General features: G+C 69.1%; 97 protein-coding genes, 1 tRNA gene and 1 pseudogene (1 of these 99 cut by a window edge). 45 read left to right on the forward strand and 54 right to left on the reverse strand.

Annotated features, from left to right (window positions below; all coding sequences use genetic code 11):
• The 7 genes from QHF84_RS35630 to QHF84_RS35660 all read right to left on the reverse strand — a co-directional run.
• On the reverse strand, nt 1–295 hold a 295-nt coding region (locus QHF84_RS35630), incomplete at its 3' end, for a hypothetical protein (RefSeq protein WP_281317983.1).
• A 667-nt stretch (nt 296–962) separates the two neighbouring features.
• Nucleotides 963–2360 (reverse strand): DUF935 family protein, encoded by a 1398-nt coding sequence (locus QHF84_RS35635; protein WP_281317984.1) that lies wholly within the window; start codon nt 2358–2360, stop codon nt 963–965.
• Nucleotides 2357–3775 (reverse strand): terminase family protein, encoded by a 1419-nt coding sequence (locus QHF84_RS35640; RefSeq protein ID WP_281317985.1) that lies wholly within the window; start codon nt 3773–3775, stop codon nt 2357–2359. The genes QHF84_RS35635 and QHF84_RS35640 overlap by 4 nt, the downstream gene beginning before the upstream one ends.
• A complete protein-coding gene (locus QHF84_RS35645; RefSeq protein ID WP_281317986.1) occupies nt 3750–4292 on the reverse strand; it encodes a hypothetical protein in 543 nt (180 codons plus the stop codon). Before QHF84_RS35645 ends, QHF84_RS35640 begins: the two co-directional genes overlap by 26 nt.
• Before the next feature lie 2 nt (nt 4293–4294).
• On the reverse strand, nt 4295–4642 hold the full coding sequence (locus tag QHF84_RS35650; protein WP_281317987.1) for a hypothetical protein: 348 nt from the start codon (nt 4640–4642) through the stop codon (nt 4295–4297).
• Nucleotides 4639–4923, reverse strand: a complete 285-nt coding sequence (locus QHF84_RS35655; protein ID WP_281317988.1) for an HNH endonuclease signature motif containing protein — start codon at nt 4921–4923, stop codon at nt 4639–4641. The genes QHF84_RS35650 and QHF84_RS35655 overlap by 4 nt, the downstream gene beginning before the upstream one ends.
• 135 nt (nt 4924–5058) lie before the next feature.
• Entirely contained in the window at nt 5059–6327 is a 1269-nt protein-coding gene (locus QHF84_RS35660; RefSeq protein WP_281317989.1) for a hypothetical protein, read from the reverse strand.
• 1092 nt (nt 6328–7419) lie between these two features.
• Between QHF84_RS35660 and QHF84_RS35665 the strand changes: the two genes are divergently transcribed.
• The gene (locus QHF84_RS35665) at nt 7420–8487 is read left to right on the forward strand and encodes a hypothetical protein (RefSeq protein ID WP_281317990.1); all 1068 of its coding nucleotides are present in this window, start codon (nt 7420–7422) and stop codon (nt 8485–8487) included.
• Nucleotides 8488–8771: 284 nt separating this feature from the next.
• On the opposite strand, the gene QHF84_RS35670 is transcribed toward QHF84_RS35665, so the two are convergent.
• Genes QHF84_RS35670 through QHF84_RS35680 form a run of 3 tightly spaced genes read right to left on the reverse strand, consistent with a single transcriptional unit; the run spans nt 8772 to nt 11639 of the window.
• A complete protein-coding gene (locus QHF84_RS35670) occupies nt 8772–9587 on the reverse strand; it encodes a hypothetical protein (protein WP_281317991.1) in 816 nt (271 codons plus the stop codon).
• Nucleotides 9588–9637: 50 nt separating this feature from the next.
• Complete coding sequence (locus QHF84_RS35675) at nt 9638–10807, reverse strand: hypothetical protein (protein WP_281317992.1); 1170 nt, start codon at nt 10805–10807, stop codon at nt 9638–9640.
• A gap of 1 nt (nt 10808) precedes the next feature.
• On the reverse strand, nt 10809–11639 hold the full coding sequence (locus QHF84_RS35680) for a site-specific DNA-methyltransferase (RefSeq protein WP_281317993.1): 831 nt from the start codon (nt 11637–11639) through the stop codon (nt 10809–10811).
• 103 nt (nt 11640–11742) lie between these two features.
• On the opposite strand from QHF84_RS35680, the gene QHF84_RS35685 reads away from it, so the two are divergent.
• Nucleotides 11743–12201, forward strand: coding sequence for a helix-turn-helix domain-containing protein (locus QHF84_RS35685; protein ID WP_281317994.1), 459 nt, complete (start codon nt 11743–11745; stop codon nt 12199–12201).
• 288 nt (nt 12202–12489) lie between these two features.
• Here the strand turns inward: QHF84_RS35685 and QHF84_RS35690 are convergent, their stop codons facing one another.
• Together QHF84_RS35690 and QHF84_RS35695 are read right to left on the reverse strand one after the other, a co-directional pair.
• The gene (locus QHF84_RS35690; RefSeq protein WP_281317995.1) at nt 12490–13338 is read right to left on the reverse strand and encodes a hypothetical protein; all 849 of its coding nucleotides are present in this window, start codon (nt 13336–13338) and stop codon (nt 12490–12492) included.
• A 433-nt stretch (nt 13339–13771) separates the two neighbouring features.
• Nucleotides 13772–13844: transfer RNA gene (locus QHF84_RS35695), tRNA-Arg, on the reverse strand.
• A gap of 191 nt (nt 13845–14035) precedes the next feature.
• Between QHF84_RS35695 and QHF84_RS35700 the strand changes: the two genes are divergently transcribed.
• The 7 genes from QHF84_RS35700 to QHF84_RS35730 all read left to right on the forward strand — a co-directional run bounded on the left by QHF84_RS35700 (nt 14036) and on the right by QHF84_RS35730 (nt 27912).
• Nucleotides 14036–15757: an ATP-binding protein gene (locus tag QHF84_RS35700; RefSeq protein ID WP_281317996.1), complete on the forward strand. Its 1722-nt coding sequence runs from the start codon at nt 14036–14038 to the stop codon at nt 15755–15757.
• Nucleotides 15754–21486, forward strand: a complete 5733-nt coding sequence (locus QHF84_RS35705; RefSeq protein WP_281317997.1) for a hypothetical protein — start codon at nt 15754–15756, stop codon at nt 21484–21486. Before QHF84_RS35700 ends, QHF84_RS35705 begins: the two co-directional genes overlap by 4 nt.
• A gap of 42 nt (nt 21487–21528) precedes the next feature.
• On the forward strand, nt 21529–22320 hold the full coding sequence (locus QHF84_RS35710) for a thioesterase family protein (protein ID WP_281317998.1): 792 nt from the start codon (nt 21529–21531) through the stop codon (nt 22318–22320).
• Nucleotides 22321–22423: 103 nt separating this feature from the next.
• Nucleotides 22424–23815: a Stp1/IreP family PP2C-type Ser/Thr phosphatase gene (locus tag QHF84_RS35715; RefSeq protein WP_281317999.1), complete on the forward strand. Its 1392-nt coding sequence runs from the start codon at nt 22424–22426 to the stop codon at nt 23813–23815.
• A gap of 98 nt (nt 23816–23913) precedes the next feature.
• The gene (locus QHF84_RS35720; RefSeq protein WP_281318000.1) at nt 23914–25497 is read left to right on the forward strand and encodes a hypothetical protein; all 1584 of its coding nucleotides are present in this window, start codon (nt 23914–23916) and stop codon (nt 25495–25497) included.
• A 62-nt stretch (nt 25498–25559) separates the two neighbouring features.
• The gene (locus QHF84_RS35725) at nt 25560–26921 is read left to right on the forward strand and encodes a hypothetical protein (protein ID WP_281318001.1); all 1362 of its coding nucleotides are present in this window, start codon (nt 25560–25562) and stop codon (nt 26919–26921) included.
• 43 nt (nt 26922–26964) lie between these two features.
• The gene (locus QHF84_RS35730) at nt 26965–27912 is read left to right on the forward strand and encodes an RluA family pseudouridine synthase (RefSeq protein WP_281318002.1); all 948 of its coding nucleotides are present in this window, start codon (nt 26965–26967) and stop codon (nt 27910–27912) included.
• Between the two features lie 10 nt (nt 27913–27922).
• Here QHF84_RS35730 and QHF84_RS35735 read toward each other — a convergent pair whose 3' ends face one another.
• The 3 genes from QHF84_RS35735 to QHF84_RS35745 form a co-directional block, all read right to left on the reverse strand.
• A complete protein-coding gene (locus QHF84_RS35735; RefSeq protein WP_281318003.1) occupies nt 27923–28441 on the reverse strand; it encodes a hypothetical protein in 519 nt (172 codons plus the stop codon).
• A gap of 37 nt (nt 28442–28478) precedes the next feature.
• The gene (locus tag QHF84_RS35740) at nt 28479–30341 is read right to left on the reverse strand and encodes a hypothetical protein (protein WP_281318004.1); all 1863 of its coding nucleotides are present in this window, start codon (nt 30339–30341) and stop codon (nt 28479–28481) included.
• Between the two features lie 65 nt (nt 30342–30406).
• Entirely contained in the window at nt 30407–30754 is a 348-nt protein-coding gene (locus QHF84_RS35745; protein WP_281318005.1) for an SPW repeat protein, read from the reverse strand.
• Nucleotides 30755–30787: 33 nt separating this feature from the next.
• On the opposite strand from QHF84_RS35745, the gene QHF84_RS35750 reads away from it, so the two are divergent.
• Nucleotides 30788–31117, forward strand: a complete 330-nt coding sequence (locus QHF84_RS35750; protein ID WP_281318006.1) for a hypothetical protein — start codon at nt 30788–30790, stop codon at nt 31115–31117.
• Here the strand turns inward: QHF84_RS35750 and QHF84_RS35755 are convergent.
• Nucleotides 31101–31979, reverse strand: a complete 879-nt coding sequence (locus tag QHF84_RS35755) for a Rieske 2Fe-2S domain-containing protein (protein WP_281318007.1) — start codon at nt 31977–31979, stop codon at nt 31101–31103. The two genes, QHF84_RS35750 and QHF84_RS35755, sit on opposite strands and share 17 nt — an antisense overlap.
• 161 nt (nt 31980–32140) lie before the next feature.
• On the opposite strand from QHF84_RS35755, the gene QHF84_RS35760 reads away from it, so the two are divergent.
• The 3 genes from QHF84_RS35760 (at nt 32141) to QHF84_RS35770 (ending at nt 34235) form a co-directional block, all read left to right on the forward strand.
• On the forward strand, nt 32141–32803 hold the full coding sequence (locus tag QHF84_RS35760) for a hypothetical protein (protein ID WP_281318008.1): 663 nt from the start codon (nt 32141–32143) through the stop codon (nt 32801–32803).
• A complete protein-coding gene (locus tag QHF84_RS35765) occupies nt 32800–33207 on the forward strand; it encodes a hypothetical protein (protein ID WP_281318009.1) in 408 nt (135 codons plus the stop codon). Before QHF84_RS35760 ends, QHF84_RS35765 begins: the two co-directional genes overlap by 4 nt.
• Before the next feature lie 188 nt (nt 33208–33395).
• Nucleotides 33396–34235: an STAS domain-containing protein gene (locus tag QHF84_RS35770; RefSeq protein ID WP_281318010.1), complete on the forward strand. Its 840-nt coding sequence runs from the start codon at nt 33396–33398 to the stop codon at nt 34233–34235.
• Nucleotides 34236–34315: 80 nt separating this feature from the next.
• Here the strand turns inward: QHF84_RS35770 and QHF84_RS35775 are convergent, their stop codons facing one another.
• Nucleotides 34316–36922, reverse strand: a complete 2607-nt coding sequence (locus QHF84_RS35775; RefSeq protein ID WP_281318011.1) for an AAA family ATPase — start codon at nt 36920–36922, stop codon at nt 34316–34318.
• Nucleotides 36923–37023: 101 nt separating this feature from the next.
• On the opposite strand from QHF84_RS35775, the gene QHF84_RS35780 reads away from it, so the two are divergent.
• On the forward strand, nt 37024–37785 hold the full coding sequence (locus tag QHF84_RS35780; RefSeq protein ID WP_281318012.1) for a hypothetical protein: 762 nt from the start codon (nt 37024–37026) through the stop codon (nt 37783–37785).
• Here QHF84_RS35780 and QHF84_RS50300 read toward each other — a convergent pair.
• The 3 genes and pseudogenes from QHF84_RS50300 to QHF84_RS35790 all read right to left on the reverse strand — a co-directional run.
• Nucleotides 37771–38106 (reverse strand): annotated as a pseudogene (locus QHF84_RS50300) (redoxin domain-containing protein); the annotation flags it as partial. The gene QHF84_RS35780 and the pseudogene QHF84_RS50300 sit on opposite strands and share 15 nt — an antisense overlap.
• A gap of 12 nt (nt 38107–38118) precedes the next feature.
• A complete protein-coding gene (locus QHF84_RS50305; RefSeq protein ID WP_348652911.1) occupies nt 38119–38340 on the reverse strand; it encodes a hypothetical protein in 222 nt (73 codons plus the stop codon).
• A gap of 51 nt (nt 38341–38391) precedes the next feature.
• A complete protein-coding gene (locus tag QHF84_RS35790; protein WP_281318014.1) occupies nt 38392–39339 on the reverse strand; it encodes an AgmX/PglI C-terminal domain-containing protein in 948 nt (315 codons plus the stop codon).
• Nucleotides 39340–39745: 406 nt separating this feature from the next.
• Here QHF84_RS35790 and QHF84_RS35795 point away from each other — a divergent pair, with 406 nt between their 5' ends.
• The 3 genes from QHF84_RS35795 to QHF84_RS35805 all read left to right on the forward strand — a co-directional run bounded on the left by QHF84_RS35795 (nt 39746) and on the right by QHF84_RS35805 (nt 44886).
• The gene (locus QHF84_RS35795; protein ID WP_281318015.1) at nt 39746–41266 is read left to right on the forward strand and encodes a DUF1501 domain-containing protein; all 1521 of its coding nucleotides are present in this window, start codon (nt 39746–39748) and stop codon (nt 41264–41266) included.
• A complete protein-coding gene (locus QHF84_RS35800; RefSeq protein WP_281318016.1) occupies nt 41263–43491 on the forward strand; it encodes a hypothetical protein in 2229 nt (742 codons plus the stop codon). Before QHF84_RS35795 ends, QHF84_RS35800 begins: the two co-directional genes overlap by 4 nt.
• Nucleotides 43492–43557: 66 nt before the next feature.
• Complete coding sequence (locus QHF84_RS35805) at nt 43558–44886, forward strand: hypothetical protein (RefSeq protein ID WP_281318017.1); 1329 nt, start codon at nt 43558–43560, stop codon at nt 44884–44886.
• On the opposite strand, the gene QHF84_RS35810 is transcribed toward QHF84_RS35805, so the two are convergent.
• From QHF84_RS35810 to QHF84_RS35825, 4 genes are all read right to left on the reverse strand, one after another.
• Entirely contained in the window at nt 44840–45595 is a 756-nt protein-coding gene (locus tag QHF84_RS35810; protein WP_281318018.1) for an HAD family hydrolase, read from the reverse strand. The two genes, QHF84_RS35805 and QHF84_RS35810, sit on opposite strands and share 47 nt — an antisense overlap.
• A gap of 54 nt (nt 45596–45649) precedes the next feature.
• Nucleotides 45650–47446, reverse strand: a complete 1797-nt coding sequence (locus QHF84_RS35815; RefSeq protein ID WP_281318019.1) for a long-chain fatty acid--CoA ligase — start codon at nt 47444–47446, stop codon at nt 45650–45652.
• Nucleotides 47447–47513: 67 nt separating this feature from the next.
• Complete coding sequence (locus tag QHF84_RS35820; protein WP_281318020.1) at nt 47514–48617, reverse strand: hypothetical protein; 1104 nt, start codon at nt 48615–48617, stop codon at nt 47514–47516.
• A gap of 108 nt (nt 48618–48725) precedes the next feature.
• On the reverse strand, nt 48726–48881 hold the full coding sequence (locus QHF84_RS35825; protein ID WP_281318021.1) for a hypothetical protein: 156 nt from the start codon (nt 48879–48881) through the stop codon (nt 48726–48728).
• A 137-nt stretch (nt 48882–49018) separates the two neighbouring features.
• On the opposite strand from QHF84_RS35825, the gene QHF84_RS35830 reads away from it, so the two are divergent.
• Nucleotides 49019–51535: a hypothetical protein gene (locus QHF84_RS35830; RefSeq protein WP_281318022.1), complete on the forward strand. Its 2517-nt coding sequence runs from the start codon at nt 49019–49021 to the stop codon at nt 51533–51535.
• Between the two features lie 39 nt (nt 51536–51574).
• Here the strand turns inward: QHF84_RS35830 and QHF84_RS35835 are convergent, their stop codons facing one another.
• Complete coding sequence (locus tag QHF84_RS35835) at nt 51575–51889, reverse strand: hypothetical protein (RefSeq protein WP_281318023.1); 315 nt, start codon at nt 51887–51889, stop codon at nt 51575–51577.
• Nucleotides 51890–52193: 304 nt separating this feature from the next.
• Here QHF84_RS35835 and QHF84_RS35840 point away from each other — a divergent pair, with 304 nt between their 5' ends.
• Complete coding sequence (locus QHF84_RS35840; RefSeq protein WP_281318024.1) at nt 52194–52499, forward strand: hypothetical protein; 306 nt, start codon at nt 52194–52196, stop codon at nt 52497–52499.
• Here QHF84_RS35840 and QHF84_RS35845 read toward each other — a convergent pair.
• Both QHF84_RS35845 and QHF84_RS35850 read right to left on the reverse strand, forming a co-directional pair.
• Complete coding sequence (locus tag QHF84_RS35845; protein WP_281318025.1) at nt 52496–53107, reverse strand: class I SAM-dependent methyltransferase; 612 nt, start codon at nt 53105–53107, stop codon at nt 52496–52498. The two genes, QHF84_RS35840 and QHF84_RS35845, sit on opposite strands and share 4 nt — an antisense overlap.
• Complete coding sequence (locus QHF84_RS35850; RefSeq protein WP_281318026.1) at nt 53104–54126, reverse strand: glycosyltransferase family 2 protein; 1023 nt, start codon at nt 54124–54126, stop codon at nt 53104–53106. Before QHF84_RS35850 ends, QHF84_RS35845 begins: the two co-directional genes overlap by 4 nt.
• 87 nt (nt 54127–54213) lie before the next feature.
• Here QHF84_RS35850 and QHF84_RS35855 point away from each other — a divergent pair, with 87 nt between their 5' ends.
• Nucleotides 54214–55158 carry an NAD-dependent epimerase/dehydratase family protein gene (locus QHF84_RS35855; protein ID WP_281318027.1) on the forward strand — a complete coding sequence of 315 codons (945 nt, stop codon included), beginning with the start codon at nt 54214–54216 and terminating at the stop codon, nt 55156–55158.
• Here QHF84_RS35855 and QHF84_RS35860 read toward each other — a convergent pair whose 3' ends face one another.
• Complete coding sequence (locus QHF84_RS35860) at nt 55159–55560, reverse strand: helix-turn-helix transcriptional regulator (protein WP_281318028.1); 402 nt, start codon at nt 55558–55560, stop codon at nt 55159–55161.
• A gap of 80 nt (nt 55561–55640) precedes the next feature.
• Here QHF84_RS35860 and QHF84_RS35865 point away from each other — a divergent pair, with 80 nt between their 5' ends.
• Nucleotides 55641–56603: a GDP-L-fucose synthase gene (locus QHF84_RS35865; protein WP_281318029.1), complete on the forward strand. Its 963-nt coding sequence runs from the start codon at nt 55641–55643 to the stop codon at nt 56601–56603.
• 369 nt (nt 56604–56972) lie between these two features.
• Nucleotides 56973–59762, forward strand: a complete 2790-nt coding sequence (locus tag QHF84_RS35870; RefSeq protein ID WP_281318030.1) for a hypothetical protein — start codon at nt 56973–56975, stop codon at nt 59760–59762.
• A 69-nt stretch (nt 59763–59831) separates the two neighbouring features.
• On the opposite strand, the gene QHF84_RS35875 is transcribed toward QHF84_RS35870, so the two are convergent.
• The 7 genes from QHF84_RS35875 to QHF84_RS35905 form a co-directional block, all read right to left on the reverse strand.
• Nucleotides 59832–60926 carry a putative metal-binding motif-containing protein gene (locus QHF84_RS35875; protein ID WP_281318031.1) on the reverse strand — a complete coding sequence of 365 codons (1095 nt, stop codon included), beginning with the start codon at nt 60924–60926 and terminating at the stop codon, nt 59832–59834.
• A 169-nt stretch (nt 60927–61095) separates the two neighbouring features.
• Nucleotides 61096–63579: a hypothetical protein gene (locus QHF84_RS35880; RefSeq protein WP_281318032.1), complete on the reverse strand. Its 2484-nt coding sequence runs from the start codon at nt 63577–63579 to the stop codon at nt 61096–61098.
• Between the two features lie 104 nt (nt 63580–63683).
• Entirely contained in the window at nt 63684–66083 is a 2400-nt protein-coding gene (locus QHF84_RS35885; RefSeq protein ID WP_281318033.1) for a hypothetical protein, read from the reverse strand.
• Between the two features lie 46 nt (nt 66084–66129).
• Nucleotides 66130–68112 (reverse strand): sulfatase, encoded by a 1983-nt coding sequence (locus QHF84_RS35890; protein ID WP_281318034.1) that lies wholly within the window; start codon nt 68110–68112, stop codon nt 66130–66132.
• A 1-nt stretch (nt 68113) separates the two neighbouring features.
• Entirely contained in the window at nt 68114–68704 is a 591-nt protein-coding gene (locus QHF84_RS35895) for a Uma2 family endonuclease (RefSeq protein ID WP_281318035.1), read from the reverse strand.
• A gap of 31 nt (nt 68705–68735) precedes the next feature.
• Complete coding sequence (locus QHF84_RS35900; protein ID WP_281318036.1) at nt 68736–69806, reverse strand: lysylphosphatidylglycerol synthase transmembrane domain-containing protein; 1071 nt, start codon at nt 69804–69806, stop codon at nt 68736–68738.
• A gap of 40 nt (nt 69807–69846) precedes the next feature.
• Nucleotides 69847–70560: a hypothetical protein gene (locus QHF84_RS35905; protein WP_281318037.1), complete on the reverse strand. Its 714-nt coding sequence runs from the start codon at nt 70558–70560 to the stop codon at nt 69847–69849.
• Nucleotides 70561–70622: 62 nt separating this feature from the next.
• On the opposite strand from QHF84_RS35905, the gene QHF84_RS35910 reads away from it, so the two are divergent.
• On the forward strand, nt 70623–71315 hold the full coding sequence (locus tag QHF84_RS35910; RefSeq protein ID WP_281318038.1) for a 50S ribosomal protein L11 methyltransferase: 693 nt from the start codon (nt 70623–70625) through the stop codon (nt 71313–71315).
• 21 nt (nt 71316–71336) lie between these two features.
• On the forward strand, nt 71337–71822 hold the full coding sequence (locus QHF84_RS35915; protein ID WP_281318039.1) for a GreA/GreB family elongation factor: 486 nt from the start codon (nt 71337–71339) through the stop codon (nt 71820–71822).
• On the opposite strand, the gene QHF84_RS35920 is transcribed toward QHF84_RS35915, so the two are convergent.
• The 3 genes from QHF84_RS35920 to QHF84_RS35930 all read right to left on the reverse strand — a co-directional run bounded on the left by QHF84_RS35920 (nt 71819) and on the right by QHF84_RS35930 (nt 74560).
• Complete coding sequence (locus tag QHF84_RS35920; RefSeq protein WP_281318040.1) at nt 71819–72373, reverse strand: hypothetical protein; 555 nt, start codon at nt 72371–72373, stop codon at nt 71819–71821. The two genes, QHF84_RS35915 and QHF84_RS35920, sit on opposite strands and share 4 nt — an antisense overlap.
• 9 nt (nt 72374–72382) lie before the next feature.
• A complete protein-coding gene (locus QHF84_RS35925) occupies nt 72383–74026 on the reverse strand; it encodes a long-chain fatty acid--CoA ligase (RefSeq protein ID WP_281318041.1) in 1644 nt (547 codons plus the stop codon).
• A gap of 174 nt (nt 74027–74200) precedes the next feature.
• Nucleotides 74201–74560 carry a carboxypeptidase-like regulatory domain-containing protein gene (locus QHF84_RS35930; protein ID WP_281318042.1) on the reverse strand — a complete coding sequence of 120 codons (360 nt, stop codon included), beginning with the start codon at nt 74558–74560 and terminating at the stop codon, nt 74201–74203.
• Nucleotides 74561–74724: 164 nt separating this feature from the next.
• Between QHF84_RS35930 and QHF84_RS35935 the strand changes: the two genes are divergently transcribed.
• Entirely contained in the window at nt 74725–74916 is a 192-nt protein-coding gene (locus QHF84_RS35935; protein WP_281318043.1) for a rubredoxin, read from the forward strand.
• Between the two features lie 124 nt (nt 74917–75040).
• On the opposite strand, the gene QHF84_RS35940 is transcribed toward QHF84_RS35935, so the two are convergent.
• Together QHF84_RS35940 and cysS are read right to left on the reverse strand one after the other, a co-directional pair.
• Nucleotides 75041–76006, reverse strand: a complete 966-nt coding sequence (locus QHF84_RS35940) for a DnaJ C-terminal domain-containing protein (RefSeq protein ID WP_281318044.1) — start codon at nt 76004–76006, stop codon at nt 75041–75043.
• Nucleotides 76007–76127: 121 nt separating this feature from the next.
• Entirely contained in the window at nt 76128–77702 is a 1575-nt protein-coding gene (gene cysS / locus QHF84_RS35945; RefSeq protein WP_281318045.1) for a cysteine--tRNA ligase, read from the reverse strand.
• Between the two features lie 108 nt (nt 77703–77810).
• Here cysS and QHF84_RS35950 point away from each other — a divergent pair, with 108 nt between their 5' ends.
• From QHF84_RS35950 to QHF84_RS35970, 5 genes are all read left to right on the forward strand, one after another.
• Complete coding sequence (locus QHF84_RS35950; RefSeq protein ID WP_281318046.1) at nt 77811–78629, forward strand: rhomboid family intramembrane serine protease; 819 nt, start codon at nt 77811–77813, stop codon at nt 78627–78629.
• Between the two features lie 89 nt (nt 78630–78718).
• Nucleotides 78719–79249, forward strand: a complete 531-nt coding sequence (locus QHF84_RS35955) for a hypothetical protein (protein ID WP_281318047.1) — start codon at nt 78719–78721, stop codon at nt 79247–79249.
• Nucleotides 79242–80087 carry an ABC transporter permease gene (locus QHF84_RS35960; protein WP_281318048.1) on the forward strand — a complete coding sequence of 282 codons (846 nt, stop codon included), beginning with the start codon at nt 79242–79244 and terminating at the stop codon, nt 80085–80087. Before QHF84_RS35955 ends, QHF84_RS35960 begins: the two co-directional genes overlap by 8 nt.
• A gap of 43 nt (nt 80088–80130) precedes the next feature.
• Nucleotides 80131–82584 carry a hypothetical protein gene (locus QHF84_RS35965; protein ID WP_281318049.1) on the forward strand — a complete coding sequence of 818 codons (2454 nt, stop codon included), beginning with the start codon at nt 80131–80133 and terminating at the stop codon, nt 82582–82584.
• Between the two features lie 33 nt (nt 82585–82617).
• Entirely contained in the window at nt 82618–83307 is a 690-nt protein-coding gene (locus tag QHF84_RS35970; protein WP_281318050.1) for a hypothetical protein, read from the forward strand.
• Between the two features lie 9 nt (nt 83308–83316).
• Here the strand turns inward: QHF84_RS35970 and QHF84_RS35975 are convergent, their stop codons facing one another.
• The 5 genes from QHF84_RS35975 to QHF84_RS35995 form a co-directional block, all read right to left on the reverse strand.
• A complete protein-coding gene (locus tag QHF84_RS35975; protein ID WP_281318051.1) occupies nt 83317–85311 on the reverse strand; it encodes a cation:proton antiporter in 1995 nt (664 codons plus the stop codon).
• Nucleotides 85312–85368: 57 nt separating this feature from the next.
• Complete coding sequence (locus QHF84_RS35980; protein WP_281318052.1) at nt 85369–87351, reverse strand: protein kinase; 1983 nt, start codon at nt 87349–87351, stop codon at nt 85369–85371.
• 37 nt (nt 87352–87388) lie between these two features.
• Nucleotides 87389–88309, reverse strand: coding sequence for a hypothetical protein (locus QHF84_RS35985; protein WP_281318053.1), 921 nt, complete (start codon nt 88307–88309; stop codon nt 87389–87391).
• 96 nt (nt 88310–88405) lie between these two features.
• The gene (locus tag QHF84_RS35990; protein ID WP_281318054.1) at nt 88406–89149 is read right to left on the reverse strand and encodes a hypothetical protein; all 744 of its coding nucleotides are present in this window, start codon (nt 89147–89149) and stop codon (nt 88406–88408) included.
• Nucleotides 89150–89196: 47 nt separating this feature from the next.
• Nucleotides 89197–89502: a YfhL family 4Fe-4S dicluster ferredoxin gene (locus QHF84_RS35995; protein WP_281318055.1), complete on the reverse strand. Its 306-nt coding sequence runs from the start codon at nt 89500–89502 to the stop codon at nt 89197–89199.
• Nucleotides 89503–89817: 315 nt separating this feature from the next.
• Between QHF84_RS35995 and QHF84_RS36000 the strand changes: the two genes are divergently transcribed.
• The 9 genes from QHF84_RS36000 (at nt 89818) to QHF84_RS36040 (ending at nt 99130) form a co-directional block, all read left to right on the forward strand.
• Nucleotides 89818–90486 (forward strand): hypothetical protein, encoded by a 669-nt coding sequence (locus QHF84_RS36000; RefSeq protein ID WP_281318056.1) that lies wholly within the window; start codon nt 89818–89820, stop codon nt 90484–90486.
• Between the two features lie 60 nt (nt 90487–90546).
• Entirely contained in the window at nt 90547–91578 is a 1032-nt protein-coding gene (locus QHF84_RS36005) for a HEAT repeat domain-containing protein (RefSeq protein ID WP_281318057.1), read from the forward strand.
• A complete protein-coding gene (locus QHF84_RS36010) occupies nt 91575–92591 on the forward strand; it encodes a hypothetical protein (protein WP_281318058.1) in 1017 nt (338 codons plus the stop codon). Before QHF84_RS36005 ends, QHF84_RS36010 begins: the two co-directional genes overlap by 4 nt.
• Entirely contained in the window at nt 92588–93202 is a 615-nt protein-coding gene (locus tag QHF84_RS36015) for a DUF4149 domain-containing protein (RefSeq protein ID WP_281318059.1), read from the forward strand. The genes QHF84_RS36010 and QHF84_RS36015 overlap by 4 nt, the downstream gene beginning before the upstream one ends.
• Nucleotides 93203–93338: 136 nt before the next feature.
• Nucleotides 93339–94547 carry a hypothetical protein gene (locus tag QHF84_RS36020; protein WP_281318060.1) on the forward strand — a complete coding sequence of 403 codons (1209 nt, stop codon included), beginning with the start codon at nt 93339–93341 and terminating at the stop codon, nt 94545–94547.
• Between the two features lie 99 nt (nt 94548–94646).
• The gene (locus QHF84_RS36025; RefSeq protein WP_281318061.1) at nt 94647–95450 is read left to right on the forward strand and encodes a hypothetical protein; all 804 of its coding nucleotides are present in this window, start codon (nt 94647–94649) and stop codon (nt 95448–95450) included.
• Between the two features lie 50 nt (nt 95451–95500).
• The gene (locus QHF84_RS36030) at nt 95501–96682 is read left to right on the forward strand and encodes a thiamine pyrophosphate-dependent enzyme (RefSeq protein WP_281318062.1); all 1182 of its coding nucleotides are present in this window, start codon (nt 95501–95503) and stop codon (nt 96680–96682) included.
• 102 nt (nt 96683–96784) lie between these two features.
• Nucleotides 96785–98194, forward strand: coding sequence for a dihydrolipoyl dehydrogenase (gene lpdA, locus QHF84_RS36035; protein WP_281318063.1), 1410 nt, complete (start codon nt 96785–96787; stop codon nt 98192–98194).
• A gap of 105 nt (nt 98195–98299) precedes the next feature.
• The gene (locus QHF84_RS36040; protein WP_281318064.1) at nt 98300–99130 is read left to right on the forward strand and encodes a Uma2 family endonuclease; all 831 of its coding nucleotides are present in this window, start codon (nt 98300–98302) and stop codon (nt 99128–99130) included.
• 3 nt (nt 99131–99133) lie between these two features.
• Here QHF84_RS36040 and QHF84_RS36045 read toward each other — a convergent pair whose 3' ends face one another.
• Complete coding sequence (locus QHF84_RS36045; RefSeq protein WP_281318065.1) at nt 99134–100093, reverse strand: hypothetical protein; 960 nt, start codon at nt 100091–100093, stop codon at nt 99134–99136.
• Between the two features lie 143 nt (nt 100094–100236).
• On the opposite strand from QHF84_RS36045, the gene QHF84_RS36050 reads away from it, so the two are divergent.
• Nucleotides 100237–101682 carry a vWA domain-containing protein gene (locus tag QHF84_RS36050; protein WP_281318066.1) on the forward strand — a complete coding sequence of 482 codons (1446 nt, stop codon included), beginning with the start codon at nt 100237–100239 and terminating at the stop codon, nt 101680–101682.
• Nucleotides 101683–101832: 150 nt separating this feature from the next.
• Here QHF84_RS36050 and QHF84_RS36055 read toward each other — a convergent pair whose 3' ends face one another.
• Complete coding sequence (locus tag QHF84_RS36055; RefSeq protein ID WP_281318067.1) at nt 101833–102279, reverse strand: hypothetical protein; 447 nt, start codon at nt 102277–102279, stop codon at nt 101833–101835.
• A gap of 86 nt (nt 102280–102365) precedes the next feature.
• Between QHF84_RS36055 and QHF84_RS36060 the strand changes: the two genes are divergently transcribed.
• Complete coding sequence (locus QHF84_RS36060; RefSeq protein WP_281318068.1) at nt 102366–103823, forward strand: cellulase family glycosylhydrolase; 1458 nt, start codon at nt 102366–102368, stop codon at nt 103821–103823.
• Between the two features lie 86 nt (nt 103824–103909).
• On the opposite strand, the gene QHF84_RS36065 is transcribed toward QHF84_RS36060, so the two are convergent.
• The gene (locus QHF84_RS36065) at nt 103910–106057 is read right to left on the reverse strand and encodes a S9 family peptidase (RefSeq protein WP_281318069.1); all 2148 of its coding nucleotides are present in this window, start codon (nt 106055–106057) and stop codon (nt 103910–103912) included.
• A 235-nt stretch (nt 106058–106292) separates the two neighbouring features.
• Between QHF84_RS36065 and QHF84_RS36070 the strand changes: the two genes are divergently transcribed.
• Nucleotides 106293–107837, forward strand: coding sequence for a deoxyribodipyrimidine photolyase (locus QHF84_RS36070; protein ID WP_281318070.1), 1545 nt, complete (start codon nt 106293–106295; stop codon nt 107835–107837).
• Nucleotides 107838–107923: 86 nt separating this feature from the next.
• Here the strand turns inward: QHF84_RS36070 and QHF84_RS36075 are convergent, their stop codons facing one another.
• The gene (locus QHF84_RS36075; protein WP_211365420.1) at nt 107924–108253 is read right to left on the reverse strand and encodes a KGG domain-containing protein; all 330 of its coding nucleotides are present in this window, start codon (nt 108251–108253) and stop codon (nt 107924–107926) included.
• Between the two features lie 57 nt (nt 108254–108310).
• Nucleotides 108311–108529, reverse strand: coding sequence for a KGG domain-containing protein (locus QHF84_RS36080; RefSeq protein ID WP_281318071.1), 219 nt, complete (start codon nt 108527–108529; stop codon nt 108311–108313).
• 197 nt (nt 108530–108726) lie between these two features.
• Between QHF84_RS36080 and QHF84_RS36085 the strand changes: the two genes are divergently transcribed.
• Together QHF84_RS36085 and QHF84_RS36090 are read left to right on the forward strand one after the other, a co-directional pair.
• Complete coding sequence (locus QHF84_RS36085; protein ID WP_281318072.1) at nt 108727–109443, forward strand: molybdopterin-dependent oxidoreductase; 717 nt, start codon at nt 108727–108729, stop codon at nt 109441–109443.
• Nucleotides 109436–110023: a PepSY-associated TM helix domain-containing protein gene (locus QHF84_RS36090; protein ID WP_281318073.1), complete on the forward strand. Its 588-nt coding sequence runs from the start codon at nt 109436–109438 to the stop codon at nt 110021–110023. Before QHF84_RS36085 ends, QHF84_RS36090 begins: the two co-directional genes overlap by 8 nt.
• A 13-nt stretch (nt 110024–110036) precedes the next feature.
• Here QHF84_RS36090 and QHF84_RS36095 read toward each other — a convergent pair whose 3' ends face one another.
• The 3 genes from QHF84_RS36095 to QHF84_RS36105 all read right to left on the reverse strand — a co-directional run bounded on the left by QHF84_RS36095 (nt 110037) and on the right by QHF84_RS36105 (nt 112998).
• Complete coding sequence (locus tag QHF84_RS36095) at nt 110037–110531, reverse strand: cupin domain-containing protein (protein WP_281318074.1); 495 nt, start codon at nt 110529–110531, stop codon at nt 110037–110039.
• A complete protein-coding gene (locus QHF84_RS36100; RefSeq protein ID WP_281318075.1) occupies nt 110528–111250 on the reverse strand; it encodes a patatin-like phospholipase family protein in 723 nt (240 codons plus the stop codon). The genes QHF84_RS36095 and QHF84_RS36100 overlap by 4 nt, the downstream gene beginning before the upstream one ends.
• A 140-nt stretch (nt 111251–111390) precedes the next feature.
• The gene (locus QHF84_RS36105) at nt 111391–112998 is read right to left on the reverse strand and encodes a sigma 54-interacting transcriptional regulator (RefSeq protein ID WP_281318076.1); all 1608 of its coding nucleotides are present in this window, start codon (nt 112996–112998) and stop codon (nt 111391–111393) included.
• Nucleotides 112999–113234: 236 nt separating this feature from the next.
• Here QHF84_RS36105 and QHF84_RS36110 point away from each other — a divergent pair, with 236 nt between their 5' ends.
• Nucleotides 113235–114578: an alkaline phosphatase family protein gene (locus QHF84_RS36110; RefSeq protein ID WP_281318077.1), complete on the forward strand. Its 1344-nt coding sequence runs from the start codon at nt 113235–113237 to the stop codon at nt 114576–114578.
• A 12-nt stretch (nt 114579–114590) separates the two neighbouring features.
• Here the strand turns inward: QHF84_RS36110 and QHF84_RS36115 are convergent, their stop codons facing one another.
• Nucleotides 114591–114625 carry the end of a VWA domain-containing protein gene (locus QHF84_RS36115; RefSeq protein WP_281318078.1) on the reverse strand. The gene runs 1969 nt beyond the window's last position, so the window shows 35 of its 2004 coding nt (coding positions 1970–2004); its start codon lies off the right edge, out of view; it ends in the stop codon at nt 114591–114593.

Raw genomic sequence — 114625 nt, forward strand, 5'->3', positions numbered from 1 at the left:
CCTCGGTCCGGTTTTCGGGCGAAGGGGAAACCGATTCCCGGATGAGGGTCCCCAAAACCGCCTCGGTCCGGTTTTCGGGCGAAGGGGAAACCGATTCCCGGATGAGGGTCCCCAAAACCGCCTCGGTCCGGTTTTCGGGCGAAGGGGAAACCGATTCCCGGGTGAGGGTCCCCAAAACCGCCTCGGTCCGGTTTTCGGGCGAAGGGGAAACCGATTCCCGGATGAGGGTCCCCAAAACCGCCTCGGTCCGGTTTTCGGGCGAAGGGGAAACCGATTCCCGGATGAGGGTCCCCAAAACCGCCTCGGTTCGGTTTTCGGACGAGGGGATAGCCAATTCCCGGATGAGGATCCCCTAATCCGCACGGTCGGGTTTTGGGGCGAAGGGGAAACCGATTCCCGGATGAGGATCCCCAAAACCGCCTCGGTCCGGTTTTCGGACGAGGGGATAGCCAATTCCCGGATGAGAGATCCTGAATCTGCCTCGGTCCGGTTTTCGGGCGATCCAGCGCATGGCGCCATTAAACGATCGCATGCGACCGTGCAGATCCCCCTTGACGAGCGCGTCCTGCGCCGCCATTGTGGGCGCTGTCCCGACGAACCCCCAATGCGCCGCGCGGGCCAACCAGCGTGCCGCACAGGGTGCAGGGGCATGATCGCGCCGCGGCCGATGCCGCAGCGCCTTTGCCAATGAAAGAGAGAGCTGATGGACACGACATCCGAGCCGAAACAGCCCAACAAGGAGCCCGAGGAACAGAAGCCGAAGAGCACCGACTCAGCAGCGCGCCGCGCACGTCCGCGGCCCACTCCGCCAAAGAGGCGGAGGTGTCCGCCCCGCCAAAGTGAGAGGTCCGATGAGTCAAGTTGGTCGCGGCCTCCGAGGCAACCAATTCCCTCGCGTATTGGACCACCTCGCCGGGCGCTTGGCCACTTGAAGTTCTAAGCGCACCGCGACCCGCGCCGATTCACGAAGCCGGGGCCTTGACCGGCCCTGGCTCTTGCCCTTCCTCCTCCCGCACGAGCGGGACGCGGAAGTCTTTTGCGAGCGCGCCGAGGTCGACCCTCCCCGCCATCTTCCCTCCCTCGAGCACCGTCACCGCCTCCGCGAACCGCCCGAGCACCTCGGCCCGGAGCCTCGCCGCCTCCGCCTCCGCAGCCGCCTCCGCCTTCCTCGCCTCCGCGACCGCCCGCCGCGCCTCCGCCTCCGCCTTCGCCACGTCGGCCCGCCGCCGCGCCTCGAGCACCTCGGCCTCGGCTTGCGCCTCCCGCTCCTCGGGCGTCCTCGTGTCCCACTTCGGCCAGGGCGCGAGTCGCTCGTCCCCGAAGTTGAACAGCGCCCACGGCCGCAGCACCTCGAAGTGCCCCGTGGTCGCGAGCCCTTCGGTATCCGCCCGCTTCCCCTCGTGGCGGACCGCGTTGTGGACCTTCCCGAGCGCATGCGAGCCAATCGGCGCCGGCTCCATGGTGAGCGTCTGCCGGAGGATCGCCATCGCCGCCGCGCTGTCGCAGTACCGGATCCCCCGCTCGAAGACCTCGACCGCGCTCGCGCCGTCCGCCTGGACGAGCTCGTAACCCCAGCCCGCCGCCGCCTTGCCCTCGCTGTCGATGTCCACCGGGAGCATGATCACGGGCGACTTGCCTGCGTTGACGAGCGCGTCCTGGTACGCGTCCCGCTCCCGCGCCGTCTCGTCGCTCTCATCGAGGGCCGCGGGGTACTTCCCGACCCGCGTAGGATGGCCGTAGACCTCGGAGTAATGCGCCCAATCCGTGAACAGCTGTTGTTTCGCGAGGTAGTACATGGCGACCCGCCGAACGGCGCCGTTCATCCAGGGGGTTTGGCTCCCCGAGGCGAAAACCGCCCACTTGTACGGGTCCGCAGCGAGGCCGATCTGCGCCGTCGGAGTGCCGACCTTGTACGTGATTTCGTGCCCATCGAACCACAGATCGCGCGGATGCCAGACCTCGAGCAGCGGCAGCCATTGCCCCCGCTCCTCAGTCCAATTCAGTTGTACGACCGCGACGCCGAGCATGATCAGCCACTTCAGCACGTCCCGCAGAACGGGCTCCGGACAGAAGCGCCACCAGACTTCGGCCGCCTTCCGTTGCGCGAGCTCCGCCGCCGCCGCGTCGCCCGTCTCGGTGGAGACCTCGAAGGAGAGCGGCAGCGCCAGCAGCCCGTCGATCCGTTGCTGGAGAGCGCCATCGAGCCGCTCGTCGGTTAAGAGAGCTTCGGCGAGGTCCGCCGACTCGCGGAAATCCCCCGCTTCATGCCGTTCGAGCGCCTGCCGTACGCGATCGTTATCCCAGCCCATCAACGGCGCGAAAATATGCTGGGCGTACCGAACACGAGGGGCGCGGTTCATCGGGTATACCTCGTCAGCTTCACCGGCCGTTTGTTCGCCGCGGAGAACGAGCCCGCGATCCGCCCTGCGGGCGACGAAAGCAGATCATGCGCGGCCGCGCCAGCGTCAACTTGGTCGTCCTCATCGTCATCCTGCCCGGTGAACCGGAGATGCTCCGCCAGGAAGACGTTCACCCACGAATCCGGCCCCACGTTCTCGGGGAGGAGCACGCGCCCGTCGTTCCAGGATGCCGCGTACGGTTGCGCGCGCGTGAACTTGTCCGCCTTCACGCGGCGCGCCTCGACCGTGAAGCCCCGATCCGACATGAAGGGAACGATCATCTTTTCAAAGACCGTGACGTAGCCCATCGCCTTGCATCCCCCGTGCGCCCGTTGCAGCCGTGCACCCTCCGCCGCGAACTCGGGCGCGAGGACCTGCTTCCGCAGGCAATCGAGCACGTAGTACACGCGCCGCCCCCGTTCGGGTTCGTGCGAGCGCATGACCACCGCCGACGAGTAATCCGCATGCTTCCGCGCGGTATACGCGAAATCTACGCCGATCCCGTCGCGATACTCCCGCACCTCGCCGAGGGCCTCGGGGGTGTAGAGGGCCGGCTCTGCGTTGAACACGGCCCCACCTCGCGGCCTCGGGACGCCCTGATAAAGCGAGGCCCACGTGTATTCCCCGACCTCGCGCCGCCGTTGTTGCAGCTCCTCGGCGGGCCAGCGTTCGGGCCAGAGCGCGCGTCCGTCGTCGGAGAGCGCCGGGAGGCGGAGGTATTGCCAGCCCTGGGAAATCAGCCGCCCAGAGAGGTCCTCGGGATGCCATCGCGTGGCAAGGACGATCGCGCTCCCGCCCGGCTCGACGCGGTTGATCGTCGAACCCTGCCAGAGGTCCCAGATCCGCGCGCGGTACGTCGGGCTTTCAGCCTGGATCCGATTCTTGAAAGGGTCGTCCACGAAGAGCACGCGAAACCCCTTGCCCGTGAGCGACCCATTCAACGCAGTAAACACCGCTCGCCCACCCTCACGCGTGCGCCACTCGCCGACACCCTTCGCCCCGGCATCGAGCACGACGCCCGCCGCTCGGGCGATGCCTCGCGCGTCGCGGCTCTTGCTGTTGGCCAGCTCGATCCCGTACGTGGCGTACGCAATCGCGAGATCCGGATCCTTCCGCAGATACCACGCAATCGCATGGAGCACGGTGTCCGTCTTCCCGTGCCGCGGCGGAGCGTGGACCACCGCGCGGACAGGCTCGCGGCGCGCGCGTTCGAGCAGCTCGACCAGGGGGGCGAGGTGATCGGGCCGCGAATACCCCGGCGTTATCGCCGGTACGAACTCCGCCAGGCCATCGGAGGGCGACGCAGCGACCCGCGCCCGCTGCGCCATCATCCAGACGCCGGCCCGCGTATCAGGTAGCGCCCCCTTCGGGCCCATGGTCTTTGCCTCCCACCTCGGCCTCGAGCTCGCCGAGGAGCCGCCGCAGCGCCTCGATTTGCGCCGGCCGTTCCGTCTGCCCCGTCGCCCACCAGATTTCCAGCTCGCGGCACGCCGCGCGGTCCTTCCAATTGCTCTTCACCGCGGCATCCCACACGGGCCGCAGCGCGCGCGGAAGGCCGGGCGGACGCTCACCATCGAGCTTCACCTGCGCCTCGATCTGGGCGTGCTTTCGGCCCCAGCGCTCGGGATACCGCGCCCGGAGCAGATCGAGCGCGAGGCGAGGATCCTCCTCCGCGCCCTGCGTCGCGATGAGCGCGAGCCGCGCCTCCCCCTTCGCCTCCGCGGCCCGGAGCTTCGTGTCGAATTCGGGATCCTGATTCCGCCAGGCCCGAAGCGTACGAGGGGAGATGCCCACGAGCTTGCAGACGGTCGGGCGGTGCAGTTGACCGAGCCTGAGCGCGTCGAGGATCTGTTTCTCGACCTCCGGTGTACGCAGCGAGGGGCGACCGGACATGGCTACTCCAGGAGCGCGCGGAAATCGTCGAATTCGTCCCGAGGTCTCGCCCCGCCGCTCCCGCCGCCCTCGAAGCGCCCGGGTTCGGGTGCCGTGGCCGTGCGCGAGGAGAGGCGACCCTCACGAATGGCGATCGCATCGAGGAGCCGATGCACGTCGCGGAGGATCACGCTCGTTTCGGGGAAGACGATCCGCCGCTCCCGCTCGATGCGCACGGCCTCCTTGAGCCGGCGTTTCTCGACGCGGAGAAGCCAGCGGAGGGTCTTGACGTCGGCATCGAGCCGAGGCGGATCCGGGTTCGGGACCGGGCGTCCTTCGGCGGAGGCGCGCTCGGCCTCCTCGGGGGTCAACGGTTGAGCGCGATCCCGCGGCCTTTCGCGGCTTTCGTCCATGAGGGCCTCCGGATGAGCGGGTGCATGAGCATGTGGCAATCGTTGCAGATCACGATCAGGTTGGCCGGATCGAAGACCAGCTCGGAGGCGATGCCGGAGACGGAGCAGGGGATGATGTGATGAACGTGGCGGGCAGGAACGCCGCAGCACTCACAGAAGCGGCCGCGCGCGTCGAGGACTTCGCGAACGACGCGGTGGTAGCGGGCTTGGGGGGTCTCGGGGCGGGGGGTGGGGGGCATGCCTCTTCCCTCTTGGGAGGGAATGGGCTGGATGTGGATCGTTTAATGTCCCATTCGTTCCCGCACGTCACCGGTCCCGCTGCCCGATTTGAGTAACGACAAGCGCAGCATGTACTCGAGCCACATCACTCATCGCTACTTAGGACTCAGGTTATCCGAGAGTCGCACCAATAGCTCAGATGCATCTTGAGTTGCTGTACGCTGCGGATTCCATTTGGCACGTGCCAAATTCATCAAGAACGAAACAGCTCCACCGCCCAGAGTCGCGATGAAAGCTGCGTCAGGGCCCGCCGCAAGATAGCCGCCGCCACCACTAATGGTGGTCATGATTGCAGCGTCCTGCGCCGTCGATTTGACAGCTTTCCACAGAGAAGCGTCTTCCTTGAGTCTTGCCGCTGCCTCGTCCAGACGATTGCGCAACACCGGAATGCTCGTTTCGTCATCAATTGCTGAGGCATCACGAATAATCGCGCGTAGTTCCGCAAGAGCTACCGAGTTCTTGCGCAAGGCCACAATGTCAGGCCATAGCGCCTTTGAGAATGCAGGAATGGTGAGGTGTTCCGCGATCGGTTGCGTTGGCTGAGTTACGCGTCCACCTGATCGAGCGAAATCGTACACAGCGCGATCGCCTGGTCGATCCGGCAAGAAGCTTGCTGCGGTTGCCTTTGAGAACGCTGCGTTGAGCAACCCAAGATGGAGCATCGGGCGCTTTTCTTCCCACCATAGAGGTTCACCTGGCGCGGTGTTGCTGCCAGGGGGCGGGTCCTTCATTTCTATGCCGATGGCGCCGACGCGAACCCCGTAGTTGTATTCGATTTGGTTGTAACGTTGGGTCAGCTCCGTGGCGTACTGGCTGCGGGCGAGTTTTTGGGTTGCCTCATGCAATGCGTTTGCGTCCCGCAATAGGATTGGTTCCCACGGCACAAGCGCGATTGCTCCCACCTCGACCAAGGGCCGAAGCTCCTTAAGTTGTCGCAACATCTGGGGCAGCGTCTTATCTACGAGCGTCCGCCTGCCAGTCGTCGGCACCGTCCAGAAAGAAGATGGCGCAGTGTGTATAGAACGTTTGCCAATCAAGTGCACAGATCCGGATTCAGGTAGCAACTCCCACGCCTTAGCGGCTGTGCGAGAGAAAAACGAAAACACTGGATCTGGTAGACAGACGCGCTCGAACATCACCACGGGAGCGGCAATGTCTTGCGGGGGCTCATGCCCTTCTGCAACACGAGTGCCCTGAGAAAGTCCAAGGTGGACCGACGAGAGAACTTGCTCGATTGGACTCGTATAGGAGCGCTCGAGAGCTTCGGCCATGCGTTTCCAGTCCTTCATGGAGTACCGTCCGGGACGAAAATCGTCGGATAGTAATCCCCAGTGGTCCAGAATTTCCCAAATAGCATTGTTCATCGGTTGGCTTCCTCGCTGTCTGCACGGGCCCGTTCTTTTGCCGTGGTGCCTGCGCGTCCGTTTCGCAGTCGGTTACCTGGTTCCAAGGCCCTCTCCGCCAGAGCGATCCGTCGTTCCAGGCCGTCCACTCTCGCCCGTAAGTTCTCAATTTCGTCCAGCTTCATAAATGGTAGCGGATACGCACGCCGCAGGCCGTCAAGGGTTACCATGCTTCCGCCGCGTCCTTTCCGCGCCGCACAAAGCTTCACACCCGACTCCCGCTCGACTGCCCGCAACCGCCGTAACACGCGCCTCCGCCATCCGCTACCCTCTGGCCGGATCCCTAGCACAACCGCCTCCTCCGCCAGGCTGACGAGCCCCCTGCCCCCGGCCTTTCCCCGCGTTGGCACGTGCGGCGCGGTCTCCTCCTCGCTGTCGCTCGCCTCCCCAACCTCGCCCGACGAACCCCACACCGCCGCCTCGACCGACGCGCCCCAGTTCGACCGCAACCCACTCACGACGCACCTCGCCCAGGTTGAAGGAAGCCGATCAGCCCCGCACCCTTTCTGCCGCGCCTCACGCGCAACCCAGCAGAACCACGCGGGAAAATAAAATGCCGCCCGCGGTCCAGGCCCGCGCGCCTCGGGGAAGATTTCGCGCCGATGCCCGGCCCTTCGCCGAGGAGCCGATCGACCCCTTGCCGCTCGCCGAGCTCGGCCCCCTCGAGCAGCCCGACCGGCCCGGGCCGACCCGGGGCCCTCGTCCTCGGCGGGATCGCCCGCCCCGGTCCTCGCCGAGCGTCGCAACGTGCGGCTCGGCCGAACCCCCCGTGGCAGATCGCGCCGAGCTCGCGGCCGTCGCCGAGCAGCACGCGCGAGCGCCGCGCCGCCGCCTTCATTCCTGCCACTTCGACCCCCCCGGATGCGGGGGCGGCAGAAATACGCTGTCGAGCGCGGTCCAAGCCTCCGAGCCCAAACAAGACTTCCAGTGTGGCTGCCCCAGGGAACGAGGGAGAGAACGTTGGGATTGCAATTGCCACACGTGTTGTGATACAACCGACGGTTGTTCGCTCACACATTGAGTGTTGGGGAGCGATAAGATATCCCATCGCTGATGCACGAAGAGAGCAGGGAGCGCGCTATGAATCATCGATACTTCAACCTGAACAAGCACCATTTCAACCGAGCCTATTATGTCCTGCAGTATACAATGTTCACCATTTTTACTACGGCTAGTGCGATTGCTAGCCTTATCGTCGCAGAACGTGATGCGATGGCACAATCGGAATTGGAGCCGGCATCGGAACCGGCATCAGAACCGGCATCAGAACCGGCATCAAAATCAGCGTCAACGCCAAAATCAACATATCGATCATTCCGGGTAATCGGTGCAGGATACTTGCAAATCGCTCAGCAGCAACAAGATGCGGCGGTTATACAAAATGTGGCGGGCGGAGCAACCACCGATTCTTCTGCCTCTCCTGCGGGTGCCGGCGGTGCTGGTTTTCGTTACGAGGGACCATGGACAGCCTTCCATCTCATCGCTCGTGTGGGTACTGAGCCTACGGTCATTGCCGATAAATTCGGAGGATTCCTGTTAACACCCGCTGCGACTGCTGTATCCGGCGAAGTCGGTGTTGACTCGATGGTCTGGATTGTGAAGCGCAATGATGATTTTACGCTTGATTGGGGTCCAATGCTGCGCGTCGAATTGGGTAAGTCGACGTGGAAGGCAATTCGACAGCTGGAGGCGCCGGACCCTTCCACTGGCGCAACCAGCGTAACCGAGTCGTATTCTGCAAGCTCAGGGGCCGGATTTTTCGGCGTCGGCTTACGATTCTGGTTGAGGCTCGCTCCGATGAATAGAATGTGGGCCATTGCATCCCTCGGGTACTCCGCGCGGTGGCTTATGGGTGACCTCATATCAGCGTCCCGCGCTGAATTCAGAAAGTTGGTGCTGGGTACCACTGACACGTCCTGGCATGGCTTCCAATTGGGGTTGGCGGTCAGGCTTAATGAACTGGAGCTGGGACTCCATGTGCCTGTTCTTTTCGGATTCAATGATTTTGTTGCAGGTCTAACGGGCGGACAGATTCTATTTACTGCCACCGTTCGTGGTGGATTCGAATTGATGGCCAAAAAAGATAGCGATCCATCGATTCCTCGTGGCGATACTGATTAAGTTGCCGCACGCCATGCCGCCGAGCGCTCCTCGGGTGCCAGATCGAGCTAGTCCCCTGACTCATCCAGCACGAGCACCGTCGCCGCCTTCGACGCGTGCCTCGCCGGCCCGCGGAACTGGGGCTCGTCTGGCAGCCGGACTGGTGGCCCGTGCTCACCCGTGGCGCCCGGTGGCTTGCGTGAATGGGCGGACGCGCACTCGATCAAATGAAGAATGCGTCTGACCGTCAGCGCTAGGAACCTCGACCAAGGGGCCTGAGCCTGGTCTATGCCGCCTGCCTCGCATCATGGTCTATACGGTGCCCCTATGAATACCACTGCCGCCTGCCCATAAACCCGCTTCGCCGTCCCGCCCCCGTAATACGTCGCCATCCTCTCCTCGGATAACCACGTCGTGACGATCGTCCGCAGTCGTGGCTCCTTGTGCCGGTAATCGATCACCTCCCGCGTCCCTGCCACCCGATCCGGAATCCATCCTGATCCCTCGGGAGCCGAATCGAGCTCGTCCCCCACGTCATCCAGGACGAGCACGGTCGCCGCTTTCGCCAGCTCCCGCGCTGCCTCCGCCGCCACCGAATCCCCCCGCAGCGCCCGCGCCGCCACGAACCGCGCCCCTCGAGCGATCCGCACTTGCTCCGGTAGCGCGACCTCCACGTGGGCCGGCCTCCTCGGCGCCCCCGTTTTCGCGAGCGGCCTCGAAGGCGCCGCATTCCCCACGAGCGCCGCCCGCACCTCGGCGGGAAGAGCATCGAACGTCCCCCGCTGGATCACGTGCCGCAGCACCACGCACGCCGCCGACGTCTTCCCCACCTGCGGCTCCGGCCCGAGGATCACCACGTTTTTCCCCGCCTCGAAAGCCGCCATCAGCTCCCGCCGCACCCGTGCCCACCCCTGGATCCGCTCGTTTTTCAGCCGCTCCGCGAGCTCGTCCCCGCCCGGCACCGCCCATTCGAACCGCGCCGGAATCGAGCGCAGCGCCGGGCGCAGCTCCGCATCGAAGGCCGCTCGCCTCTCCTCGGTTGCGCACGCCTTGCAGATCCCAGGCAGCCGCGCTGTCCCCCCGCATCCGGACCGGCACGGATACGCGCCCTCCCGAGGCATCGGGAAGAGCTCCCAATCCACATCCGCCGACGCCGAATGCCTCGCGCCCGTCATAGGTAATTACCTCCCGCACAAACCGGCGCAGATTCGTCCTCGTCCACCCGTTCGATGGGCTCGGTTGAGAACAGCGGCTGCGCCCCGACCGCCCGACGTGGACCAGGGCCCCCCGACCGCGCTTCCTCGGTCTTGCCCTGCTTCCAGGCAAACTTGATCCCCATGCGGATCCAATTTTCCCAGGCTGCCCCCCAATCCGCCCAGCGCTGGTCCTTCGCCCTCGCCTTGCTGCAAAACGTGGCACTCTCGTGTTCCACGTCCGCTTCCGTCCACGCGAGGCCGGCCTGTATCGCTTGGGCCAACGCCCATTGACGCATCCCGGGCGAGGGAGCCCAGCCATCCGGCAGCGGTGTCAGCGGTTTTCGCCGTTTCGTCGTCCCGCCTTCGTCGCTCGTCGAGGCAATGCTCACGAGTCCCATTTGACCGGGCGCGGCTTCCCCCTGCGCCGCGCCTCGAGCCCGACGCTTGGAGCTCCCCGGTTTCGTCGCCCCTCTCTCTGAATTCTCTTTCTGTCTTTCACGATCAGGATCCAGATCAAGAGACAGAGAGAGAGAAGGGAGCTCCGCAGAACCGCCGGGCGGTCCAGGCAGAACCGCCGGGCGGTCCAGGGTAGATTGCCGGGCGGTCCAGGTACCCTTGTCCACCGCGTCGCCGCTGGACTGCCGGGCGGTCCAGGCATCCACCGCGCCGCCCTCGACCTCGCCGCCCTCCTGAACCGCTGGGCGGTCCAGGCTGGACTGCCCGGCGTTCGAGGCCCTTTCATCCCCTGAACCGCTAGGCGGTCCAGGCTGAACCGCCGGACGGTCCAGCTCCCTCCGAGCCCGCACGCGCCGCCGAGGCTCCCCGCTGGGCCCGCCCAGCACGTCGAGCGCAATCCGGAACGCCATCACGGGCCTCCGCGCCGTCGGCCCCTCGACCAAAAGCACGCCGATCTTTCGGAGGAATGCGACCACCTCCACGACAACCGATTTGGACGTCCCGAGATCCCCCGCGATTGTCCTGTGGTTCGTCCGCGCGATCCCCTCGTGATCCATGCGTAGCGCGAGGGCCAGGAGCACGGCCTTTTCCGCCAGTTGCAAGTCGGCGCGCGTAGCGTTGCGGATCGCGCCGAGCGCGATCACGACGACGCTTGGACGCGAGCCGAGCACCCCAGGATCAAGCACCATCCTATTCCCCGAACAGTCCGAGTTGATTCGCCTTCACCAGCCGCCGCGCGTCGGTGCATTGCGACTTGATCGCCTCCCGCGCATGCGCTGCGATCCCCGGATCGATTTCGCTTCCGACGAACCGCATCCCGAGCCGCCGCGCGGCAACCCCCGTCGAGCCGCCGCCCGCGAAGAAGTCTACGACCAGGCCCCCGGGAGGAGCGACGACCGCCAGGCACCGCTCGATCAGGTCCGGAGGCTTTGCCGTTTGATGATTCCGGTCCGTCGTAGGGATCCGCGCCTGCCGCAGCACGTTCCCCGTCCTCGCGTCGTGAAAGACGCCCGTTCCTTTCACGAAATGGAGCACCACCTCATGCTGCGCACGAAACCCCGTCCCGAGCCCCGGTTGCTCCTTGTCCCAGACCACCATCGCCTGCCACCGGAGCCCGCTCGATTCGAGCGCCGGAGCGAGGAGGGGGATCATCTTCCAATCATAGAAAACGCCGAGGCTCCTGCCCTCGACCAGCACGCGAAACGCCTGAACCGCCACGCACCGCAGGAGCCACACGAGCCCGGCCGAGCCCATGTTGTCATTGATGAACCAGCCGAGCTTTTTGACGCTCCCATGCCTGAGCATCCCGCGCGCCTGCCGCCGCGCCGTCTCCGTGTATCCGCCCGAGCAATAGGGCGGATCGATCCACACGGCATGCGCGCAGCCGTCGGGCAGCTCCTCGGCGAATTCCAGAGCGTCCGCCGTCGCGAGATGCCATCCCGCGCGCCCATCGAGCACCTCGGCGAGCGTCCCTTCGCCGCGGATCTCGCCCCGCCCGTCCGTCGATCGTGCCGCCGACATCGAGCCCACGATCAACCCGCCGACTGTTAGTTGTCAAGTGACAACGTAGGACGGGGGCAAAAGGTGCTTGCAACCACGGCCGGACCGTGCGCAGCATCGAGCCATGGATCTTGGGGACCGGGTCAAGCAGGCCCGTCAGCTCCGCGGCATCAAGAGCACCGAGCTCGATCGTCTCGCAGGCGTGTCGCAGGGGACGACGAGCAGGCTCGAGAGCAAGCAGCGGGGGAAGTTCGGAGGGACCGCAACGACGGTTCAGCGCGTCGCGAAGGCGCTGCGCGTGAACATGGAGTGGCTCATGACGGGCCAGGGGCCGATGGAGGAGACGGAGGAAGACCCGATCCCGAATCGCGCCCTTGCGGCGAGCATCGCGCGAGACGGAGGTGTCGACGAGGAGGCGATCCGCGCCGTGCTCGGGAAGCCGGTCAAGGATGCCGAGACGCGGACCGTCTTGTGGTGGATCGACGCCTTCCGCGCCCGCGAAGCCTTCCTCGCCCAGGAGCGAGAGATCACCGGCGCAGCCCCGGCGAAGAAGCCGACGCGCGCCCGAGCGCGCGCCACGTAGGGCAGGGATGCGCCATGTTGGCAGTTGACATGGTTGCCGCCTGCCAGTACCGTCTGGCGAGCCTCGCGTTGATCGCGCGGGCCGGGAGCGTGTTGCCATGGCGCGACGACCGAAAGCCAACGGAGCCGCAGCCGCCCGCCATCACGTCAGCGGGAAGTGGACGCAGATCGCCCTCCTCCTTCGCCGGATCGCCGACCTCATCGAGGCCCCCGAGGACGACGAGGCCGAGGGCCCGAACCGGCCCCCGCGCCGCGCCGTCCGCTTCGATGCCCCTGTCGCCCCGCCCCTTCAACCGCCGAGCGATATCGATCGGCAGCGCGCGCGGGAAGATCTGCGCCGCCTCGGTTTCAAAGTGACGAAATGAGCGAGCAAACCAAGCGCCGCGGGCGAGGCCGCGGAACCATCGAGCCGATGCCGAATGGCACGTTTCGCCCCCGCCTCCCCGGAGCCGGTGCGCGCCTCCGCCCGTGCGCCACGTACGAGGAGGCCGAACGCTTGCTCGATGCCGCGCTCGGCGAGCTCGCCGAGGGCAACGCCGTCGAGCCCGGAGGCTTGACGCTTCGATCGTGGGGCGTGCGCTACCTGGACGATCGCGAGCTTGGGGGAAACCGCGACGTCAAGACCGACCGATCCCGCTGGCGGAGGCACATCGACACCGCGTTTTTCGCCGACTGGCACATCGCCTCGATCCGCGCGCAGGACGTCCGCGAATGGTGCCGCGAGCTCCTCCGGAAGAAGGCTGCCCCCGGGCAGGGTCACAAGAAGACGAAGGACCGCAAAATCTCCCACGACACCGCGCAGTACAGCCTGAACCTCCTTCGCTGCTCCCTCGAAGCCGCCATCGAGGCCGGCCACCTCGCCGAGAACCCTGCCCGCGGTGTCCGCCTCCCTCAAAAGAAGAAGGCCCGCACCCACGACCCGTGGACGTACCTCCCCCCCGAGGAGCAAACCGCGCTCATCACGTGCGAAGCGATCCCCCTCGAAGGCCGATGCCTCATCGCCTTCGCCCTCGGGACGGGCATGCGCGAAAGCGAGCAGTGGGCGCAGCACCTCACGGACATCGACCTCGCGCGGAACATGATCACCGTGCGCTACGGCTCCCACGGCAAACCGCGCAAGAACGGCAAGATCTACCACATCCCGATCCTGCCCCTCGCGCGTTGGGCCCTCGATCAGTGGCTCCCGATCGTCGCCGCGCGCCCGAACCCGCACCGCCTCCTGTTCCCGCTCCCCTCGGGAGCACGCCGCCAGGCGAAGAAGGCCCCCGCCGAGTGGCCCGAGTGGCTCGCCGCCGCGAACCTCCGCCCCGAGCGCCGCCACGACGGCCGCCCCGTCCGATGGCACGACCTCCGCCACACGTGCGCCTCGTCCCTCGTCGCCGGATGGTGGGGCGATCCGTGGACCCTCGAACAAGTCGCCGCCCAGCTCGGGCACGCGTCGAGGGACTCGACGGAGCGGTACGCCCACCTCGCGCCGGGGGCTCTGCTCGCCCCCGCCGCCCGCCTCGATCTATCCAGGATCTATCCAGCGGCGGGACGGCGAGAGGAGCTAACTACGTGGAATCACTCAGCACCCCCGGCAGGAATCGGACCTGCGACCTTCGGTTTAGGAAACCGCTGCTCTATCCACTGAGCTACGGGGGCACGACGGTCCTTCTCGGGAAGAAGGACCGCGGGATCGTACGTGGCGGTTTGGACGAGTCAAGGGCCAAGTGCGGTCCGTGGTCGGTTGTGGCACCTCTCGCCCGTGGTGCGACCTTCCCATCGACCTCTTGCTACCTGCTTGTGGCGTCGGCGGCTTGGTTTGCGGGGGTTGTGGTAGCCTCGTGGACGGCATGCCGTATCGTTCCGAGCGCAAGCGTGAGGTGGCGGAGAGGCCCGAGGCGGGGCCGGTGGCCGAGATGGTTCGGCAGTTTGCCGATCCGCATGCGTTCGTTCGGGAACTCGTGCAGAACAGCATCGATGCTGGGGCGACGGCCATCGTCGTGCGCGTCGAGCGCTCGGGGGGGAGTGTTGCGACCTCCGTGCAGGATGATGGCGTGGGCATGGATCGGGCCGTCATCGAAGGGCCTTTGCTCACGCTGTTCAATTCCTCCAAGGAGGGGGATTCGTCCAAGATCGGCAAGTATGGTGTTGGGTTCGTCAGCGTGTTCGCCGTCGATCCCGAGGTCGTCGAGATTGATACCTGGCGAGATGGCGCGTGCCATCGCGTGCGATTGTTTCGGGATCATCGGTATGAGCTCGAACGGCTCGCGCCGCGGGCCGGGAGTGGGACGATCGTTTCGCTCCATCAGACCATGGAGGCGGATCGGTTCGAGGCGCATCGGGCTCGGATCGAGGGGGCGCTCCTGCGGTGGTGCAGGTATGCGGCCGTGCCCATTGAATTGCACGTGTCCGATCCGGATCGGCCCGAGACGAGCGGGGCGCGGCGGATGGATGGGCCGCTCGGGGTGCCGGCGCCGATTTTCGTGGAGACGCATCGGGGTGGGGAGCATATCGTCGTGGGGCCTTCGGCGGGGTCGGAGCGGTTTTGCGCGACGCCGCCCGCGCCCGAGGATTCGGCCTGGGGGAAGCCTACGTTTGCGGGGTTTTACAATCGCGGGCTCACGCTGTTCGAGACCACCGAGCCTCTCCTTCCGGGGCTCGAGCAGGTGCGCTTTCGCGTCGATAGTCCCCATTTGCGGCATACGTTGAGCCGCGACAACGTGCTCCGGGATCGGGCGTTTCATCGCGTCGTCTCGCAGGTGCGGCTCCTCGTCCGGGGATCCCTCGCGCGAGAGCTCGGCTCGCGCCTCGCGCGGGCGGCGCGGGATCTCGCGAAAGCGAAGCCACCGTACGACGAGGAGGTCGTCCTTTCGTATGTGGCATTGCTGGAGGCGGCTTGTGCGCCGCCGCTCGTTTTGCCCAAAGACGAGATCGTCTTGCCGCTCGTGGCGGCCTGGGAGGGGAAACACGTCGCTTCCGAGGGGAAGCTCTTCAAGCGCAAGCAGATGTACGTCGCGCCCATCGCCGACGATCTCGGCCGTGCGCTCGCGCAGGTCGAAGAGCCCGTCGTGCTCGTGCCGCATCCGGCCATCGCCTCGTCGCTCTCGGCGCGGGGGCCTTTGCCGGGGCCGCTTGCGGTCGAAAAACATTGGGTGCTCCTCCACGAGCTTTCGGGCGAGGAATTCACGAAGGCCGATGGGGAGCTTTGTCTCGGCGTGCAAAAGGCCCTGCGCGGGGCGGGGATTCGGGTCGATCGGGTGGCATTCGCGCGGCCGAGCGCTTCCATTGCCTCGCCTTGTGTCCTCGTCCAGGGCGACGTGCGATGCGTCGGCGTCGGGGTTTGGCTTTGCCGGATGGGGTTTGCGGATCGGGGGTGGGGCGAGGAGCGGGTCCGGGGCGGGCTCTTGCTCGACGTGACCAACGAGGCGGTGCTTGCCGCGCGTGAGCGGGCCCGCGAGGATGTGTTCGTCGCGGCGCACCTGCTCGCGCGAATCCTCTTGCTCTCGCGTGAAGATCCGTCCGGAAAGGTCTCTGATTCGCTCTTCGAGGCTTCGGCGAAGGTGATTGCATGACCGGAATCGCGGAGGAGGGGCGCGAGATCCTCGCCCGGGGGCGCATTCGTGTCGACGCGCGGCGCGCGCTCGCCAAGCTGCGCGAGCATCTGCTCGTCGATCTGCACCTGTATGCCGCAGAGATCGCGCGGGCCGCGGTCGCTTCGGGGGCCATGTTCCTCGACGTGCAATACGACGCCGACGACGTCGTATTCGTGTTCGACGGCGAGCCCGTGGCGGAGAATGAATTGCCGCGGCTGCTCGATCACGTGCTCGGGGATCCCGGGGGCTCGGGGCGCGCTTTGCGGGGGCTCGCGCTCGGCGTCAATGCGGCGCTCGGGCTCGGGCCTTCGTTCGTCGACATTCATATTCGTGCAGCAGGGGAGGGGAAGGCGGCGCGGGTGCGGTTCGTGCCGTCGGTCCTCGCGGGTGAAGATGCGCCGCTGCCGGCGGTCGAGCGGGTTGCTTTGCCCAAGGGAATGCCGGAGCGGGGGACGCGGGTGCACGTGCGCCGGCGCATGGGATTCGAGACGTTGAAGCGCGCGGCGCGGCGGGAGCTTCCGCGTGAGATTGGGCTCCTCGCCGATGCGATGCACGACGCGCCGCTCGCGCTCCGCAGGGCCGGGGAAAAACTTTCTCTCGCGCCGCGGCCGCCGGCTCTTTTGCGGGTGCGATTTCGTGAGAAGGACATCCGGCGCGGCGTCGTCGAGATCCTCGCGGTGCCCGCGGGGCCGCCGGTCGTCGAGTATCTGGAGCTCGGCGTCCTTCTTTTGCGCCGGCCCTTCGCGGCGGAGCCCATGTTCCCGAGCGCGGCGCACGCGCAGGTCGAGCTCCCGGTTCGCGTGCTCGTCGACGCGGACGAGCTGCCCACGAATGCCTCGCGCTCCGCATTACGCGAGGATGCTGGCCTCGCGCTCCGCGCGGAGCAGGCGGCGCGGAGCGGGTTCGTCGATGCGCTGCGCACGCTCGTGGCGCTCGTCACGGGCGAGGGAAAACCTTTGCCCGACGTGGAGGTCCTCGACCACGACAAAGCGCGGCTCGAAGATGCGCTCGGCGCATTCGTGTGTGTCGCGGCGGGGGCGCAAATGCGCGGCGGGGATCTACCGGAGCAGGCGCGGGCGCTGCTCGAATTGCCACTCCTCCGCAATGCGGTCGGCGGGCCGCTCACGCCGCTATCCTTGCTTTCGCGGGACAAGGGCACCGCGTACGTCTTCGAGGGAAAGGAGCCCGCGTCCGCGGAGCTCGAACCTTGGCTCGACGACGTCGTCTGGGCGCGGGGTCGCCTCGCGGAGCGCATCCTCGTCGATTTCGAGATCCAGGGCGCAGAGAAGCGCATTGCGGCAGCGCAGGCCGCGCACGAGCGCAGGCGGCGCCTGCATGCGCGGCCGCGCAGCGAGCCCGCGGTGCCGCCGGAGCCGGATCACGTCGTCAAGGAGACGTTTCACGTCAAAGATGGGGTATTTCGAGGGCTGCGCGGGCAGCTCGCGCTCGGCGCGGAGGGCATTGGCTCGGGCCAGCGGCCCACGACCGTCCGGGTGTACGTCGAGGGGCGGCACATCGACACGATCACGGTCGACCGGGACAAACTCCCGCTGGCGATCGACGCGGCCCTTGCCTGGGACGGGCAGATCGTGCCCCGTTTTTCCTACGAGGGCGTGCACGACAGCGACGCGTTGCGCCTCGCCATGTTCCAGCTCACACGCCTCTCGCTCCTCGCGCTCGGCTCGCACGTCGAGCGGCTCGCCCAGGAAAAACGGGCCGCGGATCTCGAACGATTGCGACCGCTCGTGCGTGCCGCGGTCGGGGCCTTCGTGCTCGCGGCCGAGGCGCTCGGCATTGAAAACCCTCCGCCCGAGCCTGCGCTCTCCGCGTACACGCCCATCTGGACCCGGAGCTTCTGGCCCTCGCCCGATCCGGACCGACTCCCGCTGAGCCTCGCCGAGCTACGCACGTACATCGATCGCACGAATGCCATTTGCCACGCGCCGCCGGGGACCACGGGGGTTGCTCCGGACAAGCGGCCCGTCGTCGCCGTCACGGATCTGGAGCTCGGCTGGCTCGAAAAGGTGTTTCGGGGCGTCACCCTGGTCCCTTATGCGCGGGCCTTGCGAAAGCCCCGCGAGCCCGTGGCGCCGCGGCTCGCCATGTTCCACGAGCTTTGCGCGTCGCGGCGCGCGGAGGGGCCGTTTGCCGAGGTGTTGCCTTCGATGCCTTTCGAGGTGCAGCAGGGGCGAGGCGTCATCGCGCCGGCCCGGAAGGACGAGATCCTGTGGCTTCACGCAGGGGTCCTGCTCCAGGTGGCCGCGACCGAAAAGTACATCGAGCCGGCCACGATCGTCGTCGAATACGACGGGCTCGTGCCCTCGGCGTCGTGGGATCGAATTGCGTGGACGCGGGACCTGGGGTTTCTCGTGCCCGTGCGCGACGAGCTTTTGAAGCGGATCGTCGCGGCGCTCGAAGGAAACGCGGAGGCGCGCGCGGCGCTCCAGGATCCGCCGACGGGCGTGCCGGGACCTTTGCTGCGGGCCTACGTCATCGAGGCGATCACGCGGCACAGGAATCACCCGCTCACGGAGCGGATCGAGGCGCTCCCGCTCGTGCAGGTCCTCGACGAGCAGGGGCGGCCGGAGCTCGTCTCGCTCGAATCCGTGCGGAAAAGGCGTCCGGAGCCGGAGATGATTCCATTCCTCCGGGCGGCGCCGGATTTTCCGACGCTCTCCTGGCGCCCGGTCCTCTGCCTCGACGACCGCGAGGCGTACGCGTTCGAGCGGTGGGCCGGCGGTCGCGCCAAGAATGCGAAGGACGAGCTCGAAACGCGGCGGCAAGGCGCGCGCACCGAGTACGACCGGCGGGTATTTCGTGCCAAACCCGCGCTCGATCCCTTCATTTGCGGGCCGCTCGCCGACCCCGAGGGGCTGACGGCGCTCTGGTACGAGGAGGAGCAGACCGATACGTCGATGTCCGTCGCGGCGGCCTTGCCCAAGCGTGGGCTCGAGATTCCCGCGGCCGAGGTCGAGATCCTCCTCGACAAGCGGCTGCTCTGCACGCGAGAGCTCACCGGAATGCCCGTTCCCGTCGTGGCGCGTATTCTCCTCGCCTCGGAGGCGTTCGTCGTGCCGTTCTCGGGCGTGACGCCCGCGGGGGTGGCGACTGCGGAGGCGCGCGTTTATTCGGCGGCCTGCTCGCTCGCGGCCGGGCTCGTCGAGCACGCGAAGGGACGAGAGCGCGCCGCGTTTTTCGGGGACATACGGGTGTTACGCCTCGTCGCGCGGCTGTACAAGGTCTCGGCGCAGGACCGCTCGCGCTCCGACGTTCTCCAGGCGGATTTCGCGCTCCGTTCGTCGGATTTCCGCTGGCCCACCGTGCAAGGCGACGAGCGCGCGTTCGCCGAGCTCGTCCCGGGCAGCAGCAAGCTTTTTTACGGGCGCGAGCGGTATTCACAATGGCAACCGCCGACGCGCGGCGGGAGCGAGCTCGACGCGCCGATCGTATTCGCGCCCGCCTCGCCCGAGGGGGATCTCCTGCGCGAGATCCTCGTTGGCATGGGATACGAGCTCGTCGACGTGAGCGAGGCCCTCGCGGCCTTGCAAGCGCGGCGCACGGGCGAGGCGGCGCAGGGCCGGCCACGGCTCCCGGGCGCGCCGGCGCACCCCGCGCTCCGGGTCGATCTGGCGTCGTTGAATTCGCATTACGAGGGGGAGATCGAGCTCACGGAGAGCGGGCGCGCGGACGTGCAGGTCGAGACCCTGCGCGGGGTGGTCGTGGCGCTCGACGTCGAAGGGATGTTCCCGTTCCGCGCGAAGGTGCGGGTCGAGGACGTCGAGCTCGACGACAAGGACAAACGCGACCTCGCCGTGGATCTCACGAAATCGGCGAAGAAGCACCTCGAATCGCTCGCCGAGCGGCTGGACGAGCTGCCCTCGTTCGTGCGGGCCTCGCTTCGCCGGGTCGTCTGCGCCCATTCCCGCAAGGATCAGACGCTCGCCAAGCGCCGGACCGCGATGCGCGTGTTCCCCGACATCCTCGGCGGATACCATTCGATCGCGGACGTCGCGGGGGATGGTTCGTCTCCGTATCCGTACGTGAACTTCCCGCCGCCGTATCCCACGTCGCCGCGCCCGCGCCCGCCGCTCGCGCTCACGGCCGAGGAGTTCGAGGCGATCCGCTCGCGCGCCGCGTTCGAGGACGTGTCCCAGGCCCTCCGACGCGAGCTCGCCGCGGAGCAACGCAAGCTCGCCCGGCCGCTCGATTTCATCGGCCTCGACGAGGCGCAGCGGGCGAAATGCCTGGAGGTCGTTCCGTTCCGCGGCGAAGGCGTCCTCGGCGAGATCGGGATCCTCATGCCCGAGCACGCGGCCGCGCGTGGCATTCACGTGCATACGACGCGGCGTCCGCTTTGCCGCGTGCTCGACGGCGACGGTTGGCCCGTCCTCGCCGTGGTGAACGACGATTCGCTCCCGACGAATCGCGGCTTCGACGGGATCAAGGGGCACGCGGCGCGCGAGGGCCTGCGGACGCGCGTCGTCGGGCAGGCGAACGAGCGCATCGGAATGTGGTTCGTCCCGCCGCCTGGGGTGCTCGCCGAGCTCACCGTGCACGGCCCGGTCCCCGGCGTCCCGCTTTTCGTGAAGGGAATGCTTTGGCTGCCGCCCTCCTGGGCCGGCGCGGGGCGTATCGAGGTGCGGGACGCGACGCAAAAGGAGACGGTTTCCCGCCATTACGAAATCCCTGGCCTGAAGCATTTCGACGGGACAGTGCCGGTCTGCGGGCGGCTGCTCGTCGCGCCGACCAAGGTCGGGAACCTCGAAAAGGCGCAGACCCACGGGGCGCTCACGAAGCTCCTCCTCCAGCGGACGATGGAAATGGTCGAGTCCGCCGCGGAGCAGGGCGCGCCCGCGGAGCTCGTCGATGGGTATCGGTGGATCCTGAAGTTCCTCGGCGGCGACGTGGGCGAGCTCGACGTCGTGGCGGCCGATGGATCACGCGTGCCGGCGCCCGAGATCGTGGCGGAGGTCGAGGCGAAAGGGGAGGTGTGGGTCACGCGCGGTGAGGGCACGATCGAAGGGGTTTTTCCCGGACAGGCGCCGCCGTTCGTCTTGCGCGACGGCGGCGTGCTCGCTTCGGTGCTCCGGGCGAGGACGCGAATCGTTCGAGAGCTTGGCGGGATCGTTCAGGAGATGCGCGCCGCGCCGCCGCCCGAGGCCATGCAGCCCGCGGTGCTCGCGGCCGTGCACGCGTTCACCTATGGGTCTGTCGTGCCAACCGCCCCGCAGCCGCCGAGCCTGGAGGTCACGCCGTTCGTCGCGCCCGACGTCGTCGAGCCGAAGGCGCCGGAAGCCGAAGGCGAAATCGAGGAGGAGCCTGCTTCCTCGTGGTTCGGCGGGCTCGTGTCGCGCGTGGTGCTGCTCTTCGATCCGCCGGAGCCGGTGGAGCCGGCCACGCGGGCGCTTGGTCCCTCGCTTTTGCAGGCGATCGACAAGCTCGGCCTCGCGCCGACGAAGGTCGTCACGGGCGTGCGGTATGCGCGGAGCGGGCGGCCTCTGCGGTTCGACGCGGAATCGGGGAAGCTCGTCCTGAACCGCTCGCATCCGGCCGTGCGCGCGCTCGCCGCAAAAGCCGCGGAGGATCCGCGCGCTCGCACCCTGCTCGTCGCGGCGGCCGTGCGGGAGATCAACCGCGTCCTCGAGGTCGTCACGGATGCCACGGAGAAACGTGTCCTCCTGTCGATGCTCCGCGGCGAGCCGCTCTGACGTGCGCGTGGGGCCGGCCGCGTGCTAGAAGTGCCCGATCCCATGGTTGATTTCGTCGCTCTTACGACCCCGCGCCTCGTCGCGCCGGGACGATATTCCCTCGACGTCCCCGATGGCTGGCAGCAGGGGCGCGGCGCGTTTGGAGGGTTTTCCCTCGCCGTGCTCGTGCGGGCCCTCGAAGCGGCCGAGGACGACGCGGCAAGGCCGCTGCGCACTCTGACGGCCGAGCTTTGCGGCCCGCTGATGCCCGGCCCCGCGGAAGTCCTGGTCGAGGTCCTGCGCCGTGGCTCGGGCATGACCACCGTGGCCGCGCGCGTGGTGCAAGAAGGATCCGTCATCACGCACGCCGTCGGCATTCTCGCAAAAATGCGCGCCGATTCCACGGCGCTCCGCGAGATCGCTCCGCCTCGGCTCACCCCGTGGAACGACGTCGCGCCCATGCCGTCGGGGGAATGGCCGACGTTCGCGAAGTTTTTCGAGTATCGCGTGACGGGCCCGCTGCCTTTTTCGAGGCATTCGTCGCCGGTCGCGGAGACCTGGGTGCGCCTGCGCCCGCCGTGCCCCAAGCTCGACGCCGCGTATCTCACGGCGCTCGCGGACGCGACCTGGCCCGCGGCGTTTTCCATCATGCCCGAGCCGCGCCCCGTCGGCACCGTCTCGTTCACGCTCCAGCTCTTTCCGCCGTTCGACGTCGTGAATCCCGACGCGCCGCTGTTTCATCGCGGCCAGGTGCTCGTCGCGGCCGACGGATACTCCGTCGAACAGCGAGAGCTCTGGACCGAGGACGGCCGGCTCCTTTCGCTGAACCACCAGACCATCGCAACGATTCGTTGACATACGTCGCGCCCCCGGGGCGGCGGATGGTCGCTCACCAGGCCTCGGGCGAACCGGGCAGGGGGTGGTGGGCGCTCGACTCCCCGTGGTAGCCTCGCGCCCGATGGCGCTGTCCGAAAATATCCAGTTCTACGCCGCGACGGACGTAGGCCGCGTACGTGATCACAACGAGGACAACTTCCTCGTCGACAAGAAGCTCGCGCTCTCCATCGTCGCGGATGGCATGGGCGGGCATGCGGCCGGCGAAGTGGCGAGCGCGCTCGCGGTGCGGATCATCCACGAGGAGGTCAAGAAGCACAAGGACGTCGTCGAGAAGTACGCGCGCGAGGGCGTGAGCGGTCGGGCAGGCGCCAAGGAGATCCTCGCGATGCTGGAGCTCGCCGTGCAGCGAGCCTGCGCGAAGATCCACGACGAAGCCAAACAAGACGCGAACAAACGCGGCATGGGCACGACGCTGTCGGCCCTCCTGATCGTGGCCTCGCACGGCTTCATCGCGCACGTCGGCGACAGCCGCATCTACCTCCTGCGCGGCGGGAAGGTGCAGCAAATCACCGAGGATCACACGGTCTACAACGAGCTCATCAAGCGCGGAAAGCTCACGCGTGATCAGATCGAGAAGGTCGCGCAGAAGAACGCGATCACGCGCGCCGTCGGCGTCTACGAGCGCGTCGAGGTCGACACGCTGACCATCGAGGTGCTGCCTGGCGATCAGTTCCTCCTCGCCTCGGACGGCCTGCATGGATACATCGCGCACACGGCGGAGCTCGAGCCGTATTTCGAGGAGGCCGACGGCGAGACGGCGACGCGCGAGCTCATCGATCTCGCGAACCGGAAGGGCGGCAAGGACAACATCACCGCGATCCTGGTTCGCCTCGGGGCCGGCGACAAACAGGACGATACGCGCGCGCGGCGGCTGCACCTCAAGCGCGAGGTGCTCGCGAAGATGCCGCTCTTCTCGCGCCTGTCCGAGCGCGAGATGCTCCGGATCATGCAGGTCGCGGACGTGGTCTCCTACGACGTCGATCAGGTCGTCGTGCAGGAGGGCGATCGCGGCGACGAGCTCTTCATCGTGCTCTCGGGCCAGGTGCGCATCAGCCGCGGCGAGACGGTGCTGAACGAGTTCGGCCCGGGTGAGCACTTCGGCGAGATGGCCCTGATCCGCGCGATGCCGCGATCGGCCACGGTGACCGCGATCGAGCCGAGTGAGCTCATCGTGCTGCATCGAAACGACTTCTTCGAGATCCTGCGCAAGGAGCACGAGCTCGCGGTGAAGCTGCTCTGGCAGTTCCTCGGCGTGCTCGCGGACCGGCTCGATCAGACCTCGCGTGATCTCAGCTCGGCGCGCGAGGAGCTCAACGCGGAGGACATCACGGACGCGATCTTCCCGGACGAGATCGAGCCGGGGCCGGACGACGCGCCCATCACCGAGCCGCGTCCCCGCGACAGCTTCCTCCCCGAGCCCCCCTCGGACCCATCGCCCCTCCCCGGGGCCTGAGAAGGGCCGCGCCGCCTGGGGCATACGGGTTTCCTGGTAGTTCCAATTGACACGTTCGCCCCAGCGCCGGTAGCGTCCGTCCAACGGAAAGGTCTGCCATGGAAGGCGCAACGTTCTGCGATCGCAAGGGCAATGGTTTTCGCCTCGGGCGGCGGGGCCTGGGATCGCCTGTCTCGCTCGCTCTCGTGGCGGCAATCGCGTCGTCGCTCGTGACGACCGGCGCGCGCGCGGACGAACCGCGCAGCGCCACCGAGCCGCGCGTGATGCAGGAGCCCGGCGAGGTGGTGAACGTGATCGACGCCTTCGACGAGGGCGATCCGTTCGACATCGCGATCAGCCTCGGCTTCCAGTACTCGACGAAGAGCGCGAAGGTCCTGCGCGAGACGAACATCTTCGGGCCAGGCCTCACGTCGGGCGGGTTCACCTCGAACCTGATGAACGTGGCGCAGTTCAGCGAGCAGACCTCGCGCCTGATCCCGCGCGTCGACATCGGCCTCTACAAGGATCTCGCGCTCTACCTCCGCGCGCCGATCATCCTGAACAACTCGCGCGAGCTCACGGGCCTCGACGGCAGTGATCGCGTGCAGAGCGTGGTGCTCGCGGGCGCGCCGGGCGAGCAGCTCTTCAGCCTGCCGTTCAACTCGCCCGATCGCAGCGGCCTCGAGTACCTCGCGGTCGGCCTCGACACGAGCGCGTTCATGAACCAGGCGCGCGATCGCACGAAGCCCACGCTGCTCTTCGGCGTCGAGGGGCGCTTCTCGCTCGGCACGCCGATGCACGCGTGCAACCCCGACGCGCCTTCGGGGCAGGTGCAGTGCGCGCATCCGTCGGACATCAACCGCAACGGGCAGGCGGACGGCGGCCTCGAGGGCTTCGACGTCTCCGAGCGCGAGGCCGGCGTCACGCGCGGCACGATCGGGCTTGAGGTGCACACGCTCGTCTCGAAGCGCATCAAGTACCTGGAGCCGTACGGCGGCTTCTCGGCGCTCTTCGAGTTCCAGCAGGAGGACTCGGATTACGGCCTCACGGATCTCGAAGGCTCGCTCGTGAACCGTCCGCCGATCCGCGGCACGATGACGCTCGGGCTCATGATCATCCCGTGGGAGAACCGCGAGAAGTTCGGTCGGCTCACCTTCGATCTGCGCGTGCAGGGCACGTACACGTCGGAGGGCCGCGACTACTCGGAGATCTTCGACGCGCTCGGCGCGAGCACGGCGAGCTCGCTGCGCCAGCCGCAGTGGGCGAAGTACCGGCGCAACCCGAACTACGACGAGAACGCGCCGGCGGGCATGCGGGAGCCGATCTCGATCATCGACGAGGGCTCGCAGAAGACCTACGTGACGGGTCTGACCGACGTGCAGCAATACGCGTCGATCCGCGGGCAGGCGTCGGTGACGTGGCAGGCGAGCGAGTACGTGAAGTTCAACCTGGGCTTCGGGTTCACGCACGATCAGAAGCACGGGATCACCGGCGATCAGCCGTGCAACCCGACGTTCAAGGACGACATCGGGCAGTCGGGCCCGTGCAAGAGCGGCAACGAGCTCAACGTCGGCGAGTTCGTCTCCGCCACGGGTATTCCGAACCCGAACTATCGGCCCACCATCAACGCGGTCGGGAGGCGGTTCTGGGTGAGCGACAGCAACACCTTCGACGTCTTCGCGAGCGGCGTGGTGATGTTCTGAGAGGCGGCCGCGCGGCTCGGCTCCTGGGGATCGTCGGGGCGCTAAGCTCCGCGAGCCCCGCCTTGGCCGAGCCCCCGCGGACGAACGGCACGGCGAGCGCGAGCGCGGAGCCCTCGCGCGCTTCCGCCGTCCTGTTTCCCACGAAGATCCGGCGGCGTCCGGGGAGCACGGGCGAGCCGGGCGAAGGCGCGGAGCTCGTGCCGATCGCGGGGCAGCTCGACGCGCTGCTCGCGGACGCGGCGCAGGATCTCGGGCTCGTGCTGGACCTCGATCAGCGAGGCGCGGCGCCCGACGACGAGGCCGAGCTCGTGGCGCTCTCGAGCTCGCTCGGAGGCACGCTGATCGTGCCGAGCGTGCAGGCGCGGGACAGCGAGATCGAGCTTCGGATCGTGCTCGCGGAGGCATCGTCGCCCGAGCTTCGGGTGCGGATCGAGCGGGTGCGCCGCGACGAGCTTTCGGTGCGCGCGGTCGTGATGCTGAGGGATCTCGTGATGGGGCTGCGCTCGCAGCCGGCGCGGCGCGTCGAGCCGCGGCGCGCGCCCGAGGGGACGTTGACGTACCCCGCGAAGAGCGCGGGACGCACGGCGCTCGCGGTGAACGCGACGCTCTTCGGCGGGGTGCTCGGGTATTCGATCCAGCGGGCGAGCGGGTCGGAGGATCCGCGGCTTTTGTATCCGCTGCTCGCGGTCGGCGCGGGCGGCGGGCTCGTGATGTCGGTCCTCGCCGCGGAGGAGTGGGACGTCAGCGTCGGATCCGCGTGGTTCGTCGCGTCGGGCGCGTGGTGGCCGACGATCGCGGGGCACCTGATCTACGCGGGCCGGTTCGGCACGGCGTGGGCGGAGGGCGAGCAGTGGACGGCGGGGCTCGTGGCGGGAACGACGGGGCTCGCGGTCTCGACGCTGGGGCTCGCGCTGCGCGGGATGTCGGAGGGCGGGGCGCTGCTCGCGCATACGGGCGGCGGGCTCGGGCTCGTGCTCGGGGGCGTGACGGAGGGGCTCGTGCGGGGCAACGTGGACAGCTTCCCGATCACGGGGATGGGGTACGGCGCGGGGCTCGGCTGGCTCGCGGCGGCGGCGCTGGCGGTGCACTGGCGGCCCCCGGCGAACCGGGTGGTGGGGCTGGATCTCGGGGCGCTGCTCGGCGGGCTCGGCGGCGCGGCGCTCGGCAGCCCGCTTTTGCTCGACGGGCCGAACGAGACGCAGCAGCGGGTCTGGATCGGGATGACGGGCGGCATGACGCTCGCAGGGGCCGCGATCGGGTGGTTCATGACGAAGCCGAAGGCGGAAGCGCCGGAGAAACAGCGCAAGCAGGCGCACGGAGAGCTCTCGGGGACGCTGCCGGTCTTCGGGGTGATCGGGCAGAGCCAGGTGGGAGATCGGCGCGCGCCCGTCGTGGGGCTATCGTGGAGCGGGACGTTGCGCTAGAGCAGCGAGCGTTCGTCGCAGGCGGCGGACATCACGGAAGACCATGAAGATCACGGTGAACGAGGCGCAGGCGGGGGTTCGTTTGGACAAGCTCCTGCTCGAGGTGATGCCGACGCTCGGGCGAGCGGGGGCGAAGCGGCTGTTCGAGGCCGGCAAGGTGCGGCTGCACGAGGGCGGAGGCGAGCGCGGGCGCAGGGTATCGAAGGGGGACGTGGCGCGCGCGGGGGACGTGGTCTCGGTCGAGCTCGAGCCGGCGTCGCTCGCGGGCGGCGCAGTGCCGGACGCGGAGGCGCCGCTCACGGTGGTGTTCGAGACGAGCCAGGTGGTCGTCCTCGACAAACCTGCGGGGCAACCGACGGCGCCGCTCGAGCCGGGGGAGCGGGGGACGCTCGCGAACGCGCTCGTTTCGCGGTACCCGGAGTGCGCGGGGATCGGCTTTTCGGCGCGGGAGCCGGGGCTGTGCCATCGGCTCGACACGGAGACGAGCGGGCTCGTGCTGGCGGCGCGGACGCGGGAGGCGTTCGAGGTGCTGACGGCGGCGATCAAGGAAGAGCGCCTCGACAAACGGTATTTGCTGGTCTGCGCGGCGAAAAATTTGCCGGAGACGGGGACGATCGAGATTCCGCTGGCGCCGCACCCGAAGGATCGGCGTCGGGTCTATCCGTGCGTGCACCCGCGCGACGTGGAGCGGTATGCGCCGCGGCCGGCGCACACGACGTACCGGAAGCTGTCGGAGCGGGGAGAATGGGCGCTCGTGGAGGCGCGGGCCGGGAAGGCGACGCGGCATCAGATCCGGGCGCATTTCGCGGCGATCGGGCATCCGCTCGCGGGGGATACGCTTTACGGCGGGCAAAACGTGCCGGGGCTTTCGCGGCATGCATTGCATGCGTCGCGGATCGCGTGGGGCGGGGATGCGAAGGTGCCGGCGTTCACGGCGAGCTCGCCGCTACCGGGGGACATTGCGGGGATCGTGGGGGAGGAGGGGGGCTGAGGCGGCCTTTTCAGAGCCCCTTCGGCCTCGGGACCTCTTTCTCCCGCTTCCGGATCCTCGCCGCCACCTGCTCCGCCGCCGCCATCATCTCCTGCGTCGGAATCACCGCATCGCGCGGCCTCGGCATCCCGTAGCCCACCTCGTACGACTCCGTCTGGATCGGCGGCGGCGGTTTGCCCGTTCCTTTCGGGCCGATTCCCACCGAGAAGAAGATCTCGCCTCTTTGCAGCTCCACCCAGACCACGGATTCGTTCGTCGGGTAGAAGTTCACCACCTTCCACCCATTCACCTCGGTCCCTACCGTGAGCCCGTCCAGCAATGCGACGAGCGCCGGATCGGGCGGCGCCGGGGCCGGGCCGAACGCGTCGGGCGGCGCGGGGACCAGGGCTTCCGCGGAACCGGCGGGGGGTGTTGGCGCGTTCGAGCTGCTGCTTTGCGCGGTCACCAGGAAGCCGAGCACGCCGAGCAGGAGCGCGGCGGCGGCGATCCGGGCGAACAGGCGAGGGGATTTTTCGGAAGGGGCGGTCACGGGCGCCCTCGAAGGAAGCGGGAAAACCTGCCCGGCGTCAAGCCGCGCGACCGTCCTCGGAGGCCGCGACGACCTGGGCCGACCGCCGAATGCCCGACCGCTCCTCCGACGCCTTGCGACCCTCGCGCAAGAGGCCCACGAGCCGCGTGACGAGGTCGGCCGTCATCCACGCCGTCGGCAAGCGCGGGACGAGCGTGATCGCCCGTTCCGTCGGCCGCTTTCCGCGCTGCGATCGGCCTTGCTGCGCGATCGCCTCCACCGACTCCTCGCACGCCGTTCCCGTCGTCACGCGGAGCAGCACCTCGGGCGAGCGCAACGTCGAGCCCGCGGCCGGCGTGAGCACGACGCCGACCTCGAGCCCGGAAAAACCCGGGAGCGGTGAGCGCGGGACCACGGCGAGCCGCAGCTCGTCGGCCTTCGCGCTGCCCTCGGGCACCCGGATGCGCGGGACGATGCGGACCTCTTCGCCGGCCTTTTTCGTCGCTTTGCGGACGCGCTTGGCGACGTCGCGCAGGAGCGGCGCGGCCGAGGCGACCGGGTCGGGCGGCAATTCCGCCAGCCGGCCCGTGCAGAAGAGCGCGAGCAGGGCCACGGCGTCGTAGGCGAAGAGCTCGGCGTGGTACATCGAGGTAGCCGAGACGAAATACACGGCCGCGCCGAGGAGGAGCAGGCCGAGCGCGAAGAGGGCTTTTCCGGCGCGGGTGGAGACGTCGAGCAGGCCTTCCTGCGCGGAGGGACGCGCGGCGCGGGCGAAGGCCTCTTCCTCGGAGATGGGTAGCCACGTGCCCGGGCCGCGCAGCGAGGAGGCGCGGATCCAGCGCGGGGCCCGGAACGCGGCGAACGCCGAGGCGAGCGCGACGAGGAGCGCGCCCGCCGTGCCCGTGGACAAGGTGAGCTGCAAGGCGAGGCCCCCGACGAGCGCGAGGCCCGCGCCCGTCGCCCGCACGAAGAGCGGGGCCGGAATCAAGGGACGAGGCTCGGCGCCGGCCGCGCGCGCGGCGCGCTCGACCTCGCGGGTCTTCCAGGCGACGAGCAGGGCGTACAGGACAAACGCGAGGCCCCCGCCGAGGAGCACGAACATGCGGCGATCCGGTGCGAGCGCGGCCGGGACCGGGGACGCGGCGGTGGTGGGCTCGGCTTTCGGCGTCGTGACGTCGAGGGCGCGGGCGTCGAAGCGGACGAGCCAGGTGACGGGCTCGGCTTTCGGCGCGTACGGCCGCAAAAGTTCGAGCTCGTCGCGGCCCGTGGCCCGGCGGACAGTGGAGAGGACCGAGGGCGGCGCGGCGGATTCGCTCGTGGGATCGGCGGCGACGCCGGCCTCGTCGGGGCGCGGCTCGGTCGGGCCGGCGGGCAGGACGAAGGTGGCGCGCGCGGAGTCGAAGCCGTCTTCCCACGCGAGCCCGGTCCAGCGGAGCCGGGCCATGGAGCCGTCGCGCTGCACGAGGCCGCGGCGGAAGAGCTCGGTGCGGTACCGGACGAACACCACGAAGACGCCGCGCGACAAACCCTTGTCCGCGTCGAAGCGAATGCGCATGGCCGAGGGGCTCGGCTGGCCGTCCTCGCGCGGGCGGCTCGGCGGCGGCAGCATTTCCGTGGTGACGGGTACGGCCGAGGCGAGCGAGTTCGTGGCGGCGTCGCGGCCCGGGACCACGTAGCCGTCGGGCTCGGGCACGGCGTCGGCGTCGACGCCTTTCAGGTCGATCGATTTGAGCGGCCCGCCGGAGACGCGCAGCGTGATCTTGTGCTCGACGCGGGCCGAGCCGTCCTTGTTCACGTCGACCCGGACGTCGTCGCCCGCGACGTGCACGTCGACCCAGCCGAGGGCGGACGAAGGCCGCGTGACGAGGCCGAGGACGAGGCCGGAGGCCACGAGCCAAGGCCGGGCGACACGGATGGACATGGCCGTGACCTCCCACGGGGCGAGGTCACGGGCCAAGTTCTGGGTGTCGCCCCGCCGGTCCGGCGTCAGCTCAGGTCGCCGGGTCCCGTGGTCGTGGTGGTGGTGGTGCGCGTGATGGGTCGGCTCGGGAGGAAGGCGAAGACCGCGACGGCGATGCCGACCACGATGTCGTTCGCGATGGCCCTTCCGCCGAAGTAACCGAGGACGAACGGCGCGATGATCAGCCACATGCCGAGCACGACGTTCACGAAACGCGCTTTTGGCGCCCAGAGGGCCACGATCGCCGAGGCCACGATCAGGATGCCGAGCAGGCGGTCATTGTTCACCGCGTAGGCGTCGACGTATCCGAGCACCGCCGGGGCGATGAGTAGCCAGATACCGAGTACGACATTGATCCATCGGGGCCATGTCATGGTGTTCTCCTCGGGCGATTGGTTTTACGCGGCGTGCCGCTTCTCGGCCTCCTGCTCGTGCCGCATTCCCTGTTCGTGATACCGCCGAGCCTCGATCGCGTGCCGGATAGCCTCGGCCTCGTTTCCCCGCTCGTGCTGCTCCGCGGCCATTCGATGGTGCACGGCTGCGTTCTCGAAGTGCTCGGCGGCCTTTCGATGGTGATCGGCCACGCTTTCGGTACGGATCATTCCTTGCTCCGTGGGCGATTCGTGCCGCGAGGCGGCGTCCCCGACGATCCGATGCAAACAAAAGGCCCAGCCGCGGCGGACGAACTCGGCTGCGGCTGGGACATGGGTTCGAGCAATTTTACGAAGCACCATTGAGGCCCGATTTCCGGACCTCGATCTTGCCGTCGCGCACGCGCGTCTCGTAATGGGGCTCCGAGTCGGTCGCGGGGCCGACCATCACACGGCCGTCGCGCAGCCGGAACTGCGAGCCGTGACAGGCGCACACGACACGCTCGCCGTCGAGGCGGCCCGCGCTGAGCGAGCAGCCGAGGTGCGTGCACGTATCGCCGATCGCGTGGACGCGGCCGTTCGCGCGGGCGAGCAGGATCGGCGCGCCCTCGGCCACGACGCGGCGGAGCTGCCCTTCGACGAGCTCGTCATTGCGCAGCACCGGCACGAAGCCCGAGGGCCCGCCTTGCTCGAAGGCCCGGTGGCTCACGCCGATCCCATAATGGTACGACATGACCCCGCCGAGCCACGCGCTGCCGAGCACGACGCCGAAACCCGCCGTGGACGCGGCGATGCCCGCCCCGCGCCGCCCATTCTTGCGCAGGAGCAGCGAGATGCCGAAGAGGCTGGCCGCGATCGTGTTCAGCGCCGCGTGCACGAAGCCCACGCGCCGCGGTTTGCCGTCGAGGTAACTCCAGTCCGCGAGCCCCGCCATCGCCGCCACGCCCGCGGCCGCTAGACCGAAGGCGTGCGCGGTGAAGGCCGCGTCTGCGAGCGACTTCTTCCGCCGCCCGAGCCCGGCGATGTCCAGGACGACCCCCGTCGCCCACGCGCCGACCGGGAAATCGGTGAGCGCCGCGTGGAGCGGGTGCCCGAGCCACGTCCCGTCGAGCGTCGTCCGGAGCTCCGGGCGTTTTTGCAGGACCGCCTGGACCGGCCGGTGCACGGCCTCAGCGAGTGTATCGACGCTCGTTCGATTCTCGACCGTCGTGAGCAGCGACGTCGCCATCCGGTTCCCCTTTCGTGCTTCGGGGGCCACTCCCCCCGAACACGCCTCGCTGTGCAATCGCCGCGCCGGCCATGACGTTCGTGCCCTGCCTTCCGGGCCGCCGAGCACGAGCGTGATCGCGATTTCGTGAGGGGCATGTCCGTTGCTATGGTCGACGGGCCATGCCATTCACCCGATTTTTGCTTCCTTTCCTCGCGCTCGCGACCGGATGTGCCCAGGGCTCGTCCGGCGCGCTCGGCCAGACCGACACGACCGCGGCTTGCCCCCCGAGCGAGCTCGTCTGCGCCGTCGCCGGCATCGACGCCCCCATCGCCAAGGGCGCCACCTTGCCGATCCAGGTCTCCGTGACCTCCGAGGGCGCGGCCACGCCGCCGCTCTCGTTCGTCTCGGCAAACCCGGCGGTTTTCAAGATCGACGACGCCCGCATCCACGCCCTTTCGCCCGGGCTCGCCTCGATGCTCATCACAACCGAGGGTGAGCTTGTCGTCGACTTTCTACACGTCTGGGTCGCGGAAGCGGACGCGTTGCGTTTGCACCGCGTGACCACCGGAGGCCTCCAGACCTCGCCTTTGCCCGCCGCGATGGAGATGCTCGTCGGCGACGAGCTCACCCTCGTCGCGTCGCCGCACCTCGGCCCGCAGCGGCTGCTCGGTGAGCTCGACGCGCAGTTCGAAGCCGATCCTGCGGTGGTCCTGATGCTCGACGAGGGCGTGGCCGGCAGCCGGCGTATCGTCGCCAAGGCCGCGGGCGAGACGAACGTCACCGTCAAGGCGCTCGACATCGAGGTCGCGGTCGCGCTGACCGTGCTGGAGGTGAAGCCGTGAGCCCTCGCGCCGCCCTCCTGCTCCTCGCCGCCGCCGCGCTCGCCGCGGGCTGCGAACCCACGCTCACCGCGCTCACCGTCGCGCCGCCGACCGCGGTCGCCGAGTGTGACGACGCCGCGAAGGACGTGCGCCTCTCGGAAGGCATCGCGCTCGCGATCGAGTGCACCTACCAGGGCAGCCCCTGCGAGGACGCGACCATGAGCTCGAGTGATCCGGACGTCGTGCGCGTCATGCCCGGCTTCGTGGATCTGCTCGCGCCGGGCGACGCCTACCAGCGGTATCCCGCCGACGTGCCGCGCTCCGTGTTCATCTTCGTCGGGGGCAAGCCCGGCGACGCCACGGTCACCCTCACGTCGACCGATGCCAATGCGACGGTCGACGTCAAGGTGCTCCCGCTTCCCTGAAGACCTGCCCGGGGGTGCCGTGGCTTCGGCCGTTGCCTCCCGTTTTTCGCCGGATTTCCGCCCTCCCGGGACGCGGTTCTCGGCGGATTCTGGGGAAGCACAATTTCACGCGCCGCCGGCTCAGGTGGAACTTGATGCTGGAGGGCATCTTCCCGTATGTAGGAGGGACGCATCGGAGACCATCGGGGATGACGGACACAACCGACGAGTCGGTAGTGGTGGAGGGGAAGCGGATCGAGCGCGTCCTGGAGGCGCTTTCGCTCGCTTCCGTCGGGGCCTTCGACGAGGCCATCGGGCTCTCCGGCGCGCTGACAGAGGACCGCTTCGGGGCGCTCGAAGAGAGCCTGCTCGTGCTTTTGCGGGAGCTCAAGCAGACCCGCGAAGAGCACGACAAGGCGATGAGTGATCTCGAGGCGTCGCGGCGCGATCTCGAGGAGCAGCTCGCCACCGTGGAGCGGCAGCGCATCGCGATCCGCGAGCTCAGCGTGCCCATCATCGACGTGTGGGACGACGTGCTCACGTTGCCGCTCGTCGGCGCGATCGACAGCGCGCGCGCCGCCGAGATGACCGAGAAGCTCTTGCAGCGGATCGCGGATCGCGGCGCGGAGTACGTGATCATCGATCTGACGGGCGTCGACGTGGTCGACACGATGACGGCCGCGCACCTCGTGCGATTGACGCACGCGGCGAAGCTGCTCGGCGCGAAGTGCGTGCTCACGGGCGTGCGTCCCGACGTGGCGCGTACGCTCGTGGAGATCGGCGTGCACCTCGGCGGGCTCATGACGCTCCGCACGCTGAAGGACGGCCTGCGCGCCTGCCTCAACATGCGCGAGGCCGACCGCATCAGCCTGCGCAAGAAGCCCGGCGAAGGCGACAAGGACAAGAAGGCGCAGGCCTCGAAGGACGAAGGTCAAGACCGCGCGATGAGCCGCGGCGAACGCCGCCAGCGGCCGCCGCGGCCGGAAGCTTCGTCGAGCCCGTCGACGGCGCCGTTGTCGCTGCCGGTGTCCGAGGACGTCGGGGTGTAGCGGCGGGGCGATTCGTTCGTCTTCGAACGAATTTCTCAGGAAAGCCCTTCTCCCCGGCGGGAGAAGGGCTTTCGTGCTTCTCAAGCGCCCGTCGCGAGCTCCGCGGCGGCCTCGTCCACGGCGTCGACGATGATCTGCCCTCGATCGACCGAGAGCAGCGCGACCGCGCCCGAAGGCAGCTCGCCGCGCAGGATCATCTCGGCGATCGGCGCCTCGACGTGGCGCATGATCGCGCGCTTCATCGGGCGCGCGCCGAGCCCTTCGTCGAAGCCTCCCTCGGCGATGAGCACGTCGAGCACGGCCGGCTCCACGTCGAGCCGGATGCCCTTTTCTTCGAGCCCGCGGCCGAGCCCCGCGAGCAACCTCCGCGCGACCTCCTTCACCTCGGCCTTGCCGAGCGGGCCGAAGACGAGCACCTCGTCGATGCGGTTGTAGAGCTCCGGCGGCAGGGCTCCGCGCGCGGCGGCGAGCATCGTGGATTCGAGCTTGTCCGGTGAAACCTGCGTCGCGCCGCGGGAAAACCCGACCGAACGTTCGCTCTTCAGGGCCCCGGCCTCGGCCGCGCCGAGGTTCGAGGTCATCACGATGACCGTGTTCGTGAAATCGACCCGCCGGCCGCGGCCGTCGGTCATGCGGCCCTCGTCGAAGACCTGGAGGAAAGTTTCGAGCACGTCGCGGTGCGCTTTTTCGATCTCGTCGAGCAAGATCACCTGGTAGGCGCGGCGGCGCACGGCCTCCGTGAGCTGACCGCCGGCCTCGTGCCCGACGTACCCGGGCGGCGCGCCGATGAGCCGGGCCGTCGCGTGCGCCTCGCTGTACTCGGAGAGGTCGAGCCGCGTCATCGCGTCGGCCGAATGGAAGAGCGCCTCGGCGATGGCCTTTGCGGTCTCCGTCTTGCCGACGCCCGTCGGGCCGAGCAGGAGGAACGTGCCGAGCGGCCGATCCGCGCGAATGCCCGCGGCATTGCGGCGGAGGACCCTCGCAATGCGGGCGAGCGGCGCCGTGTGGCCGACGACCCGATCGGCGAGCAGTTTTTCCAAATTGAGCATTCGCTCCCGATCGGTCTCGAGCAGCCGCTCCTCGGGGATGTCCGCGAGGCTCGCGAGGACCTCGGCGACCTCGGGCGGGCCGACCGGCGGGAGTTTTCCGGCTCCGGCGCGCCTGCGGGCGCGGGCGCCCGCGAGGTCGAGGATGCCGATCGCCTTGTCGGGCAAGGCGCGGCCCGGCAGATAACGTACGGACCAGGAGACCGCGGAGGCGATCGATTCGTCCGTGTATCCGAGCCCGTGGTGGGCGCCGAGGCCCTGACAAACCTGTTTGCAGAGGAGGAAGGCCGATTCCTCGTCCGGCTCCTCGATTTCGACGACGGAGAAGCGCCGCGCGAGGGCGGGGTCGGGCTCGAAGGTGCGCCGGTGCTCCTCGGGCGTCGTGGCGCCGACGAGGCGGAGGTCGCCGCGGGCGAGGGCGAGCTTGATCTCGGCCGTGGCCTCGTCGAGGCCGCCGGAGAAGAGCTCGTGGATCTCGTCGACGAAGAGGATGACGGCGCGCCCCTCCTCGCGAATCTCTCGCAAAATGGCGTTCATGCGCTCGGCGAGCGCGCCGCGCGTGCCGGTGCCGGCGACGAGCTCGGAGACCGCGACCTCGACGAAGAGCCGCGCCGCGGACGGATCCCGATCGGCCTCGCGGGCGAGGCGCTCGGCGATGCCCCGCGCGACCGAGGTTTTTCCGACGCCGGCCGGACCGACGAGCAGGCAGCTATTCTGGTTTTTCTTGGCCAGGATGTCGAGCGCCGCGTCGACCTCGGCGTCGCGGCCGATCACCGGATCGATTTCCCCGAGGCAAGCCGCGAGCGTGAGGTTTTTCCCGAGCGCCGCGAGCGCAGGCGTCTTCGCCCGATCGAGCGCGAGCGGATGCCCTTCCGGGATCGTGGGCCCGGCGGCGGCAGGGTTTTCCCGCGCCTTGGTTTTTCGGTCCTTCTCGGCCGGCTTCGCGGGCGCAGGCGCGGGGAGCGGGATCGGCGTCGCGGTCGTGATGGCCTGCGGCGGGGGCGGCGAGGGCGTGGCCGCCTGCGGCACCGTTTGCGTCTTCGTGGGCGGACGTTGCTCCTGGCCGAGCCGACCCGGCGGCGGGAACAACGGGACCGTCACGCCCGTGCCCGTCGGCCGCTTCGGGGGCATCGGCGCGGGTTTGTCGAGGTCGATCCGCGTCGGCGTACGCGGCGCCGGCCGGGGCTCGGCCTCCGTGGCCTTTCCGCCCGCCGTTTGCGTCATGCGCCGGGCCGCGACGACCCCGAGCGAGAGCTGCATGGCCGCCGTGCGCAGCCTTCCCGTATCCACGCCGGCCTGCACGAGGGCGCGGTGGGCGGCGGAGCTGCGGTCCGCGAGCAGGGCGAGGAGCAGGTGCAGGGCGTTCGGCTCGCCGAGAGGCGCGCGTTTGCCGAGCTCGCGGGCCGCGACGGCGGCGCGGGCGAGGGGATCGGGCGTGTCCTCGTCGAAGGATCGACCTGCCTTGAGGAGCGCATCCGCTTCGAGGCGCCGCTCGCGGAGCAGCTCGCCGGCCTGGCCATCACGCGAAGCGATGGCGGCGAGGAGGTGAACGCTCGTCGGGCGCTCCTTGCGCGCAGCGGCCAGATCCTGGGCGAGCTTGCGCAGCGTGACGAGCTCGGCCTGCGAGCGGGGGATCGTCATGATGGGGAGGGGGGTCTCACGGACGCGGGGCGTGGGACAAGTTTTCGGCCGGGGACGTGGCGGGGCCTTCGTGTAGGATGGGCCGAGGAGAGCACCCATCCGTGACGACACGACGTATCGCCCTTCTTTTTCTGGCAACGCTTGGGCTCCTCATCTCCCGCGAGGCGCGGGCCGACCTCATCAACCCCGGGGAGAAGCGCGTCGACTACACGTTCGAGCTGGAGAATGCCTCGCAGTTCCCCGACTACGTGTTCCTTGCGCACCCGTACACGACGTCTTTCGGCGCGCCCATGCCCGAGCTCGGCGTGCTCGGCGGGTTGCCGCTGATGGTGGGGAAGTATGTCCAGCCCGTCGTGTATGCGATGAAAAAGTCCGATTTCGAGGCGTCTTCGCTGCGCAAGCTCGAGGGTGCGGCCCTCGAAGCGTTTTTCGCGGAGGGAAAGGGGCTCATTTCGTCAGGGCTCACGATCCGGCCGGAGCATTTCGTGCCCGACCGCTGGCCCGTGAAGGGCATGCACGACGTCGCCCGGGTCGAGAAGCTCGAAGCCGGCGTGTTCGTCGCCAAGCTCGCGAAGGTCGTCTACTTCATGGACGACGGCAAGCGCGTGTCGGTCGATTACCCGGCCGATGGAAAGCGGCCCTTTCCGCCTGGCCTCACGCCGACCCCGCCCCGGGACGAGACGCCTCCGACGAGCGCGACCGCCGATCCCGCCGAGACCACGCCGGTCGCGCCCGCGCATGCGCCGAGCGGCTGCGGCGGGTGCGCGGTGCGAGGCGAGGAGGGCGCCGCGGGTTTCGTGTTCCTGCTCGGCGTGCTCGCGGCGTTTCGAGCGCGGAGGCGCGGCGGCTCAATCGCGTCGTGATTCGGCGAGCGCGCGGTCGACGATATCGAGCAGCTCGGCGGTGCTCGGTCGGTCGGCCATGCTCTCGCCGATCTGCCGGAAGAAGATCCTACCATCCGGCAGGATGACGAAGGTCGAAGGGACCGCGATGTCCTGGCCCTGCATGGCGACGCCGTACGCGAGCGCGGTCTTCAAGCCGTCGTCCCGCAAGAGCGGGTAATGCACGTCGAGTTTTTCGGCGAGCGCGCGCGATTCCTCCTCGGTATCGACGCTGATCGCCGCGAGGCCCACGCCGAGCCTGCGGAATCGGTCATTCATTCTTGCCAGCTCCCCGAGCTGGCTACGACAGTACGGTCACCAGTGGCCGCGGTAAAACACCACGACCGCGGGGCCTTTCTGGGTGAGGCTCGCCAGGGTGACGGTCTCGCCCGTGTGTGACGGGAGCGAGAATGCGGGCGCCGGGGCCGAGGTCGGAAGCGCAGGTCCACGCGTCTTCAGGTTGCAGCCGGCAGCGACGGCGAGGGCCGCGATGCCGAGAAAGAACAGGCGGCGCGAAGCGCGGATCGGCGCGGACATGGCCTCGGAGCATACAGGGGCAAGCCCGAGACGACAAGCCCTGGAAAAACGTCAGAAGCCGCCGCCGGTGGCCGTGCCCGTGGGCAGCGGACGCTTGGGCGTGGGGGAGGGGGACGGCGTGGGCGCGGCGGACGCGGCGGCCTCGCGCTTGACGATGAACTCGACCAGCGTATCGCACCGGCCGGAGCTCGCCCCGCCGGTCTCGTCGAGGCAGGAGACGACGAGCGCGCGGCCCGGGGTCACCTCGGTGACGAGCAACGTCGAGACCCAGGTTTGTCCGTCGACGACCGTGGACCATCCGGGTTTTTCGGCGATCGTCGGCTTGCCGCGCGTCCTGCGCATCTTCGGCGATTGCTGCTCGAATCCGGTCAGGATCGCGTCGGCGAATTTCTCGTCCACGGCGCGCACGGGCATGTCCGTGACCTTGAGCGTTTGCTTGTCGCAGACGATCGAGACCGTGCGAATGCCGTCTTTCTCCTCGGCGCTCTTCTTGCAATTGCTCATTGCATCGCCGGTGCCCGGGGAGAACATGAGCGGATAGACGACCTTGACCACGCCGCCTTCGGGCGCGGGGAACGTCAACGTCTCGACGGCCGCGAGGACGCATTTGACGACGTCCGGATCGGGCAGGGTCGCCGGCGTTTCCTCGCCGATGGAGGCGACTTTGCCGTCCTTGCCGATGACGAACTTGGCTGCGATGCGGCCTTCGAGGTTCGGGTTCTTTTGCAGGCCTGCCTCGTAGCAAGCCCGGAGCGCTTTGAAGTTGCCGCGGATGACCTTCTGGATTTCGGCCGGCTCGAGCTTCCCCGCCGGGGCGTCGAGCGCGCCGATCACGTTCGTTTCCTTGTTTGCGGGCTCGGCCTTGGCCTCGGGCGCGGGGGGCGCCTCGGCGGGCGGGGCTTTCGCCTCCGGGTTCGGCGGCGCGTCGGCCGGCGGCGTGGCGCCGGCGCAGCCGACGAGCAGGAGGGCGAGGGACGAGGGCCAAAAGGCGCGGAGCATCGGCGCGGATGCTAGGAGGCACGCCGGGGTGCGTCAAGGCGACCCCAGGAATGGCCAATGCAAACCCTTCCCGTCGGTCGCGATTTTCCACGAACCGGCGCCGTCCGCGACCGCCGAGCACGCTCTCGCCGCGCCGGAGCACGTTGTCGTCCTGGACTCGTTATCCCTCTCCCGGATGCCGCGGCGCGTATCATCGCCTCCTTGCACCTTCAATGGGCGTGGCATTTCACGTTCCCATCGGAATGCGTGGTGGCGTACGCGTAACGTTTCGGCACAAATTGAGCCGTTTTCGCGACCGTCCCTGCTCGACGTTGAAAACTTGATTGACCACCCGATCCGCGCGAGAGAACGTAAGACGCGTGCCGGGCGGCATGGTTCGTCCCGGCACGATGACTTGGAGGCTTACGTGAAGCGTCGCGATTTTCTCAAGGGCGCAGGGCTCGTCGCCGCGACGGCGGCCAGCGGCCTGGGCGTATCGCTCTGGGGCATGCGGCAAGCGCGTGCGTTCGGAGAGGTTCCCAAGGAAGCCGAGGGCGCCATGCTGCCGCTCGAGCTGCAGGCCGAAAACATCCTCGAGATCTTTCTTTACGGCGGCGTGAGCCAGTACGAGTCGTTTTACTGCGTTCCCTCGCTCGGAGAGGCGAGCGGGACGCAGTGGTACGCGTACCTGAACTCCGGTCAGGTGCAGGCGGCCGTGGATCAGTGTGCGTTCCAGGGCCCGCTCACCGAGCCCTTCGCAGCCGACTCGATGGGCCAAACGGTGCACCTCGGGCCCTTCGTGATGCCCCTGCGTGAACGGCCCGACGTGATGGAGAGGACGCGCGTTTCCATCTCGGCGCACGACCTCGAGCCGCACGAGGGCGCGATCCCGATGATGCTCGGCGGCCGCGGGCTCGGGCATCCGGCGTTTTCGGGGCTCGGCGCGCACGTGCAGCGTTACTTCCTCGAACGGTTCAACCAGCCGGGTCGCGCGCCTTACTCGTACGCGCTGATGTCGAACGGCGCGAACGGGCTGCCGACGGACAACATCCGCAGCGTCGTGTCGATCGGAATGCACCCCGGCGCAGCGCGCCCGCTCGCCATCAAGGTCGACGCAGCAGGTGACCTCACGAGCCTGCTCGCCCGCGGGACCGTGGGGCAGAACCGAGCGCAGTACGACGCGCTGATGCAGGGCTACATCGATCGGTACCACGAGCGGCTGCGCTTCCGGGGACAAGGCAATCCGCTGCGCGCGCCGCGCCTCGGCGAGCTCGAAGCCGCGTCGAGCTCCATCGCCAACGCGCAGGCGATCTCGGGCGTGCTCGAGCCGCAGTTCTTCAACAAGGTCAGCGGATCGAACTGCGGCGACTTCGCGAACACCGACGCGATGACGATGAACCTGAAGCTCGCGGCGCACCTGCTCCGGCACCCGACCGTGCCCGCGAAGTACGTGTGCATCGTCGACACAGGGCTGCTCACGGCCGACGGCGGCGGCGGGTACGACACGCACGGCGAGAACTCGTTCACGCAGGCGCGGAACCTGTCGCACACGCTGCGGCAGCTCCTGTCGGTGGTGAACGCGCCGGGCGAGAACAACCCGGCGAAGCTCGACCTCGACAAGACGCTGATCGTGCTGACCACGGAGTTCGGGCGAACGCCGTACAAGCAAGGCAGCGGAGGCCGAAATCACTGGCCGTACGGCTTCCCGGTGGTGTTCATCGGCGGTCCGGTGCGGCCCTCGGGCAAGGGCGTGTTCGGCGCGTGCGGAGAGGACGGGCGCGCGACGATCGCGTCGACGCCGCAGGAGAACCGCATGGCGGCGCTGCTTTCGCTGGGTATCTGGCCCTTCGCGCAGGAGAGCTTCAACGTCTCCGACGTGCCGGGCGCGACGACGGAGATCGAGGCCGCGAAGCTCGTGCAGCAGCGGCAACTGGGGGTGGTGGCATGAAGACCAGGCGTTTCTCTGGGCTCTCGACGCTCACCCTGGCGATCACGTGCGCGGCCGCGATGGCCGTAGCGCCCGCATGCAGCGGCGGCGGGACGAACCCGCCCGAGCCGTCAGGTCCCGGCGTCGGCGGAAGCGGCGGCAGCGGCGGCAGCGGTGGCGCAGGCGGTGACGCCGGCGCAGGCGGAAGCGGCGGTGAGGGTGGAGACCCGACGCCGCACACGCCCGAGCACGTGTGGACCGAATGCCAGGCGAGTGATCAAGCGTGGGTGCGCCGCGCGATCGTCGCGGTGAGCGGTCGCAAGCCGTGGGGCCAGGCCGAGGTGAACGCGTACACCGACGCGATCACGGCGATCCGCAAGGCGGACCTGGAGGCCGCCGGCAAGTTCGGCGAGCTCGGCGGCGCGCTGCCGCCCTACGGCGACGACCTCGTGAACGCGCGGAAAATCGTGGCCCGCGCGCTCATGCGCGAGGACGCGTTCCGGCAGCGGTGGAGCGACTTCTTCATGGACACGCTGCGCGTGAACCGCATCGAGACGAAGTCGCTGCAGCAGTGCTACGGCTCGCCGCCGGCCGCGGCGTTCGACAACGGAACCCTGGCCGCGTGGGTGCGCGACAACGACGCGAACACGAAGAACCCGCCGAGCCCCGGGTTCACGATGAACCAGCTCCTCTCGTCGTCGATCGAGCTCGACGACCTCTCGCCCGTCTACCGCGCGAACCTCTTCGCGATGATGTCGCAGCCGTACTCGGGCGCGAACGTGGGCGAGTACGAGATGGAGCGCGCGCGTCGGCAGAACTTCGGCGCGATCTTCGAGCGCGCCTACATCCATCGCGATCGGGTTTGTCTGACCTGCCACAACAGCGAGTTCTCCGTGACGTACAGCGACGATCCGGCGCTGAACCGGGCGTGGCCCGTGCCGGGTCTCTTCGAGGTCGCGCTCTACGGAAACTCGGCCGGCGTGCACCCCGAGGAGGAGCAGGAGACGAAGGGCACGGACGAGATGCGCGCGCTGTCGATGCTGCGCTACTGGGGCGTCGCCGACGGCGGCGGGACACCGCCCTACGGCTGGAGCGGCAACGCGTGCGGCAGCTTCCGCGTGCCGACGGAGGACGATCCGCTCGGCGTCGACACGTACTTCGGCTCGATCCGCTCGACGCCCGAAGCGCCGAACAAGGGCCGCCGCGCGAGCGTGTGGGACCTCGAACGCGCGCTCAAGCGTGGCGTCGATCGTCTCGCGGCGCACGGGCTCGTGCGTCTGCCCGGCGGCGAGCTCGCCGATCCGGACGAGGCGTTCGCGTACATGGTCGCGCAGAACATCGTCGACGTCGTGTGGTCCGAGGTGATGGGCACGCGGCTGACGATCGCGAACTACTTCCCGCGCACCGAGGTGCAACGCGACATCTTGATGGGCCTCACGGAGAAGTTCGTCGCGTCGCACTTCTCGCTGCGCGAGCTGCTCATCGACATCCTCGCGCACCCGGCCTTCAACCTGAAGGCGCCGGAAGAGGGCTGCGGGAGCGCGGCCTACGAGGTGCCGCGTGTCTTCGATCCGTGGACGATCGCGGACAAGGACATCGGCCGGCGCGGCAACAGCCCCGCCGACGGCATCTTCGCGATCTCGTCGCGCCCGCTGCGCCGCAGCCTGCATCGCGCCATGGAGTGGCCGAGCTACAGCGAGTATCCGCAGAGCGAAGATGAAGAGGCCTTCCAGCTCGCCATCGGCTTCGCGTTGAAGGACGCGGAGCCGGGCTTCCGCGGGCTCGACTTCCAGGGAAGGCTCTCGTGGGAAGCGTCGTACGGCGCGTGCAAGGCGCTCGGCGGGAGCGACTTCATCTCGAAGATCGTGTCGAGGGCCCAGACGACGCCGGGCTCGACCGTCGGTGACGCGGTGATCGCGCTGAAGGATCGCCTCGTCGGCGAGCCGTGGGTCGAGCCGGTGACGGAGAAGCCGCAGATCGAGGCGCTCCTGAAGACGAGCCTCGACGACACGAACATCGCGGGCCTCGACGCGAAGCTGCGCTCGTTCTGCGGCGTCCTCGTCGCGGCGCCGCAGTTCATGCTCGGCGGTGTCGTCTCGAAGGACGCGACCGACGTGCCGAAGCTGACGCCGCCGGAGATCTCGTACGAGGGTACGTGCGGATACGTCTCGTCCATCGCGGGGCAGATCGGCGCGCCGTACACGATCACCTGCGGTCCGGGTACCATCACCGCGAAGAAGCAGTGACGGAAGGGTTTGGGGCGTCGCTCGGCTCGTCCGAGCGCCGCCCCAAACGTTGAAAGGACGACCGGGATGGGTTTGTCGCGGGCAACCAGGGCGATCGGGGCACTCTCGATCGCCCTGGTGATGACGGTCGGGTGCGGCAGCGACGAGGACGTCGACCTCACCGGCGGCGCGGGCGGAAACGGAAACGGCGGCGCGGGCGCGGGCGGCAGCGGCGGCGCGGGCGGCAGCGGTGGAAGCGGCGGCGGCGTCGGCGGCAGCGACGATCCGGCGGAGGCGATCTACCCGAACATCGCGTCGCTGCACGCGCTCGGCGTCGCGCAGACGTGCTCGCTCAACCAGGGCGTGTGCCATTCGTCGCGGCAGTACCCCGAGCTCGGCGGCGTGAAGGACATGCTCGCGCTCGTGAACGCGCCCTGCCTGATCACGGCGGCCGAGCCGAGCCTCGTGCCCGACGAGTGCGAGCGCCCCGGGGACAAACTCGTGATCGGCGGGCAAGAGCGGGAGATTTTGCAGGTCGTGATCGACAAGAACGCGCCGTTCCCGCCGGCGAACGTGGAGCTGCGGCTCGCCTCGGCGCCGCCGTCGCTCGACGCGAACGGCGCGCGTGTCCGCAGGCTCGACGACGCAGGCGCCGAGGTGCTCAGCGTGCCCCTCGACGGCGCGTCGTTCACGGCGGGAGGCTCGCCGACGAGCGTGATCGTGAACCTCGCCGCGTCACCGCCGGCGCTGAAAGGTTTTCTCGACGTGCGCGTGACCGATCTCGATCGGGTGCGCGTCGGCGACGCGAACGGCAACGGGAACGCGCATCCCTCGGCGACGCCGTGGTCGCTCGTCGCGCCGGGCGATCCGGGGCGGAGCTACCTCTACAAGCGGCTGCTCTCGGACGAGCTCGGCCCGCGCATGCCGCTCCTTCAGCGCTCGTGGACCGCGCTCTCGACGCGCGCGGTGTGGTGCTGGATTCGCGGCATGAAGCCGGAGACGAAGCCCGGTGACCTGTCGATCCTCGACCCGATCGACTACGGCAACTGCCCCCCCGACCCCGACGCGCCCGATCCGAACACGGCCGGCACGTGGGGGAGCGTGCGCACGCTCATGGGCTCGCGCTGCGCGACCTCGAAGTGCCACGACAGCACGGACAAGGCGGGGGATCTGGATCTGTCGCCGAACGCGGGGACGTTCCTCGCGAACGTGATCAACGCGCCGAGCGTGCAGACGGGCGCGCAGCGCGTGGTGCCGGGACAACCGGCGGCGAGTTACCTGCTCTGCAAGGTGGATCCGCACTGCGAAGGGCGCGCGGACATGACGAGCCTCATGCCGCTCTCGGGCGAGCCGCTGACGGACGCCGAGATCAAGTCGATCGCGGCTTGGATCCAGGCCGGAGCGAAGCTCGAGTAGGCACGCGCTCGGCCGCGGCCGCGACGCCGAACTCGACGAGCGCCCTGCGCACCTCACCCGCGTCCTTCGCGACCCGCGCCCGCGCGCCGAGCGCGCGCTTCGGATCCCCGCCGAACCACACCGCGCTCATCCCCGCGCCGAGCGCGCCCTCCACGTCGGCGGCGAGCGAGTCGCCGATGTGCACGATGCGATCGAGCGGCCGGCCGAGCCGCTCGGCGGTCCAGCCGAAGATCGCGCGGCCGGGTTTGTCCATGCCGAGCCGGCCGCTGTCGGCGATCACGAGGAACCGATCGTCCCAGCCGAGCTCCGCGACGAGCTCGGCGAGCCGCCCCTCCGAGTTCGAGACGATGCCCACGGGCACGCCCGCGTCGGAGAGATCTTCCGCGAGCTCCAGCATCCCGGGGATCGGGCGCCGCCACAGGTTTTTCCGCGGCTGCTCGGACCAGAGGAAGTCCACCGCGCCTGCGAGCGCCTCCTCGTCGAGCGGCGACGAGGCCGCGCGTTCGAGCAGCGCGCGCATGAAGATCTTCCAGGGGTGACCGCCGAGGCCGCGGTGGATGGCGTCATCGTAGACGCGCCATGCGTCCGGGAGGGCGACCTCGATTCGTTGGGGGTCGAACGATAGGCTCCTCTCGGCGAGGCGCGTGGCCGTGAGGCCCGCGTCGAGGGAGGCGAGGGTTTGTCCGAAGTCGAAGGTGACGGCGTGCATGGCGCACGCTCCGTTAGCACGGAGCGGAGGCTCCTGGGGGGCTTGCCTTTGATGTCAGGCGTCCTGCGCGCCTTCGTACATACGGTCGATCTCGCGGGCGTAACGATCGTAGACCACGCGGCGCTTGAGCTTCAGCGTGGGCGTCAGCTCGCCGTTTTCGATCGTGAAGGGGCGGTCGAGGATGTGAAATTTCTTCACGGTCTCCACGCGAGCGAGCGTGGAATTCACACTGTCGACCGCTTTCTGGACCGCAGCCACCACCGCGGGGTCGCCCGCGAGCTTCGCCGGATCCGCCCCGGGGGCCCCCGCGAGCTCGCCGGCGGCGGCCGGATCGATGACCACGAGCGCGGTGAGGTACTTGCGCCGATCACCGATGACCACGGCCTCGGCGATGGGCGGGTGGTTCTTCAGGGCCGCCTCGATGTTCTTCGGGGCGATGTTCTTGCCGCCGGCCGTGATGATGATCTCCTTCTTGCGGCCCGTGATCGACAGGAAGCCGTCCTTGTCGAACTGACCGAGATCTCCCGAGTGCAGCCAGCCGTCGACGAGCGTGTCGGCCGTCGCTTGTGGCTCCTTGTAGTAGCCGAGGAACACGTTCGGGCCCTTCACCAGGATCTCGCCGTCCTCGGCGATTTTGACCTCCAGGCCGTCGAGCTTCGTGCCCACGGTGCCGAGCTTCGTGTTGTTCGGCAGGTTGAACGTGGTCGGGCCCGTGTCCTCGCTCTGGCCGTAGACCTCGGAGACGATGAGGTCGAGGCCCGCGAAGAACTCGAGGATCTCCTTGGACACGGGCGCGGCGCCGCACACGCACGCGCGTACGCGAGAGAGGCCGAGGGCGGTCTTCAGCTTCGTGAACACGAGCTTCTGCGCGAGCTTGTACTGGAGACCGAGCGCGCCCTCGGGCTGCCCGCCGCGCATCTTCACCGCCGTCGCCTCGCGCGCGATGTCCATCGCCCACGCGACGAGCGCCTTCTTCGCGCCCTTCGCTTCCTTGAGTTTGCCCTGGACGCCCGCGTGGAACTTCTCCCAGATGCGCGGGACGCCGAAGAAGAGCGTCGGCTGCACTTCCTTGAGGTTGTCCGAGACCTTCTCGATGCTCTCGGCGAAGTAGGCCGAGCCGCCCATCGTGATGCAGCCGTGGATGGTGAAGACCTGCTCGGCGATGTGCGAGAGCGGCAAGTACGAGAGCACGCAGTCCTGCGCCGTGCCGCCCACGAGCCTCTGCGCCGTGTCCGAGGTCCACGCGAGGTTCTGGTGCGAGAGCATCACGCCCTTCGGCGGGCCCGTCGTGCCCGACGTGTAAATCAACGTCGCGAGTCCCTGCGGCTCGAGCGCCGCGAGCCGCGCGAAAAAGTCCTCGTCGGAAACGTCCTTCCCCTTGTCGAGGAACGCCTCGTACGAGACGACGAGCGGGTGATCGATGTGCGGCACCCCTCGCATCGTGACGACGTGCTTGAGGCGCGGCAGCTCGCCGAGCATCTTCTCGATCTTCGCCCACTGGTGAGCGTTCTCGACGAGGACGATCTCGCTCTCGGCGTGGTGGACGATGTACGCGACCTCCTCGGGCGAACACGTGGTGTAGATGCCCGCGGGCGCGCCGCCTGCGGCCATGGCCGCGACGTCGAAGGCGACCCACTCGGATCGGTTGAAGCCGAGGATGCACACGGTGAAGCCCGGCTTCTGGCCGAGCGCGATCATCGACTTGCCGAGGCGTTTGACCTCGTCCGCGAGCTCCCGGTAGCTCTTCGGCCGGTAGACGCCGCCCGATTTGATGTGATGGGCAGGCGCATCAGGCCTGCGTTCGGCTTGCTTGAAGAGCCGGGAAGGGATGGTGTCGTTCGGCGTGGACATGGCGGCGCCAGTCTAATCGAGTGGCCCGCCGTTCGTTCCACTCGAAAGACGAACGCTGCCGTAAGATTCAGCGCGGCTTCGGCGCCGTCTTCTCCGGGGGCGGACCTTCGGACGAGGCCGGTGGGGCCTTCGGCGGCTGCGGGGGCGGTTGGTCTTGCTCGGCCGGGCCTCGTTGCCGCCCTGCCGCGGCGCGCAAGGCGATCACGCGCGTCACGAGCTCGGTCGCCTCGTCCGTCGACATGTCCACGCGCGCCGAGATGCGCGGGCCCTCCGCGCCGATCCGCAGGCGCTCGAGGATCGGCCCGAGGCCCATCAGGCGCGCGAGCGTGTCGTCCGCCTGCGCGGCGCGTTTCCCATCGAAAATGTTCGCCAGGTCGGCACACGGGGCCGGCGCGTCGCAGGCCACGACCCCCGACAAACCCACGCGTTCGCCGATCGAAACCGAGAGCCCCAAGCCCACGATCGACGCGGCCGGCGAGCTCTGCGCCCCGCTCAGCGCGATCTCTTCGAGCAGCGTGCGCCGCTGCTCCGGCGTGAGCACGACCGTCACGCGCAGCGCGCCCGGCCCCGCTTCCGATGCGAGCTTCGTGTGGTCCCCGTCGGACCGCGCGGAAGGTACGCGCCCCTCCGCCGCGTCGATCATCGATCGCAGGTAGCTGCCCGCGCCGAGCAGGATGGGCCCGCCCTCGCGCACGGCGATCTCCGCGCCGCTCGTCGACTGGCGCGCGTCGCGCACCGTGCGGAACGCGCCGATCGGGTTCACCACGGAGCGGCCGCCGCGCGCCTCGATGACCTTGCTCGCGCAGGCGAGCAGGGCGTCCGGGTCGATCGCGCCCGAGGCGACGAGGCCGAAGTCGCCGTCGCCGCCGTTCGCGGGCACGGCCACGCCGAGCTCCGTGAGGCCGGCCATCGGGTCGAAGCCGCAGACGTCGCGCACCTTGCCGAGGCCGGGGATCTCGCGGGTCTCGGAGAGCAGGGGGGCGAAGGCGTCCGAGCGCCGCAGGGCGCCGAGGTCGGCCGTGGCGACGAGGAGCGCGCCTTCGGGGATGGCGTCGAGCGTCCCGGGCAGCGGGCGCGCCATCTCGCGTTTTTGCCAGACCCAGACGACGGCCGCGACGACCACCGCCGCGGCGGCCGCGAACACGAGGGCGTTGCGCGTGCGCGTCTGCACGGGCCGAGCCCTACCACGTTTTTCACGAGACCGCGCGCGCGGCGTCCTCGATGCCCGGACGCTACGTTCTGCAAATGCAGAATGCGAGGGCTGGAGGTGATCGGGGCTTCAGCCGGCTTCCTTCGACGGGCCTGTCCCCTTGTTTTTGCGCTCGAAGTAGCCGCCGATGGCCTCGCCGATCCGAGGGACGACCGAGTGGATGACCACGAGCCCGACCAGGAAGGCCACCAGCGCGAGCTCTCGGGGGGTGCCGAAGGCGGACATGCGCCTTTCGTCTTATCACCGGATACACTGAGCGGGTCGGTCCAAATGTTGGAACGAACGCCGCCTTGGACGTAGGAAGGGGAAGACCCCAGGGCCACGCGTTGACAGCCTGGTGCCCCGGGTCGAAGGATCACGCCGTGCCCGCGATGGAGGAAGCCCCGAACACGCCGCGTCGCGACGTGATCCTGATCGCGGATGCCTCCGCGGAAGGGCAAACGATCGCGTCGGCGCTGCGCGCGCAAGGCTTCGCCGTGGCCTTCGCGCCGATCGAGCGGCTCGAAGCGCGCGTGCTCGACGAGTCGCCGCGGGTCCTGCTCGTCGACATCGATCAGCCAGGCGCGCGTGACGCCATCGAGCGGCTGCGCGAGCTGCCCGGCGGGGAAGACGCCGAGCTCGTTTGTCTGGGGAGCCGCATGCGCGCCGCCGAGATCGGCGCGCACTCCGCCGCAGGTCGCTCCTTCGCGCGGCCGCTCGACATCCACGCCATCGTCGCCCAGATCGCCGCGCTCGCCGACCCGGCGCCGCTCGACGACTCGATCGTCGACGACCGCGGCGCCCACGCGATCCGCCCAGGCGAGACCGTGCCTCCGGGCCTGCTCGACGACGGCACCGGCGCGTTCCCGCCGGCCTTCCAGTCCGCGTTCCCCGGCGCGCCCGAGATCGCCGAGATGGGCGTGTCGATCTTTCCACCCGACGAGAGCGACGGGCAGTCGCCGCCGACGCTCCTGCCCGCGCACCCCATGCAGCTCTCGCCGGAGCTCATGAACATGCTCGCCGCCGCCGAGCAACGCGTGCTCTCGGAGACGCCTTCGTCGTCCACACCTCCGCAGGCCGCGGCCGCCGAGGAAGAGGTGGACCTCGTCCTCGGCGACGAGTTCCTCGCCATCCTCGACGAGCCGCTCGACGCCGAGGCGGACAGCTCCCAGTCGGACCTCGGCAACACGGGCGGAATCGATCCAGGCACGGGGCCAAACGCGCTGAGCATCACGACGGGCTCGTTTGCCCTGGCCGAAGGGAACACGACCGCGCCGAACCCGCCGGTGTCCGGGGCCGTAGCCATCGAGCCGCCGAGCGTGGGCGACCTCGTGCTCGACATGCCGGCGACGCCGAAGCCGAGCGAGCCGCTCGGGAAGACCGCGCCCGGGGGATCGACGCCACGTTCGCCGGAGATCCGCGGCGTCTCCTCGGAGGCCCCCGCGACGGCCTGGGAGCCACGCGGAAGTCGCATCGCGGACGATGCGGGCACGCCGGTCCGGCCGACGGAGATGACCACGGCGACCCGCTCGGTCGAGCCGCGGCCCGCGTCCGCGCCCACGCCGCCGCGTCCGCCGCCGCCCGTGATCGAGCCCGTGATCGACGTCGCGCCGCCGACGGTCTTCCCGGCTCGATGGACGGTCCCGAGCGGCATGCCGCGCCTCTCGTCCACGCTCGCGGGGTACGCTCCGGCGAGCGGAGCCGCGCCCCCGAACATGTTGTCTCCGCCCACGGCCCCGAGCGTCCTCGGTCGCACCTCGGACGCCCCGCCGCCTTCGGTGCGCCTCGCCCCGCCCGTGCCGCCGCCGCCGGCGCCCGTTCCGTCCGCGCAGCCCGCGCATGCCTCGCAGGGCCCGCGTGGCCCGCAGCCGACGGTGCTCGGCCCCGGCGACGCGCCGCGCGCCCTCGCTCGCGCCATCGCCAGCCGCGCCACAGGCTCGCTCGCGATTCATGAAGGCGGCTCCGTGCGCCGCGTGGTCTTGCAGGACGGCGACGTGGTCACGGCGGGATCGGGCCTCGCCGACGAGGCGCTCCTCTCCTTCCTCGCGGCCCGCGGCGACCTCGAGCGTGACGTCGCGCATCGGCTCGCCGGCAAGCTCCCGCCCTCGGGAAGGCACGCAGGAGCTGCGCTCATCGCGCACGGATTTCTCCAGCAGGACGCGCTCTGGCCCGTCCTCCGCGCGCATGCCGAGTGGATCATCGGCCGGGCGATCCTCGTCGAGTCGGCCGCCCTGGAGCTCGAAGCCGAGCCGCCGGGCCGCCTGCGCGCCGAGCCCAACGTGTTCGGCGGCGCCACCGGGGCCGAGGTCTTCGTCGAGATCGTCCGGCGCGTGATCCCGCCCGAGACCGCGCTCGCTCGCCTCGGCGGCGCGGCTGCGCGGTTCGACGCCGGCCCGCGCATGTCGCTCCTCTCCGAGTGCGCGCTCCTCCCGGATGAAGCGGCGCTCGTGGGGCAGGCGCCGGGCTCGACCGTGGGCGAGCTCTCGGCTCGCTCGGGGCTCGACGTCACGCCGCTCTTGTACGCGCTCGTTTGCCTGGAGGTCCTCGCGGCGCTCACGCCGGCGCGGCCCTCCTCGGCCGAGCGCAGGCCCCAGGAGGATCCGCTCGACGAGGAGGCGATCCGCATGCGGGTGCGGGCGCGGGTCGCGCTCGTCGAGGACGGCGACTACTTCGCGCTGCTCGGCATCGGGCGCGGGGCGACGAGTTACGAAATCCGGCGCGCTTACCTCGAGCTCCGGCGCTTCTTCGAGCCCTCGCGCCTGCTCACGGCGGCGACGGCCGATCTCCAGAGCGACGTGCGCCTCGTGATCGAGGTGCTCGACGAGGCGTACGAGATTTTGAAGGATGGGACGCGGCGGGAGCGCTATCGGCGGGCGATCGAGGCGGGGCCGCCCTCCTGAGCCGAACGACCGTCGGGACGCGGCCGCTCGCTGGGAAGATCATTCCTCGGCGTCGGGGACGGGCGTCCTCGGCCGGACCGAATCGGGGGGCAGGTTCTCGAGGATGTCGACGACGTGCGAGGCGAGCGAGTGCGCGAGCGACAGTTCGTGCTGCGCCGCCGCATTGACCCCGAAGCCGCGGGTATCGGCGAGCGCGTCGGCCAGCGCTTGCGCCAGCGACAGCGCTCGCGTCACCGGGGAGACGTCATCCGCACGGTCCGTCGATGGGGGACGGGTTTCGCTGGGCCCGCCCGTGTCGGGCTGGGTACCAAGGGCAGTACGTTGTCCGTGGGAGATCGATAGGTCGAGCGCCATGGGCTAGAGCCTCGTTGTTCGTGGACGTGGATCGCGCGCTGGATCTGCCCATGCAAGCGCGTGGCCAGAGCGTGGAAACCGCGCGCGCATCCAGCCGGGGCGCAGCCGAGCGTCAGGGGCGACGGGACACGCGGAAGGTTTGTCGGGGGATGCCTGCCGCGCGACGCGTCAACGTGGGCGAGATGTGAGAGGCAGGATCCAACATGCGAACGAGCGGAGATCCAGGCCGCCGGAGGCTCGGATCGTGGGGTGCGCGAAATGCGCGCAGTGTCAGAGGCCGTGCGGGCTCGGATAGGATGCGAGGATGCATCCCTCCAGGCACATCCTCCGGGCCTTCGCGGCGGCCGCGCTCGCCTTGTCCGTCACCGCCTCCTTCGCGGCCGGGTGCGGCGACGACACCACCTACTTCCGCTGCTTTCCTTGGCCCGACGCGCCGGGCGACGATCCGAACGTCTGCCCCTCCCAGGACCGCGCGACCCAGATCATCGCGCGTGACAACCCGAACCCCTTCACGGTCATCGACGACGGCATCCTCGAAGACGGCAAGTGCTGCTACGAGGTCCTCGAAGAGGCGCCCGGCGACGGCTGCCCCGACTTCTTCCCGTTTTAGGCCCGCGGCTCGGCGAGCGCGAGGATCCACGGGTACGACGTTCGTAGCTCCAGCACCTCGAAGTCCGGTTCGAGCAACGCGCGGAACGAGCCGAGGCCCCAGTGGTTCTTGTGGTCGATGTCGTTGCCGAAGCGGGACACGTTCTTCCCGCGCAGCAAGTTCGACAGCATGAAGAACGGCTCGTGCGGCACCGAGAGCAGCGCCCGCCGGGCCCCGAGCTTGCGCAGCTCCGCGAGCGCCCGGCGCGGATCGTCGAGGTGCTCCAGCACCTCGCAGCACACGATCACGTCGGGCTTCTTCGTGAGGAAGCCGAGGTCGTAGATCGAGCCCACGTGCGCCTCGATCCGCGGGAAGTGCCGGCGCAGCCGCGTGACGTCGTCCGGGTTGTACTCGACGCCGACGAAGCTCGTGTCTTCGAGCTTCTCCGACAGGTAGCCCGACAAAAACCCTTCGCCGCAGCCCACCTCGAGCACCGTGCGCGCCGGCAGGGCTTCGAGGAACATCGAGTGCAGCGTGGCGGCGAAGCGGCGGATGAGCATCCGCTGGACCGGGTTTCGGCTCCGGTACTTCTGCGTCTCGAACCGGTCGAAGTACGCGTCGGGGATCACAGGATTTCCTCGCGGATCGGAGGCTCGTCTTCGAGGTGACGCGTCTGGCTCTGGTACGTCAAAAACTCGCCGATGAAGCCCATCGAGAAGAGCTGGATGCCCGTGACGATCATGAGCACCCCGAGCAAAAGCAGCGGCCGGTCGCCGATCTTGTGCCCGAAGCACCAGAGCACCGTCAGGTAGAGCTCGATCGACATGCCGATCCCGGCCAGCGTCAGGCCCGCGAAGCCGAAGAGGTGCATCGGCCGCTTCTGGTAACGCGTCAGGAAGAGCACGCTGAGCAGGTCGAACGAGCCGCGCAGGATACGTTCGAGCCCGTAACGCGAGGAGCCGTACTTGCGGGCGTGGTGCTTGATCGGGATCTCGGTGACGCGGAAGCCCTGCGACGCCGCGAGCGCCGGGATGAACCGGAACAGGTCGCCGTAGATCGGGATCGAGCGGATGACCTCGCTCCGGTACGCCTTGAAGCCGCAGTTCATGTCGTGCAGCTTCACGCCCGTCACGAGGGCGACGGTGCCGTTGAAGACCCGCGAGAGCAGGAGGCGGTTCGTCGGATCGAGGCGCTGCACCTTCCAGCCGACGACCACGTCGTGACCCTCCTCCAGCTTGGCGAGGAAGTTCGGCAGGTCCGCCGGATCGTCCTGGAGATCGGCGTCCATCGTCACGAAGATCGTGCCGCGCGCCTTGCGGAAGCCCGCCGTGAGAGCCTGGGCCTTGCCGAAGTTCTTCCGCAGGCGAACGCCCCGCACGGCCGGGTTCTCCGAGGCGAGGCGCTTGATCACGGCCCACGAGTCGTCCGTGCTGCCGTCGTCCACGAAGATCAGCTCGTACTGTTCTTTCCCGGAGAGCGCCTCGTGGATGCGCCGTGCGAGCTCGGGCAGGCTCTTCGCCTCGTTCAGGCCCGGGACCACGAGCGAGACCCGCGGGAGGATGACCACCGGGCTCTCGGCCGCCTTTCGGGCCAGGGCGATGGCAGGAGGCTCGCCCGGAGAGGGCTGGGTGATGTCCACGGCGCTCACGGCGGCGGAGGATAGCAGAACGGTCCGCCCGCACGAGGGCTCGGAGTGCAGGCAAGGCGAGATCGGGGTGCTACCCTCGCGCCCGCGATGAAGCTGCTCGTGACCGGCATCGCCGGGTTCATCGGATCCCACCTCGCCGAGCGATTGCTCGATCGAGGCGACACCGTCGTCGGCCTCGACAGCTTCGATCCCTTCTACGCGCGCTCGATCAAGGAGCGAAATCTCGCCCGCATCCGCGGCCGCGCCCACGTCGTCGAGGCCGACCTCCTCGACGAAGCGGCCGTCGCGGACCTCTTCGCATCCACGGACTTCGACGTCGTCGTGCACCTCGCGGGCCTCGCGGGCGTGCGCCCGAGCCTCGCCGCGCCGTCGCGTTACCAGCGCGTGAACGTCGAGGGCACCACACGCCTCGCCGAGCTCGCCCGCGCGCGGGGCGTGCGCCGCTTCGTGTTCGCGTCGAGCTCCTCGGTTTACGGGGCGAGCAAGCGCCTGCCCTTCGCCGAGGACGACCGCGCCGACGAGCCGATGAGCCCGTACGCCGCGAGCAAGCGCGCCGCGGAGCTCGTGCTGCGCGCCCTCGTGCACACGCACGGCTTCGGCGTCACCTCGCTCCGCTATTTCACGGTCTACGGCCCGCGGCAGCGACCCGAGATGGCCATTCATGCCTTCTGCCGCGCCATCGACCGCGGCGAGACGATCGAGCTCTACGGCACGGGCGAGGCGAGCCGCGACTACACGTACGTCGACGACGTCATCGACGGCACGGTGCGCGCGATCGATCGGGTCGGCGAGGGCTACCGCGTCTACAACCTCGGCGCCGGGGGCACGCCGACGACGTTGAACGAGGTCGTCGCGCTGCTCGCCGAGACCCTCGGCAAGCCTGCGCGTGTGCATCGGAGCCCTGCGATCGTCGGCGACGTCGAGCACACGATCGCGGACATCGGCGCGGCTCGCGCGGCGCTCGGCTACGCGCCGAAGACGGACATTCGCGAGGGGATCCGCCAATTCGTGGACTGGTATTCCCGGACGTAGTCACCGCGCCTTCGGCCGCGCCCCGCTCGCCCGATGGTGCGCCCGTTCCCTCTTGCGCGGCACGAGCTCGGGCACGGGCCCGTACTTCTCCAGGATCTCGGCGAGCACCTCGTCGGAGAGCGTGCGCGAGAGCGCGATGAGCGCGTGGCGCGGGCTCTCCTCGGGATCGACGACCAGGTCGACGAGCTCCACGTCGAGGCCTTCGAGGGCCTCGGCGATGCGCTGCAGCGTCTCGACGGTGGGGTTCGCGAGCCCGTGTTCGATGCTGGAGATGTGGCCCTTGTTGGCGAGCGACTCGCCTTCGGCCACCTCCTCCTGGGTCAGCCCGGCGGCGAGCCGGAACGCCTTCACGCGCTCACCGATCGTGAGGAAGAGCTTCTTGGGGCGGACTCTGCGCGGCATGTGCTCCTCGCTACTTCTCGATCGACGGGCTGCGCCGAGCGCGTGCGGGTGGTATCGCCTTCATCAAGGTCGTGCTTGCCATGCCGAAGTTCCCTCTCTCTGACTCCAAGATCCTCGTCACGGGCGGCGCCGGGTTCCTCGGCTCGCACGTCGTTGCGCTGCTGAAGGCGCGTGGCGCCCGTGAGATCGTCGTCCCCCGCTCGGCCGACTGCGATCTGACGGACGCGCACGCGACGCGGTCTCTCTTCGAAACGCACCGCCCCGACCTCGTCTTGCATCTGGCCGCGCGCGTCGGCGGCATCGGCGCGAACCGCCGCCACCCCGGCACCTTCTTCCGCGACAACATGGCCATGGGCCTGCACGTCCTCGAAGAGGCGCGGCGCGCGGGGACGCCCAAGGTTGTAGTCGCCGGTACCATCTGTGCCTATCCGAAGTTTGCGCCGGTGCCGTTCCGGGAGGAGGACCTCTGGAACGGGTATCCGGAGGAGACGAATGCGCCGTACGGGATTGCCAAGAAGGCGCTGCTCGTGATGGCGCAGGCGTACCGGAAAGAGTTCGGGTCGAAGTTTGTCGTCGTCTTCCCGGTCAACCTTTACGGGCCGCGGGACAACTTCGACCTCGAGGATTCGCACGTGATCCCGGCGATGATCCGGAAGTTCGTGGAGGCGCGTCGCGCGAAGGAGCGGTCGGTCGTGCTCTGGGGCGACGGTTCCCCGACGCGGGAGTTCCTCTACGTGGAGGACGCGGCCGAGGGGCTCGTGCGGGCGGCGGAGCGGTACGACGGCGAGGAGCCGGTGAACCTCGGCGCGGGGCGCGAGGTGTCGATGCGGGATCTGGCGGCGACGATCGCGAAGGCGGTCGGATACGACGGGGACATCGTGTGGGACACGTCGCGCCCGAACGGTCAACCGCGCCGGATGCTCGACGTGTCACGAGCGCGCGAGTGGTTCGGGTTCGAGGCGCGGACGACGCTGGAAGAGGGGCTCGTGAAGACGATCGCCTGGTACGAGGAGAATCGGGGGCGGATCGTCGAAAAAGCGTGATCCGGGTCCGCTCTGCGGGTGCGAGGGGCCAGGGGAGGGGTGATCCGGGTGGGCTCCGGCGTGTGAGGAGGGGGAGGTATGTGCGATCTTTGCCCGCGCGGGGGCCGAGGTGGGTCAGGGCGGGGGTGATCCGGCCGAGGTCACGGGGTGACGTGGCGGCAAATGGACTCGATCCGGGGGAGCTCACGCCGTGAGCGGGGGAAGGTGAGGGGCGATCCGGCCGCTTCCCGGCGATGCGCGGGGGTGGGTGATGTATCCATCTCCGGCGCGAGCTTCCTTCGACCCCTCGCTGCTAGAACTTCCCCTGGGATGTATTAGTCTCCGCCCCCGCGGGCGCCGGATCCCGCCCTTACGCTGCCGGACCTTCCCGTGATGCTCCTCGAAATCGTCGTCGCCGCGGCCGAAGCGATCAAGGCCAGCTTGCCCCTCCTCGCCGGCCTCGTCCTCGGCGCGGCCCTCCTGCTCCTCTTCGAGCGTTTCCTCGCCGGCCGCGTCTCCCTTGCCGTCAAGCGTGTCCTCTACGCCGTCGTCCTCCTCGGCGGTGTCGGTGCCGGCCTCTTCCTCGCGTGGAAGATCCGATGGCTGTGTGACGACGCGTTCATTTCGTTCCGATACGCGCGGAACTTCGCCCGTGGCGAGGGCCTCGTCTTCAACCCGGGCGAGTGGGTCGAGGGATACACGAATTTTCTGTGGACGCTGGTGCTCGGCCTGCTCGCCAAGGTCCGCGTCTCGATCCCGCACGCCGGCCTCTTCGGAAACCTCGCGTCCTACGTGCTCGCGCTCGTCTTTGTCGCGCTCGTCGTGCGCAAGGCGAGCCCCAAGCCCGCGATCATCCCTTTCGCCGCCATCGCCCTCGCCGCGAGCCGGCCTTTTTACACGTTCGCCTCGTCCGGCCTCGAGACCATGCCCGCCGCGATGCTCGTGGCCGTCGGCATGTGGGCCTCGCTCCGCAAGAATGGCGCATTCTGGTCCGGGCTCGCGTTCATCGCCGCCGCCCTGACCCGGCCGGATCACCTGCTCCTGTTCGGCTGCATGGGCCTCGCGATCGTGGCCGAGGATCTCCTCCACCACGAGGAGCGGCCATTCTGGAAGCGGCTCGATCTCCGCCGGTATTTCGCGTACGGCGCGCCGCTCGTCCTTTTCTACGTCCCGTATTTCCTCTGGCGCTGGCGCGCGTACGGCGATTTCTTTCCGAATACCTATTACGCCAAATCGGGCAACCTCACGTACTGGGCGCAAGGCCTCATCTACGCGACGCATTTCGTCTTCACGAGCGGCGCGGCGATCTGGCTCCCGCTCCTCCTCGTCGCGCTCGCCGGGCGACCTCGCAATCGCGCCGAGACGCGCCTCCGGGTCTTCGCGTTCCTCTCGCTCCTCGTCTACGGCCGCTACGTCATGAAGGTCGGCGGCGACTTCATGGAGCACCGGTTTTTCGTCTCGCTCCTGCCGATCCTCGCGGCCGTGACCGAGATCTCCGTCCGGTATCGGCTGCGCGAGCTCGGCGCGCCGGCCCGCGCGCTGCTCGGCTCGGTCGCGGCGCTCGCCGTCGCCCTCGCCGTCCTGCCGGTCCGCGTGCTCAAGCCCTACGAGAAGCGCTGGAACCTCGCCGAGGAGAACACGTTTTACCCGGTGAAGAGCGTCTTCCCGTTCGAATCCGGCTCGATCTACGCCGGCATGGGCCAGCGGGTCCACAAGCTCTTCATCGACCGCGGGGTGAAGCCCAAGCTCTCGATCGATTGCATCGGCCTCGTGGGCTGGTACGCGGACCTGCCGATCGTCGACGCATATGGACTTGCGAACCGGCGCATCGCGCACAAGCCGATCGAGAAGCGCGGCCGGCCGGGGCACGAGAAGCGCGGCACGCTGGAGGATCTGCTCGCCGAGGGCGCGGTCGTCGATCTCGGCAATCCCTGGGGCGACAAGTACAAGGAAAAGACCCGCGTCAACGTCGACGGGAGCTCGTTCCACTTCCTGCGCTGGGATCCGGACGTCGTGAAGGCGCTCCGCGGCGTCAAGAACACCCAGCTCCCGGATCCGGCCCGCGACGTCGCGGCGCTCGCGCGCACGGGCACGCGGAGCGAGATCCTCGATGCGCTCGAGTTTTATCAGGTCTTCCTGGAGCGCCACCCGGACCGGGACAAGCTGCTCGGCGAGCTTCGGGGGCGGCTCGCCGAGGTCGCCGATTTCGAGGGCAACCTCCCCGCGGGCGCGACCATGCAAGGCGCGGGGCTGCGTATCGAAAAGAGCCGGCGCATGGGCGCGACGGGCAAGAGCCTGCTCGTGTCGCTGCCGGACGCGGGGGGCGGCACGGGGACCGTGGAGATCGACCTCGGCGTGCTTTCGCGGCCCGAGCTACGTTTTGCCCTCGGCGGCAAATCGAGCCCCGGCGTGCGCGTGGAGCTCGTCGTCGACGGCGCCGTCACGCAGACCGTGCGCCCGCGCGCCGACCGGAAGCTCGTGCCCGAGGCCTGGCAGATCCAGGACTTGCAGGGCCGCCGCGCCAAGCTCCGGATCGTCGACGAGGACAAGGCGCCGGGGGTCGGCCTTTACATCGACGGGATTCACTGGTCCGGCGGCACGAAGGACGACATCCGCGCGCGGCTCCGATCGAACGCGCCTGGCAATGCGGTCGATCTCTTCCGCTCGGCCCGCACCGAGCTCCCCGACAGCGATCCCGACGTGATCGCCTTCGCGGCGCGGTTCTCGGTTCATTACAGCTTCGACGAGGTCTTCCCCGAGGGGACCGAGGTCACGGGCTCGGCGTTCGGCAAGGCGCCGACGACGGGCCCGACGGGCAATCAGCAGGAGGTCACGGGCTTCCTCGGCCGCGCGTTCGCGAACGGGTACCACGGCGGCGACGCGGCGAAAGGCAAGCTCGCGCTGCCGGTGATGACGCTCGACGGCCAGCCCATTCACGTGCTCGTGGGCGGCGGCAAGGATTGCCAGAAGGTATTCGTGGGCCTGGAGGTCGAAGGCCGCGTCGTGGCGCGGGCTTGCGGCAAGCAGGACGAGATCCTCCGGCCCGCCGAGCTCTCGACGAGCGCGTACGTGGGCAAGCAGGGGCGGGTCGTGATCGTGGACGAATCTGCCGGGAACTGGGCGCACATCCTCGCGGATGACGTGCTCGTGCTGAATGCCGAGAAGTTGAAGACGAATTAGAGCGTCAGCGCTCCGCGAGCCACGCATCGATACGGCCCCGGCTCCTCGGCATCGCGCATCGCGCTCGGATCAGCAGCCTTCGTCGATCGACCCGTCGCAATCGTTGTCGACGGCGTCGGCGCACTTCTCGACGCCGCCGTTGGAGAGCGTGCACGCGTACTCGCAGCCGGTGAACGTGGAGCCGTCGATGTCCCAGTAGCCGGGGTCGCATTGCGCGATCTTGCATTGGGTATTGGCTTGTGAACACGGCGTGCTCCCGTTGTTGACGCAGCTCGGCGTCCCATGGGGCGCCACGCAAGCCTGCCCGCATTTTCCGCAGTTGGTGATGCTGGTGCAAAGGTCGACGTCTTCGTCCTTGAGGCCGTCGCAGTCGTCGTCCTTGTTGTTGCACGTGGAATCGTCAGGCATGCTCTTGATGCAATAGTACTCGCACGTCCCGACGGGATCCTTGTCGACGTCGTGATAGTCTTGCACGCAGCTCCCGGAGCATTTGCCGGGGACCTGCATGGGCATGGGGCTCGGCTCGCATGCGATCGTGGCCGGGTCGTTGTTCAGGAGCTTTTCGTAGCAATTGTTGGAGCAGGTTCCGCAGGTCTTGGGCGATTCGAAATCGATGGTCGGGTGGTCGTCGACGGCGCCACTGCAATCGTTGTCCAAGCCGTCGCAGACCTCGAAGCCGTCTCCGTGCACCGCGGGGATGGTGTCGTCGCAGTCGTCGCCCCCGCAGGAGAGCGGCGGGTGTCCGTCCTTGTCCTCGTCGAGGAGCAGGAAACTACACGTCTTCGTCGAGGGCCTGCAGTATTTCGTTGCAATGCAAGGGTGCTCGATGAAGACGGATTCACAGTCGAAGTCGTGCTCGCAAGCAGGCGCATCCACGCAGCCGCCCTGGCCCGGATCGCAGTACTGGTACGGCTCGCAGCCGAGCAGGCTGTCGATTTCGTGGAGGCACTCGCCACCGATGCAGCGGTCGATCGTGCAGGAGATGCCGTCATCACAACCGGCGGCTCCGGTACAGCCGACCGCGCCGTCCGTGTCGCCGCCGGTATCACTGCCCGTGTCTTCCGCGGCATCCGTATCGCCGGCGTCGACGTCGGGAGGCGCGCCTCCGCCGCCGCCTCCGCCTTGGCCGTCCGGAGGAGGGCTCGTGTTTCCCGAGCAACCCACGAACGCACTCGCTCCGATCGTGAGCGCCGTACCAATGAAGAAAAGCCAAGCAGGTCGCGTTCCAGGCAACATGGATGCAGTTTCCTGCAAGGCGTCGAACAAGTCGAGCGCCGTCCTCCGCTGAATGTTGCTCTGGCGGAGCGGGAGACGGAAGGCGTCCCCCTCGGGACTAAGGCGTGGGCGGGACCGGCAGCGCCGGCAGGTGTGGCTTGCGGCGGAAGATGTCCATCGCGCGGAAGCCCGACCATTCGCGGCGCTCGACGAGCATGTCGTAGGAGCGCGAGAGGTCCGCCGGCAGGTTCTTCGCGTCGTAGCAGGTATCCTCGACGACCACGAACTCGGCCATCGGCAAGAGGCCCGCGGCCTCTTCCTTGGTGTTCGCCGAGCGCAGGGGCTTGCCGAAACGACGGTTGTCCGGGCCGTAGGGAAGCGTGCGCAGGTCCGAGAGCTTGTACAGGCCGTTCGGCGGCGCTTTTACCGAGCAGCTCAGGACGGCCACCGTGTCGCGGAACGGCGTCTCGATCGGCGTGTCCGGCACGGCGCCGAGCACGCCCTCGTTCACGTTCTTTCGATCCCTCAGGTAACGGACGAAATCCCAGAAGAGGATGTCGCCGGCGATCGAGTTCATCCCGTCGCTCTTCTTGTCGGGCTGCATGAAGACGTGTGTCGCCCCGAGGCCCTTCACCATCTGGCGCACGCCCTCGGGCGTCTTCGCCGCGCCGTATTCGACCCCGTACTGGAACAGGTACATGTCCAGGATCGTCTCGCGGTTCGTCCCGAGGTGGAAATGGTGGCTCAGGAAGATGTGCAGGAGCAGGCGCGAGCCCTTGGGCGTGGCGTTTCCGACGTCTTGCCAGCCGTCCTGGATGTCGAACCGATCGTCGTATTTCTTCTCGAAGCCGCCGCTCAGGAGGTCGATCGTCGATTTCAGCGGCGTCTTCACGAAGCCGTGCGTCTGGATGAAATAAACGTCGCCGCCCCAGATGATCTGAAGGCCCACGAGCAAACCGAGGGCGCCGCGCGCGCTCGGGCCGAACGAGCGCCACAAGGAGAGCGCGATCGCCACCGTGACGGCCGCCATGAGCGGCATGAGGCCCTGGAGGTATCGATCCTGGTGGTGGACCGAATACCAGGCGAAAATGCCGACGTGGATCCAGGCGACGAGGATCCAGATGCGCTTCGTGTTCTTCAGGAACGGCAGGCAGGCGAGCAGCAGCGTGAAGAGCGAGCCGATGACGGGGACAGTGCGGTGGAACTTCGGCCAGTCGTTCGGGACGAAGGACCAGGAGAAGAGCGCCTGGAGCGTCGTGAGCAGGCCTTTCAGGTCCCGCGACGGCTTCCAGAGCAGGCCCTCGGCATAACCGTACTTGAATCGATAGAGCGCCTGATCCGTGAGCGGGTGCGCGTGCAGGTATTTGCTGAAGACCGGGTAGACCGGGTCCCCATAAAAGATGAAGTTCTTCAGCCAGAGCGGTGAGGTCGCGAAGAGGCCCGCGGCGGCGAGGTAGAGCGGCGTGAAGAGGGCCCGGCGGCGCAGCTCCGGCGTGCTTTTCCCGCGCAGGCTCTGCACGAGCTCGACGACGATCTTCCCGCCGACGAGGAGGAGCGGCGCGACGCCGAGCATCATGACGATCGTCTCTTTCGTGATCCCGGCCCCGCCGATGAAGAGGCCGAGGAGCACGACGAAACGTGGATCGAGGTCACGAAGGACGCGGAAGAGGCAAAGCGCGATCGGGATGGCGTACATCGCGCCGGCGTGATCGGCGCCGCCGCTGAGGGAGCTGTCGTAGAGGAAGACGCCGGGGAAGACGAAACGCGCGGCCCAGACCCAGCGCGGATCGGCCTTCGGGACGAGCCTGCGGACGAGCGCCGGGATGCCGACGATCGTCGTCACCAGGAAGATGAGGAATTCGAGGTGCGCCGAGAGCACCATCTTGTCGAAGAGGCGGCCCGGCGCGAGGAAGGCCCACGTGTAGAGGTACGAAGTGAAATGGGGGCGGGCCGAGAAGACCCAGCCCTCGGACGCGGGATAAAGGCCGCCGTGCGCGACCCAGTTCTCCGCGATCGCCATGTGCTTCCACCGCGCGTCGAACTGGACGTTGTGCGGCGTGAGGACGAGGAAATACACCATCCCGAGCCCGAGCACGCCGAAGACCGTGGCGAGCGTGGACCAGCCGAGCGGCGGGCGCGTGGGGGCCGTGCGGGCGAGGACCTTGCGCACATGCGCGACGTGGCGGCGGAGCGGCAGGGCCACGGCGGCGAGGAGCACGAGGGGCAGGGCGTAGAAGACGGGCTTGCGATAACCCTGCGCCGCGCCGACGAGGCACATCGTCGTCTCGAATCCGAAAATGCCGAGGACGAACGAAAAAACGGCGTGCTCGAGGAGCGGCAGGCGGAGGCGGAAGACGCGCTCCAGGACGACGTGGCCGATGCCGTAACTCGCGATCCCGACGGCGAGGGTGCCCAGCCAGTAACCGGCATAACGCCAGAACAGCCACTTCGGAATGGGGTAATGGCGGTGGACGACCCACCCGAACACGGCGATCCCGGCCACGAGCATCGTCGTGGCCAGGGCCCCGCGCAGGTGGGTGCGCACCACGTCGAGCGCGCGTGATCCAGCGGACGGTACAGTTGGGGCCGACTCCGACTCCATCGCCCGGGGCGGAGTACTCTCCGGCACCCCGCGCGTCAAGCCTCACGTGGGCCCGGAAGAGGCGTCGAGGGTGGGGCAGACCTTCTCGCCGGGCGACCCGCGGCTCAGCGCTTCCGCGCCCAGATTTCGAGCTTCTTCCACACGCCGTGACTCCTGCGCTCGACGAGCAGCTCGAAGCCCTGGAGCAACGTCGCCGGCTTCTGCTCGTAACATTGTTTTTCGAGGATCACGTAGTCCGCGGTCGGAATCAGCCGCTCCGCGGCCTCCTTCGTGGCGGCCTCGATCTCGGACGCCGGAAAGTCGAGCGCCTTCGGGCCATAGGGCAGGACGTGCAGGGCGTTCACGCGATAGAGCCCGCGCGGCGGCGCGTCTTTCGTGCAGCCGAGGATGAGGGCCGCGTCGCGGAACGGGGCCGTGATCGGCGCATCCGTCACGCCGCCGAGGACGCCGCCCTCCACGACGCGGCGCCCTTCGAGCCCGCTCCGCGCGAATTCCCAGAACAGGATGTCGGCCGCGATCGAATTCGATCCGTCGCTCTCCTTCTCGGGCGCGACGAACGCATGCGTGACCCCGAGCTCCCGTAGGCGTTTGCGTACGCCCTCGGGCGAGCCAGCGCGGCCGTATTCGATGCCGAATTGCCAGAGGTAATTGTCGAGCACCGTCGGGTGGCCTGTGCCGAGGTGGCCGTGGTGCACGTGCATGAGGTGCAAGAGCAGGCGGGATCCCTTCGGCACCTCGGCGCCGAGCGTCTGGAAGCGCCCCTGGACGGAGAAACGATCCTCGTATTTCTGGTCGAACCCGCCGCTCATGAGGTCGATCACCTGCTTGGGCGGCGATTTCGCGTGAACGTGCGTCTGGATGAAATACACGTCCCCGCCCCAGACGACCTGCAATCCGATGAGCCCGAAGAGCGCGCCCCGCACGGGAGGCCCGAACGATCGATACAAGGAGAGCGCGAGCACTGCCGTGACGGCCGTCATCAGCGGGAGCTGGCCCTGGAGATACCGGTCCTGGTGGTGGACCGAATACCACGCGAAGATCGCCGCGTGGATCCACACGACGAGCAGCCACACCCGCCGATCCACGCGCACGAGGAGCAGGGCCGGCAAGAGGAGCGTGAAGAGCGAGCCGAAGACGGGGACGTCGCCGTGGAATTTCCCCCAATCGTTCGGGAGAAACGAGAAGAGCCCGAGCGCGCTCACCGTCTCGGAGAGGCCCGCGAGGTCCCGCGTCGGCGCCCACATCTTTCCTTCGAGATAGCCGTACTGGAATCGATACGCGGCGTCCTCGGAGAACGGATGCAGGTTCAGAAATCGGTGCGAGAGCGGATAAACGGGGTCGCCATAAAAGACGAAGTTCTTGAGCCAGAGCGGCGACGTGGCGACGAGGGCGGCGAGGCCGAAGATGAGCGGGGCGATGAGGGCGCTTCGTGTGGTTCGAGCGGCGCGGATCGACTGGACGAGGAGCGCGAGCGCCGGGAAGGGGACCAGCATGATCGCCACGGTCTCCTTCGTGAGCGCCGCGCCGGCCGCGAGGATGCCGAGCAGGGCCGCGCGACGTGGATCGAAATCGCGGAGCACGCGGAACGTGCAAAGCGCGATCGGGACGGAGTACATCGCGCCGAAGTGATCGGCCCCGCCGCTCAGGGAGCTGTCGTAGAGCAGGACGCCCGGAAAGAGGAAACGGACGGCCCAGATCCAGCGAGGATCGGCGCGCGGGACGAGGCGCCTCACGAGCGCGGGGATGCCGACGACGGTCGTGAACAGGAAAACCGCGAATTCGAGGTGGGCCGCGAGGACCATACGGTCGAAGAGGCGGCCCTTGGGCAAGAGGAAGGCCCAGGTGTAGAGATACGAGCTGAAATGAGGGCGCGCCGAGAAGACCCAGCCCTCGGCCGAGGGGTGGATGCCGCCGTGGAGCGCATAATCCTCGGCGAGCGCCATGTGCTTCCACCGCGCGTCGAACTGGACGTTCTGCGGGGTGAGGACGTTGAAATACAGGAGCCCGAGCCCGAGGCAGCCGAGCGCGAGCGCGAGAAGGGCCCCTTTTCCGAGCGCCGGCGCACGCCGCGAGGCCCGCAGAACGACGCGGCGCACGTGCGCGAGGTGGCGCGCGAGGGGCACGGAGACGGCGGCAAGCAGGCCGATCGGGAGGGCGAAAAACGTGGGAGCCCGATAAGCTTGGAAAACCCCGGCGAGGAAGATGAGGATTTCGTAGCCGAAGACGCCGACCGCGAGGGACGTGATCGCGTGTTCGAGGAGCGGGAGGCGCAGGCCGAGGGCGCGCCGGACGAGGACGTGGCCGAGGCCGTAGGCGCCGGCGAGGACGACGAGCACGCCGAGCCACGCGCCGGCGTAATGCCAGACGAGCCATTTCTGGATCGGGTAGTGGGCGTGGACGACCTTGCCGAAGTAACCCGTCCCCGCGAGGAGCACGAGGGCGATGGTGGCGCTGCCGAGGCGCGCGCCCCAGCGGCCCTGGATCCGAGCCTCTCCCGACTCCATGGAGGGCGAGGGCGTAGCTGCCCGCGAGGGCGGCGTCAAGCGGGGCTCACCGTCGATAGGGGGTCACGTAGCCCTCGCGGCGCAAGGTGTGCGTGGCGAGGAAGCGGCGCAGGATCGAGAGCGGGGGCACGAGGCGCGTCGGGTCGTCCGCGAGGCTCTGCGTCTCGCCCGGATCGGACGAGAGGTCGTAGAGCTCCAGGGTGCGGCTGCGATCGTCGACCATGACCTTCGTGCCGTCGCGCAGGACGAGGGCGCGTTTCATGCGGGTCTCGGCGAGGATCGGGCGCGTGAGCGTGGGGCTCTCGCCGCGCAGGAACGGCACGAGGCTCTGGCCCATGAAGGTGCTGGGGGTGGCGGCGCCGAAGAGGTCGAGGATCGTCGGGCCGAGGTCGACGATCGTGACGGGCTCGTCGACGACGCGCGGCGCGAGGGTTTTTCCCTGGACGAGGAGCGGGACGCGCAAGAGCTCGTCGTAGAGGGAGTTCGCGTGGCGGTACTGGCCGTGCTCGCCGAAGGCCTCGCCGTGGTCGCTCGTGATCACGAAGGCGGCGCGGGCCGAGAGCGGGGAGGCCTCGATCACGCGGAGGAGGCGGCCGATCTCGGCGTCGACGATGGCGAGCTCGCCGAGGTAGCGCTCGAGCTCGGTGCCGGTCGGGCCGGCGAGGTCGTACGGGGCGTGCGCGTCGAGGAAATGGATGTACAGGAAAAACGGTTCGCCGCGCGTGGCCGTGAGGCGGCGGAGGGCCACGTCGACGAGGTGCTTGGCGAGGGTGAAATGGTTGCCGACGGGGCGGACGAAGGTCTCTTCCGAAAAACCCCGCACGATGCCATAACGATTCACGAGCCAGGGCGCGCCGGCGAAGGTGACGGTGGTGACGCCCTGGGCGCGGAGCAGCTCGGGGAAACGCGGGGCCGGGTCGTTCTCGGGCCAGAGGCCGAGGACGTCGCCGGTCGAAGGGGTCCAGTATTGCTGCGAGAAGTAGGTGCCGGCGAAGAGGGCCGAGAGGCTGTAGACGGTCTGCGCCCCGGGCGAGCGGGCGTTGCGGAAGTAGACGCCCTGGTTTCGCAGGGAGGCGAGGGTGGGGAGTTTGTCGTCGTACTTGCCGGACGCGAGGAGGTCGTTCCGGAGGCAATCGATGCTGAAGAGGAAAACGGCAGGATTGGGGGGTAAAACCGCGGGCGCGCTCGGCGGGACGGGCGGCGCGGCCTTGCGGTCGACGAACCACGGGGCCATTTCGGGGGGCACGGGGGCGTCGTCGGCGATCGCGTCCTCGTGGAGGGGCCCGAGGAACGGCGGGAGGAGCGAGCCGCTCGGGCTTTGCAGGGCCAGGGCCACGGTGGGCCGCGGGGCGACGACGATCGAGGTGGCCGCGGCGAGCGAGGCGACAGCGAGGAAAGGGGCGCGGAGGGGGTGCAATCGAGCGATGAAAGGAACGAGGCGCGCAGGCAAGGCGGCGCCGGCGAGGGCGGCGGCGAAGAGGGCCACGGCGGCAAAAGCGACGAAGAGGCGCGCGCCGGCATAATCGCCCTGGAGGAGGACGGGGTTCGCCGAGAGGAGGGCGGCGGCGGCGGCGACGGCGAGCCAGCGGAGATAGGGGCGAGCCGCGAGGCGGCCGAGCAGGACGGCGAGGGGGACGGTGAGCGCGAGGAGCGAGACGGAGAGGACGAGCAGCGCAGGCTGGACCCAGGCGGCGTGGCCCGAGGCATGGCGTTCGGTGGCCGTCGCGAGGTCCGAGGGCAAGACGAGGGCCCCGAGGGCGAGGCAAAGCACGACGAGCACGGCGGCGGACGTGCGCGGGCGCGCGCGGCCAAAACGAACGTAGAGGCCCACGAGGCCGGCGGAGGCGAGGCCGAGGGCGAGGAATTGGCCCGTGTCGAAGGCGTGATGCAGGACGCGCGTGACGAGGCGCGGCGGCAAGGCGAAGGACCGCGCGATGGTGATCGCATTCGTGACGGCCGCGGTGATCCAGGCGAGGAGGATCGCGTCGGGGCCGGAGACGGTGAGCCGGGGGGATTGGGGTTCGTTCACTTCACCGGGCCCAGAGCGCGCCGATGTCGATTTCGATGGCCTCGAAAGGCTCGAGCCGCGCACGAATGTCACCTTCGTAGGTATCGAGGTGCGTCCAGCGGCCATTGTCGAGCCGGAACACTTCGACCGTCTGCGCTGCGGGGTCGACGAACCAAAGGAATTCGACTCCCTCGCGTCGGTAGATTCGCATTTTCTTGCCGCGGTCCAGCGCCTGCGTGCTGGGCGAGAGCACCTCGCAGACCCAGTCGGGCGGGAGCGTCAGCGCCGGCACGTCCGGCAACTCGGGCATACGCTCTCGGCGCCAGCCCGCGAGATCCGGCACGAGCTTGTCCGGCCGCGGGCCGAGGTGTAGCTCCGGCTCGTATACGAAGACCCAGCCCCCCGGTCCATCGCCGCGAGGGCGGAACGGGCCAAGCGAAGAGCTGAGCTGCCACGCGGCAACCCCGTGCGTGGACCGCGGACGCGGCTGCACGTGGAGCTCGCCGTCGATGATCTCGGCGATCTGCTCCGCCGGCACCGCTTCGAACGCCGCCTCGACCTCGGGCGAGTTCCGCTCCTCTTCGTCCTGCTTGCGCGCCGGAAACGCGTTCATGCCTGGATCCTACCACATCCCGCCCGGGCGGTCAGCGCTCCGCCCCGGCCGCGGAGCGCTCGGGTTTGTCCCCGAACGGCGGCGGCGCCAGGTACCACCCGACAAACCCCATCGCCGCCACGCCCACGTAGATCACGAGGAACACCACGAGCCCATAGATCAAGCCCGCGTCCCCGGGGAGGCCGAGCGCCGGGAAGACCACCGAAAAAAAGAACTCGCGCACGCCGAGGCCCGAGACCGAGATCGGCAAAAGGCCGAGCAAGCTCGCCACCGCGAGCAGGCAGACGACGTCGTAGAACGCGAGGTCGAAGTGCAGCGATTGCGCGATCAGATACCCCTGGACGTAATTCACGCCGAACGCGAGGAGCGTCAGCACCACGGCCGACGCGAGGTGCCGCGGGCGCTGGGCGCGCAGGGCCAGGAGAAAACGATCAAACCCCTCGCCCGTGGGGTCGCCGGGCATTTTCTTGTAAAGCGCGCGCATCGCCGTCTGCGCGAACGAGGGGACGAAGAGCACGAGCGGACCGAGCGCCGTGAGCAGCACGCCGCCCCACGTGAAGAACGCGAGATCACCGACGACGACCGAGCTCCATCGCGCCACGCCGACGGCCACGAACCCGACGAGCACGTAGAGGTCGCAGAGCCGGTCGACCACGACGACCGCGATCCCTTCGGAATAAGGCATCCCGAGGTCGTGGCGGAAGTATTGCGCGCGCAGCACGTCGCCCACGCGGCCCGGCGTGAACATGCCGACGAAGACCGACGAGAGGAAGCCGAGCCAGGCGCGCTTGCGTGGATAGTCGTAGCCGCGCGCCGAGAGCAGGACGTCGGAGCGGATGATCTTGAGCCAGTAGCTCGCCGCGTTCAGCACGAATGCGAGCCCGAGCGGCAGGAGCGAGGCCGTCGCGAGCGCATCCCAAGCGGCGCGCGCGTCGCGCACGCGCAGGAGCACGACCACGAGCAGGACCGGGCCCACGAGGCGCACGGCGAGCCGCACGAGCGAGCGCGGCGCGGCTTTTTTCGAGGCCTCGTTCGGGGAGGGGTTCGGGGCGAAGGGCGCCTTTGGCGACCCGGAGCCCCGAGCGTTGACGGGGTCGCTCACGGGCGCCTCGGTCTCTCGCACGACGCGCCGCTTGTCAAGCTCACCGGAGCGAGTCCGTGATCACCTTGAAGCGTCGCTCGGCCATGATCGCGTCGTCATCCGAGCGCTGGATCAACACCGAAATGGTGAGCTTGCCCTTGCGCAGGACGTAGATCTCGGTCCGCATCGACTCTTTCGCGAGCGTGAACTCGAGCCGCGTACCCTCGACGTTCTCACCACGCAGGCGGCGGGTCACGGTGGTGCCGCTGCCCGGGTGAAACTGGCCTCCGCGCGAGCTCATCTCCTTCTCGATGCCATCCACGAGCGACTGGCTCAGCGTGGCCGGATCGACGTCGACCGAATAGACCTGGATCATCAGGAACGTCGAATCGGCCGCCTCGACCGTGACGCTCGAAACGCCCTGGGCTTTCTCCTCCTCCAGGGTCATTTCTTTCGGATACCGGAAGGAGATCCCGCTCCCCTGGTATTGCAGGACCTGCTTCGATCGGATCGTCGCCTCGAAGCGCTCGCCGCCGATCTGCACCTCGAACGGCTTGCCATCGGCCACGGAGTAGACCTTGCCCCCGATCGAAAGCTCGAACTGATCGCCGGGGCTCGTCACGTCGGGCCCGACCGGCTCACCGCTCGGCTCGGCCTGCGCGACCGAGACCGTGGGCGACGCGCTGCCCGCGCTCTCCGCAGGCTTCGCGGGCGCGCAAGCCGCGGCAAAAAGACCCAGGACGGCGTAAATGGCAGGACGAGCGTTTGCCCACATCGGCCCCCTACTGACCTTTTTTCCGCGCGGGCGTCAAGCATCGAGTACGCTCGCGCGCGTCCATGCGCGAGGCCGAGGCGAGGCGATTCATCGAGGAAAACACGGCGCCGTGCGCGCCGCCGCTCCTGCCCGAGATCCGGCTCCGGCTCGCGACGGAGGTGACGCCGCTCTGGCGCGCCACCGAGGCGTTTCTCCGGACGCACGGGATCGAGCCACCATTCTGGGCGTTCGCCTGGTCCGGCGGGCAAGCGATCGCGCGGCTCTTGCTCGATCGGCCGGAGCTCGTGCGGGGCAAGGTCGTGCTCGATCTGGCCTCCGGATCAGGGCTTTGCGCGATCGCGGCGGCGCGCGCGGGGGCGCTCCGGGTGGTCGCGGTGGATACGGATCCGCTGGCGGCCGTGGCGATCACGATGAACGCGGAGGACGGGGGCGCAGCCGTGGAGGCGCACGTGGAGGACCTGCTCGATCGGGCGCGTTTGCCCGCCTGGGCCGAGGCGGCCGAGGTGGTGCTGGCGGGCGACGTTTGTTACGACGCGGCGATGACGCGTGTGGTTTTGCCGTGGCTCCGTGCGCGGGCAGGCGAGGGGAGGACGGTGCTGCTCGGGGATCCGGGTCGCGCGTATCTGCCGAACGAGGGGATCGAGGAGATCACGCGGTACCGGGTGCCGGTGATCGACGACGTGGAGGGTACGGCGGAGAAATGGGGCGTCGTGTACCGCGTGACGCTTGCGGGGGGTGGGGCGTCCGTGGCTTGATGGGGCGTCTACGGAGGCGATGTGCAGGTCGACAAACAGGCACTCCTGAAGGAGTTTCGTACGCGGCTCGGGGACGAGCTCGCCACGATGGCGCGGATCGCCCAGGAGGCGGCCGCAGCCGCGTCCCACGAAGAGAACAAGCCCGAAAACGACAAGGACATGCGCTCGACCGAGGCGTCCTACATCGCGCGGGGCCAGGCCGAGCGAGCGCGGGAGCTCGAACGCTCGCTCGCGCTTTTGGGCTCGATCCATGTGCGCGCGTTTGCGCCGGGGGACGGGATCGCAGCGACGGCGCTCGTGACCTTGGTGCACCGGGGAGCGAAGCTCGTCTGCTTCGTGCTCCCCGCGGCGGGCGGGCAACGTGTGAAGGTGGGCGGGACCGAGGTGCAGGTGGTGACGCCGACGAGCCCACTCGGCGCGGCATTGATGGGTTTGTCGGAGGGGGACGAAGCGGAGGTGCCGACGCCGCAGGGGACGAAGGTGTACGAGGTGGAGAGCGTGGCTTAGGGGCGGGGAGGCATCTCTTGCGGCACGGGCTGGTACGATTGTCCGTCGAAGTGGAGATCGTCCACGATCGCCTCGAATTCGCCCGCTCGTGAGATGTGCTGGATCAGGCGATAGCCATTCGCCGTCTCGGTGTCGGTGACCTTCAGATCGAAGGCGTATTCGGGACCCCATACGGGGAGGTATTCTCCCTCGCCGCAGCCGAGGTAAACGCCGCGCATGCATTCATGCGTGCTGCCACAGGTATCGTTGAAGTAGACGATGAGGTCGGGAAAGCGGTCGTCGTTCAGCGAGCCCGTGAAGTGGATCGACTTCTCGCCGGAGCCGGGATCCGGGGTCATCCTGATCTCGTTTTCGGCCTCGGGCACGCGCTCGATCCGCACGAGCTCGGCAGCGCGCGTGCACGGCTCGGGATCCCGAAGCGGCTCGGCGACGAGCGCCCGGGTGGATGCATGCGAGGCGCTCGCCGTCGCGACATGGACGGCCGTGCTCTCCTGGGGCGGAGCTCCACCGCAAGCGACGAGGGCGAGCGCGAGGGGCAGGAAGGGACGCATGCGCAAGTGTTACTCCGCGGCGCCGTTCTTTTCGAGGTGGTCGCCGTAGAGCTCGCGGAGCTTCGTCTTCAGGAACTTGCCGGTCGAGGTGCGCGGGATCTGCGCCATGAAGACGTAATCGTCCGGGAGCCAGAATTTGGCGAATTTCGCCTCGATGTGGGCATTGAGCTCCTCTCGCGTGGCGGTCTTGCCCTCCTTGAGCACGATCGCCGCGAGGGGCCGCTCGGTCCATTTCGGGTGCCGCGCCGCGAAGACGGCCGCTTCGAGCACGGCCGGGTGGCTCATGAGCGCGTTCTCCAGCGCGACCGAGCTGATCCATTCGCCGCCCGATTTGATGACGTCCTTCGAGCGATCCGTGATGCGGAGGTAACCCTCGCGATCGATCGTGACGACGTCGCCCGTCTTGAACCACCCATCCTCGGTGAACCGATCGGGGCCCTCGCCGCCGAAATACGAGGAGGCGACCCAGGGGCCGCGCACCTCGAGCTCGCCCATGGTCTCGCCGTCCCACGGGAGGATCTGGCCGTCCTCGCCGACGTGCCGCTGCTCGACGAACGGCACGGCATACCCCTGCGAGGCTTTACACCCGAGCTTCGCGGCATCGTCCGTGTGGGACAAACTATGCTTGACCCGCGCGAGCGTGCCGACGGGGTTCGTCTCGGTCATTCCCCAGGCGTGCGTGACGTCGATCCCGTGCCGCGACTTGAAGCCCTCGATGAGGGCCGGCGGCGCGGCCGAGCCGCCGATGACCGTGGAGCGGATCGCCGAGAGGTCCCACTTGCCGGGGTGCTGATCGAGGAGCTGGAGGATGCCGAGCCATATCGTGGGCACGCCCGCGGCAATGGTGACCTTCTCGGCGGCGATGAGGTCGAGCAGGCTCGGCGGGTCGAGGTGCGGGCCCGGAAAAACGATCTTGGAGCCGGCCATGATCGCCGCATACGGCAGGCCCCAAGCGGCGGCGTGGAACATGGGCACGACGGGCAGGACCGTGTCGGCCTCGCGGACGCCGATGGTGTCGGCATTGCACACGACGAGCGTGTGGAGGACGGTCGAGCGATGGCTGTAGACGACGCCCTTGGGGTTGCCCGTGGTGCCCGAGGTGTAACAGATCATCGCGGCGCTGCGCTCGTCGAGCGTGGGCCAGGCATATTCGTCTTTTTCGGGGGCGATGAGCTCCTCGTAATCGATCTCGGCGCTCGTCGCCTCGCCTTGCGCGGGGCAGTCGGGGACGACGATGACGTGCCGGACCGAGCGGACCTGATCGGCGAACTTGCGCCAGAGCGGCAGGAGCGAGCGGTCGACGACGACGACCTTGTCCTCGGCGTGATTGGCAATGTAGCCGAGCTCGTTCGGGTGGAGCCTCAGGTTCAACGTGTGGATGACGGCGCCCATGGCCGGCACGCCGAGGTAGACCTCGAGGTGGTGCTGGTGATTCCACGAGAGGGTGGCGACCCGATCGCCCGGGCGAACCCCGAGGCGCGCGAGGGCGTTCGCGAGCTTCGCGGTGCGGCGGTAGAAGTCTCCGTAGGTGGCGCGGACGAGGGTCTTGTCCGGGCGGCGCGAGACGATCTCGTTGCGGCCGAAGAACGTGCGCGCGCGTTCGAGGAAATGCGTCAGGGTGAGGGGAAAGTCCATCATGCGTCCGGCAAGCATCGTCGCCTCCTCGTCGTGGGTGGGGAGCGGGCGGGGGGATGTTAGCCGGAGTGCTTCCGAAAACGGAAGGGGGCGCGGTCGGTAAGCGTGAATCATGGAAGCCGCAGCGACGGGGCGGCGTCGGGCGGGGGGATATCTTGCCGAGGTCCACGTCGGCGCTGTCCGCGCAGGCGCTCAAGGCATCGGCGTGAGCTCGACCGTCTGATCGACGCGTCCCCCGCAGACGCAGCAGCCGTCTCCCTGCGGCTCGGACAATACGATCGAGACGGTCTTCGGGGCATACCCCGGCGCGGAGACCTGCACCGAATAGGTCCCGGCGGGGACAAAGCAGTAGTGCTCCGATGAATGCTCCGCGCAGGCGTCGTTGCCGATGGCGACCGTGGCGTCGAAGAGCGCCTCCTTCGTGGTCGCGTCGACGACGGTCACGACGATGGTGCCCTGCGGGCATGCGCAATCGATTTCGGCGCATTCGTCGCAGCCGGCGAGGGTGAGCAAGGAGAGGAGGGAGGCCGAGGCGAGGAGGTGACGGAGCATGGAAAGGGTTTTACCATGCTCGCCGCCTCTCGAGGCAACCGGGGCACCGGGGACAGCACGCGAGGGCGAGGAGGGCGGCGAGGCACACGGTGGGCATTCTACCCTGCCCCGCCGCAAACCGACGCGGATGGCAGCGCCGCCGGTGCCATGTTACCCCTCTGGGCATGGCAGAACCCACGTATCACAGGTTCGAGTGCATGACCCCGAAGTGTTATTTCATGTTCGAGGAATACTTCGGCCACCCCGAGTTCAACATCCCCCCTCGGACGTTGTTCGCGAAGCTCCCTGATACCTGGGTTTGTCCGAAGTGCGGGGGGCCGAAGAGCAAGTTCCAGCTCTGGTCGCAATACGTTTGATCGAGGGAGGAGGCCGCGCCGTCGCTCCTCCGAGCCTCCCGGCGGTGGTCGTACGACGACCGCCGCGGGCTCGCGTGGACCAGCAACGTTCGGTCGCTCTGAATGGCCGGCGCGTGGAGTCGCCCTAAAACCGCAACTCCCTCCGCAATTCCTCCCCCGGCAAATCCAGCTCCTTCACCGCCTCGGCCACGCGTGGATCCTCCTCCGTGCGGACATGGATCAAAAACCGCACGTAAAGATCCCCCGCCTCTTTCCCTTTTCGCGCCACGCCTTTTCCTTTGAGACGCAGCACCTGCCCGCTCTGCGTGTGCGCCGGGACCTTCAGCGTCACCTCGCCGTCCGGCGTCGGCACTTTGACCTTTCCGCCGAAATACGCTTCCCCGATGCTCACGGGCACGTCGAGGCGCAGGTCGTCGCCCTCGCGCTTGAACAGCGGGTGCGGCGTCACGTGGATCGTCAAAAGCAAATCCCCCGCGGGTCCGCCGCCCATGCCAGGCGCGCCCTGCCCAGGGACACGAATGCGGCTGCCTTCGTTCGCGCCCGCAGGAATGCGCACCGTCATCGGCTCCTCGCCCTCGCGCTGGAGCTGCACCGTCGTGCCCTTCACCGCCGACACGAAATCGATCGTCACCTCGCTCTCGACGTCCTGACCCTTTCGCGCCGCGCGTGCGCCGCGAGCGCCGCCCCCGCGGATCCGGCCGAACATGTCGCCGAAGAGGTCGCCGAAATCGCCGGGCACGCCGCCGCCTCCGCCGCCGCCGCCGAAGATCTCCTCGACGTTGAACGGAGCGCCGCCGCCGGCCCCGCCGGCTCGGCCGCGGCCGCCGCCGTACTGGCGCACGAAGCGCGCGCGCTCCGGGTCGAAGCCCTGTTGCAGGCTGTCCTCGCCGAACTCGTCGTAGAGCGAACGCTTCTGCTTGTCCGACAGCACCTCGTAGGCGCGGTTGATCTCCTTGAACTTCGCTTCGTTCGCCTTCCCCGGCGCCTTGTCCGGGTGGTACTGGACGGCGAGCTTGCGGAAAGCTTTTTTGATGGTGTCTTCGTCAGCGTCCCGGGCGACGCCGAGCACGGAGTAAAGGTCGCGAGCCATGGGCCGGGGGAAGGGTAAATCCCGGATCTGGCTACGTCACGGGGGGTCGGTGGGAAAGGTGGGGGGGTTTGGGGCGTAGGACGCCGAAGGCGTTCCGGAGCCCCAAGCGTGGACGAGAGCGCTACACGCCGAGGCGCCAGGTCGTCCCGGTCGGGTTGTCCGCTATCTCGATCCCGAGCTCCTCGAGCTCCTTGCGGATCGCGTCGCCCAGCGCGAAGTCCTTCGCCTGCCGCGCCTGCCGCCGCTCCTCGAGCCGCGCCGTGATCTCCTCCGCCGTCTTGCCCAGGATCGACAGCCGCCGCGCCTGCGTGCGCGTGCGGTAGACGTCCATCGGCGTCTGCAAGATGCCGAGCGGCTCGACCGACGACCAGAGCGCGCGCGCCAGCATCTTCGCCACGAGCGGCGCCGCCTTCGCGATCTCCGGGTCCTTGCGGCGCTTCTGCGCGAGGTCGACGAGCTCGTTGCCCGCCCGCGCGAGCTCGCCCACGACCGCCAGCGCGACCGGCGTGTTCATGTCGTCGTCGAGCGCCGCGTCGACCTTGCCACGCGCCGCCGAGGCGAGGTCCATCATCGGCGCCATCTCCTTCGGCAAACGCATCGTCGGCGCCGGCGCGTCGTCGCCGCCCGAGGCGCCCTTCGAGAGCTCGGCGAGCGAGCCGAGCCGGCCGAGCGTGTGGTAGAGGTAATCGACCCGCCGCTCCGCCTCCATGATGCCCGGGAAGACGACGCGCCCATCGGCGCGCTTCTCCGTCTCGAAGGCGATCGGGCCGCGGTAGTGCACCGTGAGCAGGAAGTACCTGAGCGCCTCGGGGTCGTTGCGCTGGTAGACGTCGCGGATCGTGACGAAGTTGCCGAGCGACTTCGCCATCTTCTCCTTGTCGACGTTGACGAAGCCGTTGTGGATCCAGAGCGAGCAGAACGGGCCTTCGCCCGGATGCGCGGCCTCGCTCTGCGCGATCTCGTTCTCGTGGTGCGGGAAAATGAGGTCCATCCCGCCGCAGTGCACGTCGAAGCCGTAACCGAGGTAGCGCTCGCTCATCGCCGAGCACTCGATGTGCCAGCCGGGGCGGCCCTTCCCCCAGGGGCTGTCCCAGCCCCACGTGCAGTCGCCCGCGCCCTTCCAGAGCGCGAAATCGAGCGGGTCGTGCTTCTGCTCGGAGACCTCGACACGCGCGCCCGAGCAGAGATCCTCGATGTGCCGGTGCGAGAGCTTGCCGTACTGCGCGAAGGAGCGGACCGCGTAGTAGACGTCCTTCGAGCCGTTCGGCATGTCGACGACGTACGCGTTGCCGTTCTGGATCAGCGTCTCGATGATGCGGATGATGTCGCCGATCGAGTCGGAGACGCGCGGCTCGTGGTCCGGGTCCTGGCAGCCGAGCGCGCGGATGTCCTCCTGGTAGAGCGCCGTCATGCGGGCCGAGAGATCGAGCGGTGTCTCGCCGTTGTCCCGGGAGCGCGCGAGGATCTTGTCGTCGACGTCGGTGATGTTGCGCGTATAGACGACGCGTACGCCTTGGCTGCGCAGGTGCCGCACGAGCACGTCCGGGGCGAGCGCGGCGCGGGCGTGGCCGACGTGCGCGACGTCGTAGACGGTGGGGCCGCAGCAGTAGACGCGTACCTCGCCGGCCCTTTTGGGGACCAGCTGGGTCAGCTTGCCGGTCATCGTGTCATGGAGGCGTAGGCCGATCGGAGGCATCGCGTTCACCGTCTACCAGCACGGTCCACGCCTGTCACGAGGGGGAAACGTGGACCCTCGTGTCCTTGAAGGGCCGGCATGGCATGCGCATGGTAAGGCAGTTCCGCCATGTTGCCCCTTCGAGACCGCCTGCCGGCTCGGCGTCCACCCTACGTCAACTGGCTGATCATCATCGTGAACGTCTGCGTCTTCGTGTGGACGCAGGCGCTCCTCTCGGTGGCCGGCCCGCGCGGGGCCGAGGTGAGGGCCTACGAGCTGCTCATGCAGTACGGCCTCGTGCCCGCGCGGCTCGTGCAGGAGCCGATCGCCGCCCTGCCGTCGCTGTTCTCGAGCATGTTCATGCACGACCCGTCCGGGTGGGCGCACCTCGGCGGCAACATGCTCTACCTCTGGATCTTCGGCGACAACGTCGAGGACGCCATCGGCAGCCGGCGTTACGCGCTCTTCTACGTCCTCTGCGGCCTCTGCGCGGCGGCCGCGCAGGTGGTGGTGAACCCCTCGTCCGTCGTGCCCATGGTGGGCGCTTCGGGCGCGATCTCGGGCGTGCTCGCGGCGTACGGGTCGCTCTATCCGCGCTCGCCGATCACGGTGCTGAACCCAATCCTCCCGCTCTGGCTCTTTTTCGGGCTCTTCTTCGAGCTGCCGGCCTGGGTGATCATCCTCGAGTACTTCGTGGTGAACCTCTTCAGCGGGCTCGGCTCGCTCGGCGGCACGGGCAGCGGGGTCGCGTTCTTCGCGCACCTCGGCGGGTTCGTCGCGGGCGCGCTGCTCATCCGCGTGTTCATGCGCGACAAGCCTCCACGTGAGCACGACCGCTGGACCCGGTTCCGCCCGCCCGCCCAAAGACCGAGGTCCCCCTACGGTCCGCCTTACGGCGCCCCGCCGCCGCCGCGACGGCCACAGGGCCGGGACCCTTGGGGCTGGTGAGAAACGGACTACGCAGTCTGTCACAGCATGGTCAGGTCGTCGGTTTCCGCCGGAGACGCTCCCTTTGGCGTGTTAGGTTCGCCCGCGCGATGGGAATGCCCTTTCGTCGCCCCCGAGCGCTCGTGCTCGGCCTCTGCCTCGCGCTCTTCGGGATTGGCGCATGCGGCGGCCCGAACTTCACGGGCTCGGTGTACCGAGGGCGCGGCTACGCCTTCCGCGTGCCGACGCCGCCCTCGACGTGGAAACGGATCGAGCTCGACGGCGAGGCGCTCGCGTTCGAGGACACGGCGAACGACGCGATGATCGCGGCCTCGGGTCGTTGCAAGGTGGACGGCGAGGACGTGCCGCTCCGCTCGCTCGTGCAGCACCTGTTCTTGCAGTTCACCGAGCGCGAGGTCGAGGTCGAGGAGGTCGTGCCGTTCGACGGGCGGGAGGCGCTGCACACGGTGGTGACGGCGAAGCTCGACGGCGTGCCGCGGCAGTTCGACGTGTGGGTGCTGAAGAAGGACGGCTGCGTGTACGACCTCTACTGCATCGCCGATCCCGCGGGGTTTGCGGCCGCGGTCGGGCCGTTCCGCGAATTCGTCAAGGGTTTCGCCACGGTGCCGGCCGATGAGTAGCCAGACCGCGGGCGTGGAGTCGCAGAAGCCGAAGTCGCTGCCGGGGCTGCCGCCGGAGCCGCCGTTCTTCTCGAAGCTCGCGCAGCGGGCGGCGAACTTCCTCGTGCACCTCGGGCAGATCGGGCGGATGACGCGCGAGACGTTCGCGGCGATGTTCCAGAGACCGTTCGAGCTCCAATCGACGATCTACCAGATGGAGCAGCTCGGCATCCGATCGCTCGGCATCGCGTGCGCGACGGCGCTCTTCACGGGCATGGTCATGGCGGTGCAGTTCGCCTTCGGCCTGCAGAAGTTCGGCGGCATGGAGTACACGGGCCGCGTGATCGGGTTGTCGTTCTCGCGTGAGCTCGCGCCGACGCTGACGGCGGTGATCGTGGGAGGTCGGATCGGCTCGGGCATCGCGGCCGAGGTGGGCTCGATGGCCGTGACGGAGCAGATCGACGCGATCCGCGCGCTCGGGGCGGACCCGATGAAGAAGCTCGTTCTGCCGCGGCTGATCTCGTGCGTGATCGTGATGCCGGTGCTCGGGGCGCTGGCGCTCGTGATCGGCTTCTCGGGCGCGATGATCATCTGCGACTGGCAGTTCGGCATCCCGTGGGGGTTTTTCCTGCGCTCCGCGCTCGGCTCGATGAACTTCCGCGACTTCTGGATGGGCCTCATGAAGTGCCCGTTCTTCGGCGCGATCATCGCGCTCGTGGGCTGTCACTTCGGCATGATCACGCGCGGCGGCACCGAGGGCGTGGGGCAGTCGACGACGCGGGCCGTAGTGGGCGTATCGATCTCGATCCTCATCGCGGACTTCGTGCTCACGAAGCTCGGGTTCATCATTTTCGGCTGAAGAACCCCTTTGACTGCCGGGCGCGATGAGAGACGATGCGCGCGTGGCGGAACGTATCGTGGTGAGCTTCCACGAGCCGACTGGCTCTTTGGCGAGCTCCGGATCGGGGTATCTCGAGAGATCGGCTTCGATCCGAAAGCGCGCAGAGGCTCATGGAGGCGCGCTGTGCGCGTGGAGCGGCGGGGCGTATAGCTTCGACTTCGCCGCCGAGGCGCTCGACGAGGCGCTCGGGTTCACGCTCGAACAGGTGGCGGAAGCGCAGGACGGCGAGCCCTTGCGGATCGGCATCGCGCAGGGCGAGATGCAAGCGCTCGGGACGCCGGGTGGTCTCGCGTGGGGCAAGGCGCTCCTTCGCGCGGAGCGGCTCGCGGCGATCGCGCGTCCCGGGGACGTGCTGCTCGATCCGGACGTCGCGGCGGTGCAATCCGGCGACCTCGTGACCGCGGGCCTGCGCCGAGGGCGCGCGGCGGATGGATCGATCGTGCGCGGCCTCCGGCTCGACATCTACGCGCCGCTGCGTGGCGACACGCTGGCGAACGTGCACAAGCTCGTGGCCGCGCCGGAGCTCGTCGGGCGCGAGGAGGAGCTACGCAAGCTCTCGGTGCCGCTCGGGTGTGCAGGTCTCTTGCGCGCCGCGCCGGGCGCGGGCGGGACGCGTCTGCTCCAGGAGCTCGCGCACAGGCTCGCGCCGCCGCGGTCTCTGCGGATCGCGCCGACGTTCTTGCCACGCGAGCCGCTCGGAGCGCTGCGCAACGCGTTCGCGCGGTCGCTCGCGCGGGAAGCGCCGCCCGAGCTGCCGGAGGCGCTCGCCGCGGCGCTCGACAAGCTCCTGTCGGGAGAAGGCATCAACGTCCAGCGCGCCGCGGAGCTCGTGGATGCGTGGCTCGCGCCGGTGGACGGGCGATCGGGGTTGCTCACGGTCGACGACGCGACGTCGATCGATCTCGCGACGCTGGAGGTGGTGTCGCAGGCGATCCCGCCGCCGGGGTTTTTCCGATCGGTCGTGCGGATCGACGTGGAGGAGGCGCTCCCCGAGGTGCTCTCGTCGATCCCCGTGGTCGCGGAGGTGACGCTGGGTCCGCTGCCGAAAGAGGCGGCCGTCGAGCTCGCGCGTGCGTTCTGCGGAGGTGCGATCACGCAGGAAGCCGCTTCGCTGTGGGCGCGTCGTGGGCAAGGGATGCCGCTCGGGATCCGCGAGGCGCTCGCGGAGGGGCTCTCGACGGGCGAGCTGCGGTGGGCCGGCGACATGGCCGAGCCGCGGGATCGCACGAGCGGTCGCGGCGCACCTTTGCCGGCACACGAGTGGATCGCGCGGCGCGCGACGTGGCTCGAACCGGGGGAGCGCGCGGCGCTCGTGGGCGTCGCGCTGCTCGGCGCGGATGCGCCGAACGAGATCGTGGACGCGGTCTCGACGTTGATGGCCGGCGCGGGCGCGCGCGTGGCGGTCGTGGAGGATGCGCTCTGCGGCGCGGGATGGGCGTATCGGCCGGAAGAAGGGTGGCTCGCGATCGCGTCGAGGACGACGGCGCGCGCGCTGATCGGGCTGCTCGACGACGGCACGCGCGAGCTATGGCATCGCATGGCCGGGCGCGTGCTCGAGCAGAACGTGGGTCCGCTCGGGCTCGCGGAGCCGGCGTATCACGCGGCCGTCGCGGGGGAGCGGGCGTCGGCGGCGGTGCTCGCGGCGGAGGCGGCGCTCGCAGCGGCAGGCGCGGGCCTGCGGAGGATGGCGGCGGCGCTGATCGACGAGGCGCGTAGCCTCGATCCGGACGTGCAAGTGCCGGAGCTCTCGGACGAGGGCGAGCTGCTCGTCGACCCGCGCGCCGAGGAGATCTCGATCGCGTCGATGATCGAAGCGGCGATGGGGGAGGGCGGTCCGATGCGCGCGTCCGATCCGCACCCGCCGTCGTCGCTCGGATCGCTCTCGCCCGACAGCCTCGGCGCGGGAGGCGAGGGCGTCGCGGGGTTCGGGCCGCCGGGCAAGGCCTCGGTGGCGGAGGCGGTCGAGGCGCTCGGCGAGGATCCCGAGGCGGTCGAGGACCCCGTGGTGATGGCGGAGCGGCTGTCGAAGCTTTTGCGCCAGGCGCTCGTCGAGGGCGACATCGAGACGCTGGACGACATCCTCGTGCGGCTCCGCGTGACGGGAGAGCACGACGCGCTCGTCGAGCGGATGAGCGCGTTCGTCCTGCTCGCGCGCGGCGAGCCCGGCGAGGGTCTGCGCAAGCTGAAGGAAGCGGTGGCGGCGTCGAGCTCGCCGCGGGCGCATACGCGGGCGCTCTTGTCGTACGGCATCGCGCTCGCGTCGGCGGGCGACATGGATCGGGCGCTCCTCGAGACGCTGACGGCGCTCGCGCGTGCCCGCGAGGCGTCCGATCGGCGGGCCGAGCAAGCCAGCGCGCGCTTTCTCGCGTACCTGTCGGCGGCGATGGGCCAGCCGCAAGCGGCTTCGGTCTGGGCGAAGGTCGCGCAGACCTCCGGCGAGGCGCTCGGCGGTTGACAGGCCGGACGTAGCCGATCAAAAGCGTTGCCCATGAGCGCGACCGACTCCACTTCGGCCGAGCCTGCGCGGGGGCGTCGCGCGCGCGTCGTGATCGCCGCGCTCCTCGTGATTTCCGCGCTCGGCTTCGCGGCCGCGCTCGTGTCGTATCGGAACTACGCAGCGGTGTGGTTGCGCCCGCCTCCGCGCTTGCCGCCGTGCGTGCTCACCGCGCGGCGTTTGCTCTCGCGCGACGAGCCCGTCACGGGCTCGATCCCCCACGTGACGCCCGACGGCAACACCGTGTACCTGCGGCCGGCCGAGGATCGGGCCGTGAGTTGCCTCGGGCGCATGTCGAGCAAGGTCGCGTCGGCCTACGCGGCGGCGTTCGCGGAGCTCGAGCCGACGGCCCGGGCGCGCGCGCTCGCGGCGGCCTTGAAGAACCAGGTGCCGCAGGACGCCTCGGCCGATCGGGAAGCGCTCGCGTCGTGGCTGCTCGCATCGGCGGCGATGCGCGCGCTGCCCGAGACGCCCGAGACCACGGCCGCGCGCGACGAGATCGACCAGATGAACGCGTGCCGCTTCGCGATGCGCTCGACGTGCCCGACGCGGCCGCCGATCCCGATCGTCGTGTGGGCGGCCGGCGTCCCCTCGTCGCTCGGCTTGTTGTTCGGCGCGGGCGTCGGGGTGCGCGCGCTCGTGCGCTTCGTGCGTGAGCGTCGACGCCGGCGCAAGGCGGCCTGAGCTCTCCGACTAGTCGCCCTCGTCGAGCAGCCGCACCGCGCTCTCGATCGCGACGAGCTTGCCGACGAGGTAGAGCACGTCGTTCTCGCGGAACGGCGCGCTCGCGGCGACGTCCTCGCAGAGGGAACCGCCCCTGCGTATCGCCACGAGGCTCGCGCCGGTCTTGCGACGCAGATCGAGGTCGAGCGGGCTCCTGCCGTACGCGAAGGATCCGCGCCGCACGAGGAACGTCTCCACCTTGAGCTCGCCGAGCTCGGGCAGCGCCGCGAGCGTGGGCCGCTGCAGCGTCTGCTTCCGGACGAAGAGAGCCTTGCTCTCGCGGCGCGCGACGTTCACACGCTCGATGATCACGTTCCGCGGGATGCCGCGCCGGCGCAGCACACGCGCGATCATCTCGAGCCCCGCTTCGAGCTCCTCGAACACCACCTCCTCGGCGCCGAGCTCGGTGAGCGCGCGGTCCGCAGCGATGTAGTGCGCGCGTACGAGCACGGGGATCTTCGGCGCGCTCTGCTTGGCGGCGACCACGGCGCGGCGCGTGGCCTCGGGGTCGTTGATGAGCAGCACGAGCGCCGCGGCGTGCTCGACGCGTGCGCTCGCGAGCGCCTCGGGGCTCGTGACGTCCGCGTAATACGCGGGCTCGCCAGCTTCACGCGCGGCGCGAACGGTCTCCGCGTTCAGCTCGAGCACGAGGTACGGCACCGACGTCTCGGCGAGCGCGCGCGCCAGCATCTTCCCGGCGACGCCGTAGCCCACGATGATCACGTGCTCCGAGAGCGCGGAGTGCTCGGGCATGGGCTCGTCGATGCCGCGCGCGCCGAGCAAGCGTTCGAGCGGCTTCAGGATCTTCTCGCCCGCACGCACGCGCGGCGCGACGTGCATCGCGAGCGGCGTGATCATCATGCTGATCACGCCGGCCGCGAGGAGCGCTCGATCTTCGCTCGGCGTGATGAGCCCGTTCCGCTCGGCGAGCGTCGCGAGCACGAAGCCGAACTCGCCGAACTGCGCGAGCCCCACGCCGGCGAGCCACGCGACGCGCGCGGGGAAACGCATCGACAGGGCCGAGAGCGTCGCGATGAACCCCTTGCCGATGACGAACGCGGCGAGGTACAGCCCGACCGAGAGCGGTTTGTCGATCAGCACGCGCGCGTCGAGCAACATGCCGAGCGACACGAAGAACAAGCTCGTGAACGCGTGGCGCAGCGGCAGGACGTCGCCGATCGCGCGGTGCGCGTACTCGCTGCCCGCGAGCAGGATGCCCGCGAGGAACGCGCCGAGCGCGAGCGAGAGGCCGGCGAGCGACGTGAAGAACGCGGTCGCGAGGCAGATGCCGAGCACGGCCATGAGGAAGAGCTCGCGGCTCCGCGCGCGGTCCACGAGCGCGAAGAACCTCGGGACGAGCGAGCGAGCCACGACCACCGTGACGAGCACGAGCAGCGCCGCCTTGCCCAGCGCGAGCAGGAGAGCGTGCGCGGGATCCCCGCCGGATTTGCCGGCGAGGATTGGGATCACGAGCACCATCGGCACGACGCAGAGGTCCTGGAAGATCAGCGCGCCGACGATGAAGCGTCCGTGCGGCGCGTCGACCTCGCCGCGCTCGGCGAGCGTGCGCAGCACGAGCGCGGTGCTGGAGAGCGCGAACAAAAAGCCGAAGAGGATCCCGCGGGAGAGCGGCTGCCCCGCGAGGCGCGCGCAGAGGACCGACGCGAGGATCGTGAGGCCGACCTGGAGCGAGCCGCCGATCGTGACGGTCTTGGCGATCTGGCGCAGCCGTTCGAGCGAGAACTCGAGGCCGATGCCGAAGAGCAAGAGCACGACGCCGATCTCGGCGAGCGACTGGATGCGATGCGCGTCGCTGAGCAGCCCGAAGCCCGTGGGACCGATGAACGCGCCTGCGAGGAGCAGCCCCGCCACGACGGGCAGACGTACGCGGCCGAGCACGAGGACGACGAGGACACCGACGATCGAGATGATCGCGAGGTCTCGAAGGATCGGAATCTGCTCCATGGTCCGCGTGGGCGCCCTGCACCCGTGCGGGACGTGGATGCAGGAAGCGCGCGCGGATCAGCGCGCCGGCGATGTACCGCGGGCGAGCGCCTCGATCGCGGCGAGGTCTCGCTGCGCCGCGTCCGTCGCGGGCTTGCGCGGCCAGGCGAGCTCGAGCTCGCCGTCGAACCAGTACAGGTGTTGCGCGTCGACGTACCCGTGCGCCCCGCCCACGGCTGCGAGCGCCGCGAGCGCCTGCTCGAGCCGCGCGATCGCCGCCGGGTCGAGCGTACGCGGCGCATCCGCGAGCGCCTTGCCGAGCGGCGGCGCGACCCAGATCTCGCCCGCCGCTCGATCCACGCGGAGCACCGTCGGCAGCGCGGGATGCCCGGTCCGCGCGAAGGCGCGCGCCCGCGCGAGGGACTCCTCGTCCATCGGGATCACGAGCACCTCGCGATCGAGCCATGCATCGTGGCGCAGGCTCGCCATGTCGCGCCCATCGCCCAGCGCGAGCGGTGGTCCCAGGCGATCGCCTTCCCTCGGCGCGGCCGGCCGTTCGCTTCCCTGCATCGCGGTCCATCGCCTCGGCAGCGCCTCCGGCCAGCGCAGCGCCGACAGCGCGCGCCGCGCTTCGAATGCGTCTTCCGGCCTCCGATCCGGCTCCTCTGCGAGCAGCGCGGCCACGGCTGCGTCGTGCTCCGGCCCGAGCTCCGGGTTCTTCTCGCTCGGCGCTCCTCCCTGGAAACGCCCGCGCGTCGGCTCGGCCGGCTCACCCGTGAGCAGCTCGTAAAGCACGGCGCCCACCGCGTAGAGATCACTCGTGATCCCCGCGGGACGACCGAGCCTCTGCTCGGGCGACATGTACGCATACGTGCCGATCGCGCCGGCCGTCGCCGTGCTGGAGAGGTCGCCGAGGTGCGCCGCGCCGAAGTCCGACAGCATCGCGGTCCCCGCGTCGTCGAAGAGCACGTTCGCGGGCTTCACATCGCGATGCAGGATCCCGAGCCGGTGCGCCTCGCCGAGCGCCGACAGCAGGAGGCAGGCGATCTCCACGGCCCGCGCCGGCGCCATCGGCCCCTCGCGCATCTTGTCCGCGAGCGACCCGCCTCGCATGAACGCGAGCACCATCGCCGGCCCTTCGGGCACGTACTGATGGAGCGGCACCACGTTCGGATGGCGCAGCCGTTCGAGCGCGCGCGCCTCGCGTTCGAAGCGTTGCAGCGCGTCGCGCCCCGCGCCCTCGACGAGCCCGCTGAAGATCTTCACCGCGACGCGCTCGCCGCTGATCCGATCGATCGCCTCGACGAGCCGCGCGTGCGCCGACGACGCGATCTCCCGCGTCGTCTCGTATCGCCCGAAAAGAACCACGCCCCCGCCGCGCCGATCGTTTTTCCGGGCCGGCTCCCTCGTCGCATCCTTGGTCGGCGGCTCTTCCCGCACCCCGAGCCGCGCCATCTCCGCGCGCGTCTCGCGCGCCGCCTCGGCGAGCCCGACCTCCTCGAAGCACCGCGCGAGCAGCGGCAGCGCCGCGGCCCGCTCCGGCGCGGCCACGTCGATCTGCTGCAGCGCCTTGATCGCCCCCTCGGTCCGCCCGTGCCGCGCCAGAAGCGCGCCCAGCGCGAGCCGCGGCGCCGCCTGATCCGGCCGCTGCCTCAGCGCACTCTCGAGCGCGCGCGCCGCCTCGGCCGGTTGTCCCGCCCGCTCGAAGCTCTCGGCCGCTTGCAGCACTTCGCCGGCCGCGACGAACGCGCCCGCCGCCTCCGCATGCTCGCCGATCCGCGCGTAAAGCGCCCCTGCGTACGTGCCAAACCCTCGCGACCGGAGATCCGACGCCGACGCGAGCGCGATCTCCCTCGGCAGCCGCTCCGCGATCCGCGCGATCGCCTCCCGCGCCGTCGCGTCATCCCCCCCGAGCGCCGCGAGCCTCGCGGCCCGCCGCGCGTCCCCGGCGAGAAGCGCCTCCCGCGCCGCCCCGACGAAATCACACGCCTCCTCCAGCCTGCGTGAGGCCTCCGCGTGCGTCCGGGAACGCTCTGCCGTCTCGCGCTCGTCGGGGTTCATCAGAAGGTCCCCGCTGGTTTTCCCGGACGAACGTTCGTCAGGGCGACGAAGGCGCGATCGTCGCGCGGCCGACGACGGACAGGTCGAACCGCAGCTCACCCGCGTCGATCCCCGCGGCCGTGAAGCCTCCCTGGCGGAGGCGATGCACCGAGAGCGCGACCGTCGCCGGCAGCGCGCCCCAGGTCTTCTTGCCGAGCACCGAAGCCGGGATCATGCCTTCGCCCGAATCGTTGAAGGTGCAACGAACGCCCGTGCCGCTCGACGCCGTCAGATCCACGTAGACGAGATCTCCAACCGCCGGCGCTTCGCTCGCGTTCCACCGCAGCGTCGCCGCCGTCCCTTCCTCGAAGACCACGCCCTCGGCGAGCGCGGTATCGAAAAGACGAACCCGCTCCGGCGCGCTCGGCGCCTCGGCCTCGATCGAGAACGGATTCAGCGTCCCCGAGCCCGTGCTCTCGAGCACGTACCGCGCGGGCGCCGGCAGATCACTCTGCGCGTCGCGCGACGTGTAAAACACGCCCGAGACGAACGCTCCCACGTCCGGGAACGCCCGCGTCGCGAGCGGCATGCGCGTCGTCCCGGCCTGGATCGACAGATCGCCCACGTCGAGCAGCTCGATCGAGCCGAGCGCGGAGAGCGCGTCCGCCTCCTCCGCCGCGGCAAACGGCGCGAGCGCCACGCACTCGCCCGCGGCCGGCAGCTCGAGCCACGATCCGCCGACCACGCGCTCGGCCACCTCGGGATCCGCGCCCGACGCGAGCCGCATGAACTTCGCCGACACGTTCGTCTGGACGAACTCCCCCTCGGCGGCGCTGCGTTCGACGAGGACGATCGCCTCGGTCGTGGACCCGGTCGCGCTCGCGATGTCGTCGGCCTCGGCCACGGGAGCCGAGCAACCGCCCACGACGACGCCGAGAGAGGCGAGGAGCGCGGGCAGCGGGACGTTCGAGGAGCGCATGATCGCCAGTCTATGGCGGGTCCTCGGGGCGGGCAAGCACCTCGCCCGAGGTCGCTCCGCTGCCCCTGAATCTCGGCCGAAAATCGCGCGAATGGCTCAGAAGCCTACGACCAGGGCGCCCGCCGGGGTCAGCGAGAACTGATCGAACGAGACGTCCGTTTCGCCCAAGCTGCCCGAGACCGTGTGCCAGTCGCCCCCGATCTCCAGGGCCACGTGTACGTGACGGAATCCGAGCCGGAGCCCGGCCACCATCCCGACCCGGACGTGATCGCCCGAGAATGTGAGGGGCTTCGTCGCATTCGGCTCCGTGGAGGGATACGTCCCGCTCACCCACGAGATCCCCGCCCGCGGGCCGATCCACCCCGAATAAAGCTCCCCCGTGCTCTTCCACCCGATGAGCAGCGGCACGTCGAGCCCCCCGCCGAGGAGCGTGCCCGCCTGGCCGCCCGAGCCCGGACGCCCAGACAGGAGCAGCTCGCCGCCGAGCCCCATCGAGAGCGCGACGCTCTTGCTCAACGTGAACGCATGCCGTCCGTCCAGACGAACCGCCCGCCCCGAGTACGTCAGGCCCGCCTCGTTCGAGCCCGTGATGCCGACGCGGGCGCCCACCCACGGCGCGACGGCAGGCGCGATCGTGCGCTCCTGGAGCATGGTTTCGACCTGCGCCTCGTCCGTTCCGGGCGCGCTCGGGAGCTCCGCGAGGACGGGCCGGCCGGACAAACCCGCGCCCAGCGTGACCTTGCCAGGCGAGAGGACGTGTGCGGGATGAAGGAGGGGAGCGCCGCCGCCGCAACCCCCCAAGCCCAGCGCGCAGAGCGCGAAGGCGAGCGGCCGAAGCATGGGGCGGGCCGTGGGCGGATGCACCTCGGGGGCGGCGCTCCTCGTGGCTACTTGCGGAAACGGGAGGGGAAGTCGTTCTTGGCGACCCGCCCCTTGAGCTCGGAGTCGTCCGGGTGCAGGCGGGACGCCCGGGAGATGAGCGCCTCCTCGGTCTCCACGCGCTTCGGGTCGGGCAAGCAGCACTCCACCGGACAAACCGCCTGGCAGGCCTCGTGATCGTAGAAGCCCACGCACTCGGTGCAGAGCTCGGGGTCGATCACGTAGATCTCGTCGCCCTCGCTGATCGCCTCGTTGGGGCACTCCGGCTCGCAAGCTCCGCAGTTGATGCAATCTTCGGTGATGTAGGTGGCCATGGGGTTGCTTCGTCCTCCGGGGGTGCGGTCCGGAATTTCCCGGTATCTAAAGGGCGGCGCCCCGGCTGTCAACGCAAGCGTTCCGCACGCTCGATGAGGCCCGGGCTCTGCGCCGCGCGCCCTCCAGGAATGGGCGGGCAAGGAGCGGCGCCCCCATCCTGCAGTGCCCCGGGCCATCCGTCCAGAGCAACGCCGCGGACGCGATCACGGGCGCGACGGCCGACCCCGATCGGCCGCTGGATCCCGCCCTCTCCACGACGTCCGCGGCGCCCGGTTGCACGCCGGCCCGAGGCCCGTTAGTACGCTTGCCCTGCGATGCCCCGACCCCGCGTGATCACGCTCTTCCTCGCCGCCCTCGTCGTTGCGCTCGCCGGCTGCTCGCCGAAGATCGGGGAGGACTGCACGAACTCGACCGACTGCTCGCAAGTGGGCGACCGCCTCTGCGACACCACGCAGCCGGGCGGCTACTGCACGATCTTCGGGTGCGAGCCCGACAAATGCCCGGAGGGCGACGGGGTCTGCGTCGCATTTTCCTCGGAGCTCGATCCCGCCTGCGGCGCCGCAGACGACGCGAGCTGGGGTCGCTTCGGGCGGACGTTCTGCATGGCCGGCTGCGAAGCGAATGATGATTGCCGCGACGGCTACGAGTGCGCTCGTCCATCGGAGCGCGCCGCGCGGATCATCGACTTCGAGCCGATCGCCCAGCGTATCTGCGTGGTGAAGATCGCGCCGCCGCCGGTGTCGATCGAGGTGCCGCAGATCTGTCTGCCCTCGGAGCCGCCCGCACCGCCGGCGCCTTGGGTCCCGACGGGCGCGGGAGGCGCAGGCGGCGCTGGAGGCGCAGGCGGAGCTGGTGGCGCCGGAGGCGCGGGCGGAGCAGGCGGCGCTGGAGGCGCAGGCGGAGCCGGAGGCGCGGGCGGAGCAGGCGGCGCCGGAGGAGCGGGCGGCGCCGGTGGAGCCGGCGGCGCGGGCGGCGGTCCCTGAGGTCTTTCCGGACGATCCGCGGGAAGTGATCCGGCACCCGCCGTGCTAGCCTCGCCGCGCATGTTCCGGGCGCCTGCGCTTCCCCGCACCCTCGACGCCGCCCTCCGCGACGTGGGCTCGTCCAAAGCCTCCGTGCGCGAGGACGCCGTGCGTGATCTCGTCCGCCACGCCGAGGAAGCGCGCAGCCAGGTCGTGCGCGCCCTCGAGCGCGCGCTCTCCGACGAAGCCGCGCCCGTCCGCTCGGCCGCCGCGCTCGGGCTCGCCGACGTGGGCGCGAACGAAGCGCTTCCCGCGCTGCTCGTCGCCATCGAGGACGACGACGTCCACGTGCGGCAGATGGCCCTCACCGCGCTCGGCGAGATCGGCGATGGTCGCGCCGCACAAAGGCTCGCCCGCGCGCTCGAAGATTCCCGCGCGGAGGTGCGGTTCCAGGCGGTCATCGCTTATGCGCGCGTCTGCAAGGATCACACGTCCGTCGTGGAGGCGCTCGCCGCGCGCACGCGCGACGCCGACCCGCTCGTCTGCCACATCGCGCTCCGCATGGCCGAGGAGCTCGGCGGCGCGGAGGGCGAGCACGTGGTCGATCCGATCCTCGTGGCGAGGGCGCGCGAGCTCGTCGAGCACGCGTCCCCCACGGTGCGCGTCGCCGCGGCCGTGGTGCTCGGCCGCGCCGGGGATCACGCGGGCGCGAAGGTGCTCGCGGCGGTCGTGAACGGAGCGATCAAGACGGAAGACGCCGAAGACGAGGCGGCCGCGATCGAGCTCGCGGGATCGCTCGGGCTCTCGGAGGCGCGCGTGGGGCTCGAGCGGCGGGCGTTCGGCGGCGCGCTCGGCTTCGGCCGCGACCGTTTCTCCTGGCACGCGCGCGTCGCGCTCGCGAGCATGGGCCACGCGCGCGCCACGCGCGAGATCGTCAGCGAGCTCGGCTCGTGGGATCGGAACAAGCGCACGCTCGCGGTCGCCGCCGTCGGTCGCGCGCGCATCCGATCGGCCCGCACGATCCTCGCGGCCATGGAAGGGGATCCCTCGCGGGCCGACCCGCACGCCGTGAGCGAGGCGCTCCTCGCGCTCGCGGAGGACGAACCGGCATGAACGAACCGAGAGATCCGAACGCCGTCCGCTTCGATCCCGCGGCCGGCAGCGACCACGTCGAAAGCTACTTCCTCAAAGCGAACGACCCCGCGGGCGAACGCGCGCTCTGGATCAAGGCCACGATCTTCGCCTCCGCGCGCGAGCCCGGCCGCGCCGTCGCCGAGGGCTGGGCGATCGCCTTCGATCGACGCGGCGGCCAGAGCAAACACGTCGCGGTCAAGCACGTGCTCCCCTACGCCGATGCGCTCTTCGGCAGGGAGGGCCTCGACGTCGCATGGGGCCTCGGTGAAGGCGAGCGCATGCGCATCCGGCCCGGCGAGACGCACGGCCGCATCGCGCGGCGGGAGCACGCGATTCGCTGGGACCTTCATTTCGAGGGCGAGGCGAGCCCGTTCATCCCGTTCCCGCACGCCTCGATGTACCGCGGCAAATTCCCCAAATCGAAGACCCTCACGCCGTACCCGGACCTCGTGTTCTCCGGCGAGGTCGAGGTCGACAGCGAGCGCTGGGACCTCTCGGGTTGGCGCGGCATGCAGGGGCACAACTGGGGCCGCGGGCACGCGGATCTTTACGCGTGGTGCCACGTCAACACCTGGGAGAGCGAGGCGGAGCTCGTCGTGGAAGCCCTGTCCGGCCGCGTCCGCGTCGGCCCCGTGCTCACGCCGCTCGTCACGCTCGTCTGCGCGCGTTTCCGCGGCGTGACGTACACGTGGAACGGCCCGCTCGAGATCGCCCGCGCGCACGGCGACGTGGGCCTGCGCCGCTACAGCTTCTTCGCCGAGGGCCGCGCCGCGCGCATCGAGGGCTCGTTCGAGGCGGACACGGACGACATGGTCGGCCTCTACTACCCGAACCCCGACGGCCCCATGACGTACTGTTTGAACACCAAGCTCTCGCGCGCGCACGTGCGCTTCGAGGCGTCGGGCCGGCCGCCCGTCGTCGTGAAGAGCCGCGCCGCCGCGCTCGAGATCGGCACGCGTGACGCCGACCACGGCGTGAGGATGCACGTATGAACGACACCTTCACCGAGGCCGATCTGGCCCCCGATCCGCAGGAAAAGCGCGACCGTATCCTCGCCGTCGTCGATCGCGTCGCGGCCCTCGTCGCCGTCCTCGCGGGCGGCGTGTACATCGGCGGCATGATCGCGCTCGGCGCGAACGCGGCGCCCATCGTCTTCGGCATGCTCCCTCGGTCGATCGCGGGCGACGTGATGGGCGCGGTCTTCGCGCGCTTCGACACGATCGCCCTCGGCGCGGCCCTCGCGGCGCTCGCCGCGGAGGTCACGCGCACCCTCGCCACGCGCCGCCGCGGCCGCACGATCCTCTCGCGCTTGCGCCGCTCGTGCACGCTCTTCATGGCCGTCTCCGCGGCCTACATCGGCCTCTCGCTCTCGCCGCGCATCAGCGAGCTGCACCGAAAGGGCGTAGCGCGCGACGACACGCCGCAAGGCCAGCTCCTCGAGGCCGTGCACAAGCGCGCGGAGCTCTTCGGCAAGATCGGCATGGGGATGGCTCTCGGTCTCGTCGGGCTCACCATCTTCACCATCCAGCCGCGCAGACCGGACGACGAGGAAGACGACGAAGAGGCGGTCGCGCCCTTGCCGCCGGGCCCGCGCCACGACTGACGCGCCCCTTCCGACGGGCCGAGCGGCTGGCCCTCGTGCGTCTCAGCGGGTATGCTCCGGCCTTCCGGAAGGCGAGGTTTGCTGCCCGTCACGCGGGTGGCCCCGGTCTTTCTTTTCGTTCGCGTGGAGGCGGCCGATGAAAATGAAGAGTGCATGGTGGGTCCTCACGACCCTTGGATTGAGCCTCGGGCTCGCAGTCAACAACACGGGCTGCGGGAGCGATAACAATAACGGGGGGAACGGTGGCACGGGCGCCACCGGCGGCGAGGGCGGCACGGGTGGAACCGGCGGCACGGGCGCCACCGGCGGCACCGGCGGTACCGTGGATCCGGGCGATTGGCTCGGCCTGCCCTGCACGACCGATTCCGAGTGTGCGCCCGGCACCTGCATCGTGGCGGACAAGGACGACGCGGTCTTCCTCGGCGGCCCGCAGAACGGCTACTGCAGCAAGAACTGCAAGACGAGCGGCGATTGTCCGGGCGTCGGCAGCATTTGCTACAAGGGCGCGAACAGCAGCGCGGCCGAGGGGCGTTGCGTCCCGTCGTGCGAGGTCGGCAACCCCGACCTCATGTACATCAACGACCCGCTCGATCCCTTCAAGTGCCAGGGCCGCGAGGACGCCGCCTGCATCCGGCTCTCGGCGGGCGACGTCTGTCTCCCGACGTGCACGAACGACGCGGCGTGCGGCGCGGGCCGCGTCTGCGATCTCGCCGCCGGCGTCTGCGTGAACAGCGTCTCGGATGGCAAGCCGTTCGGCGCGATCTGCGACACGATGGCCGCCGAGGACGAGTGCGGCAACGGCTTCTGCATCGGCGGCCTCGCGGGCGGCAAGGGCTTCTGCTCGGGCCTCTGCACGCTCGGCGGCAACATCAACACCGGCGATTGCGGCGGCATCGAGAACGGCCTCTGCGTCTTCTCGCCGGTCGTGATGGGCTGCACCCCGACGGCGGACAAGGGCTGCACGGGCCCCGGCGACGTCGGGTTCTGCACGAACGGCTGCACGAAGCACGAGGACTGCGCGGCGCCGGACTTCTGGTGCTTCGGCATCCTCCAGGGTGGCCCCGTCGGCTACTGCTTGCCGATGGACAAGTGCGACAATGGCCAGGCGGACTGCGGTGACGCGGCGAACGGCCTGACCTGCACGGACACGATCCACGGCAAGTACTGCGTCGACAACCAGTACCCGCTCGGCGCGCTCGGCGGCGGCGGTGCTGGCGGCGCCGGCGGCATGGGCGGCGCCGGTGGCATGGGCGGCATGGGCGGCGCTGGTGGTGCTGGTGGTGCTGGCGGCGCCGGTGGTGCCGGCGGCATGGGCGGCATGGGCGGCGCGGGCGGCATGCCCTGAGCTTTCGCCTTCGCTGACGCACCTCGAAGAGGCCGCGGCGGGCTCGCTGCGGCCTCTTCCTTTTCGGAGCCTCGACGCGGCTCGTGATATCGTCGCGGCATGTCGCCGATCCGCTTGGCTTCCGTGGTCCTCGTCTCGCTCTCGGCCGGGTTTCTCCTCGGTTGTCCGGGCACCGAAAACGAAAACCCTTCGAGCGGCTCCGCGGGCACGGGCGGCACCGGCGGCGTCGGTGGGACGGGCGGCGAGGGCGGCGCGGGCGGCATGACCACGTCCTCGTCGGGCACGGGCGGCACGCCGATGTGCACCGATTACACCGACGTCGAGGAGACAGACTGCAAGCTGCTCGCGCAGGACTGCAAAGGCGCCAACGAGTCCTGCCGGCCGAACGGCCTCGGCACGGGCACGATCTGCGAGGGGGGCGCGGGCATCAAGGGGGTTGGCGCGCCTTGCACCGTGGCCATCGGCGAGTGCGCGGTCGGCCTCACGTGTGTCTTCGGCTATTGCTCGCCCATCTGCTGCCGGAGCCAGCCCGAGTCCTTCTGCGGCAGCGCCCAGTGCAACGTCTACAACCGCTACGGCGAGAAGCGGATCTGGCTCTGCAACTTCGCCAAGTCCTGCACGCTCTTCGACGGCAAGGAGTGCACGGATGGCTACCCCTGCCGTCTGACCGTGCTCGAGGACGAGCTCTCGCTCTGCGTCCCCATGTCGGCCACGCCCGCCCCCGAGGGCGGGGCGTGCAAAGACCTCAACGACTGCGGCGCGAACCAGCGCTGCTACAACGACATTTGCCGGTATAGCTGCCTGAACATGGGGTGGCAGAACCTGGAGCCGGAGGCGGGCGGTTGCCCCGCGGGCCAGACGTGCGCTCCCGAGACGGCGACCTACGGCGTCTGCGTCCCCTGAGCACCGCTTCGCCCTCTACAGCCGGGCGGATTCGCGCTAGGTTCGCCGGCATGCACGAACACGACGTTGAGGCGCACGGGCAAGCGCTCGAGGCGCCCGCGACGCCGGCTCCTCGCGCCGCCGAGGCCCCGGATCTGGGGCTCTTCCGCGTGCTCCGCGACGACGGCAGCGCCGATCCCGCGACCGATCCCGGCCTGTCCCCGCACGTGCTCCTCCGCGCCTACCGCGAGATGAAGCGCGTGCGCCTCATCGACACGCGCATGATGCTCCTGCAGCGCCAGGGCCGCATCCACTTCGCCGGCGAGTGCCGCGGCCAGGAAGCGACGCCGATCGCGACGGGCCTCGTGCTCGAGCGTGACGACTGGGTGTTCCCCGCCCTGCGCGAGAGCGCGATCATGCTCGTGCGAGGCTTCCCGCTGAAGAGCTACATCGCGCAGTACTTCGGCAACGCGGGCGACGTGCTCAAGGGCCGGCAGATGCCCTCGCACATGAGCGGCCGCGCCGTGAACCAGGTCGCGTGGTCGAGCTGCATGGCCACGCAGCTCCCGCACGCCGTCGGCGCCGCCTGGGCCGCGAAGATGCGCAAGGATCGCAGCGTCGTCGTCGGCTTCGTCGGCGACGGCGGCACGAGCGAGCCTGACTTCCACAACGCCCTGAACTTCGCGGGCGTCTTCAAGGTCCCCTGCGTCCTGGTTTGTCAAAACAACCACTGGGCGATCAGCGTCCCGGCGGCCAAGCAGACGGCCTCGCCCACGTTCGCGGTGAAGGGCCGCGCGTACGGCGTCCCCTCGGTGCGCGTCGACGGCAACGACGTCCTCGCGGTCCACCGCGTCGTCGGCGACGCCGTCGCCCGCGCGCGGAGCGGCGGCGGGCCCACGTTCATCGAGTGCGTGACCTACCGCATGGGCGCGCACTCTTCGAGCGACGATCCCACGCGGTATCGCGCGCAGGAGGAGGTCGACACGTGGGCGCAGCGCGACCCGATCGTGCGCCTGCGCCGGCACCTCGTGCATCGGGGCCTGCTCGACGAGGCCGAGGAGGGCGCGCTCGAGGACGGGCTCATGGCCGAAATCGGCGCGGCGATCCAGGAGGTCGAGGCGCTCGGCCCGCCCGCGCGCGAGACGCTCTTCGACGACGTGTACGCGGAGCTGCCGTGGCACCTCGCGGAGCAACGCGCCGAGGTCCTTTCGAGCCCCCCGCAAACGGGCTCCCACGGCGGCGGCGGGCATTGATTCGCCCCTGGCCGCCCGCTTTTTCCGACCCCACCTTTCCCTCGACATGGTAATCCGCGCCCGAAAAGGGCTGTCGGCCCGCGTTCCACCTTGGAGAATCGGATGAAGACCTACGACGCGATCGTCATCGGCAGCGGCCCCGGCGGCTACGTCTGCGCGATTCGGCTCGGTCAGCTCAAGCAGAAGACGCTGTGCATCGAGAAGGAAGAGGTGGGCGGCGTCTGCCTCAACTGGGGCTGCATCCCGTCGAAAGCGCTGATCAACGCGGCGCACACCTACGAGAAGGCGCACTCGTCGATGGCGACGATGGGCATCAAGCTCGGCTCCGTCGAGCACGACCCGAACGCGATGCAGGACTGGAAGGAAGGCATCGTCAAGCGCCTCACGGGCGGCGTGCGAGGCCTCCTCAAGTCGAACGGCGCCGACCTCCTGGCGGGCACGGCGACGGTCGTCTCGCCGAACCGCGTCGAGGTGAAGAAGGCCGACGGCTCGGTCGAGACGTTCGAGGCGACGAAGGGCATCGTCCTGGCGACGGGCTCGTCGACCATCGAGATCCCGAGCTTCAAGTTCGACGGCAAGCAGATCATCGGCGCAAAGGAGGCGGTCAGCCTGCGCGAGGTCCCGAAGCGCCTGCTCGTCATCGGCGGCGGCGTGATCGGCCTCGAGCTCGGCATGGTCTACCAGGCCTTCGGCGCGGAGCTCGTGGTCGTCGAGGCCCTTCCCACGCTGCTCACGGGCGTCGACCAGGACTGCGTGAAGGTCGTCGAGCGCCGCATCCAGAAGCGCGGCGGCAAGATCTACAAGAACGCGAAGGCCATGGGCTACGAGAAGCAGTCCGACGGCTCGATCGCGGTGAAGATCGACGTCGAGGGCAAGCCCGAGACGATCGTCACGGACGTGGTCCTCGTCGCGGTCGGCATGCGCCCGAACTCGCGTGGCCTCGGCCTCGAGAACGTGGGCGTGAACATCGACAAGCGCGGGTTCGTGCCTTCGGACGAGTTCGGCCGGACGAACGTCCCGACGATCTACTCGATCGGCGACCTCTCGGGCCCGCCCATGCTCGCGCACAAGGCGTCGAAGGAGGGCGAGGTCATCGCGGAGGTCATCGCGGGCCACAAGGCGGCGAAGGACTGGGCGTGCATCCCGGGCGCGATCTTCACGGATCCGGAGATCGCGACGGCGGGCCTGACGGCCGAGGAGGCGCAGGCGAAGGGCATCGAGGTCTCGGTCGGCAAGTTCCCGTTCGCGGCGCTGGGCAAGGCGATGGCGATGATGGAGACCGACGGCTTCGTGAAGATCGTGACCGACAAGAAGACGAAGCAGGTGCTCGGCGTGCACATCGTCGGCCCCGAGGCGAGCACGATGATCAGCGAGGGCGCGCTCGCGCTCGAGATGGCCGCGTTCGCCGAGGACATCGCGCTCACGATCCACCCGCACCCGACGCTCGGCGAGGCGTTCATGGAAGCCGCCGCCCACGCGATGGGCGCGGCGATTCACATCGTGAATCGCTGAGCGAGTCTCCCGGGTTCGTTCTTCCAAACTGCACCCCCGACAAAAGCCCATCTTCCAGGCTTCCACGGCCTACCCGTGCCGCGCGCTCGTGGTAGAGTCGTTGTCATGAAGCGCATGGCCCCTCAGGTCACGGGGCGCGGCCCGTTCAAGGCCGAGCACATCCGCGCGGGGGATCCGTACGAGCTCTCCCGTGGGCACACGATCGAGTGTCTCCCCGTCGGTGGACGGGGCGGGCGGGCCAACCTCGTCGGCGGGGCCGTGCTCGACAGCGACCCGGCGGTCCGATCCGCGGGCGTGGACACCGGGTTCTCGCCCGATCCGGGCACCATGCGCGCCCCGGACATCGCGGTCGGCGACATTCCGGACGCGCCCGGCTGGGTGAAGGGCGCGCCGCCGCTCGCCGTCGAGTACGCCGATACGGGCCAGGACGAGGACGAGCTTCAGGCGAAGGTCGCCGAGCTGCTCGAAGCCGGCACGAAGATCATCTGGGTCGTGCGGCTCTTCGGTCCACGCAGGGTGGAGGTTTACGAGCCCGACGCGCGCGTGCGCACCTTACTGCCAGGCGAGCTGCTCACCGCGCCGAACATCCTGAAGAACCCGATCCCCGTCGAAGCGCTCTACGATCGCGACGCCGCGCATCGCGTGACGCTCCAGAACCTCCTCCAGCGTGAGGGCTTCGAGAGCCTCGAAGCTGTGAAGGAAGAGGGGCGCGAAGAAGGCCGCGAAGAAGGCCGCGAAGAAGGCCGCGAAGAAGGCCGCGAAGAAGGCGAGCTCCGTGCGCTTCGCGCCTCCGTGCGAGAAGTCCTCTCCGCGCGCGGCCTCCCGCTCGGCCCCGACCACGAAGCGCGGATCGATCAGTGCCGCGACCCCGCCGTCCTCCGCGCCTGGCTCCGCGCCGCCGTCACCGCGTCCGACGCGGCCGCCGCCCTCTCCTGATCGTCACTCCGCCCCCTTCCGCTCGAAGCACTCCTCCGGCACCCGCTGCTTCTTCCGCGTGACGCGCGTCGCCTCCACGAACGCTGCCGTCACCGGATCGTGGTACCCGCTCGCCCCGCGCAGATCCGGCACGATCGCCTGGTAGTGCCGCACGATCCTCCCCATCAGGATCTCGCGCATCCACTTGCCCACCATCGACGAAAGCGCGACCAGGAGATCCGTCGCGTCCCCATCCCGCACGAACGCGATCTCCCCGACCCCCGGGAACATGTACGCGCTCCTCGCGCGCGTCTCCTCCAGCACCATGTGCATCCGCCCGCCGAGCGGACCAAACGCACTGCCGTACTTCCCGAACCCGCCCACCTTCCCGCAGACCGCCTGCACGTCCTGCCCTGCGTCCTTCCGCATCGACAGGATCAGCCGCTCCATCGCGTGCAGATCCATCTGAAACCGGTTCTTCCCCGCCGCGAGCCCCTCGTTCAGCCGCTTCGCGCAGAGCACCTCGCTCCGCACCGCCACGATCGTCACGCCCTTCTTCTCCAGCCGATCGAGATCCGCGTGGATCGTCCGAACCAGCTCCGCCGGCGCCGTGAACGCCTCCCCCTCCGCGCCCCAGCACTGCGCCTCCACGTGGGGCGGACATGCCGCGCGTAGCTCCGCTCGATCCTCACTCGCGATCGCATGCGCGAGCTCGTCCGGCGTCCGCGCCTCCGCTCTTCGCCCGCCGCCTCGCTCCACCAGCGCGCGCGCCCACGCCTCCGCGAGACCCACGTCTCCGTAGGCCACCATCGCCTTCGAGTCTCCGAGCCGCTCGGCCAGACCTCCGCGTGGCTTTCGCCCCACGATCGCCGCGCCCTCCTCGGTCACGCGCGCCATCACTGCCGTGACCAGCATCGGACCGAGCCGGGGCCCGAGGCCGTTTTCGTCCGCGCCGATGCGGAAGCCCGCCGTCGCCTTCTCCATTGCGCCGAGCTTGTGCCATGAACGGACCCGCGCGTCATCGCGGTTACGACGCGCTCGATCGCCCCTTTCCGGCGCGATTGGCGTATCCTACGGGAACCCTGATGAGCACGGGCGGGCGAGCGAGCCGGTTCCTGGGTGCCTCCGTGGTGGTCGCTGCGGTGGGTTTGTCGGCGTGCGCGCCGCCGGCGCTCACACGCGACGGTCAGGTCGTCTTCGCGCCTTCCGGCGGCCGCCGTGGCGCCTCCGTCATCACCGCGAACGGCGTCGAGTTCATGGACGCCACTGAGATCCCCAAGCCCGTCGTTCGCCGCAGCCCGAACGACCCCTGGACACCGCCCACCGGCTTCCTCGTCCCCAAGGACGGCATCTGGCGCAAGACCTCGAGCCCCGTCGCGCTCTCGGGCCACGGCCTCGCCGTCGTCGTTCGGTCGAGCGACTCCCTCGTCCCGAGCTGGGGCGGCGAGGTCCTCCTCCGCATCGACGCCATCGCCCCGGCCGACGCCTTCCCCGCCGCCAAACCCTCCGTCCGCGAACCGCGCCGCCTCGCCATCGTGCTCGACGGCCGCAACCCGAACACCGCGCCCCTCGCCCGCATCGCCCTCGAAGACCTCGGCGATCGCGACCGCGTCGCCATCATCGACGCCTCCGGCCCGCGTGTCGTCGTCCCTGCCTTGCCCGGCTCGCACCGCACCTTGCTCGACGGCGCCATCACCCGCGTCCTCGAACGACCGCGCGGCGGCGCTGCCGTCGCCAGCACACGCGACCTCGCCGGCGCCCTCGCCCTCGCGCGAGGGTTCGTCGGGGTGAAGGTCGCCGCGGGCGGGGCTCTGCCTTCCGCGGGACAGGTCCTCGTCCTGAGCGACGGCATCGGCATCGCGCAGGCTGGCCTCCGGCTCGCGAACGAGGTCGCCTCCCTGCGCCGCGAGAGCGTGCGGATCTCCGCCGTCGGCACGCCCGATCGCCTCGACGTGACGCACCTCGCGCCCCTCGGCGACGACGTCTTCGCCGGCGGGTCCTTCGCCGAGCGCGAGGACGCCGTCGCGCAGATCGTCCCTCCGCCTGGGGACGTCGTCCTCGAAGACGTCGAGCTCACGGTCCACTCCGTCCCTGCGCCCGTCCGCGTGCTCGAGGTCTCGGGTGGCCTCGCCGCGCTCTCGCTCGACCACGACCGCCTCCTGCTCGGCGACCTCTACGCGGGCGAGGCGCGCACCGAGATCGCGCGTATCGCCATGCCCGTGTGGGTCCCGGGCGAACCTTGCGAGATCACCGTCTCGGCGCGGTATCGCGACGCTGCCACCGGCACCTGGCACACGGCCACGCGGACCATCGACGCCCGGTACGACGACAACGTCGAGCGCATCGCCAGCGCCCGGCACGGCGACGTCATCGCTTATGCCTCCGCGCTCGCCATGGTCCGGCGACTCGGCCGCATCTTCCAGGGCAGCCGCTTCGACGAGCTTGGCGGCCTCCGCCCCGTCGTCACCCTCCAGGCCGACTCGCTCGCCGCGCTCTCCCGCTCGAGCCACGACCCTGCGCTCGGCACGCAGGCCGAAGTTCTCCGCACGCTCCTCGGCGCGATCGAGGATTAGCAAGACGCTGAGAAGCTTGCTGCGCGCCCTGGATCGTCGGTCGTCGTCCTCGGAATACGCCTGTATTCCTGCGTCCTCCTCCCTAGCTCCAGGGCGCTCGCTGCGCTTCTCGGCACCCTGCGGAACCCGTTTGCCGGAAGGAAATGGTATTCAGCGACAAACGTCGCCCGGACCGTCGGCGATCGTCGTGCATCGCCTCCCCGTCGGGCACCCGTCGTTCGCCGCGCCGCGCCGGCAGCGGATCACGCACTCGTGGAACATCGGCCCGCGCGGCCCGGCGATCCCGTAGTACGACGCGCAGGTCTCGCCGTCCCCGCACGTCCTTCCCCCGCACGACCCGCTCGTCGGCGCGGCCGATTCCGGCGCGCTCGTCGCGCTGACCGTCGGCATCGGCGGGGTCCCCGTGGTGTTCTCCGGAAACGGGACCACCACGGTCGTCGTCGGGGCCGGCTCGTGGGGTGTCGCGGCCGTCGTCGATCCGCCCGGCGCTGGCTCCGTCGTCGTGCTGCCCGTCGCTTGTGGAGAATCGGGCGGCTGCGCGCCGCCATTGCAGGCCGAAAGGAGCAAAACCGCCGCGATGGAACCGAGGAGACGCATAGGCCCCGCGAGCTTAGCAGAGCCGCCGTGCCTCTGCCCATCACGCGCCGTGACAGCGCCTACGCGGTGCCGCTACCATCCGCTGCGTGCAACGTTTTCGCCTTCTCCTCGCCTTCACCACATCCCTCTCCCTCCTCGCGTGTGGCTCCACCGACGAACCGGCTGCCCTCCCGGACGCCCCGCGCTGCGAAATCGCGCTCCCTGCGCCTCCGGATCATCGCCTCGCGGCCGACGGCACCGTTCTTCGCGACGCCCTCGGCCGTATCGTCTTTCTTCGTGGCGTCAACGCCGGCGGCCGCAGCAAGTTTGCGCCTTTCGTCCCCTTCGATTTCGCGTCCGAGGCTGACTTCCAGGAAGCGCTCGATCGATACCTCGATCGCGCGGCCTCCTGGGGCGTCTCCGCGCTTCGCGTCCCGTTCGTCTGGGCCGCGGTCGAGCCTTCGCAGGGCATGGACGACGAAACCTTCCTCGCTCGATACGACGCCCTCCTCGACGGCGCCTGGAAGCGCCGCATCTGGACCATCGTCGATTTCCACCAGGACATCTATTCCGACGTCTATTGCGGCGACGGTTTTCCTGCCTGGACCCTTCCATTCCCCACGCCCGAGCCGCACCACGATTGCGCCGACTGGTTCGTCCGTTACTCCAAGGACCCGGACGTCCGCGCCGCGTTCGACAAATTCTGGTCCGACGAGCACGGCGCCCGCACTGCGTTTCGTGCCCTCTGGGAGCGCATGGCCGCCCGTCATGCGAACCGCCCCGGCGTCATCGGTTACGAGCCCATCAACGAGCCGCACCAGGGAACTGCCGACCTGAAGACGTGGGAGCAAACCGTCCTCACGCCTTTCTACACCGAAATGGCTTCCCTCATCCGCGCCAAGGATCCCACGGCGCTCGTCTTCTTCGACGCCACCGGCACCGACGGGATCGGCGCGTCCACGTACCTCGACAAACCCGAGGGCGAGGGCCTCGTCTTCGCGCCCCACTGGTACGACTCCGTCGCCCTCTTCGGCGGCACCCCGGCCCCTTCGAATGCGTCCACGTACCTCTCGAGATGGGCCGACAAGGGCCGTGAATGGAACCTCCCCGTCCTCATCGGCGAATCGGGTGTCCCGCGGGAGCTCGAGACAGCGGGCGAATATGTTACGGCCGTCTACGACGCCATGGACGATAGTGCGCTCCACTTCACCTACTGGGAGTACAGCGATTCGAAGGAGACCTGGAACTTCGAAGACCTCTCCCTCGTCGATTACGAGGGCCAGGAAGCGACCGCGATCACCTCGGCCGTCGCCCGCCCTTATCCCCGCGCCGTCGCCGGCGAAGCGCCCTCGTTCCGCTACGACGCCGCCGCCCGCAGATTCGCCCTCACGTACGACGCGCCCGACGACGGCATCACCGAAATCGTCCTCCCGGAGCGAAGTTATCCGACGGGATACCGCGTCGAGCTCTCGAACGGCTGCGTCGACGCCACGCACCCGGGCCTCCTGCTCGTCCGCCCGGCCGAGGGACAAACCCGCGTCGAAGTCTCGGTCGTCCCGCGGTAAAAACCAAAAAAAGCCCCCTCTCCCGCGGGCGGGAGAGGGGGTTGGGGGTGAGGGTCTAGCGGTAGGGAAGGGGGTTCTCGGCGCGCCTACTTCTTCGGCAAAGCCTCACGGATCCCATACACCTGCTCCACACCCGCCGGCACCTGCAGGCTCGACCCCTTGAAGTCATCACCCACCGGCTCGATCGGCCCGCCCAGGCATTGCGCCAGGAACGTCTCCGCCACCGCATTGAAGCTCATCCGGTTCTCCGGCCGCGCGAACCCGTGCCCCTCGTCCGGATACAGCACGTACGTCACCGGAATGTTCTTCGCCTGCATCGCCTTCACGATCTGATCACTCTCGGCCTGCTTCACGCGCGGATCGTTCGCGCCCTGCCCGATGAGCAGCGGCTTCTTGATCCTGTCCACGTGCGACAGCGGGCTCCGATCCTCCAGCAGCTTCGAACCCTCGGGCGTCCCGGGATCCCCCATTCGCTTGTGGAACGTCGCCACCATCGGCGCCCAGTACGGCGGAATCGTCGCGAGCAGCGTCTTCAAATTCGACGGCCCCACGATGTCGACGCCGCAGGCGAACTGGTCCGGCGTGAACGTCAGCCCCACGAGCGTCGCGTACCCGCCGTAGCTCCCGCCCATGATCGCCACCTTCGCGCCGTCGGCGACCTTCGTGTCCACGGCCCATTTCACCGCGTCGATCAGGTCGTCGTGCATCTTGCCGGCCCACTCGTTGTTCCCGGCGTTCAGGAACTTCTTCCCGAACCCGGTCGAGCCGCGGTAGTTCACCGACAGCACCGCGTATCCGCGGTTTGCCAGCCACTGGTGCGTCGAGTTCAGCCCCCAGCTATCGCGTGCCCACGGCCCGCCGTGCACCAGGAGCACCATCGGCAGCGGCTTGTCCGGACGACCGTCGACCTCCGGATCCGACGCCTTCGGCAGCGTCAAATAGCTCACCAGATCGAGCCCATCGCGCGACTTGATCACCACCGGGTGCATCTTCGCGAGCGGCTTTCCTTCGAGCGCCTTCAGGTTCGTGAACAGGAATTCCGTCTTCTTCTTGTCGCGATCGTACCGGTAATACTTCACCGGCCCGTCCGAGGGCACGAGCGCCACGAGCCATCGCTTGTCGTCGAGCGTCCGGCTGAGCACGCGCAGCTCCCCGTCGCCGAGCTTGCCGAGCAGCTCCAGGTCCGGCTGGATCGACTTGTCGATCGTCTGCCACGTCGGCTTGTCGAACACCGCGGCCGCGGCCTGCAGCTTGCCGGTCTTCGGGTGACCGATGAAGCGCTGCACATCGGCCTTCGCGTCCTCGACGAGCAGCTTCGACTTCTTCGTCGCGAAATCGAGCTCGAAGAGCGCCGCCGTGTTCCGGCCGCGGCTGTCGAGCAGGTAGAGCGTCTTGCCCGACGTGTCGAAGCCCACGGGGTTCGTCGTCTCGGCGTCCTCGAAGGGCACGGTCAGGTACGGCTCGGGCTCCTTGCCCTTCTCCTTCGGCTTCGCGTTCGGGTCGATGAACACGTCGCCGCCGTCGGGCCCCTTGCGCATCGCGAGGCGAACCTTGAAATCGTCGTCCGTCTCGAAACCCGCGTAGTTCCCCTCGTTCTTGAAGACGAGCTTCTTCTCGCCGGTCTTGATGTCGATCCGGTAGAGATCGTGCACCTTCTTGTCGCGGTCGTTGATCCCGACCAGCACCTCGCCGGGGATCTTCTGCGACACGCCCGAGATCCGCGCCGCGATCCCGTCGATCGGCGTGAGATCCTTCGTCTCGCCCTTCTTCAGATCGACCGCGTAGAGATGCCAGTTCTCGTCGCCGCCCTTGTCCTGCACGTAGAGCACGTGCTCGTTCGTGTAGGCCCAGAAGTATTGCCGGATCCCGCGCACCTTGTCGCTCGTCACGGCCTTGGCCTTCGACGGATCCTCCGCGGGGCCGACCCACACGTTCATCACCCCGTCGACGGGCGCGAGGAACGAGATCTGCTTGCCGTCGTGGCTGAGCATCGGGCTCGAGCGATCGGGGTTGCCGAAGAGGATGTCGCGCGGGATGAGCGACGTATCGACCCGCGGCGCTTCCGGGCCCTTCGGGGCGGCGGCGGCGGGCGGCGGCGTCGCGTCGGCCGTGCGCGCGGGCGGCGGGGGCGGCGGCGTCACGGGCGGCGGGAACTCCGTCGTCTCGCCGCAAGCAGCGACGCCGACGAGCAGCGACAGGACGAATGACAGGCCGATCTTCTTCGCGAGTGCCATCGGGCAAACCTCCCTCATGCGTACCCGGAGGTGGACGCTCCCCACCGGTTCGTGTGACGGACGCCTTCATACTCAAAATTCCGTCGGACGTCCCGAACATCGACAAGGGAAAATCTCCGAGGGAAAAATTCCCATTCATTGACTGTGTCTTGGGTCACATGTGCGGACATTTTCGGGGGGCGAGGCCTTGCCAGTCGTGGGTCCTGGCTTAGGGGAACCGCGTCCGGACATGGCCATGACGAACCCTGACACGCTCCTCCGCGAAACCCGCGTCCCCTCGGACCGCGTGCGCCTGGCGAACGACCGCGATCTCCGACCGGACGGGGCCTTCGTCCTCTACTGGATGACCGCGGCGCGGCGCACCCATTACAACTACGGCCTCGAACGCGCCGCCGAATGGGCGCGCGCCCTCGGCCGCCCCCTCGTCGTCCTCGAAGCCCTGCGCGCCGGGTATCCGTACGCGAGTGATCGCCTGCACGCCTTCGTCCTCCGCGGCATGGCCGACAATGCCCGCCGCCTCGCCGAAGCCCGCGTCACGCATCACGCCTACGTCGAACCGCGCCCCGGGGCGGGCAAGGGCCTCGTCGCCGCGCTCTCCGACCACGCGTGTGTCGTCGTCACCGACGATTTCCCCACGTTTTTCCTGCCGCGCATGATCGCCGCGGCCGCGAAACAGATCCCCGTCCGCTTCGAACAGGTCGATTCGAGCGGCCTCCTTCCGATCCACGCCCCCGACCGCGTCTTCACCACGGCCTTTTCGTTTCGCGCGTATCTCCAGAAAAACCTCCTCCCGCACCTCCGCCGCCGCCCGCTCGCCGATCCGCTCGCCGCGGGCCTACCGGCTCCGCCGAAAAAACCCCTCTCGCCCGATCTCCTCTCCCGCTGGCCCGCCGCCTCCCCCGATCTGCTCGCTGCTTCGCCTGCCGCGCTCGCCGCGCTCCCGATCGACCACACCGTCCCCGTCGTCACCCGCATTCCGGGCGGCCCCGAGGCTGCCCGCGCCGCGCTCGCGCGTTTCCTGCAATCGAACCTCATCCGGTACGAGACCGAGCGCAACGACCCCGACGCCCACGCCACGAGTGGCCTCTCTCCGTATTTGCACTTTGGTCACATCTCGACACACGAGGTCTTCGCCGAGCTCGAGCGGCTCGAACACTGGTCCGAAAAAAAGACCAAACCCGCCGGCGGCAGGCGCGAGGGCTTCTGGGGCATGAGCGCGCCCGTCGAGTCCTTCCTCGACGAGCTCGTCACCTGGCGCGAGATCGGCCTGAACCTCTGCGCCCTCCGCCCCGACGACGCGCAAAGCTTCGAATCGCTCCCCGACTGGGCCCTCCGCACCCTCGCCGATCACGAATCCGATCTCCGCCCGGCCCTCTACACCCTCGCCGAGCTCGAAGGCGCGCGCACGGCCGATCCGCTCTGGAACGCGGCGCAACGCGAGCTCTTGCGCGACGGCCGCATCCACAACTACCTGCGCATGCTCTGGGGCAAACGTGTCCTCGAATGGACCCGCACGCCGCGCGAGGCCCTGGCCGTCCTGATCCAGCTCAACGACAAATACGCGCTCGACGGCCGCGACCCGAACTCGTATTCCGGCATCCTCTGGACGTTCGGCCGCTACGATCGCCCCTGGGCCCCCGAAAGGCCCGTCTACGGCACGGTCCGCTACATGAGCTCGGCGAACACGCTGAAGAAGATCGACCTCCAGCGATACCTCGTCGAGTTCGGCAGCCCGAGCGACGCGGCTCGCTCCGACAAACGGTATTCCGGAAAGAAATGAAAAGAAGGCCGGGTGGAAATTCCTTTATCCGACCCCGGCCCTCGGGCATTCATGTTTCGACACGCCGCATCGCGACGCGCGAAGAATTACTTCTTCTCGCCTCCGCCCTCGCCCTCGGACTGCTTGCCTTCTTCGATCAGCTCCTTCACGCGCTGACCGCCCTTGTGTCCGATCTCGGAGTAGAACTCGGGGCCGTACTTGTCGCGAACGGTCTCGCCGCCCTTCTGCCCGCCCTTGTGCCCGATCTCGGAGTAGAACTCGGGGCCGTACTTCTCGCGCACGGTCTCGCCGCCCTTGCGCCCGATCTCGGCGTAACCTTCGGAGCCGAGCTCTTCCTTGCGGGCCTCACCGCCCAGCCGTCCGGCCTCCTCGACGGTCATTTGACCCTTACCGGATTGCTCTTTTTTCTCCGCCATGGTCGTCTCCTTCTTTGATGGCAATCGCGCGGCGAGCCCGCGCTCGTCGCTCCTGGCTCAGCGTTTCTGGCCTTCGCCGCCGCCCTCGCCCTCGCTCTGTTTGCCTTCTTCGATGAGCTCGCGGACGCGCTGGCCGCCCTTGTGGCCGATTTCCGAATAGAACTCGGGTCCGTATTTGTCCCGCGTGTGTTCGCCGCCGATGTGCCCGCCCTTCCGGCCGGCCTCTTCGACGGTCATCTGACCTTTGCCCGGTTCGTCTTTTCGCTGCTCTGCCATGTAGTTCCCTCCCAGCTCCCGCCGAACATTCTCCGGCAGACCGGGACGTCAATGGGGGGACCCCCGGAGGAGGGCTCCTCCCGCGCTGCGGGCCCGCCATCGCCGTGCGACGGATCGAGATCGAAGCCGCCGCTGAAACCGTCTCGACGCTCGCGCGTAGGACGCTAGGATGAGTGCGCTCGATCGAGGAGGCTTTCGTGTCCAAGCCCAAGGATGAGTTCCCCGAGCTCGAAAACGTCATCCGGCGCCGCGCCTTCCTGCGCGCCGCCGCGGCCGGCACCACCTTCATCGCGCTCGGCGGCGGCACCTACGTCCTCGCCGCCGACAGCGACCCGCGCGGAAAGCAGCTCCGCCCCGACGGCCGCCCGCGCCTGCCGCCCGGCCAGCGCATCCTCGACGCGCTCAAGCCCATGGGCGGCGAGCCGGGCGACCCGAGCCCCTCGGCCTTCAAGCTGCGCGTCCACGGCGACGTCGACAACCCGCTCGATCTCGATTTCGCGGCCCTGCTCGCGCTGCCACAGACCGAGCAGACGTGCGACGTCCACTGCGTCACGGGCTGGAGCGTGCTCGGCGCGCGTTTCACCGGTGTCAAGGTGGCCGAGCTCGCGAAGATGGCGAAGGTGCGCGACACCGTGCGCCACGTGATCTTCGAGGCGGCGAACGGATACACGGCCAACGTCCGCCTGGCCGAGGCGACCGCGCCGAACGTGCTCATCGCCCACAAGCACGAGGGAAACCCGCTCACGCGCCCGCACGGCCCGCCTGCCCGCGCGCTCGTGCCCGACCTTTACTTCTGGAAGAGCGCGAAATGGGTGACGGGCATCCGGTTCGTCCGGACCGACCGGCCCGGCTACTGGGAGACGCGCGGCTACCACAACCACGCCGACCCGTGGGCCGAGGAGCGATATGGCTGAGGGCGCGCCCGAGCCCCGGCGGCGTTTTTCCCTGCGCGGCCTCCTCCGTACGGTCCATCGCGACGCGGGAAACCTCGCGGTCGGGCTCACCCTCGTGTATGCCGCGTCCGGCCTCGCGGTGAACCACATCGCGGACTGGGACCCGAATTTCAAGAGCTACCAATCCACGCACGAGCTCGGCGGCCCTCTCGAAGGCGAGGACCAGGCCGTCGCCGAGCGGGTCCTTCAAAAACTGAACATCCCGGCCAAACCGAGCGACGTCTACCGCGCCGCGCCGAACCAGCTCGAAATCACGCTCGACCGGCGCACGCTCCACGTGGACACGCAGACCGGCAAGGTGCTCGACGAGGGCGAACAGCCGCGGTTTTTCCTGCGGCTCGCGAACTGGCTGCACCTGAACCGCGGCAAGAAGGCGTGGACGTACGTGGCCGACAGCTACGCGGTCCTGCTCCTCCTGCTCGCATTCTCGGGGATGTTCATGCTCCCCGGCCGGAAGGGTTTGATCGGCCGGGGCGGCATCTTCGTGCTCGTCGGCGCGGCGGTGCCGATCGCCTACGTCGTGCTCTCGGGCGGCCCCTGATCGGGCCGCCTCTTCATTTCACCTTTTCGAGCCCGGGAAACGCCTCGGCTGCGCTCGTCTCGAAGATCGAGACCTGGCTCCCCGAGCGGATCATCGTCTTGCCGAGCCGCGGAAACTCGGCGATCTCCGTCGGCTTCTTCTCGCCGCACGAGAGGTACACGAGGTCCTCCTCGAACGGGTTCTTGAGGTGGTGTGCGACCGACGGCACGGGAAAACCCATGAAATCGCCCGGCCCCACCTCGAACGTCTCGTCGCCGATCTCGGCGATGCCCCGGCCGCTCAAGATGTAGAGGAACTCCTCCTCGCCGTGATGGCGATGGTAAATGAACGATTCTTTCCCCGGCGGGACCCGGATCAGATTGACCCCGATTCGTTCGAGCCCGGTCGCCATTCCCAGGAGGTGCCCATGGATCAGCGAATTCGGGTTGAACGGATGCGACATCGAGGCCTCGGGTCCGCGGTCGCGGGCCCGGATGAGACACGGTTTTTTCGTGGATTCGTCGTTCATGTCGAACCTCCCTGCACGCGGATCTCGGGGCCCTTCGCGGGCCGGGAAAGCGCCTCTCTCGTCGCCCGCGCCGCGATGTCGAAGGCTCGCGCGCCTTCGGGCAGCCGAAACGGACCCACGCGCGGCAATGCCTCGATGACGAGCGCGGTCATTCCGGCTCGCTCCGGCACCCGCAGCGAAGGGCTATCCACTTTACGCCACGGCGAACGCGACGCGAGGTGATGATACAAAAGCCGCTCGCCGGCGGGCATCCCGGCGAGCCCGTGCCGATCGAGGATTCCCCCGTCGAGCAGCGGCCGCCCCTCGTGCCAGACCGGATGAAACAACCCCGGCACCGTGCACGACGCCTGGATCGCCGGCGCGAGCGGCCCTTCCGCGATCACACGCGTCCCGCGGGAAAACACGTCGTACACGCTCACCGTGAGCGGCACGCGGCACCGATCGAACGAGCGCACCGGCAGGAGCGCTTCGAGCCGCGCGCGGAAGAGTTTTCCCGCGAGCAGCCCCGGCCCGAGCCGCACGTCCCAGAAATCCTCCCGCTTGAGCCGCAACAGCTCGTCACGAATCGTCACCGCGCTCGCGCCCGCCGCCCAGATCCCGCCCACGAGCGCGCCCGCGCTCGAACCCGAGACCCGCGTGGGCAAGAGCCCTTCGTCTTCGAGCACAGTCATCACCCCCGCGTGTGCGAAAAACCCGAAAAAGCCCGACGAAAGGCCCATGGAAAAGGGACCTTCGCGGAGCCACTCCCGCAGCGTAAGGGTGGGACGAACGGAGGCGTGGGGGGCGGCCGAGGCGGACGACATGGCAGGCAACGCGCATCCTAGCCGAAACATGCGCCCAGGGCGCGTCGATCGGGCGATCAGTCGATCTTGAGCTCGCGCATGCGCCGCTGCAGCGCCACCTTCGACACGCCGAGGCGCCTCGCCGTCAGCTCGACGTTCCCGTCGCATTCCCGGAGGCAGCGCAGGATCTCGTCCCGCTCGAGGTCGCTCGCGCGCCGCACCTTGTGTTGATCGACGAGGTTGTAGATCGAGCTGCGCGGAATCCCCAGCCGCTCGGCCGTGGCCTTCATGTCGAAGTTGCAGGCGCGCAGCGCTTCGTGCAGCTCCTCCTCGGTCACGTCGCTCGGCTTGCGGCTGCGCCGCGGCGTCACGGGCTCCTTGGTCGGCGAGGCACCCGGCTCCGTGCCGCCTGGGCTCCCTCCGCCGGTGGGCGTGGGGTTCGTCGCAAGCAATGCCGTGAGCGCCGGACCCGGATCCAGCGGGCCCGTGTCGGGGCTCCCGAGCACGAGCTGCCGCACGACATTCCGAAGCTGCCGCACGTTTCCGGGCCAATCGTGACGGACGAGCGCCGCCATGAACGACGCGGGAAGCCCCACCTGGTTCGATGCGATCCGAGCCGACTTTCCGAAACGCTCGAGCTCGGTGCGGAGAAAATGCACGAACAGCCGCCCGATATCGTCGCGCCGCTGGCGCAAGGGCGGAATCACGAGCTCGTAGCTCGCCAGCCGATGCAGGAGCGGCCCGCGGAAAGCTCCTGTTTGCACCTTGACTTCGAGATCGGCGTCGGTCGCGGCGACGATACGCGCGCGTGTCTCCCGCATCCGCGAGGCCCCGAGCGTCTGCACCTCGCCCACGTCGAGGGCGCGGAGCAAGGACGCCTGCACGTCGAGCGGCATCTCGCCCACTTCGTCGAGAAACAGCGTCCCATCCTCGGCGGCGCCAAAATATCCGGAGTGGGCGCGCGCGCCCGTGAACGCGCCTTTGTCCGACCCGAAAAGCTCCGAGGCAGCGAGCGCGGGTGGGATGGCGCCCATGTTCACGGCAACGAAAGGCCGACCCCTTCGCGTCCCTGTGTTATGGAGAGCACGTGCGACGAGCTCTTTACCCGTCCCCGTTTCACCACGCACCAAAACGGGGACGTCGAGGCTCGTGAGTTGACGGATCTCGCGGCGGACACGCTCGATTCCCAGGCTCGCGCCCACGAGGCCGAGGTCATCCTCCGACTCCTGGCGCAGCCCGTCGAGGTGCAAGAGGAGCACGATGCGGCTCGCGATCTCCAGCACGATCCCGGCTTCCAGATCGTTCGCCGAGAAATCGCGGCAGTCTCCGAGCGGACTTCCGTTCACGACGACCCGCATGGGGCTGCCTTGCGCCTCGATACGAATGCATTCGTTGTCGAGCCGGATCAGGCGTATCGGTTTGCGGCTCACGTGCGCGTCGCCGAGCGGCTCGCGCCTGCTCGAACCCGGTCGCGAGAACTCGGGATCGAGCCGCGACAGCTCCGTACCGGCGCTGCCTGCTCGCAGCGGCAAGAGTGCCCGATCGCCGACCCGCTCGAGCGTCGGGTGCCAGACAATCGTCAACGCGGGGACATGCGAGTTCCCGAACCCCGTGTCGGGGCCGTCCGTGTCTGTTGGTGGGCTGAGCCCATCGAGTGTCGAGAGCTCCTCGTCTTGTGAGGGCACGTACGATCGATATCACGAAAAGGGGGCGTCCGACAAGCCTCCGACGCGTTCGACATGTCGACCGACACGTCAGCCGACACGTCAGCGATACGTCCTGTGTGGGCCGTGATCCGCGGAGCGTGGCCGAGGTATGTCGAGCCCCTGTCCAAGCTCACGACTGCATCGTCCCACGCTGGCATGCCGCGTGCAATCTCTGATTCTGCAATTTCGCGCGCAGCCAGTTGGGAGGTTGGGCCGTGCCAGACAAACTGGAGGACATCGACACCGTCGTTGTCCTCATGATGCAGAGCAGGTCGTTTGATCATGTCCTCGGCCATCTGAGCCTCGACGGCGGCCCGTACGAGGGGCGGCTCGACGGGCTCGTCGGCACGCCGGTCGATGGAAAACTCCTCGACACGCGTTACGAGAACACCTGCGAGGGGCGCGTGCACCACCCGCAGGAGATGCGCGACGGCGCAATGTCGGCGGAGTTGCCCGAGGATAGCCATTCCGTCCAGCTTTCCCTCGGCCGCAGGACTTCCTCGGGCGATCGTGCGATGGATGGCTTCGTGCGGGCGCATGCGCTTTCGGGGCACCGCGCGTCGCGCTCCTTGCCGATGAGCTTCCTGCGGTGCGCGGGCGCGCCCGTCACGAATTTCTTGGCGAAGAGTTATGCCATCTGTGACCGCTGGTTCGCTCCGCTGCCCACGGGTATGGCGCCGAACCGGCTCATGGCGACGTGTGGTTATTCTCTACTCGCGGACACCTCGTCTCGGCTCCTGCCCTTGCACGAAACGGTCTTCGACTGGATGAAGCAGCGTGGCATCCGATATCGTGTGTACCACGACGGTTTGTCCTTTTTCACCCTTGGCCCCTGGATGCACGGCGAGGTGACGAGCGAGCGCTTCCGCCCGGCGGCTCGGCTCGCGGACGACATCCAGAACGAGCCCGACGCCACGTTCCCCCAGGTCATTTACATCGAGCCCTCTTATTACGACGCGCCTTTCCACCTCGGCCGACCGCCGAACGACAACCGTCCACCCCTGCCCATGGCGCCCGGCGAGCGATTCTTGCTCCAGGTCTACCAGGCGCTCACGTCGAACCTCGAGCGCTTCGGCCGCACGCTCTTCATCGTCACGTATGCCTCGCACGGCGGCTTTTACGATCACGTCTCGCCGCCGCCGATTCACGACGGGCCCTTCAAGACGGCGGGCGTGCGTGTCCCTGCGATCGTCGTCTCGCCGCACGTCGAAAGCGGCACGGTCCACGGCGGCCTGCTCGACCACACCTCGATCCTGCAGCTCCTCGCCGAAAAGTTCGGCGACGGCGTGTATTCCGATGCCGTCGCGCGTCGGGCCGCGCAGGGGATCGGCAGCGTCTCCGCGGTCCTGAACCGCGGCGCTGCCCGCGAGGCTTTGCCCGTCCCGCCGAGTCCGCCCGAGCGGCCGGGCCGCAAATGCAAGCGCTCGCTCACGCCCCGCACCGAAGGCGCGTTGGCCTTCGACCTCGCCGCGCGCGCGCTTTGCGACCACGCCCCGGCGCGCGTCGCGAGCGCTTACCCCGAGCTCTGGCAGGCGATGTGGAACGCCGCGTTGCAATGAAACGCGGGCCGATCAAAGCGCGATCGTAAAACCCTGCCAAACCGCGG

The sequence above is a fragment of the Polyangium sp. y55x31 genome, assembly GCF_029946505.1.
Lineage (GTDB): Bacteria > Myxococcota_A > Polyangia > Polyangiales > Polyangiaceae > Polyangium.

What these genes read in the sequence shown, in the direction of transcription:
- QHF84_RS35635 (WP_281317984.1), bottom strand. Translation starts at nt 2,360, where the DNA reads ATGAACCGCGCCCCTCGTGTTCGGTACGCCCAGCATATTTTCGCGCCG.
- QHF84_RS35640 (WP_281317985.1), bottom strand. Translation starts at nt 3,775, where the DNA reads ATGGGCCCGAAGGGGGCGCTACCTGATACGCGGGCCGGCGTCTGGATG.
- QHF84_RS35645 (WP_281317986.1), bottom strand. Translation starts at nt 4,292, where the DNA reads ATGTCCGGTCGCCCCTCGCTGCGTACACCGGAGGTCGAGAAACAGATC.
- QHF84_RS35655 (WP_281317988.1), bottom strand. Translation starts at nt 4,923, where the DNA reads ATGCCCCCCACCCCCCGCCCCGAGACCCCCCAAGCCCGCTACCACCGC.
- QHF84_RS35660 (WP_281317989.1), bottom strand. Translation starts at nt 6,327, where the DNA reads ATGAACAATGCTATTTGGGAAATTCTGGACCACTGGGGATTACTATCC.
- QHF84_RS35665 (WP_281317990.1), top strand. Translation starts at nt 7,420, where the DNA reads ATGCACGAAGAGAGCAGGGAGCGCGCTATGAATCATCGATACTTCAAC.
- QHF84_RS35670 (WP_281317991.1), bottom strand. Translation starts at nt 9,587, where the DNA reads ATGCCTCGGGAGGGCGCGTATCCGTGCCGGTCCGGATGCGGGGGGACA.
- QHF84_RS35675 (WP_281317992.1), bottom strand. Translation starts at nt 10,807, where the DNA reads ATGGTGCTTGATCCTGGGGTGCTCGGCTCGCGTCCAAGCGTCGTCGTG.
- QHF84_RS35680 (WP_281317993.1), bottom strand. Translation starts at nt 11,639, where the DNA reads ATGTCGGCGGCACGATCGACGGACGGGCGGGGCGAGATCCGCGGCGAA.
- QHF84_RS35685 (WP_281317994.1), top strand. Translation starts at nt 11,743, where the DNA reads ATGGATCTTGGGGACCGGGTCAAGCAGGCCCGTCAGCTCCGCGGCATC.
- QHF84_RS35700 (WP_281317996.1), top strand. Translation starts at nt 14,036, where the DNA reads ATGCCGTATCGTTCCGAGCGCAAGCGTGAGGTGGCGGAGAGGCCCGAG.
- QHF84_RS35705 (WP_281317997.1), top strand. Translation starts at nt 15,754, where the DNA reads ATGACCGGAATCGCGGAGGAGGGGCGCGAGATCCTCGCCCGGGGGCGC.
- QHF84_RS35710 (WP_281317998.1), top strand. Translation starts at nt 21,529, where the DNA reads ATGGTTGATTTCGTCGCTCTTACGACCCCGCGCCTCGTCGCGCCGGGA.
- QHF84_RS35715 (WP_281317999.1), top strand. Translation starts at nt 22,424, where the DNA reads ATGGCGCTGTCCGAAAATATCCAGTTCTACGCCGCGACGGACGTAGGC.
- QHF84_RS35720 (WP_281318000.1), top strand. Translation starts at nt 23,914, where the DNA reads ATGGAAGGCGCAACGTTCTGCGATCGCAAGGGCAATGGTTTTCGCCTC.
- QHF84_RS35730 (WP_281318002.1), top strand. Translation starts at nt 26,965, where the DNA reads ATGAAGATCACGGTGAACGAGGCGCAGGCGGGGGTTCGTTTGGACAAG.
- QHF84_RS35740 (WP_281318004.1), bottom strand. Translation starts at nt 30,341, where the DNA reads ATGTCCATCCGTGTCGCCCGGCCTTGGCTCGTGGCCTCCGGCCTCGTC.
- QHF84_RS35745 (WP_281318005.1), bottom strand. Translation starts at nt 30,754, where the DNA reads ATGACATGGCCCCGATGGATCAATGTCGTACTCGGTATCTGGCTACTC.
- QHF84_RS35755 (WP_281318007.1), bottom strand. Translation starts at nt 31,979, where the DNA reads ATGGCGACGTCGCTGCTCACGACGGTCGAGAATCGAACGAGCGTCGAT.
- QHF84_RS35760 (WP_281318008.1), top strand. Translation starts at nt 32,141, where the DNA reads ATGCCATTCACCCGATTTTTGCTTCCTTTCCTCGCGCTCGCGACCGGA.
- QHF84_RS35770 (WP_281318010.1), top strand. Translation starts at nt 33,396, where the DNA reads ATGACGGACACAACCGACGAGTCGGTAGTGGTGGAGGGGAAGCGGATC.
- QHF84_RS35775 (WP_281318011.1), bottom strand. Translation starts at nt 36,922, where the DNA reads ATGACGATCCCCCGCTCGCAGGCCGAGCTCGTCACGCTGCGCAAGCTC.
- QHF84_RS50305 (WP_348652911.1), bottom strand. Translation starts at nt 38,340, where the DNA reads ATGTCCGCGCCGATCCGCGCTTCGCGCCGCCTGTTCTTTCTCGGCATC.
- QHF84_RS35790 (WP_281318014.1), bottom strand. Translation starts at nt 39,339, where the DNA reads ATGCTCCGCGCCTTTTGGCCCTCGTCCCTCGCCCTCCTGCTCGTCGGC.
- QHF84_RS35800 (WP_281318016.1), top strand. Translation starts at nt 41,263, where the DNA reads ATGAAGACCAGGCGTTTCTCTGGGCTCTCGACGCTCACCCTGGCGATC.
- QHF84_RS35805 (WP_281318017.1), top strand. Translation starts at nt 43,558, where the DNA reads ATGGGTTTGTCGCGGGCAACCAGGGCGATCGGGGCACTCTCGATCGCC.
- QHF84_RS35810 (WP_281318018.1), bottom strand. Translation starts at nt 45,595, where the DNA reads ATGCACGCCGTCACCTTCGACTTCGGACAAACCCTCGCCTCCCTCGAC.
- QHF84_RS35815 (WP_281318019.1), bottom strand. Translation starts at nt 47,446, where the DNA reads ATGTCCACGCCGAACGACACCATCCCTTCCCGGCTCTTCAAGCAAGCC.
- QHF84_RS35825 (WP_281318021.1), bottom strand. Translation starts at nt 48,881, where the DNA reads ATGTCCGCCTTCGGCACCCCCCGAGAGCTCGCGCTGGTGGCCTTCCTG.
- QHF84_RS35835 (WP_281318023.1), bottom strand. Translation starts at nt 51,889, where the DNA reads ATGGCGCTCGACCTATCGATCTCCCACGGACAACGTACTGCCCTTGGT.
- QHF84_RS35840 (WP_281318024.1), top strand. Translation starts at nt 52,194, where the DNA reads ATGCATCCCTCCAGGCACATCCTCCGGGCCTTCGCGGCGGCCGCGCTC.
- QHF84_RS35855 (WP_281318027.1), top strand. Translation starts at nt 54,214, where the DNA reads ATGAAGCTGCTCGTGACCGGCATCGCCGGGTTCATCGGATCCCACCTC.
- QHF84_RS35860 (WP_281318028.1), bottom strand. Translation starts at nt 55,560, where the DNA reads ATGCCGCGCAGAGTCCGCCCCAAGAAGCTCTTCCTCACGATCGGTGAG.
- QHF84_RS35865 (WP_281318029.1), top strand. Translation starts at nt 55,641, where the DNA reads ATGCCGAAGTTCCCTCTCTCTGACTCCAAGATCCTCGTCACGGGCGGC.
- QHF84_RS35880 (WP_281318032.1), bottom strand. Translation starts at nt 63,579, where the DNA reads ATGGAGTCGGAGTCGGCCCCAACTGTACCGTCCGCTGGATCACGCGCG.
- QHF84_RS35885 (WP_281318033.1), bottom strand. Translation starts at nt 66,083, where the DNA reads ATGGAGTCGGGAGAGGCTCGGATCCAGGGCCGCTGGGGCGCGCGCCTC.
- QHF84_RS35895 (WP_281318035.1), bottom strand. Translation starts at nt 68,704, where the DNA reads ATGAACGCGTTTCCGGCGCGCAAGCAGGACGAAGAGGAGCGGAACTCG.
- QHF84_RS35905 (WP_281318037.1), bottom strand. Translation starts at nt 70,560, where the DNA reads ATGTGGGCAAACGCTCGTCCTGCCATTTACGCCGTCCTGGGTCTTTTT.
- QHF84_RS35910 (WP_281318038.1), top strand. Translation starts at nt 70,623, where the DNA reads ATGCGCGAGGCCGAGGCGAGGCGATTCATCGAGGAAAACACGGCGCCG.
- QHF84_RS35920 (WP_281318040.1), bottom strand. Translation starts at nt 72,373, where the DNA reads ATGCGTCCCTTCCTGCCCCTCGCGCTCGCCCTCGTCGCTTGCGGTGGA.
- QHF84_RS35925 (WP_281318041.1), bottom strand. Translation starts at nt 74,026, where the DNA reads ATGCTTGCCGGACGCATGATGGACTTTCCCCTCACCCTGACGCATTTC.
- QHF84_RS35930 (WP_281318042.1), bottom strand. Translation starts at nt 74,560, where the DNA reads ATGCTCCGTCACCTCCTCGCCTCGGCCTCCCTCCTCTCCTTGCTCACC.
- QHF84_RS35935 (WP_281318043.1), top strand. Translation starts at nt 74,725, where the DNA reads ATGGCAGAACCCACGTATCACAGGTTCGAGTGCATGACCCCGAAGTGT.
- QHF84_RS35940 (WP_281318044.1), bottom strand. Translation starts at nt 76,006, where the DNA reads ATGGCTCGCGACCTTTACTCCGTGCTCGGCGTCGCCCGGGACGCTGAC.
- cysS (WP_281318045.1), bottom strand. Translation starts at nt 77,702, where the DNA reads ATGCCTCCGATCGGCCTACGCCTCCATGACACGATGACCGGCAAGCTG.
- QHF84_RS35950 (WP_281318046.1), top strand. Translation starts at nt 77,811, where the DNA reads ATGTTGCCCCTTCGAGACCGCCTGCCGGCTCGGCGTCCACCCTACGTC.
- QHF84_RS35955 (WP_281318047.1), top strand. Translation starts at nt 78,719, where the DNA reads ATGGGAATGCCCTTTCGTCGCCCCCGAGCGCTCGTGCTCGGCCTCTGC.
- QHF84_RS35960 (WP_281318048.1), top strand. Translation starts at nt 79,242, where the DNA reads ATGAGTAGCCAGACCGCGGGCGTGGAGTCGCAGAAGCCGAAGTCGCTG.
- QHF84_RS35970 (WP_281318050.1), top strand. Translation starts at nt 82,618, where the DNA reads ATGAGCGCGACCGACTCCACTTCGGCCGAGCCTGCGCGGGGGCGTCGC.
- QHF84_RS35975 (WP_281318051.1), bottom strand. Translation starts at nt 85,311, where the DNA reads ATGGAGCAGATTCCGATCCTTCGAGACCTCGCGATCATCTCGATCGTC.
- QHF84_RS35980 (WP_281318052.1), bottom strand. Translation starts at nt 87,351, where the DNA reads ATGAACCCCGACGAGCGCGAGACGGCAGAGCGTTCCCGGACGCACGCG.
- QHF84_RS35985 (WP_281318053.1), bottom strand. Translation starts at nt 88,309, where the DNA reads ATGCGCTCCTCGAACGTCCCGCTGCCCGCGCTCCTCGCCTCTCTCGGC.
- QHF84_RS35990 (WP_281318054.1), bottom strand. Translation starts at nt 89,149, where the DNA reads ATGCTTCGGCCGCTCGCCTTCGCGCTCTGCGCGCTGGGCTTGGGGGGT.
- QHF84_RS35995 (WP_281318055.1), bottom strand. Translation starts at nt 89,502, where the DNA reads ATGGCCACCTACATCACCGAAGATTGCATCAACTGCGGAGCTTGCGAG.
- QHF84_RS36000 (WP_281318056.1), top strand. Translation starts at nt 89,818, where the DNA reads ATGCCCCGACCCCGCGTGATCACGCTCTTCCTCGCCGCCCTCGTCGTT.
- QHF84_RS36005 (WP_281318057.1), top strand. Translation starts at nt 90,547, where the DNA reads ATGTTCCGGGCGCCTGCGCTTCCCCGCACCCTCGACGCCGCCCTCCGC.
- QHF84_RS36010 (WP_281318058.1), top strand. Translation starts at nt 91,575, where the DNA reads ATGAACGAACCGAGAGATCCGAACGCCGTCCGCTTCGATCCCGCGGCC.
- QHF84_RS36015 (WP_281318059.1), top strand. Translation starts at nt 92,588, where the DNA reads ATGAACGACACCTTCACCGAGGCCGATCTGGCCCCCGATCCGCAGGAA.
- QHF84_RS36020 (WP_281318060.1), top strand. Translation starts at nt 93,339, where the DNA reads ATGAAAATGAAGAGTGCATGGTGGGTCCTCACGACCCTTGGATTGAGC.
- QHF84_RS36025 (WP_281318061.1), top strand. Translation starts at nt 94,647, where the DNA reads ATGTCGCCGATCCGCTTGGCTTCCGTGGTCCTCGTCTCGCTCTCGGCC.
- QHF84_RS36030 (WP_281318062.1), top strand. Translation starts at nt 95,501, where the DNA reads ATGCACGAACACGACGTTGAGGCGCACGGGCAAGCGCTCGAGGCGCCC.
- lpdA (WP_281318063.1), top strand. Translation starts at nt 96,785, where the DNA reads ATGAAGACCTACGACGCGATCGTCATCGGCAGCGGCCCCGGCGGCTAC.
- QHF84_RS36040 (WP_281318064.1), top strand. Translation starts at nt 98,300, where the DNA reads ATGAAGCGCATGGCCCCTCAGGTCACGGGGCGCGGCCCGTTCAAGGCC.
- QHF84_RS36045 (WP_281318065.1), bottom strand. Translation starts at nt 100,093, where the DNA reads ATGGAGAAGGCGACGGCGGGCTTCCGCATCGGCGCGGACGAAAACGGC.
- QHF84_RS36055 (WP_281318067.1), bottom strand. Translation starts at nt 102,279, where the DNA reads ATGCGTCTCCTCGGTTCCATCGCGGCGGTTTTGCTCCTTTCGGCCTGC.
- QHF84_RS36065 (WP_281318069.1), bottom strand. Translation starts at nt 106,057, where the DNA reads ATGGCACTCGCGAAGAAGATCGGCCTGTCATTCGTCCTGTCGCTGCTC.
- QHF84_RS36070 (WP_281318070.1), top strand. Translation starts at nt 106,293, where the DNA reads ATGACGAACCCTGACACGCTCCTCCGCGAAACCCGCGTCCCCTCGGAC.
- QHF84_RS36075 (WP_211365420.1), bottom strand. Translation starts at nt 108,253, where the DNA reads ATGGCGGAGAAAAAAGAGCAATCCGGTAAGGGTCAAATGACCGTCGAG.
- QHF84_RS36080 (WP_281318071.1), bottom strand. Translation starts at nt 108,529, where the DNA reads ATGGCAGAGCAGCGAAAAGACGAACCGGGCAAAGGTCAGATGACCGTC.
- QHF84_RS36090 (WP_281318073.1), top strand. Translation starts at nt 109,436, where the DNA reads ATGGCTGAGGGCGCGCCCGAGCCCCGGCGGCGTTTTTCCCTGCGCGGC.
- QHF84_RS36095 (WP_281318074.1), bottom strand. Translation starts at nt 110,531, where the DNA reads ATGAACGACGAATCCACGAAAAAACCGTGTCTCATCCGGGCCCGCGAC.
- QHF84_RS36100 (WP_281318075.1), bottom strand. Translation starts at nt 111,250, where the DNA reads ATGGGCCTTTCGTCGGGCTTTTTCGGGTTTTTCGCACACGCGGGGGTG.